Source organism: Brevundimonas sp., from assembly GCF_027484365.1.
GTDB lineage: Bacteria > Pseudomonadota > Alphaproteobacteria > Caulobacterales > Caulobacteraceae > Brevundimonas.
In genome coordinates this window covers 55,493-138,995 of the sequence record NZ_JAIXTC010000022.1, presented here as the reverse complement: position 1 = coordinate 138,995, position 83,503 = coordinate 55,493, and the positions used below count along the sequence as shown (strand labels likewise).

At 67.7% G+C, this 83,503-nt stretch carries 77 protein-coding genes, 1 tRNA gene and 3 pseudogenes (1 of these 81 only partly in view); 34 read left to right on the top strand and 47 right to left on the bottom strand.

Annotation, left to right across the window (positions count from 1 at the left end):
- Positions 1 to 108: pseudogene (locus Q0044_RS11720) on the top strand (IS30 family transposase); the annotation flags it as partial.
- A gap of 56 nt (positions 109 to 164) precedes the next feature.
- Here Q0044_RS11720 and Q0044_RS11715 read toward each other — a convergent pair.
- Both Q0044_RS11715 and Q0044_RS11710 read right to left on the bottom strand, forming a co-directional pair.
- A complete protein-coding gene (locus Q0044_RS11715; protein WP_298162405.1) occupies positions 165 to 701 on the bottom strand; it encodes a TIGR02281 family clan AA aspartic protease in 537 nt (178 codons plus the stop codon).
- 101 nt (positions 702 to 802) lie between these two features.
- The gene (locus tag Q0044_RS11710) at positions 803 to 1,018 is read right to left on the bottom strand and encodes a DUF1289 domain-containing protein (protein WP_298162403.1); all 216 of its coding nucleotides are present in this window, start codon (positions 1,016 to 1,018) and stop codon (positions 803 to 805) included.
- Positions 1,019 to 1,171: 153 nt separating this feature from the next.
- Here Q0044_RS11710 and Q0044_RS11705 point away from each other — a divergent pair, with 153 nt between their 5' ends.
- The gene (locus Q0044_RS11705; protein ID WP_298162402.1) at positions 1,172 to 1,324 is read left to right on the top strand and encodes a hypothetical protein; all 153 of its coding nucleotides are present in this window, start codon (positions 1,172 to 1,174) and stop codon (positions 1,322 to 1,324) included.
- Between the two features lie 232 nt (positions 1,325 to 1,556).
- Here Q0044_RS11705 and Q0044_RS11700 read toward each other — a convergent pair whose 3' ends face one another.
- The 3 genes from Q0044_RS11700 to Q0044_RS11690 are packed head-to-tail and all read right to left on the bottom strand — an operon-like array spanning position 1,557 to position 4,540.
- Positions 1,557 to 2,579: an HlyD family secretion protein gene (locus Q0044_RS11700; RefSeq protein WP_298162401.1), complete on the bottom strand. Its 1,023-nt coding sequence runs from the start codon at positions 2,577 to 2,579 to the stop codon at positions 1,557 to 1,559.
- Positions 2,580 to 2,603: 24 nt separating this feature from the next.
- Complete coding sequence (locus Q0044_RS11695) at positions 2,604 to 3,371, bottom strand: ABC transporter ATP-binding protein (protein ID WP_298162399.1); 768 nt, start codon at positions 3,369 to 3,371, stop codon at positions 2,604 to 2,606.
- A complete protein-coding gene (locus Q0044_RS11690; RefSeq protein WP_298162397.1) occupies positions 3,368 to 4,540 on the bottom strand; it encodes an ABC transporter permease in 1,173 nt (390 codons plus the stop codon). The genes Q0044_RS11695 and Q0044_RS11690 overlap by 4 nt, the downstream gene beginning before the upstream one ends.
- Before the next feature lie 173 nt (positions 4,541 to 4,713).
- Here Q0044_RS11690 and Q0044_RS11685 point away from each other — a divergent pair, with 173 nt between their 5' ends.
- Positions 4,714 to 6,804 carry a S46 family peptidase gene (locus Q0044_RS11685; RefSeq protein ID WP_298162394.1) on the top strand — a complete coding sequence of 697 codons (2,091 nt, stop codon included), beginning with the start codon at positions 4,714 to 4,716 and terminating at the stop codon, positions 6,802 to 6,804.
- Between the two features lie 151 nt (positions 6,805 to 6,955).
- Here Q0044_RS11685 and pgsA read toward each other — a convergent pair.
- The 4 genes and pseudogenes from pgsA to Q0044_RS11665 form a co-directional block, all read right to left on the bottom strand.
- Positions 6,956 to 7,576 (bottom strand): annotated as a pseudogene (pgsA, locus tag Q0044_RS11680) (CDP-diacylglycerol--glycerol-3-phosphate 3-phosphatidyltransferase); the annotation flags it as partial.
- Between the two features lie 72 nt (positions 7,577 to 7,648).
- Positions 7,649 to 8,275 carry a carbonic anhydrase gene (locus Q0044_RS11675; protein ID WP_298162392.1) on the bottom strand — a complete coding sequence of 209 codons (627 nt, stop codon included), beginning with the start codon at positions 8,273 to 8,275 and terminating at the stop codon, positions 7,649 to 7,651.
- A gap of 121 nt (positions 8,276 to 8,396) precedes the next feature.
- The gene (locus tag Q0044_RS11670; protein ID WP_298162390.1) at positions 8,397 to 8,855 is read right to left on the bottom strand and encodes an SgcJ/EcaC family oxidoreductase; all 459 of its coding nucleotides are present in this window, start codon (positions 8,853 to 8,855) and stop codon (positions 8,397 to 8,399) included.
- Between the two features lie 28 nt (positions 8,856 to 8,883).
- Positions 8,884 to 9,948 carry a sodium-dependent bicarbonate transport family permease gene (locus Q0044_RS11665; RefSeq protein ID WP_298162389.1) on the bottom strand — a complete coding sequence of 355 codons (1,065 nt, stop codon included), beginning with the start codon at positions 9,946 to 9,948 and terminating at the stop codon, positions 8,884 to 8,886.
- Between the two features lie 3 nt (positions 9,949 to 9,951).
- On the opposite strand from Q0044_RS11665, the pseudogene Q0044_RS17005 reads away from it, so the two are divergent.
- Together Q0044_RS17005 and Q0044_RS11660 are read left to right on the top strand one after the other, a co-directional pair.
- Positions 9,952 to 10,095 (top strand): annotated as a pseudogene (locus Q0044_RS17005) (LysR family transcriptional regulator); the annotation flags it as partial.
- On the top strand, positions 10,078 to 10,824 hold the full coding sequence (locus tag Q0044_RS11660; RefSeq protein WP_524536175.1) for a LysR substrate-binding domain-containing protein: 747 nt from the start codon (positions 10,078 to 10,080) through the stop codon (positions 10,822 to 10,824). The pseudogene Q0044_RS17005 and the gene Q0044_RS11660, both read left to right, overlap by 18 nt.
- Before the next feature lie 33 nt (positions 10,825 to 10,857).
- Here Q0044_RS11660 and Q0044_RS11655 read toward each other — a convergent pair whose 3' ends face one another.
- A complete protein-coding gene (locus tag Q0044_RS11655; protein ID WP_298162386.1) occupies positions 10,858 to 11,166 on the bottom strand; it encodes a YdeI/OmpD-associated family protein in 309 nt (102 codons plus the stop codon).
- A gap of 35 nt (positions 11,167 to 11,201) precedes the next feature.
- On the bottom strand, positions 11,202 to 13,103 hold the full coding sequence (uvrC, locus tag Q0044_RS11650) for an excinuclease ABC subunit UvrC (RefSeq protein ID WP_298162384.1): 1,902 nt from the start codon (positions 13,101 to 13,103) through the stop codon (positions 11,202 to 11,204).
- A gap of 59 nt (positions 13,104 to 13,162) precedes the next feature.
- On the opposite strand from uvrC, the gene Q0044_RS11645 reads away from it, so the two are divergent.
- Complete coding sequence (locus Q0044_RS11645) at positions 13,163 to 13,579, top strand: hypothetical protein (protein ID WP_298162383.1); 417 nt, start codon at positions 13,163 to 13,165, stop codon at positions 13,577 to 13,579.
- A 19-nt stretch (positions 13,580 to 13,598) separates the two neighbouring features.
- Here the strand turns inward: Q0044_RS11645 and Q0044_RS11640 are convergent, their stop codons facing one another.
- Both Q0044_RS11640 and ppk2 read right to left on the bottom strand, forming a co-directional pair.
- Positions 13,599 to 14,471, bottom strand: coding sequence for an alpha/beta hydrolase (locus Q0044_RS11640; RefSeq protein WP_298162382.1), 873 nt, complete (start codon positions 14,469 to 14,471; stop codon positions 13,599 to 13,601).
- A 56-nt stretch (positions 14,472 to 14,527) separates the two neighbouring features.
- Positions 14,528 to 15,274: a polyphosphate kinase 2 gene (gene ppk2, locus Q0044_RS11635; RefSeq protein ID WP_298162381.1), complete on the bottom strand. Its 747-nt coding sequence runs from the start codon at positions 15,272 to 15,274 to the stop codon at positions 14,528 to 14,530.
- Between the two features lie 82 nt (positions 15,275 to 15,356).
- Here ppk2 and Q0044_RS11630 point away from each other — a divergent pair, with 82 nt between their 5' ends.
- The 3 genes from Q0044_RS11630 to Q0044_RS11620 all read left to right on the top strand — a co-directional run bounded on the left by Q0044_RS11630 (position 15,357) and on the right by Q0044_RS11620 (position 17,664).
- Positions 15,357 to 16,445, top strand: a complete 1,089-nt coding sequence (locus tag Q0044_RS11630) for a serine hydrolase domain-containing protein (RefSeq protein WP_298162380.1) — start codon at positions 15,357 to 15,359, stop codon at positions 16,443 to 16,445.
- 47 nt (positions 16,446 to 16,492) lie between these two features.
- Positions 16,493 to 17,254 (top strand): extensin-like domain-containing protein, encoded by a 762-nt coding sequence (locus Q0044_RS11625; RefSeq protein WP_298162379.1) that lies wholly within the window; start codon positions 16,493 to 16,495, stop codon positions 17,252 to 17,254.
- Between the two features lie 206 nt (positions 17,255 to 17,460).
- On the top strand, positions 17,461 to 17,664 hold the full coding sequence (locus Q0044_RS11620) for a cold-shock protein (protein WP_077356590.1): 204 nt from the start codon (positions 17,461 to 17,463) through the stop codon (positions 17,662 to 17,664).
- A 31-nt stretch (positions 17,665 to 17,695) separates the two neighbouring features.
- Here Q0044_RS11620 and Q0044_RS11615 read toward each other — a convergent pair whose 3' ends face one another.
- The 4 genes from Q0044_RS11615 to Q0044_RS11600 all read right to left on the bottom strand — a co-directional run bounded on the left by Q0044_RS11615 (position 17,696) and on the right by Q0044_RS11600 (position 21,987).
- Positions 17,696 to 18,604 carry a DMT family transporter gene (locus Q0044_RS11615; RefSeq protein ID WP_298162374.1) on the bottom strand — a complete coding sequence of 303 codons (909 nt, stop codon included), beginning with the start codon at positions 18,602 to 18,604 and terminating at the stop codon, positions 17,696 to 17,698.
- A 190-nt stretch (positions 18,605 to 18,794) separates the two neighbouring features.
- Positions 18,795 to 19,640, bottom strand: coding sequence for a tRNA glutamyl-Q(34) synthetase GluQRS (gene gluQRS, locus Q0044_RS11610; protein ID WP_298162373.1), 846 nt, complete (start codon positions 19,638 to 19,640; stop codon positions 18,795 to 18,797).
- Between the two features lie 4 nt (positions 19,641 to 19,644).
- The gene (locus Q0044_RS11605) at positions 19,645 to 20,772 is read right to left on the bottom strand and encodes a JmjC domain-containing protein (protein ID WP_298162372.1); all 1,128 of its coding nucleotides are present in this window, start codon (positions 20,770 to 20,772) and stop codon (positions 19,645 to 19,647) included.
- A 90-nt stretch (positions 20,773 to 20,862) separates the two neighbouring features.
- A complete protein-coding gene (locus Q0044_RS11600; protein ID WP_298162370.1) occupies positions 20,863 to 21,987 on the bottom strand; it encodes a JmjC domain-containing protein in 1,125 nt (374 codons plus the stop codon).
- A 45-nt stretch (positions 21,988 to 22,032) separates the two neighbouring features.
- Here Q0044_RS11600 and Q0044_RS11595 point away from each other — a divergent pair, with 45 nt between their 5' ends.
- From Q0044_RS11595 to Q0044_RS11580, 4 genes are all read left to right on the top strand, one after another.
- Complete coding sequence (locus Q0044_RS11595) at positions 22,033 to 22,725, top strand: DNA-3-methyladenine glycosylase family protein (protein WP_298162369.1); 693 nt, start codon at positions 22,033 to 22,035, stop codon at positions 22,723 to 22,725.
- Positions 22,722 to 23,396, top strand: a complete 675-nt coding sequence (locus Q0044_RS11590) for a TRIC cation channel family protein (RefSeq protein ID WP_524536171.1) — start codon at positions 22,722 to 22,724, stop codon at positions 23,394 to 23,396. The genes Q0044_RS11595 and Q0044_RS11590 overlap by 4 nt, the downstream gene beginning before the upstream one ends.
- A 120-nt stretch (positions 23,397 to 23,516) precedes the next feature.
- A complete protein-coding gene (locus tag Q0044_RS11585; RefSeq protein WP_298162368.1) occupies positions 23,517 to 24,077 on the top strand; it encodes an HNH endonuclease in 561 nt (186 codons plus the stop codon).
- A gap of 106 nt (positions 24,078 to 24,183) precedes the next feature.
- Positions 24,184 to 25,002, top strand: coding sequence for a transglutaminase-like domain-containing protein (locus Q0044_RS11580; RefSeq protein WP_298162367.1), 819 nt, complete (start codon positions 24,184 to 24,186; stop codon positions 25,000 to 25,002).
- On the opposite strand, the gene Q0044_RS11575 is transcribed toward Q0044_RS11580, so the two are convergent.
- The 3 genes from Q0044_RS11575 to rpmB all read right to left on the bottom strand — a co-directional run bounded on the left by Q0044_RS11575 (position 24,963) and on the right by rpmB (position 28,843).
- Positions 24,963 to 26,675, bottom strand: coding sequence for a M1 family metallopeptidase (locus Q0044_RS11575; RefSeq protein WP_298162366.1), 1,713 nt, complete (start codon positions 26,673 to 26,675; stop codon positions 24,963 to 24,965). The two genes, Q0044_RS11580 and Q0044_RS11575, sit on opposite strands and share 40 nt — an antisense overlap.
- Positions 26,676 to 26,682: 7 nt before the next feature.
- Positions 26,683 to 28,431: a M1 family metallopeptidase gene (locus tag Q0044_RS11570; RefSeq protein ID WP_298162365.1), complete on the bottom strand. Its 1,749-nt coding sequence runs from the start codon at positions 28,429 to 28,431 to the stop codon at positions 26,683 to 26,685.
- A gap of 115 nt (positions 28,432 to 28,546) precedes the next feature.
- On the bottom strand, positions 28,547 to 28,843 hold the full coding sequence (gene rpmB / locus Q0044_RS11565) for a 50S ribosomal protein L28 (RefSeq protein ID WP_298162364.1): 297 nt from the start codon (positions 28,841 to 28,843) through the stop codon (positions 28,547 to 28,549).
- Between the two features lie 238 nt (positions 28,844 to 29,081).
- Here rpmB and Q0044_RS11560 point away from each other — a divergent pair, with 238 nt between their 5' ends.
- Complete coding sequence (locus tag Q0044_RS11560) at positions 29,082 to 29,549, top strand: DUF3617 domain-containing protein (RefSeq protein WP_298162363.1); 468 nt, start codon at positions 29,082 to 29,084, stop codon at positions 29,547 to 29,549.
- A gap of 58 nt (positions 29,550 to 29,607) precedes the next feature.
- On the opposite strand, the gene Q0044_RS11555 is transcribed toward Q0044_RS11560, so the two are convergent.
- Both Q0044_RS11555 and Q0044_RS11550 read right to left on the bottom strand, forming a co-directional pair.
- Positions 29,608 to 30,168, bottom strand: a complete 561-nt coding sequence (locus Q0044_RS11555; protein ID WP_298162362.1) for a CarD family transcriptional regulator — start codon at positions 30,166 to 30,168, stop codon at positions 29,608 to 29,610.
- Positions 30,169 to 30,482: 314 nt separating this feature from the next.
- Positions 30,483 to 30,848, bottom strand: a complete 366-nt coding sequence (locus tag Q0044_RS11550; RefSeq protein WP_298162361.1) for a VOC family protein — start codon at positions 30,846 to 30,848, stop codon at positions 30,483 to 30,485.
- 66 nt (positions 30,849 to 30,914) lie between these two features.
- Here Q0044_RS11550 and Q0044_RS11545 point away from each other — a divergent pair, with 66 nt between their 5' ends.
- The gene (locus Q0044_RS11545) at positions 30,915 to 31,223 is read left to right on the top strand and encodes a helix-turn-helix domain-containing protein (protein ID WP_298162360.1); all 309 of its coding nucleotides are present in this window, start codon (positions 30,915 to 30,917) and stop codon (positions 31,221 to 31,223) included.
- On the opposite strand, the gene fdxA is transcribed toward Q0044_RS11545, so the two are convergent.
- Positions 31,220 to 31,561, bottom strand: a complete 342-nt coding sequence (gene fdxA / locus Q0044_RS11540; RefSeq protein WP_298162357.1) for a ferredoxin FdxA — start codon at positions 31,559 to 31,561, stop codon at positions 31,220 to 31,222. The genes Q0044_RS11545 and fdxA overlap by 4 nt on opposite strands.
- Positions 31,562 to 31,746: 185 nt before the next feature.
- Between fdxA and Q0044_RS11535 the strand changes: the two genes are divergently transcribed.
- Positions 31,747 to 32,379 carry a YceI family protein gene (locus Q0044_RS11535; RefSeq protein ID WP_298162355.1) on the top strand — a complete coding sequence of 211 codons (633 nt, stop codon included), beginning with the start codon at positions 31,747 to 31,749 and terminating at the stop codon, positions 32,377 to 32,379.
- Between the two features lie 6 nt (positions 32,380 to 32,385).
- Here the strand turns inward: Q0044_RS11535 and Q0044_RS11530 are convergent, their stop codons facing one another.
- Positions 32,386 to 32,706 carry an RNA-binding S4 domain-containing protein gene (locus Q0044_RS11530; protein ID WP_298162353.1) on the bottom strand — a complete coding sequence of 107 codons (321 nt, stop codon included), beginning with the start codon at positions 32,704 to 32,706 and terminating at the stop codon, positions 32,386 to 32,388.
- A 151-nt stretch (positions 32,707 to 32,857) separates the two neighbouring features.
- Positions 32,858 to 35,338 (bottom strand): helicase-related protein, encoded by a 2,481-nt coding sequence (locus Q0044_RS11525; protein ID WP_298162352.1) that lies wholly within the window; start codon positions 35,336 to 35,338, stop codon positions 32,858 to 32,860.
- 143 nt (positions 35,339 to 35,481) lie between these two features.
- Between Q0044_RS11525 and Q0044_RS11520 the strand changes: the two genes are divergently transcribed.
- Entirely contained in the window at positions 35,482 to 35,790 is a 309-nt protein-coding gene (locus Q0044_RS11520) for a ubiquitin-like domain-containing protein (protein WP_298162349.1), read from the top strand.
- A 347-nt stretch (positions 35,791 to 36,137) separates the two neighbouring features.
- Here Q0044_RS11520 and Q0044_RS11515 read toward each other — a convergent pair whose 3' ends face one another.
- Together Q0044_RS11515 and Q0044_RS11510 are read right to left on the bottom strand one after the other, a co-directional pair.
- Entirely contained in the window at positions 36,138 to 36,737 is a 600-nt protein-coding gene (locus Q0044_RS11515) for a 2-hydroxychromene-2-carboxylate isomerase (RefSeq protein WP_298162348.1), read from the bottom strand.
- Positions 36,734 to 37,468 (bottom strand): SDR family NAD(P)-dependent oxidoreductase, encoded by a 735-nt coding sequence (locus tag Q0044_RS11510; protein WP_298162346.1) that lies wholly within the window; start codon positions 37,466 to 37,468, stop codon positions 36,734 to 36,736. Before Q0044_RS11510 ends, Q0044_RS11515 begins: the two co-directional genes overlap by 4 nt.
- A gap of 284 nt (positions 37,469 to 37,752) precedes the next feature.
- Here Q0044_RS11510 and Q0044_RS11505 point away from each other — a divergent pair.
- A tRNA-Arg gene (locus tag Q0044_RS11505) sits at positions 37,753 to 37,829 on the top strand.
- A 13-nt stretch (positions 37,830 to 37,842) separates the two neighbouring features.
- On the opposite strand, the gene Q0044_RS11500 is transcribed toward Q0044_RS11505, so the two are convergent.
- Positions 37,843 to 38,259: a DUF983 domain-containing protein gene (locus Q0044_RS11500; protein WP_298162345.1), complete on the bottom strand. Its 417-nt coding sequence runs from the start codon at positions 38,257 to 38,259 to the stop codon at positions 37,843 to 37,845.
- A gap of 111 nt (positions 38,260 to 38,370) precedes the next feature.
- Between Q0044_RS11500 and Q0044_RS11495 the strand changes: the two genes are divergently transcribed.
- Positions 38,371 to 41,286 (top strand): tetratricopeptide repeat protein, encoded by a 2,916-nt coding sequence (locus tag Q0044_RS11495; RefSeq protein WP_298162343.1) that lies wholly within the window; start codon positions 38,371 to 38,373, stop codon positions 41,284 to 41,286.
- Positions 41,287 to 41,298: 12 nt separating this feature from the next.
- Here the strand turns inward: Q0044_RS11495 and Q0044_RS11490 are convergent, their stop codons facing one another.
- The 3 genes from Q0044_RS11490 to Q0044_RS11480 all read right to left on the bottom strand — a co-directional run bounded on the left by Q0044_RS11490 (position 41,299) and on the right by Q0044_RS11480 (position 42,814).
- Positions 41,299 to 41,577, bottom strand: a complete 279-nt coding sequence (locus Q0044_RS11490) for an HU family DNA-binding protein (protein ID WP_298162342.1) — start codon at positions 41,575 to 41,577, stop codon at positions 41,299 to 41,301.
- Between the two features lie 116 nt (positions 41,578 to 41,693).
- The gene (gene fliP, locus Q0044_RS11485; protein ID WP_298162340.1) at positions 41,694 to 42,548 is read right to left on the bottom strand and encodes a flagellar type III secretion system pore protein FliP; all 855 of its coding nucleotides are present in this window, start codon (positions 42,546 to 42,548) and stop codon (positions 41,694 to 41,696) included.
- A complete protein-coding gene (locus tag Q0044_RS11480) occupies positions 42,545 to 42,814 on the bottom strand; it encodes a flagellar biosynthetic protein FliO (RefSeq protein WP_298162339.1) in 270 nt (89 codons plus the stop codon). Before Q0044_RS11480 ends, fliP begins: the two co-directional genes overlap by 4 nt.
- A 177-nt stretch (positions 42,815 to 42,991) precedes the next feature.
- Between Q0044_RS11480 and Q0044_RS11475 the strand changes: the two genes are divergently transcribed.
- The 3 genes from Q0044_RS11475 (at position 42,992) to fliE (ending at position 44,224) form a co-directional block, all read left to right on the top strand.
- Entirely contained in the window at positions 42,992 to 43,396 is a 405-nt protein-coding gene (locus tag Q0044_RS11475) for a flagellar biosynthesis protein FlgB (RefSeq protein ID WP_298162337.1), read from the top strand.
- A gap of 19 nt (positions 43,397 to 43,415) precedes the next feature.
- The gene (flgC, locus tag Q0044_RS11470) at positions 43,416 to 43,850 is read left to right on the top strand and encodes a flagellar basal body rod protein FlgC (protein ID WP_298162335.1); all 435 of its coding nucleotides are present in this window, start codon (positions 43,416 to 43,418) and stop codon (positions 43,848 to 43,850) included.
- A 74-nt stretch (positions 43,851 to 43,924) separates the two neighbouring features.
- Complete coding sequence (gene fliE / locus Q0044_RS11465) at positions 43,925 to 44,224, top strand: flagellar hook-basal body complex protein FliE (protein WP_298162413.1); 300 nt, start codon at positions 43,925 to 43,927, stop codon at positions 44,222 to 44,224.
- 107 nt (positions 44,225 to 44,331) lie between these two features.
- On the opposite strand, the gene Q0044_RS11460 is transcribed toward fliE, so the two are convergent.
- Together Q0044_RS11460 and Q0044_RS11455 are read right to left on the bottom strand one after the other, a co-directional pair.
- A complete protein-coding gene (locus Q0044_RS11460; protein WP_298162333.1) occupies positions 44,332 to 45,681 on the bottom strand; it encodes a 2OG-Fe(II) oxygenase family protein in 1,350 nt (449 codons plus the stop codon).
- Between the two features lie 16 nt (positions 45,682 to 45,697).
- On the bottom strand, positions 45,698 to 46,243 hold the full coding sequence (locus Q0044_RS11455) for a hypothetical protein (protein ID WP_298162332.1): 546 nt from the start codon (positions 46,241 to 46,243) through the stop codon (positions 45,698 to 45,700).
- A gap of 290 nt (positions 46,244 to 46,533) precedes the next feature.
- Between Q0044_RS11455 and Q0044_RS11450 the strand changes: the two genes are divergently transcribed.
- Positions 46,534 to 49,473 carry a TonB-dependent receptor domain-containing protein gene (locus tag Q0044_RS11450; RefSeq protein ID WP_524536174.1) on the top strand — a complete coding sequence of 980 codons (2,940 nt, stop codon included), beginning with the start codon at positions 46,534 to 46,536 and terminating at the stop codon, positions 49,471 to 49,473.
- A 103-nt stretch (positions 49,474 to 49,576) separates the two neighbouring features.
- Here the strand turns inward: Q0044_RS11450 and Q0044_RS11445 are convergent, their stop codons facing one another.
- The 8 genes from Q0044_RS11445 to Q0044_RS11410 all read right to left on the bottom strand — a co-directional run bounded on the left by Q0044_RS11445 (position 49,577) and on the right by Q0044_RS11410 (position 60,089).
- The gene (locus Q0044_RS11445; protein WP_298162327.1) at positions 49,577 to 50,596 is read right to left on the bottom strand and encodes a DUF2891 domain-containing protein; all 1,020 of its coding nucleotides are present in this window, start codon (positions 50,594 to 50,596) and stop codon (positions 49,577 to 49,579) included.
- Position 50,597: 1 nt separating this feature from the next.
- Positions 50,598 to 51,563 carry a DUF979 domain-containing protein gene (locus tag Q0044_RS11440; RefSeq protein WP_298162325.1) on the bottom strand — a complete coding sequence of 322 codons (966 nt, stop codon included), beginning with the start codon at positions 51,561 to 51,563 and terminating at the stop codon, positions 50,598 to 50,600.
- A complete protein-coding gene (locus Q0044_RS11435) occupies positions 51,560 to 52,285 on the bottom strand; it encodes a DUF969 domain-containing protein (protein WP_298162324.1) in 726 nt (241 codons plus the stop codon). The genes Q0044_RS11440 and Q0044_RS11435 overlap by 4 nt, the downstream gene beginning before the upstream one ends.
- A gap of 185 nt (positions 52,286 to 52,470) precedes the next feature.
- Entirely contained in the window at positions 52,471 to 56,100 is a 3,630-nt protein-coding gene (locus Q0044_RS11430; RefSeq protein WP_298162323.1) for a hydantoinase B/oxoprolinase family protein, read from the bottom strand.
- Positions 56,097 to 57,056: a DUF6999 family protein gene (locus Q0044_RS11425; protein WP_298162321.1), complete on the bottom strand. Its 960-nt coding sequence runs from the start codon at positions 57,054 to 57,056 to the stop codon at positions 56,097 to 56,099. The genes Q0044_RS11430 and Q0044_RS11425 overlap by 4 nt, the downstream gene beginning before the upstream one ends.
- On the bottom strand, positions 57,053 to 57,736 hold the full coding sequence (locus Q0044_RS11420) for an iron-containing redox enzyme family protein (protein WP_298162320.1): 684 nt from the start codon (positions 57,734 to 57,736) through the stop codon (positions 57,053 to 57,055). The genes Q0044_RS11425 and Q0044_RS11420 overlap by 4 nt, the downstream gene beginning before the upstream one ends.
- Entirely contained in the window at positions 57,736 to 58,878 is a 1,143-nt protein-coding gene (locus Q0044_RS11415; protein WP_298162317.1) for a beta-ketoacyl-ACP synthase III, read from the bottom strand. Before Q0044_RS11415 ends, Q0044_RS11420 begins: the two co-directional genes overlap by 1 nt.
- A 59-nt stretch (positions 58,879 to 58,937) precedes the next feature.
- Positions 58,938 to 60,089 (bottom strand): acyltransferase family protein, encoded by a 1,152-nt coding sequence (locus tag Q0044_RS11410; protein ID WP_298162316.1) that lies wholly within the window; start codon positions 60,087 to 60,089, stop codon positions 58,938 to 58,940.
- A gap of 92 nt (positions 60,090 to 60,181) precedes the next feature.
- On the opposite strand from Q0044_RS11410, the gene Q0044_RS11405 reads away from it, so the two are divergent.
- On the top strand, positions 60,182 to 61,990 hold the full coding sequence (locus tag Q0044_RS11405; RefSeq protein ID WP_298162315.1) for a tetratricopeptide repeat protein: 1,809 nt from the start codon (positions 60,182 to 60,184) through the stop codon (positions 61,988 to 61,990).
- A 4-nt stretch (positions 61,991 to 61,994) separates the two neighbouring features.
- Here the strand turns inward: Q0044_RS11405 and Q0044_RS11400 are convergent, their stop codons facing one another.
- Positions 61,995 to 63,143 carry a hypothetical protein gene (locus Q0044_RS11400; RefSeq protein WP_298162314.1) on the bottom strand — a complete coding sequence of 383 codons (1,149 nt, stop codon included), beginning with the start codon at positions 63,141 to 63,143 and terminating at the stop codon, positions 61,995 to 61,997.
- A 199-nt stretch (positions 63,144 to 63,342) separates the two neighbouring features.
- Between Q0044_RS11400 and fliQ the strand changes: the two genes are divergently transcribed.
- The 6 genes from fliQ (at position 63,343) to Q0044_RS11370 (ending at position 71,690) form a co-directional block, all read left to right on the top strand.
- Positions 63,343 to 63,606 carry a flagellar biosynthesis protein FliQ gene (fliQ, locus tag Q0044_RS11395; protein ID WP_271085266.1) on the top strand — a complete coding sequence of 88 codons (264 nt, stop codon included), beginning with the start codon at positions 63,343 to 63,345 and terminating at the stop codon, positions 63,604 to 63,606.
- A gap of 9 nt (positions 63,607 to 63,615) precedes the next feature.
- Complete coding sequence (gene fliR, locus Q0044_RS11390; RefSeq protein WP_298162312.1) at positions 63,616 to 64,395, top strand: flagellar biosynthetic protein FliR; 780 nt, start codon at positions 63,616 to 63,618, stop codon at positions 64,393 to 64,395.
- A complete protein-coding gene (flhB, locus tag Q0044_RS11385; RefSeq protein WP_298162311.1) occupies positions 64,388 to 65,464 on the top strand; it encodes a flagellar biosynthesis protein FlhB in 1,077 nt (358 codons plus the stop codon). Before fliR ends, flhB begins: the two co-directional genes overlap by 8 nt.
- A 41-nt stretch (positions 65,465 to 65,505) precedes the next feature.
- Complete coding sequence (cckA, locus tag Q0044_RS11380; protein ID WP_298162309.1) at positions 65,506 to 67,566, top strand: cell cycle histidine kinase CckA; 2,061 nt, start codon at positions 65,506 to 65,508, stop codon at positions 67,564 to 67,566.
- Positions 67,567 to 67,826: 260 nt separating this feature from the next.
- Positions 67,827 to 69,653 (top strand): M61 family metallopeptidase, encoded by a 1,827-nt coding sequence (locus tag Q0044_RS11375; protein WP_298162308.1) that lies wholly within the window; start codon positions 67,827 to 67,829, stop codon positions 69,651 to 69,653.
- Positions 69,654 to 69,908: 255 nt separating this feature from the next.
- Complete coding sequence (locus tag Q0044_RS11370; protein WP_298162305.1) at positions 69,909 to 71,690, top strand: DUF885 domain-containing protein; 1,782 nt, start codon at positions 69,909 to 69,911, stop codon at positions 71,688 to 71,690.
- Here the strand turns inward: Q0044_RS11370 and Q0044_RS11365 are convergent.
- The gene (locus Q0044_RS11365) at positions 71,677 to 72,597 is read right to left on the bottom strand and encodes a LysR substrate-binding domain-containing protein (protein ID WP_298162304.1); all 921 of its coding nucleotides are present in this window, start codon (positions 72,595 to 72,597) and stop codon (positions 71,677 to 71,679) included. The genes Q0044_RS11370 and Q0044_RS11365 overlap by 14 nt on opposite strands.
- Before the next feature lie 351 nt (positions 72,598 to 72,948).
- On the opposite strand from Q0044_RS11365, the gene Q0044_RS11360 reads away from it, so the two are divergent.
- Positions 72,949 to 74,775: a DUF885 domain-containing protein gene (locus tag Q0044_RS11360; protein ID WP_298162302.1), complete on the top strand. Its 1,827-nt coding sequence runs from the start codon at positions 72,949 to 72,951 to the stop codon at positions 74,773 to 74,775.
- A gap of 63 nt (positions 74,776 to 74,838) precedes the next feature.
- On the opposite strand, the gene Q0044_RS11355 is transcribed toward Q0044_RS11360, so the two are convergent.
- Together Q0044_RS11355 and Q0044_RS11350 are read right to left on the bottom strand one after the other, a co-directional pair.
- Positions 74,839 to 75,933 (bottom strand): DUF1176 domain-containing protein, encoded by a 1,095-nt coding sequence (locus Q0044_RS11355; protein ID WP_298162300.1) that lies wholly within the window; start codon positions 75,931 to 75,933, stop codon positions 74,839 to 74,841.
- A gap of 236 nt (positions 75,934 to 76,169) precedes the next feature.
- The gene (locus Q0044_RS11350) at positions 76,170 to 76,304 is read right to left on the bottom strand and encodes a hypothetical protein (RefSeq protein WP_298162298.1); all 135 of its coding nucleotides are present in this window, start codon (positions 76,302 to 76,304) and stop codon (positions 76,170 to 76,172) included.
- A 191-nt stretch (positions 76,305 to 76,495) separates the two neighbouring features.
- Here Q0044_RS11350 and Q0044_RS11345 point away from each other — a divergent pair, with 191 nt between their 5' ends.
- The 3 genes from Q0044_RS11345 (at position 76,496) to Q0044_RS11335 (ending at position 78,988) form a co-directional block, all read left to right on the top strand.
- On the top strand, positions 76,496 to 77,716 hold the full coding sequence (locus Q0044_RS11345) for an NADP-dependent isocitrate dehydrogenase (RefSeq protein WP_298162296.1): 1,221 nt from the start codon (positions 76,496 to 76,498) through the stop codon (positions 77,714 to 77,716).
- Between the two features lie 127 nt (positions 77,717 to 77,843).
- Positions 77,844 to 78,440, top strand: coding sequence for a DUF2939 domain-containing protein (locus tag Q0044_RS11340; RefSeq protein WP_298162294.1), 597 nt, complete (start codon positions 77,844 to 77,846; stop codon positions 78,438 to 78,440).
- Positions 78,437 to 78,988: a DUF2939 domain-containing protein gene (locus Q0044_RS11335; protein WP_298162293.1), complete on the top strand. Its 552-nt coding sequence runs from the start codon at positions 78,437 to 78,439 to the stop codon at positions 78,986 to 78,988. The genes Q0044_RS11340 and Q0044_RS11335 overlap by 4 nt, the downstream gene beginning before the upstream one ends.
- Here the strand turns inward: Q0044_RS11335 and Q0044_RS11330 are convergent.
- Together Q0044_RS11330 and alaS are read right to left on the bottom strand one after the other, a co-directional pair.
- Positions 78,985 to 80,772, bottom strand: a complete 1,788-nt coding sequence (locus Q0044_RS11330; RefSeq protein ID WP_298162292.1) for a DUF885 domain-containing protein — start codon at positions 80,770 to 80,772, stop codon at positions 78,985 to 78,987. The genes Q0044_RS11335 and Q0044_RS11330 overlap by 4 nt on opposite strands.
- 258 nt (positions 80,773 to 81,030) lie before the next feature.
- Positions 81,031 to 83,503, bottom strand: partial view of an alanine--tRNA ligase gene (gene alaS / locus Q0044_RS11325; RefSeq protein WP_298162291.1) — the 3' portion only. The gene runs 200 nt beyond the window's last position; 2,473 of the gene's 2,673 nt are visible here — the last part of the coding sequence; its start codon lies off the right edge, out of view; its stop codon occupies positions 81,031 to 81,033.

The following is an 83,503-nucleotide window of genomic DNA, read 5'->3' as shown; positions in this document are numbered from 1 at the left end:
GCCCAGCTCAGCTCCATCGCCCGGCAGCTCAACGAACGACCCAGAAAGACCTTGCTCTATCGGACACCAGCGGAGACCTTCGCCGAGTGTGTTGCAGCGATCAGTTGAGCCCACCACCCCTAGCGGACCTTTCCGACCGCCGTGGATGGGGGAGGGCCGGGGCTTCAGGGGCGCAGGGTCAGTCCGGTCGGGCGGGCCTCGAAGGAGGAGAGGCGGCCGAGGTAGCTCATGCCGAGCAGGGAGTGGGGCAGGCCTTCCTCGACGACGAGGGCGCGGACCTTGTCGACCCGGGCGCCGGCGACGGCGACGTGATCCAGCTCGACCGCAGCGGCCTTCGCCGGTCCCGAGGCGGTTTCGATCGTCTGGGTGAAGTCGGCGGGGGTCAGGCGCAGTCCGAGGCGCAGCGCATCCTGCCGGGTCAGGGCCACGACGGAGGCCCCGGTGTCGACGAGGACCCGGATGGCGCGCCCGTCGATGTCGGCCTCGGCCCAGTAGTGACCGTCGGCGGCGCGGGCGATCTGTGCGGGTTGGCCGGGGGCGGCGCGGACGGCGACGGGGGCCTCGGTCGGGACGACCATGACGGCGGGCACCTCCGCCGCCTGGGCGGCACGAGGCTCCTGGTGCGTCAGCCACCAGGCGACGCTCAGGGAGGAGACGGTCGCGATGGCCATGACGATCATGGACTGGATATCAAAACGCAACGCGCAACACCTTCGCGACGGACCGCTTCTGCGGCTGGCCATACTGTGCCTGCGTCGCGTTGGGATGCGGTGAAGCGACGTGGCTGACGAAGGGTTAAGGCTCAGAGGCCGAGTTTGGCGGGGTCGATCTTCGCCTCCCGGGCCGGAAGTTCCGCCATGATTTCCGCGCGTTGCTGATCGGTCAACCGGGACCAGCCACCGATCTCCTGAAGGGTGCGGTAGCAGCCCAGACAAAGGCCCGAGGGGCCGTCGACGATACAGACCTGGACACAGGGCGTGGCGATCGAGCGTGGCGGCGGTGCAATATTTGAAGACATGATTGCGAAAACTGATCCGATATCGGACTAAAAAACTTGCATTTCGACGCGTATGGGACGATATGGAACTCGACGCGAAACGACTGAGAGGGTGAAAACCCCTGGGAGCACGACGCGTCTCTTTTCATCGTTCAGCGAAAGGAGACGCCAAGAATGAACGACAAGGAGAAGAACCTCCAGCACGCCATGATGTCCTTCGCCCTTTGGGGCGGGATGCTGGTGAATACGCGAGGCCCTCGCGCCAACGACAGGGTGGTCAGCCACCCGTCCAATTTCGTGCCCTTCCGGCACGGGAAGAAAGACTGAATACGAAAAAGCCCCGGCCGATGGCCGGGGCTTTTGTCTTTGGTCTCCTCCCTGTCGCGGAGCGATGGGGAGGTGGCGCGGCCCTTCTTCAGGGCCGTGACGGAGGGGGCGAGGCAGCGTTGAAGGCTGGACTCCCTCGTCGTCCAAATCGTGTCGCCCCCTCCGTCTGCTCGCAAGGGCTCGCATCCACCTCCCCATTCGCCAAGCGGCGAACAGGGAGGAGACGGAAGGCCTAGCTCGCCGCCCGTGCTTCCGGCGTCTGCATCGAGCGGCTGGCGGGCACGCCCACGCTGGGCGTCCGGGCGGCGCCGGCGGCCTGGCCGGGCTTCATGAACTTGACCAGCACGCGCTGACCGATCAGCAGGGGGGCGTCGCCGGCGGTCACGACCACCTCGACCACACGCTCGTCGGAGCGTTGCGACGGGTCGTCCGAGGCCAGTTTGCGGGCGCCGAAGACGGCGGCGCGGCGCAGGACCGTTCCGACATAGACCTTGGACGGATCACCTTCCGGGGTGATCTCGACGGCCTGGCCGGTGGTGACGTTGGGGATGTCGCTTTCGACGATCTCGGCGCGGGCGATACGGGGGGCGTTCGGCTCGAGGTCGAACATGTTGGACACGTTCAGGGTCGAGGCGCCGGCGCCCGGATTGGCGTAGCGGCGCACGATCCGGCCGTCGGCGGGCGACCGGATGACGGTCAGTTCGACATTGTAGGCGGCCTGGTCGCGGCGGGCCCGGGCGGTCTGGACCGCAGCCTGTTGCGAGCCCAGACGCGCCTGGGCCTGGGCGATCTGGTCGCGGGCCTGGTCGAGACGCTGGGCGGCGACGAAGTTGGTCGAGACCAGACGTTCCAGACGTTCGTATTCACGCTGGGCGGTGCGGATATCGACCTGGATCAGATTGAGCTGGCTCTGGGCCGAGGCCAGATCGGCGTCGGACGTCTGGAGCGCGAGGCGGGCTTCATCGTCCTCCTGACGCGCCAGGATCTGACCGGCGACCACGGTGTCGCCTTCCTGGACCAGGACTTCACGGACGATGCCGCCGCGGCGGGCCGCGATCTGAATGATTCCGCCCTCGATATCGATCTTGCCGTTGGCGATGGCCGCATAGGGGCTTTCGACCTTCTCGGCGTCGGCCTTCTCGGCTTCCGCCTTCTTGGCCTTGTCGGCGCCCTGCATCATGGTGAAGCCCACCACGATCGCGATGATCAGCACGATGCCGATCCAGAGCCATTTGTTCTTCAGGAAGGCGGGCATGAGAGAGGTCCTCGGGACGAAGTCTTAGTGATGGGACGCCAGGGTGGCGTTCGGATTGGGCGTGCGGCGTTCATCGGAGATGATGATGCCGTCCTCGATCTTGATGACCCGGTCGGCCCATTCCTCGAGCCGGGGGTCGTGGGTGACGCAGATGACCGCGGCTCCGTATTCGTCCGCGGCGCGGCGCAGCAGGCGGATGACGATCTGGCCGTTCTCGCCGTCGAGGGCGGAGGTCGGTTCGTCGGCGAACAGGATCTTGGGGTCCTTGGCCAGGGCGCGGGCGATGGCGACGCGCTGCTTCTCGCCGCCGGACAGGGCGGCGGGACGCTGGTGCAGGCGCGGGCCAAGACCCACCTCTTCCAGCGCCAGGGTGGCGCGCTTCTTCGCCTGGCCGGGCGTCAGGCCCTGGAACTTGAGCACCACCTCGACCTGCTGCAGGGCGGTCAGGGCGGGGAACAGGTTGAAGCCCTGGAAGATGAAGCCGCAGTGGTCGAGGCGGAACTTGTCGATCTTGCCGAGCGACAGCTTCCACAGGTCATCGACGTCGAGCGCGTCGACACGGCCTTCCTCGGGCCGCAGCAGTCCCGACAGGGCGGCGATGAGGGTCGACTTGCCGGAGCCGGAAGGGCCCATGACCATGGTCAGGTCGCCGTGGCGGGCATCGAAGTCGACCTTCTTGAGGACCTCGACGAAGGCCTTGCCGGACTTGAACCGCTTGACCAGTCCCTTGGCCTCGATGGCGAAATCGCCATGTTTGCCGTGAACCTTGGTGTGCTGGGTGAAGTCGGTCATCGCAGCAGATCCGCCGGTTGGCTGTTCTTGAGGATGCCGAGCGAAAGAAGGCCCGACAGCATGGCGATGACGATCAGGCCGCCGCCGACGACGATCAGCAGGATCGGCGGCAGGGCGATGATGACGGCATTGGCCAGGGCGAAGGCCTGAATACCCATCGTCAGCAGAATCGCGGCCAGGACCCCGACGCAGCCGACCCAGAAGCTGAGCTCCATGACGATGCGGTTCAGCGAGCCCATGCCGACGCCAAGGGCGCGAAGCGAGGCGAACTCCTTGATGTTGGCCATGATCGCGCCGCGCAGGGTCTGCCAGGTGATGGCGACCCCGATGATGGTGCCCAGCACCACGCAGCCGCCGATGATGATGACGAGGATGCCTTCCTCGAACATGGCGCCGGCATTGGCGTCGGCCAGTTCCTGACGCGTCCAGGCCTTCCACTGGCCGTTGCCGGAGGCGTTGAGCTCGGCGGCGACGCGGATCGCCTGGGTCGGATCCTTGAGTTTGACCATCAGGGGGCCGACGCGTGGGCCGGTGTCGGCCTGGCCCACCATGCGCAGGGTGTCGCGCGACATGATGACGGTCGACTGCATCATGTTGGGATAGCCGCGGGTGATGCCGACGACGGTGACGGTCTGGCCGTTATAGAGGGCGCGGTCGCCGAGCTTCACGCCCAGCTTGGCCGTGGCGGTCTCGTCGATGGCGACGGTGTAGGGCTGACGCAGGGCGTCGACCAGTTCCTGGGAATAGTCGGTCGGGATCGTCACCGCGCCCGGCGTGGTGTCGATGATCGAGGCCTGGACGAACTCCTGGCGCGGGGCGTCCATCTTGGCGCGTTCGGCCTGGGACATCGTCGGATCGATATTCTTGACCGACTGGAAGCTGCCGCCGGCGCCGTCCAGCGGCTGGACCTCGACGACCTCGGGGTTGTTGTAGACCTGGGGAATGAAGCGACGCGGCACGCCCGACGGGCCGCCGATCAGGGACTTGGCCCCCGGCTGCATGACGATGATATCGGCGCTGGAGCGCTCGATGGTCGCGGTGAAGCCCTTGCCGATGCCGATGAAGACACCGGTCATGGCGAGAACCAGCAGGCCGGACAGGGCGAGGGCCATCACGGCGGCCATATATCGGCGCCACTCGAAGAGCAGCGTTGAGAGCGCGAGCGACATCGTCTTTGAAACACCCCTGACTTGCAGCGTTATCTGACGCGTGGACGGGTTCGCTCCAAGTTAAATCGGGGTAAGGGGAAACGCCTTGTTATGGCCACGCTTGCCGCGTCGCCGGAGCAGGGCCTAGCTACACGCAAGATCGCCGGGTCGCCGGCGCGCCCAGGGAAGACGTCATGATCCATCGTTCGTTCACCGCCGCCGTTTCGATGGCGGCGCTCGCCTTCGCTGCCGCCCCGGCCTCCGCCGAAGAGGGCATGTGGACGTTCGACAACTTCCCCATTGCGCGGGCCAATGCGACGCTGGGGACCTCGATCGACCAGGCTTGGCTGGATCGGGTGCGGCTGAGCTCGGTGAAGTTCGGCGGCTGTTCGGCCGGCATCGTGTCGGACGCCGGTCTGGTCATGACCAACAACCACTGCGTCGCGACCTGCGTGGCCAATCTGTCGACCCAGGCCGTGAACTATGCCGAGACCGGATTCACCCCGCGCACCCGCGAGGACGAGCTGAAATGCCCGGGCGGCACGGCCGAGGTCCTGACCGACATCTCCGACGTCACCGACCGGGTGAAGGCGGCGGCGGAGGGGCTGACCGGACAGGCCTTCAACCGCGCGCGCGACGCCGAGATCGGGCGGATCGAGACCGAGGCCTGCGGCGACGCAGCCGACAAGCGCTGCCAGGTGGTGACCCTGTACCGGGGCGGCCAGTTCAAGCTCTACACCTACAAGAAATACACCGACGTCCGGCTGGCCTTCGCGCCGGAGGACCGGGCCGCGACCTTCGGCGGGGATCTGGACAACTTCTCCTTCCCGCGCTTCGCCATCGATGCGGCCTTCATCCGGCTCTACGAGAACGGCGTCCCGGCTGAGACCCCGACCCATTTCGTCTGGAATTCCGACCGGCCGGTGGAGGGGACGCCGGTGTTCGTGACCGGCAGCCCGGGCGCGACCCAGCGCCTGCTGACCCAGGACCAGCTGTTCACCGTGCGCGACGTGGTCCTGCCGCTGGACCAGCTGATCGCCTCGGAGCTGCGCGGGCGGCTGATCCGGTTCTCCGAGGAGTCCGAAGAAAACGCCTTCATCGCCATGGACCCGATCGTCGGGCTGGAGAACACCTACAAGCGCGGGCTCGGCCGGATGCGGGCCCTGACCGATCCGGCCTTCATGGGCACGCGTGCCGCGGCCGAGGTCGATTTCCGCAGTCGGGTCGCGGCCGACGCCGCCCTGACCCAGCGCGCCGCCGACCCATGGGGGGCGCTGTCGACCGTCCAGCCGATCGCGCGCGAACTCTATCCCGCCTACGCCCTGCTCGAAGGTGGGACGGGGATCGGCACGACGCCGGTCGCGGGCGGATCGCAGCTGTTCCTGTGGGCCCGGGCCCTGGTGCGGGGCGCGCAGGAGCGGGCCAAACCCTCGGCCGAGCGTCTGCCGGAGTTCGGCGATGCGCGCCTGTCGGCGCTGCAGTCCGGTCTGTTCGCCGAGCGTCCGACCTATCCGGCGCTCGAGCAGGTGCGGATGGAATGGTGGCTGTCGAAGACCCGCGAATGGCTGACCGTCGACAATGCGGCGGTACGCGGTCTGCTGGGCCGCGAGTCCCCGGAAGTGCTGTCGGCGCGTCTGGTCGAGGGCACGAAGCTGGCTGATCCAGCCGTGCGGCGCGCCTTGTGGGAAGGCGGGCTGGCGGCCATCGAGGCCTCCGACGATCCGATGATCCGGTACCTGCTGTCGATCCAGGACGAGACCCGCGCCATCCGCACCGACTGGGAGACGCGGGTCCAGGCCCCGACCGATCAGGCCGCCGAACGTCTGGCCGCAGCACGGTTCGCCGCCTATGGCGACAGCGTCTATCCGGATGCGACGGGGACGCTGAGGCTGACCTACGGCCTGATCGAGGGTTCGGATGTGCCGGGCCAGCGCTGGGGTCCGTTCACGACCTTCGCCGGCCTGTGGGACCGGGCGACCGGCGCGGCCCCGTTCGACGTGGCGCCGAAGCTTCTGGCCGCACGCGACCGGATCGACCCCGATACGGTGCTGAACATGACCCTGTCGTCGGACACGATCGGCGGCTCGTCCGGTTCGCCCGTGGTCAATGCGGCGGGCGAAATGCTGGGAGCGAACTTCGACTCCACCGTCCTGACCCAGCGCAACGCCTATGGCTACGACCGCAATACCAACCGCAGCGTGATCGTCACGACGGGCGCGGTGACCGTGGCCCTGCGCGATGTCTACGACATGGGCCGGCTGGTCGAGGAACTGGGGGTCCGCTGAGGCCCCGTCAGTCCCGACGGTCGTCGGGCGAAGGCAGGTCGAGCGAGTGATCCTCCCCTTCCGGCGCAGGGTCCGCATGGATCGTCGGCCCGTCTTCCGGCGTGGCGGCCCGCCTGACCGGCGCCGCTGAGGGGGTCGCTTCCGGCCTGGCCAGCGAGCGGCGGGCGGTGTCGAAATACTGCCAGCCGGTCCAGACCGTGGCGATGGCGGCGAACCAGATCAGGCTGTCGGCGAGCAGCTGGAACCAGGGCAGCCATTCAAAATCGAGCCCGAAGCCGTCCCAGTTGCGCGCGAACAGCTGGGCGCCCAGGGCCACCAGCTGGACTGTGGTCTTCCACTTGGCCAGCAGGGTGACTTCGAGCGTGACGCGTCCGGCAATCGTTTCACGCAGTGCGGAGACGGCGAACTCGCGGAACAGGATCAGGCCGCAGGGAATGGCGATCTGGGGCACCGAGCCGGAGGTCAGGACGCCGAGGATGGCGCCCGTCACCAGGACCTTGTCGGCGATGGGGTCCAAGATGGCGCCCCAACGCGTCTCTGCATGCCAGCGCCGCGCCAGATAGCCGTCGACCCAGTCGGTCGAGGCGGCGACGACGAAGATGTAGAAGGCCGCGCGATAGAGGCCGAACTGGTCCTCGGGGCTCAGATAGGCCGACAGGATCGGCACCCCGCCGGTCGCGCCCGCCAGGATCAGGAACATCACTACCCCGGCCACGAGCCGCAGGCCGGTCAGGATGTTGGGGATCGGGTTGACGTGATGCGTCGGCGACATGTGTGATTCCGTTGGCGAGCCTGGCGGGCCGGCAGATTGGGCCAGCATAGGCGATCTTCTGCGAACGCGCGCCTAGCTTAGCGGTTCAAACCGCTCGGCGCCGGTCAGCTTTCTGAGCATGCCCTCGGCGATGCCGAAATGCAGCCCGGTCAGCTCAAGGGTTCCCGCCGCTTCGCGCTCGGCGATCCAGGGGAAGGTGCGCAGATTGTCGAGCGAAAGGCGAACGACGGCCTCCTCGGTGGCCTGTTCGCGCTCGTCGGGGCCGCAGGCTTCCGCCACGCGGCGAACCACGGGCGTGCCCTGGGCGATCCAGGGAGCGACGAAGTCCTGCGCCGTATCGGGCGCGCCGTTCCGCATGGCCGCGACGCCGCCGCAGTGGGCGTGGCCCATGACGACGATGCGGCTGACGTTCAGCACCTTGACCCCGAATTCCAGGGACGCCGAGACGCCGTGCAACTGGCCGTCCGGCTCATAGGGGGGAACCAGATTGCCGACGTTCCGGACGACGAACAGCTGACCGGGCGCGGCGTCGAAGATCAGGGCCGGATCGGCGCGGCTGTCGGAACAGGCGACGATCAGGGTGTGCGGGGTCTGTCCGGAGGCGGCGAGCGCCTCATACTGCGCCCTCGCTCTTGCCCAGTGGCCCTCCCGGAAGCGGTGGTAGCCGGAGAGAAGGAGGTCGCGGGATTCGTCACTCATGCCCCCCTATAGGCAGACCGCTTTCACAGGGTAAGAGGCCGCGAAAGGGTGACGGAGGGAATGTCTCTTGGGCTCCCCTCAGCCGGTCCCGGCATTCAGGCGGCACGCGGTTTACGCGGACTCATTGTCCGGGCATGACGGACGAATGCAGGTGGTCGATCTTCCAGTCGCCCTGTTCGAAGCGATAGATGAATGAATAGCGGGCAGCCACGTCGCGAGCCGCTCCGGACGCCGGGTCGGTCAGGGTGACCGTCCAGGTGCCGACGCGTGAAGCCGTCCTGCAGTCGATTTCCACCGAGCTGGTGTCGATCCGGCCGACGGGACGGTTCCGGAGGAAGCCGACGAAGTAATCCCTGATACTCTCGCGGGTCGTACGCGGCACGTTGGACAAGGTCGGCAGCAGAACCGGCTCTTCGGTGAACAGCGCGGTCACGACATCCGGGTCTTGCGTCGCCCAGGCGGCGTTGAAGCGCTCGAACTGGGCCTCGACCCCGGCGGGGGAGATGGCAGGGCAGGCCGTGTCGGACGCGCCCGGTTGCGGCGAGACGAGCAGGGCGGCCATCACGGTGAAGGCGTTCACGCGGGACTCCTTGTCATGAGGGGTTGGTTCAGGTCCACAGCCAGGTCGCAGCCGCGGTGTAGAGGGCGATGCCGAAGGTCAGGTTGAACGGGAACGTCAAGGCGAGAGACGCGGTTACGAATATGCCCGGATCGGCCTTGGGGGCGGCGACCCGCATTGCGGCAGGCACAGCGATGTAGGAGGCCGACCCCGCAAGAATGGCCAGCAGTGCGGCATCGCCGACCTCGAGGCCGGCGAGGCGTGCGAGCCCCAGAGCCAGGGCAGCGGAGATGACGGGAAAGCCCAGGGCGAACGCCACGACCGGGACGTTCAGTTTGCGCCCCCCCGCCATCAGGCTGCGCGCAGCGTTCAGGCCCAGATCGAGGAGGAAGAAGCAGAGCGCGCCCTGGAAGAGCGGGTTCACGAACAGGTCAAGCTTCTGCATGCCGGCCTCGCCGGATATGGCGCCGACCAGGAAACTGCCCAGCAGGATCACGGTGGCGGCGCCGACCAGGACCTCTTTCAGCACCGTTCCCCGATCCGTCCGCTGATCGCTGCCGGCCCCGTTCATGAGGATCAGGCCGGTCAGAATCGCAGGCGTCTCCATCAAGGCGAGGACGGCCGCCATATAACCGCCGGGCGCCAGACCCAGCGACGCGAGGTGTTGTTGGCCCGCCGCGAAGGTGACGACCGAGACCGATCCATAGGTGGCGGCCAGTGCGCACACTGTCGGCCTGTCCAGGCGCGTCCATTTCAACAGCCCAAAGGCCAGCAGCGGCATCAAGGCGCTGAGGACCAGGCCGAGTGCGCCGGCAGACAGAAAATCACCGTCCAGACCAGCCGCCCGGGCTTCAACCCCGCCTTTGAAGCCGATGCACAGCATCAGATAGAGTGAAAGCGCCTTGGCCACCTGCTCGGGGATCGACAGGTCCGAGCGAGCGAAGGCCGCGCCCGCGCCCACAAAAAAGAACAGTACAGCGGGTGAGGTCAGCAGGCCGAGGCCGGCGGAAAAATCGGGCAAAGGGAGGCTCCGGCGTTGGGGTGCGCTGCATTGGCCCGAGGCTGAACCGGTTTCCAGTTTATTGACGTGATATCTGTCATAAGGAATACTCATGGGATGGTGAGCCAACCCATCAATCTTGACCTCGACCTGCTGCGGACTTTCGTTGCGGTGGTCGAGACCCGCAGCTTCACGCGCGCCGCCGAGCAGCGCGGCCTGACCCAGCCCGCCGTGAGCCTGCAAATGAGGCGGCTGGAGGATCAACTTCAGACGTCCCTGGTCGATCGGGGAGGGCGCGCTGTCGGCCTTACGACCGAAGGCGCAGGGCTGCTGCCCCAGGCCCGGCAGCTGTTGAGGCTGAACGACGAGATCATGGCGACCCTGGGTGAAGGGGAGCCCGAGGGCGAGGTCCGGTTTGGCGCTCCGGAGGACATCGCGACCATGCACCTGCCGGGCATTCTCGGCACGTTCGCGCGCAGCCACCCACGAATTCGCCTGTCGGTCACCTGTGACTACACCGCCAACCTGCTCGACCAGATGTCGCGGGGAATGCTCGACCTTGCGCTTGTCAAACGCGAGGCGGGAGGCGCCGATCTGGGTTTCCGGGTCTGGGGCGAGCCCCTGGTCTGGGTCGGCCTCGATGCGTCTATCGCCGATCTATCGCCCTTGCCCCTGATCATTGCGCCGGCGCCCGACATCTATCGAAAGCGGGCGCTGGAGGCGTTGCAGGCGGCCGGGATCGCATTTCGCCCGTCCTTCACATCTCCCAGCCTCGCAGGTCAGATGGCGGCGCTCAGGGCCGGGCTCGGCGCCGGCGTTCTTCCTGCGGCGATGGCCCCGCGTGACCTTGCGGTCCTCGATGTTCTCCCGAGACTGGAGGACAGTGAGATCGCCCTCGTCTCGGCCCGTGGCGCTGGAGGACCGGCCGCCTTGCTGGCCCAGGAAGTGTTGAGATCCCTGGAGCACGGACCCCATCGCCTGAGACGATGACAGCGGACGAAAGGCGTGAGGGGGAGAGGATCGCTACGGTCGGCGACCTTCCTTTTCGATGAGCACGGCCTGTTGCCAGCGGCCGGGGGCCTTGTCGGTGCGGTGGATACAGCCGGCCCAGCAGCAGGGGCGCTTCTTGCCCTCCAGCAGTTCTTCGGTGGTACGCGCGATGCGGCGCTGTCGGGTCGCGGGTTGTCTGGCGTCCTCGACCCAGCAGATGAACTCGTTGCGGCCCAGCGGCGTCAGGCCCTGCCAGAGCGCGAGGACCCCGGGGTCGGATTCCAGGGCGGACTGAAGATCGGCCCCAGCCTGATGGACGGTGCCCTGCGCAAACTCACTCACCGATCCCTCCGTCCCGACCCATGGTCGGTGCCAGCCTACCCTCGCGTCTCGGGATGGAAGAAGCCGTAAATACGCTCCGCCAGCGGTTGGTTGATCCCGTCGACCTTGACCAGATCGACAACCGCCGCCCGACTGACACCCTTGGCAGAGCCGAAAGCGTGCAGCAGGGCCTTCTTGCGGCCGGGCCCGACGCCGTCGATCTCGTCGAGCGGGTTCTTCTTGATGTCCATCGAGCGGCGGGTGCGGTGGGCCCCGTTGGCGAAGCGGTGGGCCTCGTCGCGCAGCCGCTGGATGTAGTAGAGGGCGGGGCTCTTCAGCGGCAGCATGAAGGGCGGCTTGCCCGGGATGAAGAAATGCTCCTTGCCCGCGTCGCGATCCGGCCCCTTGGCCACCCCGACGGCGAGGATGTCATCCAGACCCAGGTCGGCAAGCACGGCCTGGACCTCGGCCAGCTGACCGGCGCCGCCGTCGATCAGGAGCAGATCTGGGCGAACCACCTCCTCGGCCCCTTCCTCCTCGTCCTTGACCAGACGGCTGAAGCGGCGGCGCATGACCTCGCGCATCATTCCGTAGTCGTCGCCCGGGGTCAGGTCCGTGCCGCGGATGTTGAACTTGCGGTACTGGGACTTCTGGAAGCCCTCGGGGCCCGCGACGATCATGCCGCCGACGGCGTTGGTGCCCTGGATGTGGGCGTTGTCGTAGACCTCGATCCGCTCGGGCGTCCCGTCCAGACCGAAGGCTTCGCAGACCTCGGCGAGGATTTTGCCCTGGGCCGACCCTTCCGCCATCTTGCGCCCGAGCGCCTCGCGGGCGTTGGTGTGGGCGTGGTCGACGAGCGACTTCTTGTCGCCGCGCATCGGTCGTTCGATCGAGACGACGCGGCGGCCATCCGCCTCCTTCGCCTTCATCGAGAAGGCCTCTTCCAGCAGCTCCTTCTCGAACGGGACGATGTTCGACAGGATCAGACGCGCGACCGGCTTGTCCTCGTAGAACTGGCCGAGGAAGGCGGACAGGATCTCGGCGTCGGTGTCCGACTTGTCGACGCGCGGGAAATAGGCGCGGCCGCCCCAGTTCTGGCCGCCGCGATAGAAGAAGACCTGGACGCAGGCCTGGCCGCCCTCGGAGAACAGGGCGAAGACGTCGGCCTCGGCCACGCTGTCGGCGCTGACGGAGTTCTCCATCGTGATGGCGGACAGGGCCCGGATGCGGTCGCGGACGCGGGCGGCCTGTTCGAAGTCCATGGCCTCGGCCGCCGTGGTCATCTCCTCTGACAGGCGACCGATCACGGCGCGCGACTTGCCGCGCAGGAAGAGCGACGCCTCCTCGACCAGGTCGCCGTAGTCCTCGAGCGAAATCAGGCCGGTGCAGGGCGCCGAGCAGCGCTTGATCTGGTGCAGCATGCAGGGGCGGGTGCGGGTCTCATAGACGCTGTCCGAGCAGGACCGCAGCAGGAAGGCCTTCTGCAGGGTATTGAGCGTGCGGTTCACAGCCCAGGTCGAGGCGAACGGGCCGAAATAGTCGCCGGGCGTCGTATGGGCCCCGCGATGCTTGCGCACCTGGGGCGCGCGGTGGTCCTTGCGGATCATCAGCTCGGCGAAGGACTTGTCGTCGCGCAGGACGACGTTGAAGCGGGGCTTCAGCTTCTTGATGAAGTTGGATTCCAGCAGCAGCGCCTCGGTCTCGGACGCCGTGACCACCAGCTCCATAGAGCGGGTCAGGGAGACCATCAGGCCGATGCGCTGGGTGTGGAACCGGCCCTGCGCATACTGCAGGATGCGCTTCTTGATCGACCTGGCCTTGCCGACATAGAGGCAGGTCCCGTCCTCGCCGTACATGCGATAGACGCCCGGCTTGTCGGGCGCGCGGCGGGCCTCGTCGCGGATCAGATCGGCGGCGACGAGAGGCGTCGAATCAGGGGCGGGGGTCTCCACAGTCATCGGGGCGAATATAGGCGTCGCACTTCGATCTGTCAGAGCGGCTTGATCGGCTTCGGAGAATGGCGGAGGATTCCGGTGACCGGCGGCACGTCTCCGCCTTCGTGGGCTCCATCATGCAACGCATCGCCATCTCGATCGTCCTTGCAGGCCTTGTGGCCGCGTGCGGACAGCAGTCACCGACCGCGGGCGAACCCGGGGCGCCGGTCGCCGAGCTCGACTTCATCGAGGCCGTGCCGATCGTGGAGGATGAGGTCGCGCCCGTGGCTCGACCCGAGCCCGCCGCCAAGAAGGAAGACCCCGGCAAGGACACCGGGCCGGCCGATGAGAAGGCGGAGGAGGCCGCACCGGCCCGGACCCCGTCGTCAGAGCCGGCCGCCGCGAGCACCGATGCGGCCTCCGCCACGCGGCAGGCCAATGAGGCTGCCGCCGCGCCCGACGCAACGCCTCCGACGCCGGACCAGTCCGCGCCAGACTGAGCATCGAAGGCCGTTCGCCTCAACCGCCGGCGATGAAGCGGGCCGCGCGTTCGCCCTCCGCATCGCCCGCGATGCCGAACTCGACATTGATGTCGCGGTGGCTGTCGGCGGGCGCGACGACGACCTCGGCCCGGCCCCCGGCTGCGCGCAAGGCCTCCGCCATGCCCTGGCTCTGGCCACGTGAGTCCGCGCGGCTTTCGATGTGGAAGATCAGGAAGGGCGGATAGGCCTGGCCCGGCCGGACCAGCAGGGTCGGGGACAGGGCGGCGGCCTGGTCGCCGAACGCGTCCGTATAGAGCCGGTCCAGTACCCGGCCGGAGACGCCGCCTCCCCGGTCGCCCGTCGCATCATAGCCTGCGCCGTCCAGCAGGATGACCCCTGCCAGATCGGCCGGCGCGAGACCGACGGCGTCCAGATAGTTTGCATCGACACCGACGAGCGCGGCCAGATGCGCCCCCGCCGAATGGCCCAGCAGGACGATCCGTCGTCCGGGATGATGTCGGCGCAGATGGGCGACCGAGGCGGCCACGTCCTGGGCCTGTTCGCGCGGGCTGACATCGGGGACGAGGCGATAGCTGATCGAGGCCAGAGTCAGGTCGTGGCGTCGGGCGTAGTCGGGCAGGGCGTGGACCATGGTCGCGTCGCCCATCGACCAGCCACCGCCGTGGATGAAGGCCAGGATCGGGCCGTCGGCATCCCCGCCGTACAGATCGTAGAACTGCAGCGGGTCCGGGCCGACCGGGGTGCGGACATGCGGCACGTCGGACGCGCCGTTCGCCTGGCCCTGGCGGCGTTGTCGGCATCGCCCCCGTCCGACCTGGGCGAAGGCTGGGCCTGTGGCGACGACAGAGGCGGCGACGGCCAGCACGGCCGACCGGCGGGAGATGATCATGATCTGGTCCTCAAGGCGCCCCTGACCTTCAACGGCGCGCAAGGGGGACTCCGTCGTCAGGCGTTCAGCCGGCCCTTGATGTGGGAGGCGTCGAAGACGATGTCCTTATCGACGTGCCCGATCTTTGCGCCCGGTCGATCGAGGCGGTGCAGGATGTGACGGATGATGTTCAGACGAGCGGCCTTCTTGTCGTCGGTCGAGACGATGGTCCAGGGCGCGTCGCGATGGTGGGTCTCGGCCAGCATCCGGTCGCGGGCGGCGGTATAGGCGTCCCAGCGGATCTGGGCCTCGGCATCCAGTGACGAGACCTTGAACTTCTTCAGCGGGTCTTCCATCCGCTCGGCGAGGCGCTTCGCCTGCTCGTCCTTGGAGATGTCGAGCCAGAGCTTGATCAGGATGATGCCTGACCCGGTCAGCAGCCGCTCGAACCGCGGTGCGTCGTCCAGGAAGGCCTCATGCTGTTCCGGGGTGCAGAAGCCCATGACCGGCTCGACGCCGCCGCGGTTGTACCAGGACCGGTTCAGCAGGACGAGTTCGCCCGCCGACGGCAGGTGCGGGACATAGCGCTGGAAATACCACTGGCCGGTCTCGCGCTCGGTCGGTTTGGGCAGGGCGACGACGCGCGTCTGGCGCGGCGAGGCGTATTCGATGATCCGCTTGATGGCGCCGTCCTTGCCGGCCGTGTCGCGACCCTCGAACACCACAAGCACCTTCAGGCCCTGTTCGATCGCCCAGTGCTGGGTTTCGACCAACTCGATCTGGAGCGCCTCCAGCGTCTTGTCGTAGTCCCTGGTCCTGGCCATGAGTCTCGTCTCCGTGTGCTCCCACGTTGCGATTTATTCACTGGCGCGTCGAGAGACCGAAACTAGTCTCCGGCGCATGAAAATGACCCGCAGACAGGTGATGGCGACCGCGACGGCGGCGGTGCTGACCGGCGCGACCAGGGCGAGCGCCCGCGACGCGGCCGGGTTCGACGCCGCCCTTCAGGCCGCGTTCGACGGCGCCGGCTCCCCTGCGCTCGGCGGGATGGTGGCGGGACGGGACGGCGCGATCTGGACCGGCGCGCTCGGCATCAGGCACGCGGGCGGCGCGGCTGTCGCCGCAGACGACCTGTGGCATCTCGGGTCGAACACCAAGGCGATGACGGCCGCTGTGTTCGGCCGACTGGTCGATCAGGGCCGGGCCTCGTGGACCGACACCCTGTCGACGCTGTTGCCGGATGTGGCCATGGCCGAGGCCTGGCGCGACGTGCCCCTGACCCGGATCATGGGGCATCGCGCGGGCCTGACGGACGCCACGGCCCTCGGGCAGGGATGGCTCATGACCGCCCGGGCCGATCCCCGTCCCCTGCCGGATCAGAGGCAGGCGCTGGCGGCGATCATGCTGGGGGCGCCGCCCGCCGGAACGCCGGGGAGCTTCGCCTATGCCAACAGCAACTACATCCTGATCGGCGCCGTCATCGAACGGATCACCGGGACGTCCTGGGAGGAGGCGATGCGGGCGGAGCTGTTCGGGCCTCTGGGCATCACGACCGGCGGTTTCGGCGCGCCCGGGGCCGACCAGCCCTGGGGGCACAGCGGCGGTCAGGCCATCGATCCGGCGGGCCCGGTGACGGACAATCCGGCGCCGATGGGGCCCGCAGGCACCGTGCATATGAGCCTGCAGGACTATGGACGCTTCCTGCGGGTGTTCCTGAACGACGGAGCCGGATGGCTGACACCGGAAACGCTGTCATTGCTGATGCAGCCTATCGGTCAGGGCCAGCCGCCCTATGCCGGCGGCTGGATCGTCCCGCCGGGACAGCCGTGGGCGCAGGGCGTGTGTCTGACCCACGATGGATCCAACACCATGTGGTACGCCTCGACCTGGGTCGCCCCGGGCATCGGCAAGGCCTTCGTGAGCGTGGCCAACGATGGGCAACGGGGCCGATCGGCCTGCCAGGCCCTGATCCCGGGTCTCATTCAGGCGCTCTGACGACGCGCTCTGGTGGATCGACTTCGGCCCCGTCATGTTGATGGGGCATGAAGCGTGATTTCGCCGATTTCTGGAACCTGATGTGGGAGCTGGCGCTGGGCGTATGCGCGGCCTTCGCGCTGATGAACGCCTTCGCTCCGCCGCAGGACCTGCCGTGGAAGCCGCTGGACCTGAACCAGCCCCTGGGTCAGGCGACGGAGGCCAAGGTCGCCGACTTCCAGGTCCCGTTCTCAGCCCCGCCGGAAGAGGTTGAGGGCGCGACCGACGCCTGTCTCCGGACCCTGAGGAACGCCGGGGTCGAGGTCAGGCGCGCCGAAGACCGGGATGACGGCGGATTCTGCCAGGTCCGGGGCGCGGTGACGATCACGGGCGGGGCGGTGACGCCGCTGACGCCCGGCGGCCTGACCATGCAGTGCCCGCTGGCGGTCCGCTACGTCATCTGGGACCGGCAGGTTCTGCAACCTGCGGCGGAGGCGATCTACGGCTCCAGCGCGATCGCAGTGAACACCTATGGGACCTATGCCTGTCGTCGGATCTACGGCTCCACGGAGGTGTCGGACCGGCCCAGCGAGCATGCGCGCGCCAATGCCCTGGACGTCGCCTCGGTGACCCTGGCGGACGGCCGGACGGTGTCTGTCGAGGCCGACTGGGACGGACAAGGTCCCAACGGAACAGAGGGTTCCGCACTGTTGCGACGCATGCGGGACGGGGCTTGCCGGGTTTTCGCGACGGTTCTGACGCCCGACTACAATGATGCGCACAAGGATCACCTGCACCTTGACGGCGCGCCTCGCGGGCTTTGCGCGTAATTTCGCCGTCAGGGGCTCGCCTGACGCACGAATCGTTTCCAGTTGACCGGGCTTGGCTGCTGAGGGAAAACGCCTGTGCAATCCGGATTTCGCGTGGGGTCCAAACCTGCGTTTCGCTCCTTCGCCTGAACGAGCTGTCCAGATGGATTGTCGGGCCCCTCTGAAAGGGCGTCCGCCTGGAAAAGCGCGTTTATGGAGACGCAACAATGGCGACCGGTACGGTCAAGTGGTTCAACCCCACGAAAGGCTTCGGCTTCATCCAGCCGGAAAGCGGCGGTGCCGATGTGTTCGTTCACATCACCGCCGTGCAAAAGGCTGGCCTGACGGGCCTCGATGAGAACGCCAAGGTGTCCTACGAGCTGGAATCCCAGCGCGGCAAGACCTCGGCCGTGGACCTGAAGCTCCTCTGATCCATCCGGATCGGAGTCGCTGAAGCGATACTCAGGCGGGCGCGGTTCCTTCGGGAGCCGCGCCCGTTTTGCTTCTGGCCTGGGTCGACCACTGGGCCAGGACGATGGCGACCAGCACCAGGGCGCCGCCCAGGGCCTGCACCGGGGCCAGGGTCTCGCCGAAGATGACCCAGCCGAGCGCGGCCGCCACGATGGGCTGAATCAGGATGGTCACGGCGGTGATCGAGGCGGGCAGCCGGCCCAGGGCCCAGGCGACACCGCCCTGACCGGCCACATGCATGACGCCCATGCCGATGCAGGCGGCCCAGCCGGCTGTGGTGGCGGGGATCATGTCCTCTCCCAGCAACAAGGCCGCCACCGCCATCACCGGAATGCCTGCGACCGTGGCCCAGAAGGTGACCCGCAGGGCGCCGGCCGTGGTCCGCGCCTGTTTCACGGTCAGGAAATAGCCCGAGTACCAGAGGGCCACGGACAGGGAGAAGATGTCGCCGAGGATCGGGTTGGTCCCCTGACCCGGCGCAGCGCCCGCCGCCATGGCGAAAGCCCCGCCCATCGCGAGCGCCAGAGCGAGGATGAAGAGCCGCGCAGGCCGCTCCTTGAAGAAGAACCAGCCGACCAGGGTGACGACGACGGGCGTCAGGTTGCACAGCACCGTCGCATTGGCGACCGAAGTCATGACGATGCCGTAGTGCCAGAAGCTGAGGTCGAAGGCGAAGAACAGGCCCGCCAGCAGCATCCATTTCGACGGCCGCCCGAAGCCTTCTCCGCCGGGCCGTCCGACGAGGACGAACAGCAGGGGCAGGGCGAACAGCAGCCGCCAGAATCCGGCCGCCGCCGGACCCGTCTCGGTCAGGCGGACGAGGATCGGCGCGAGGCCGAGGATGCTGGCCGAGGCCAGCACGACGAGCAGGGGGATCAGTCGGGAGGGGGAGGGAGGCATGGTGTCGCATACCTTGTCCCCTCTCCCAGAGGGAGAGGGCTTGAGGCTCGCAGAGCGATAGCGATGCGTCTCAGCCGAAAGAGTGAGGGGCGCGCCCTCGCCGATCGGCGACTGAACCCCTCACCCTTTCGCGCAAGGACGACGGCTTTGCCGCCGTGCGCTCAAGCCCTCTCCCTCCGGGAGAGGGAGGCTACAACCCCAGCTCCGCTCGGAGGGCCGCGGCGGACATCCCGGCCTCGCGCAAGGCCTTCAGCGTCACCGCCCCGTCACGCTTGGCATAGCGTTTGCCGTCAGGCCCCAGCAGCAGCGGGTGGTGCCGATAGACCGGCGTGGGCAGGTCCAGGAGCGCTTGCAGCACCCTTTGGACCGAGGCGGTTTCGATCAGGTCCTCACCCCGGATGACATGGGTTACGCCCTGGAGAGCGTCGTCGACGACGGAGGCGATAACATAGCCGGCGCCGATGTCCTTGCGCCCCAGCACCATGTCGCCGAGCGCCTCGGGCCGTGCGGTCCTGATACCCGGACAGGCCGTCTCCTCGACCCAGGTCAGTTCACCGAAGCCGCCGAGTCGGTCGCGCGCCGCCGCGAGCGACAGACGCCAGGCGAAGGGCTGGCCGGACGCCAGCCTTTCTGCCTCGTCATCGCCGGAGAGGGGGGCGCCGGAGAAGGCCTGGGCGTCGGTCGGGTCGCCGGCATGAGGGGCCATGCCGGCCAGGGCCATCAGCTCCTTGCGCGTGCGGAAGCAGCGGTAGAGGACGCCCATGCCGCGCAGGCGATCGAGGGCGGCGTCATAGTCGGGACGGTGTTCGGACTGCCGCCGCACCGGCCGTTCCCAGTCGAGGCCGAGCCAGGTCAGGTCGTCGAGGACTGCGCGCTCGTATTCCGGGCGGCAGCGGGTGAAATCCGTGTCCTCGATCCGCAGCAGGAACCGCCCCCCTGCCTCCCTCGCCGCGGTCCAGGCCGTCAGGGCGGAGAAGGCGTGGCCGCGATGGAGCAGCCCCGTCGGCGACGGCGCGAAGCGGGTGACGAAGATCATGTGCTCAGAGACGTTTGATCGCGCCGCTCGCCTCTGCCAAGACGACGGCCTCCCGAAGGGCCTGCTCCGGGACAAAGTCGAACTGGGCGATCATGTCCTCAAGCAGGAACTGCTGCTGGGACAGAGCCCAACCCATGGCCACCGCTGCCGGGCCCTCGAAACGAGGTCCCATCAGTCCCGTCGGCCCGAAGGCGGTCAGCGTCTTCCGCTCAGGCAGGGCGTATGTCGCAGGGCGCGGAGTCAGGCGCGCCTGGGCCATGGCGATTTCATCCCTGAAGAAGGGAGACAGGGCGATATCGGTCAGGCGTTTCATCAATTGTGCAAGCTGGCTGGACAAGGCTGCGCCGTCATCAGAGCCGGCGGGCGGCAACCAGGCCCGGAAAGCGGGGTCCTGCATCGCCGCCTGCTCCAGAAGCGAGAACAGTATCCGGCCGTAGAGCGGCGTGATCGACAGGGTCAGGTGAAGCGAAGCGCCTTCAGTGGCCAAGGCGTCGTGGTACCAGCCGCGCGGAAGATACAGGACATCCCCCGGCCGCATCCTGACCTCCTGCATCAGGGGACCGCGCGTGGCAGCGAAGAAGGGTCTCGGATCGGCATGAGGCGGGAGCTCGACCGGATCATCGGCGCGATTGGCGTAGATTCGCCAGACCTTTTCGCCCTCCGTCTGGATCGCGAAGACGTCGTGCAGGTCGTAGTGGGTGCGGAAGGCCTGGACGCCGCCGAAGGAACAATAGGCATTTGCCGCGACCAGGCCCGCAAAGGTCTGGCTGAGGGCATCGCACAATCCGGCGATCGCGGGAGTCAAGCGCTGTACGTCGTTGGCGATCAGACTGGCGCCGCCGGCCAACTGGACCTCGACCTTGGCGGGGGAGGGCCGCATCACCTTTCCGGCCTGGGTGTCGGCCAGAACGCAATACTGTTCAGCGGGCACGGTCTCGCCGTCTCGCACCATGCGCAGGGTCGCAGCCGTCCAGATCGAGGTTTGGGACAAGAGGCCGTTGAAGGTCGCCCAGTCGAGGATCGATCGCTTGCCCGGTTCGTCACCCGCTGGAATGTGGATGGGACGCGTGCGCGCGCCCTCGAAGAAGGCGCCGAGGGGGAAGGGGCTGAGAAGCTGTTCGAGATCGCGCATTACGGATTCGCCCGGGGACTGTCGCCCGGACGCTAGGGTTCCAACCCTCGCTTGTCGATTGGACCTGAGTTCAGGGCGGCAAGGGTCAGCTCAGATCCGGATCAGGGCGCCGGTTCCGATCGCTGCGTCGACCATGGCGCGGAGGTCCGCCTCGGGCACGAAGTCGAACTGGGCGATCATGTCTTCCAGCGCCAGGCGGGGCTGTTGCAGGGCCCAGTCGAGCGCCGCCGCGGCGGGGCCCGTGACGGCGGGCGCTGGCCCCTGGCCGCGTGCGTAGAGGGTCAGGGGCGGGCGGTCCGGCAGGGCGTAGCCAGGCTCGCGCGGGACCAGCCGTTCCTGGGCCATGGCGATCTCGTCGACGAAGAGGTCGCTGGCGGCGAGGGCGGACAGGCGGCGTCCCAGATCGGTGAGCTGGGCTTTCAGCACCGGACCGCCGGCGGGCCGCAGGAAGTGACGGAATGTGGCGTCATCCTCCGTCAGCCGTTTCAGGACCTCGAACACGGTCCGGCCGTCGGCGGGGGTGATCGAAAACGTGACATGGAGGGACGCGCCCTCGGTCGCGAGCGCGTCATGATACCAGCCGCGCGGCAGGTAGAGCACGTCGCCCGGGCGCATCCGGACCTGGGTCATGACCGGTCCCCGGCTCGCCGCCAGGGCAGCGCGGGTTTCCTCGGAGTCGATCGGGAAGGTCGTCGGGGCGTCGGCGCGGTTGGAATAGAGGGTCCAGACCTTCTCGCCCTCGCACTGGACGGCGAAGACATGGTGCAGGTCGAAATGGGTGCCGAAGGCCTGCACCCCGCCGAACGAGCAATAGAGGTTGGCGCTGACCTGACCGGCGAAGGCGCGGCCGAGCGCCGGCGTCAGGGCGCGGATCGAGGGGACCAGGTCCTGCACCTCGTCCAGCACCAGGCTGGCGCCCTGGGCCAGCAGGACCTTGACCTTGGCGGGCGAGGGGCGGTGCGCCACGCCCGATCCGGTCGCGGCGTCGTGACAGTACCGGGGCGGGGGCACGCGCTGGCCGTTGTAGAGGACCTTCAGGCTGTGGGCCGTCCAGATCGAGGTCTGGTCCAGCAGGGCGTTGAAGCGTTCCCAATCCAGCAAGGTCTGTTTCGGCGCTCCCGGCGCGGCCGGAATATGCAGCGGTTTCCGGTCGTCATAGTCGGCGTGGAACACCTCGGGGGTGATCGGGGCCAGGAGATCGTCCAGACTGTGCATGGCCGGACGCTAGGGTTCGGGCCGCCGTTTGTCGACTGGACCGGAATGCCGCTGACACCCGAACAACTGGCCGTCGCGCGCGAGGATCTGGTCCGCCTCGATCCGGCGCTGGCGCGGGCGCATGCCCAGACGCCGCCGTTTGAGTGGCGGGTCGGTCACCGGGGATTTCCCGGCCTGTTCCGGATGATCGTGGATCAGCAGGTGTCGCTCGCCTCGGCGGCCTCGGTCTGGGCCCGCCTGCAGGCCGGACTGGGTGAGATCACGCCGGAGACCCTGCTGGCTCACGATCTGGAAAGTCTCAAGGGAATGGGCCTGTCGCGCCAGAAGGCGAGCTACGGCCAGGGTATTGCGCGTGCCCAGCTGGACGGGACGGTGGACCTCGACCACCTGTCGACGCTGGACGACGAGGCGGCGATCGCGGCCCTGGTGTCGCTGAAGGGCGTGGGGCTGTGGACGGCGGAGGCCTATCTGCTGATCTGCGACGGACGGCTGGACGTCTTTCCCGGCGGGGACATCGCCCTGCAGGAGGCGATCAAATGGGCCGACCGGCTTGAGCATCGGCCCGATACGAAGGCCGCCTACGCGCGTGCGGAGATGTGGCGGCCGCACCGGGGCCTGGCGTCCCATCTGCTCTGGGCCTGGTACGGCGGGGTGAAGAAGGGGCAGATCGTGCTAGACCACCCTCTCAAGCAGACGAGCGCCGCGCGCGAGACGGCAGGGAACCAAAGAAGTCCGTGAACGCCCTCGTCGATCCCAACATCCTGAGCCCGGCGCTGGCCCATCCGGAGACGGTGCTGGGCGCGCTCGACTTCGCGGGCGTTGCGGTGTTCGCCGCGACCGGAGCCCTGGCGGCGGCGCGGGAGAAGCATGACCTCGTCACCTTCGCCTTTTTCGGTGCAATCACGGGTGTCGGCGGCGGGACCCTCCGGGATCTGCTGATCGATGCCCCGGTCTTCTGGGTTCAGGACTGGCGATACATCGCCGTCTGCCTTGTCGCGGCCGTGGCGGTCTGGCTGGTCGGAGCGGGGGCCTGGCGGTTCAGGGCGCTGCTGTGGCTCGATGCGATCGGACTCGGGGCCTACGGCGTGCTCGGCGCGGCCAAGGCCGAGGCCTTCGGCGTCCCGCCCCTGATCTGCATCGTCATGGGGGCGCTGACGGCCTGTTTCGGCGGCATCGTGCGCGACATTCTGGCCGGCCAGCCGTCGATCCTGCTGCGGCGGGAGATCACCATCTCGGCGGCCCTGCTGGCCGCGACCCTCTATGTCTTGGCCCGGGAGTTGGGGCTGGACCATTGGCCGGCGGCGCTGATCGCGGCTCCGATCGGTTTCGGCCTGAGGGCCGGGGCCCTGGCCTTCGGCTGGAGCCTCCCGGCCTTCCCCGGCGGCCTGATCAGAAAGCGCGCGTCATGAAACCGCTGCAAGGCCGTCATGGCCGTGCGCACGAATCACGGATAGGCTCAGCGCACTAGAGAGAAGGAGAGACGTCTTCAGTCCGATTTCCTCGATTTCCGGCGTGAGCGGGAGGGTCTGATGCAGGTCCTTCACAAGCCGCCTTCCGGCTTTCCAGCCCTGGTGCTGAACGCCGACTTCCGCCCGTTGTCCTACTACCCGCTGTCGCTCTGGCCGTGGGAAGAGGCCGTGAAGGCGGTCTATCAGGATCGCGTGGACGTGGTGTCCGTGTACGACAAGGTCGTGCGCAGCCCGTCGATGGAGATGCAGATCCCCAGCGTCATCGCGCTGAAGAGCTATGTCGACCAGAACCGCAGCCCGGCATTCACCCGGTTCAACGTCTTCCTGCGCGACGGCTTCACCTGCCAGTACTGCGGCGACACGGCCGAACTGACCTTCGACCATGTCATCCCGCGCAGCCGGGGCGGGCGTACGACCTGGGAGAACATCGTCGCCGCCTGTTCGCCCTGTAACCTGCGAAAGGGCGGGCGGACGCCGCAGCAGGCGCACATGCCGATCCGGCGCGCGCCCCACCGGCCGAACGCCTTCCAGCTCCAGGACGCAGGCCGGAGATTCCCGCCCCACTACCTGCACCAGAGCTGGCTCGACTACCTCTACTGGGACATCGAACTGGAACCGTAGCGCTCGCCACTATCCTGCGCCGCCTGACCTGCTAGAGGACGTGCCCTGATCCGGAACGGCCGCCCGTGCGCGGCGTTGACGGCTCGCCCCTCACTTCAGGTCGTTCATGAAAATCCGCGTCCGCGCCGAGCTCGTCTATCGCTTCGATCCCCCGACCGACGCGATCTACAAGATTCAGGTCGCGCACTGGCCGGGTCAGGACATCCTTGAAGAGCGGCTGACGGTCACTCCGCCGCAGGACCTGCACGAGGACGAGGACACAGAGTTCGGCGCCCGGACCCTGCGTGCGCGCCTGAGCGGGGAGGTCGCCCTGACCTATGAGGCCCTCGTCGACAACGGCTCGCTTCTGGGCCTTCCGCCGGGCGTTACACAGCACGACTGGAACGACCTGCCGGCCGAGGTCCTGACCTATCTCTGGCCCAGTCGCTATTGCCCCTCGGACCAGTTCGGTCGCTTCGTGGAGCGGCAGTTCGGCGAGACGACCGGCGGCGAGCGGGTACTGGCAATCCTCAACTGGATCACTGAGAACATCGACTATGAGCGGGGCGTCTCGGATTCCGAGACGACGGCGGCCCGGACCTTTATCGACCGGGCGGGCGTCTGCCGCGACTTCACCCACATGGGCATCACCCTGTGCCGGGCCTCGGGCATTCCGGCGCGCGCCGTCAGCGCCTATGCGCATCAGCTGACTCCGCCGGACTTCCACGCCATCTTCGAGATCTGGCTGTCGAACGGCTGGTGGCTGGTCGACCCGACCGGACTGGCGCCGATCAAGGGCCTGGTGCGGATCGCCTGTGGACGCGACGCGGCCGACATCGCCTTTCTGTCGACCCAGGGGACCTGCGAGATGGTGCGCCAGTCGATCACCGCCGAGGCGGCCGGGGACTATTCCGTCGAGGCGCGATCGGACCTTCTGCGGGCCTGATAGGTCTCGACGAAGTCGAGGCGGCGCAGGACCTTGTTCTGCGGATCAATGACGACATGAGCCCCGGCCGGGACCCGGACCGAGCCTCGGCCGCCGGTCATGGCGACCGTCTGGATCCTGCCGTCGACCGACACCTCCATCGGCATGGGGAAGTCGCCGCCGTCGCCGGTCGTCCATGACAGGGTCAGGGTCTCGCCCTCGCGGGTCTCGTTCAGCACCGGCAGCGCCGCCTGGTAGAGGTAGCCGCGGAAGAACCAGCCGTAGTCCTTGCCGGTGACCGCGTTGACGATGCGCAGGAAGTCGGGCGTTGAGCGATAGACGGGCTGGAAGTTGCCCGGGCGCGGATCGGGGCGGCCGTAGACCAGGGTGGTGACGGCGCGGAAGAATGCCTCGTCGCCAATGAGCATCCGCAGCGAGTGTGCGATCAGCGAGCCCTTGGAATAGATGTCGTTGCCCGGCCCGATCTCACCGTCATACACCTCGGCCTCGGTCTTCAGCTCGCCCGAGACGACCGGGAACCGGTTGATCAGGCCCTGCTGCTGGTCCGCCAGTTCGGTCTGCATGTAGCGGTCGCCGTGCAGCCAGCCGCCGTAGAGGGGCTGCATGTAGGACCCCAGACCCTCGTGCAGCCACATGTCGTCGGCGTTGGAGTTGGTCATCTGGTTGCCGAACCACTCGTGGGCCAGTTCGTGCTGGAGCAGCCAGTCGTAGCCCTTGCCGTCGAGCCGGTAGCGGTTGCCATAGGCGTTGATCGTCTGGTGCTCCATACCCAGATGCGGCGTCTCCACCACGCCCATCTTTTCGTCGGCGAACGGGAAGGGGCCGACCGTGGACTCGTAGAAGTCCATCTGCAGCGGGAACTCGGCGAACAGGGCGGCGGCGCGCGCCGGGTCGTCGGCGTTCAGATGCCAGAACGACATCGGGAAGGTGTTGCCGAAGCGGCTGCGATAGTCGGTCTTCAGTTCGACATACGGGCCGATGTTCAGGGCGATGGCGTAGGTGTTGGGCTGGGCCGCAGACCAGTCCCAGGTGGTCCAGCCGTCGCCGTGGTCCCGGGTTCCCAGGAAGCGGCCGTTGGAGGGGGCGGACAGGCCGGTCGGGACGGTGATGTGCAGGTCGACACGGCCGGGCTCGGCGAGCGGGCTGTCGATACAGGGCCAGAACAGGTCGCAGCCTTCGCCCTGGACGGCCGTGGCGATCCAGGGTTCGCCGCCCGGCGCGGTGGACCAGACGAAGCCGCCGTTCCAGGGCGCACGCGGGGCGATGCGGGGATGGCCGGAATAGGCGATGCGCAGGGTGGCAGACTCGCCCGCGGCCAATGGCCGGGACAGGGGTACGGTCATCCGGCCTTCGGGATTGGACCAGCCGGTCACGGCCTGTCCATCGACCGTGACGGCGGAGACGTCGAACACGGTGTCCAGCTCGACCACCAGACGCGCGACCGGAGCTGTGGCGGTCATGGTCAGGGCCGCCGTGGCGTCGATGGCCTTGTCGTCCGGCATGACCTTGATCGCGAGGTCGACGAGGTCGATGCGCACGGCCTCCTGTTCCGGCGTGCGCGGCTGATCCGTCATCAGGGTGAAGGCGGTGGACTCACGCGGCGCCGCGTTCTGAGCGAAGGCGGGACCCGCCAGCAGGGCTGCGGCGGCGACGGCGGTCAGGGCGGTGCGCATGGGGATCTCAGCTGGCGGAGCGGGCGAGGCGTTCGGCGGCGGCCCGCTCGCGTTCCGCACGGTTGTAGGCCTGCCAGTCGTCGACGACATCGAGCTGACGCAGCAGCTTGTTGTGCGGATCGATCAGGACGGTCGCTCCGACCGGCACCGTGATCGTCGCGCTTCCGTCGGGGAGAGGCACGGTCTGGAGCGCGCCGTCGACCTCGACCTCGACCGGCATGGGGAAGTCGCCGCCGCCGTCGGTGGTCCATGTCAGGGTCAACTGATCGCCCTCGCGGACCTGAGACAGGACCGGCAGGCCGGCCTCGTACAGATAGGTCTGGAAGAACCAGTCGTAGTTCCGGCCGGTCACCTGATTGACGATGGCGTTCATCTCATGCGTCGAGGAGGTCTGGGGGACGAAGTTGCCGGGACGCGGGTCGGGACGTCCGTAGACCAGACGGCGGATGACTTCATAGAAGTCCTCGTCGCCGATCGTCATCCGCAGGGTGTGAGCGATCAGCGAGCCCTTGGAATAGATGTCGCCGCCGGGGCCTTCAGAGCCGCCATAGACCTGATTGACCGTGCGGTTGGTCTGAGAGACGACCGGGAAGGCATTGACCAGACCCTCACGCTGGCGCTGCAGCTCCGACTGCATGAACCGTTCGCCGTGCAGGTAGCGGGCGTAGAGCGGCTGCATATAGCTGCCCAGTCCCTCGTGCAGCCACATGTCGTCAGCGTTGCGGTTGGTCAGCTGGTTGGCGAACCATTCGTGCGAGAACTCGTGCTGCAGCAGGGTGTCGTAACCCCGCGTCTCTATCTTGTAGCCATTGCCGTAGGCGTTGATCGTCTGGTGCTCCATGCCGAGGTAGGGCGTCTCGACCACCCCCATCTTGGAGTCCCCGAACGGATAGGGGCCGATGGTCGATTCGAAGAAATCGAGCATGGGCGCGAACTCGGCGAACAGCCGCTGGACCTTGGCGGGGTCGTCAGAGCGCAGATGCCAGTAGTGCATCGGGATCGTGTTGCCGAACCGGCTCTGATACGGCGCGGTGACCTCTTCATAGGGGCCGACATTGATCATCCCGGCATAGATGTTCGGGTGGACGATGCTCCAGCTCCAGGTCTTGGTGCCGTCGGCGTTCTCGGTCATGCCCTTGAACACGCCCGGTCCCGGGGCCGAGACATTCCCGGGCGTTGTGACGTGCATGTCCAGCTGGCCCGGCTCGGCGTTGGAATTGTCGATGCAGGGCCAGACCAGGTCGCAGCCGTTGAGCTGGACCGCCGTGCCGATCCAGGGCTCGCCGGTCGGAGCGGTCGCCCAGACCCAGCCACCATTCCAGGGCGCGCGAGGAGCGACCCGGGGAACGCCGGCATAGGTGATGGTCAGGGTCGGGGTGGAGCCCGCCGCCAGACCCGCCGGAACCTCGACCGTGACGCGACCCTCGGGGTTGGACCAGCGGTCGGCGGGAACGACCTCGCCGTCCAGCCGGATTTCGGAGATCGTGAAGAGGGTGTCCAGTTCGACGGCCAGGCGCTGGATCGGCGACAGGACGGTGAAGGTCAGAACGGTCGTCCCCTCGATCGACTTCGTTTCCGGCAGAACCTTTATGGAGACATCGGCCTTGTCGAAGCGGACGGCCTCCTGTTCGGGCGAGCGAGGGTTGTCGGTCTCCAGGGTGAAGGCCGTCGGCTGACGGGCCGGGGCGTCCTGGGCCATGGCCGGCAGGGCCGCGAGGAGGACGAGCGCGGATGCCGCGCAGGCGAACTTGATCATGACAGACCCCGGTGACTTCGGGGCCAGCCTACCGAACGGGTGATGCGGGGCAACAGGCAAAGAAAAAGGCCGGTGTTTCCACCGGCCTCGTTCAGAATACGCAGTTCGTCAGGACTCAGGCGGCGGCTTGTTCAGCCAGCTTGGCCTTGATCTGACGCTTGATGCGCTGGGCCGTAACCGACAGCTGCTCGTCCTTGGCCTTGACGATGAAGGGGTCCAGGCCGCCCTTGAAGTCGAGGGTGCGCAGCGCAGCGTTCGAGATGCGCAGCGAATAGGACTGGCCCAGGGCTTCCGACGCCAGCTTGACCTTCTTCAGCGACGGCAGGAAGCGACGCTTGGTCTTGATGTTCGAGTGGCTGACCGAGTGGCCGACCATCGGCCCGACACCGGTGAGTTCGCAACGACGCGACATCGTTTGATCCTTGAGGTGGCGCCGTTCCGAACCGTGGAAGACGCATGAAACAAATGCGCGCGAGGTGGACCCCCGCGCGAGAGGGGGCCGTATAGAGGAACAGATCCTGCGCCGTCAAGGGTTTCGGGGCCAGATCGGCGCCGGGAAACTGGTCCTGGCCTTCTGGCGTTCATGCGTCGTTCAATCGCCGCGTTTCAATGCTTAAGCTAACGGGACTGTCCCGAGGATGAGATCCACGATGACCCTGCCTTCCTTCCTTATGCGCACCGTCGCCGTCGCCACGCCCGCTCTGGCCGGGGCGATCCTGCTGGCTGCGCCGTCTTCCGCCCCGCATGCCCAGGCGGCAGTGACCGAGGTCCTGCCGGGCTACTGGGAGTATACGACCAGCGCCGTCGGCATTCGCTCGACCGAAACGAAATGCGTCCGTCCGTCGGAGATCAACCGCTTCTTCGGCGGTCTGTCGACGCGTCGCTGGCAGTGCGTCTATCCGACCCGTGTGGTCGGAGGCGGAACGGCGCGGTTCGAAGGAACCTGCACCGACCCACGCGGTCGTCGCGTGAACGTGCGCCTCGGCGGGTCCTACCAGCAGGAAAGCTTCCGCTTCACCGGCGGCGCGCAGCTGGCGCGCGGTACGCCCTATCTGCCGGCCTCGATCACCGCACGGCGGGTGGCGGCGGTCTGCCCGGCCGGGGCCGAGTATTTCTGAACAAGAAAAAGGCCCGGTGTTTCCACCGGGCCTTTTGCATTCGTCGATCCACGAAAGATTATGCGGCTTCTGCCTCTTCTTCGGCTTCGGCGGCTTCGGCGGCGGCGATGACGGCCTTCTTGGCGCTCAGCGACTTCGACAGCAGCTGGACGGCGGCGTCCTTGTCGATGCGGTTGGCGGCGGCGACTTCGCGCGCCATCCGGTCGAGGGCCGATTCATAGAGCTGACGCTCCGAATAGGACTGTTCCGGCTGCGAATCGGCGCGGTGGAGGTCGCGGACCACCTCGGCGATCGAGACCAGGTCGCCCGAGTTGATCTTGGCTTCGTATTCCTGGGCGCGGCGGCTCCACATGGTGCGCTTGATGCGGGCGCGGCCCTTCAGCGTCGTCAGGGCCTTGGTCACGACGTCGTCGGCCGCCAGGGAGCGCAGGCCGGCCGTCTTGGCCTTTTTGGTCGGGACGCGCAGGGTCATCTTCTCGTGGTCGAAGGTCACGACATAGACCTCCAGCGACATGCCCGCGACTTCCTGGGTCTCGACCGCAGCGACCTTGCCGACGCCATGCGCCGGATAGACGACCGCGTCGCCAACCTTGAATTCCAGAACGCTCTTGGTGGTCATGTCATTCCTTTCCCGGACGCAGGGGACAGGTCATCGAAGGCGCGACAGACAATTGCTCGAAGACCGGCGACGGGGGTCGCCGATCAAAAAACAAGGTCGTCAGTCGTGGAAACGGATCACCCAACCTCTGGCCGACCCCGTCTTCATGGACGAGGTTCTGTCGCAAACGCGGGCGGCGTGCCTAAACGCATGCCGCCCGACCCAATATGAAGGAACATATCACAAAACGAGGCAATTTCAAAACGTCCGACTCATTGCTTCACAAGCAGTGCACGACGCCACCGTTCAGGTCGCGACGGAATGCGGCTGCAGAGTCAGCGGCCGGACAGAACGAAGGTGTTGCCGTCGGGGTCCCTGAATTTGGCGAAGGTCCCCCAGGGCTGCTTCTCGGGCGGACCTTCGAAGACGACCCCCTTGCTCACCATGCGTCTGTAGGTGTGGTCCACGTCGTCGCAGTTGAAAGAGCCGTTGAAGAAGGTGCCGATGCGGTCTTCGTGCCCCTCCGGTGTGAACAGCACGATTCGGGTCTCGGCATTGCCGACGCCCAGTTCGATCCAGCGCTTGCCGGGGCCCATGGGCTGGTCAGTCAGGACCCGGAAGCCGACCCTGTCCACCCAGAAGGCGACGGCGGCGTCCTGGTCCCGTGTCGGAACGGATGCAAACTTCAGATGGGTGATCATGACGGCCTCTCCTCAGCAGGTGGTAGCCAGCAGGCCTCGCCAGTGTCCACCGGTGTGGTTATTGCTATGGCTATGATGACTACAGTGAACCTCGATCGCTATGTGCTCGACAGTCTGATGGCGGACCTTGCCGGGCATGATCGGACTCCGGCCGCCTATCTGGTGTTCCTGGCGATCTGGAGCGCCGGCGATGGCGAGCGGGTCGCGCTGAGCTATGTCGATCTGGCGGTCCGGACCGGTCTGTCGCGCCGGACGGTTCAGATCGCGGTGGCACACCTGCACCGGCGTGAACTTCTCCAGATCGAACGCGACGGTCCCACCGAGACCCCGCGCTATCGCCCGCTGACGCCCTGGCGGCGTTGGCGAACGGGTTAGGAGCCCTTGCCGGGGTTGGGCGAGAAATACTTCTCGAACTTGCCGGTCTCGCGTTCGTACTGCTCGCGGTCCGCCGGGGGCGTTCCCTTGACCGTGATGTTGGGCCAGGACTTTGCGTACTCCGCATTGACCTGAAGCCATTTGCCGTCCGGCTCATCCTCGGTGTCGGGCACGATGGCGTCGACCGGGCATTCGGGTTCACAGACGCCACAGTCGATGCATTCATCGGGCGCGATGACCAGGAAGTTCTCGCCCTCGTAGAAGCAGTCGACGGGGCAGACCTCGACGCAGTCCATGAACTTACATTTCACGCAGGCATCGGTGACGATGTAGGTCATGGGCGGGAAAAGATCGGCATCTGGGAGGGGCGGGAGAGGGCTCGGGACATGACCCCGGCGGGGTCCGGTGTCAACCGGAGTGAACCTCGAACCGCGTTACGCGCTTGTGTATGCGACGGCACGTCTTATTTGCATCAGTCTCGATTGCAGTTTCGCTCTCGTCTTCCTCTCTCCCGGAGTCTTCCATGCTGAACCGCCGCCTGCTCGCCCGTACCGCCGTCGCCGGAGCCCTGGTGCTCAGCCTCGTCGGCGGGGTCGTCACCGCCCAGACCGCCGCGACCAGGATCCCTGCCGAGGTTCAGGCCGGGACCTACAAGCTGGATCCGTCGCACGGCAAGATCACCTGGGCGATCAATCACCTGGGCTTCTCGACCTATCGGGGCCAGTTCACCAACGTCTCCGCCGACCTCACCCTCGACCCGGCCAACCCTTCGGCCTCGACCCTGAACGCGAGCGTTCCGCTGGCCGACGTCGATCCGGCCGATGACGCCCTGAAGGCGCACCTGCAGACGCCGGACTTCTTCGACGTCGCCCAATTCCCGACGGCCAGCTTCGTCGCCACCTCGATCGTGGTGGACGCTGACGACGCCACGGAGGCCGACGTCACGGGCAACCTGACCCTGCACGGCGTCACCCGTCCGGTGACGCTGGAGGTCCAGTTCAACCAGGCCGGTCCGTCAATGGGTGGCGTCTACAAGGTCGGGTTCGACGGCGAGACCACGATCAAACGCTCGGAATTCGGCATCACCACCTACCTGCCGGCCCTCGGTGACGAGGTCGAACTCCACATCGAGGGCGAGTTCGTCAAGCAACCCTGAAGGCGCCTACCGCTCGCCGCACGGCGGCTCGCTGCTTGAGGCGAGCGGGTCCCCGTTGAGCGAGACATAGAGGGCGCGGGCCTCCGCCGGAGGTCCGCGCCGTTCGCCCAGCGCCTCGATCCGCAGGGACGTGACCCGGCCGTTCTGGGCAAAGGTCAGTTCGTCGCCCGGGTGGACGCAGCGGCTCGGCTTGTCGAGGCGGACCTGTTTTCCGTGATGGGTCAGCCGCACCGCGCCGCGCTCGACCAGATCGGCGGCGAGGCCCCGGGTCTTCACGAACCGCGCGCGCCAAAGCCAGATATCGACGCGGACGCTGTCGTCGCTCATGGGCGGCGAAAGGCCGTAATTGCCGACCCAGACAATCCGGGTCGAATGCCATCATTGCGGAAACCGGAAACCGCAAAAATTACGGGCCTTGAACCGCAGACACCGCCAATCGGCAGGCCAGCACCGCAAACCCGGCATTCATCACGCGAGATCAAGACGCGGCCGTCTTCCGCCTCGGCCGTTTACGGCGCGGGGGCGGGGCGGGAGCCGTCAGCTCGGCCAGTTTGGCGAAGGGAGAATCCGGTCGGACGATGATCGGTTTGCCCTCGCGGTCGGGCATCCGGGCCCGGACGGTCTTGAGGGCGGTCCAGATGGCCTTGGCGTCGCCCGCGGTCCAGCCGAGGGATTTCAGGCCCTCATCGGACAGAATGCCCTTGTTCTCGCGACGGAGGTCCGAGGCGCGTTCGAGGTCCTCGACCGGGACAGCCCAGCGACCGGCGGCGCGGACGCCGAAGGCGGAGAGGGCGCGGGGCGACGGCGCGGGAAAGGGCAGGAGGGTCAGACCCCCGGGCCCGGCGCGGAAGGGTTCGGCGGCGACGAAGGCCTGGGACAGGAGGCGGCCGCGCGGCTTGAGCGCGCCGGGCAGCCAGACGGAATGGGTCCCGACCCGGATGGCGAAGGTCTTGATCGTGCGGCGCTCAACCTGGCTGAGGGCGGCGAGGTCCCGTTCTACGTCACGGCGGTCGATGACGCCCCCGGCCTCCAGCAGGCGGAAAGCGATGCCGCGCGGGAGGCCCTTCAGGCCGCCCGACTCGACCGCCTGTTTGAGACGCCGGAGGTCGCGCAGAGCGCGGCCGGCCTCGGACGCCAGCCAGGCCTCGATGCGGCGCTGGGCGCGGTCGCGGGCAGCCTGGGGGCCGAGGTCGCCGATCAGGCGGACGCGGGGACTGAAGGGATCGGCGCCGGCGATCTTCGCCGCCAGTGCTCCGGACCACAGGACGTCGCCGTCCGGCGTGACCGAGAAGGCGTCGTCGCCGTCGCCGGCCAGTTTGCCGAGGCGACGCGCGATCTCCGGCCCGACGGCGCGCAGGGCGGCGGTCTTCAGGGTGCGGTCGGCCAGGGCCGATCCGCCGGAGGCGACGGCGAACCCGACGCCCTCGAGATGGCCGACGGCCTCACCGTCCACAGTGACGACCCCGTCGTCGGCGACCTCGGCCATCGTGTCCTGACGGTCGTGCAACGAGCGCATCAGGGCGGTGGTCTTGCGATCCACGAAGCGGGCGGTGAGCCGTTCGTGCAGAATGTCGGAGAGCCGGTCCTCGAGCGCGCGCGCCCGCTCGCGCCAGCCCTTGTTCCCCTCCAGCCAGTCGGGGCGGTTGGCGATGTAGGACAGGGTGCGGACCCCCGCGAGCCGGGCCGAGAGCTGGTCGATCTGGCCGTCGTCGCGGTCGACCTCGGCGAAGCGGGGGGCGAACCAGTCGTCGGTCAGCCGCCCGCGCTTTCCGGTCAGGGCGTGGAAGACGTCGCGCGACAGGCGGGCATGTTCCTCGATCGTGGTCTTCTGGAAGTCGGGCAGCTGGCAGGCTTCCCACAGCCGCATGATGGTCCCGCGCGAGCGGCCGATGCGCTTGACCTCGTCATCCTGCAGGGCGCGGCGCAGCAGGGTCTCGTCCAGCGCCTGTCCGGTCAGCTTCAGGCCGGGAACGTTCGGGGTCTGGACCAGCGACCGCAGCAGGTCGGGCAGGGTGTCGAAGTCGAGCCGGGCGTTGCGCCACTCGATGGCCTGGATCGGGTCGAACCGGTGTTCGACCACCTGTTCGACCAGGTCCTCGTCCAGCTCGTCCGCCTCGCCCGTGACCCCGAAGGTGCCGTCGCGGATGTGGCGACCGGCCCGGCCCGCGATCTGGGCGATCTCGTGGGCGTGCAGCCAGCGGGTACGGCGGCCGTCGAACTTTCGCATCCCGGCGAAGGCCACATGGTCGACGTCCATGTTCAGCCCCATGCCGATGGCGTCAGTGGCGACGAGGAAGTCGACTTCGCCCGACTGGAACAGACCGACCTGGGCGTTGCGGGTGCGGGGCGAGAGCGAGCCCATGACCACGGCCGCCCCGCCGCGCTGGCGTCGGATCAACTCGGCGATGGCGTAGACCTGCTCGGTCGAGAAGGCGACGATGGCGCTGCGGCGCGGCAGGCGGGTCAGCTTCTTCGATCCCGCATAGGTCAGTTGCGACAGACGCTCGCGGGTCACGATCTCCAGATCGGGGATCAGCCGCCGCATCAGGGGCGCCATGGTCGCGGCGCCGAGGAACATGGTCTCGAACCGGCCGCGGGCGTGCAGCAGACGTTGGGTGAAGACGTGACCGCGCTCCGGATCGGCGGCCAGCTGGATCTCGTCGATGGCGAGGAACTCGACCTCGCGCTCCAGCGGCATGGCCTCCACCGTACAGACCCAGTAGTGCGGCCGGGGCGGGATGATCTTTTCCTCGCCGGTGATCAGGGCGACGGCATTGGCACCGCGCATCCGGACAATCCGCTCATAGATCTCGCGCGCCAGCAGCCGCAGCGGCAGGCCGATCATGCCCGAGGCGTGGCCCAGCATCCGCTCGACCGCCAAATGGGTCTTGCCGGTATTGGTGGGCCCCAGCACCGCGACGACGCGGGAGGGAGCCTGGCCGGTGGCGCGGTCACTCATGGTCTGGCCAAGGTGGCGACTCTGGACGCTTTCCTCAAGCGGGACTGTGCCGCGAACAGCCCGACCTTCCCTGAAGCTTCACCATACATCGACAGACCAAAGGAATCTGATATGCGGCCTCCAACACCTGTTGGAGATTCCTCATGTTCCAGTCCCTGAAAGCCCGATCGCTCGCCCTTGCGGTGGCCGTTGCGACCGTCGCCATCGCATCACCTGCCCTCGCCCTCGACATCACCGTGAAGACGATCGACGGACGGACGCTGAAAGTGTACCCCGACTCAGCCATGACGGTCTTTGCTGTCAAACAGATGATCGAAAACCAGATCAACGTGCCAGCCGATCAGATGGTTCTGATCTACATGGGCAGGAATCTCGATAACGATCAAACCTTGGCTGAATATCGGGTCCCGGAACAGGCAACGATCCACGTCGTCTTCAGACCTCGAGGTTAACTCGCCTCGCAACACTCATTTGAGAGCGACAGTGTCCGACTGTCCATGATGTTGAGCGGACGTCTTGCACCACTGTCCGATTGAGTCACATGTCAGGCCAGGGGCGCGAAACTCTAGGTCTCGCGAAGGGATGACGGCCTGCGCACCGGTCTAGGCTTCCGGCGGCTCTCCAGGCGGTTTGAAGACCCTGAAGGTTGAATCGGCCTGCGCGTCCAGCCCTGTATGGCTCCCTGCCGCCCGCAAGACACAGGGCGTCGCCTGAAGCCTGGCCACAGGTCGACCGGGTGCGGACGCTCGAGGTGGGGGGCGCTCTTCTGAGCGGCCTCCCTCTCCCGTAGGGGAGAGGATCAGGTCAGCAGCAACTCGATCTGACCCAGCCGTTCCTTGCCGAAGAACATCTCGTCGCCGACGAAGAAGGTCGGGGCTCCGAAGGCACCGCGTTCGACGGCTGCAGCGGTGTTGTCGGCCAGCTTCGCCTTGACCGCATCGGTCTGGGCCAGGGCGATCAGCCGCTCGGCGTCGAGGCCGGCCTCGGTCAGGACCGAGGCGAGCACGGACGGGTCCCCCATCGGCAGGCCGCGCTCCCAGAAGCCAGCGAGGACGGCGTCGAGATAGCGGTCGAACTCGTCGCCGGGCGCACAGGCGCAAAGGCCCCGCATGGCCAGCAGGCTGTTGACCGGGAAGTGGGGGTTCATCTGGAAAGCGGTGATCCCGTGGGCCGCGACGAAGCGGCGGATCTCCAGCATTTCGTAGTCGAGCTTGCCCTTGATCCCCGCATAGGCGCTGAACGGCGCCTGGTTGCCGGTGGCCTTGAATATCCCGCCCAGAAGGCAGGGGATGACGTTGACCGTCGCGCCCGTGCGCCCGACCAGTTCCGGCAGGGCGCGTTCGGCCAGATAGGCGTTCAGGCTGGCGAAATCGAAGATGAAGTCGATGGTTGGGGTCACCAGGTTTCCTTCCATGGGCGGAGGTCGAGTTCGAACGTCCAGGCGCTGCGTTGCTGATTGTGCAGCCAGACATAGTTTTTGGCGATTTCGTCGGGCTTGAGGATCGTGTCCTCGTCCAGCAGGGCCTGGATGTCGGGGGCGATGGAGCGGGCGAAGGTCCCGTCGATCATGCCGTCGACCACGACATGGGCGACGTGAATGCCCCGCGGCCCCATCTCGCGGGCCAGGCTCTGGGCCAGTTGCCGCAGCGCCGCCTTGGCCCCGGCGAAGGCGGAAAAGCCCGCCCCGCCCCGGGTCGAGGCGGTGGCGCCGGTGAACAGGATCGAGCCCTTGCCGCGCGGCCCCATGACGCGGGCCGCCTCGCGTCCCGTGAAGAAGCCGGCCAGTGCCGCCATCTCCCAGACCTTGGAATAGACCTGGGCGGTGGTCTCGACGACCGGGAAGCGGACATTCGCGCCGATGTTGAAGACGACGACCTCGAGCGGGCCGATCTCGGCCTCGATCCGGTCGACCAGGGCGATCATCCCGGCCTCGTTGCGCGCGTCGACGCCGAAGGCGTGGGCCTGACCGCCCCCGGCGCGGATGGAGGCGGCCAGCGCCTCGAGCTGTTCCAGATGGCGCGGACGGCGGGTGATGCAGACGGCCAGACCTTCTTTCGCAAAGGCGCGCGCGATGGCCGCTCCGACCCCGTCTCCGGCGCCGACGATCAGACAGGACGGGGTGGACGACATGCGGATCTCCCGGGAGGAGAAGACCGTTTCATATCGAAACTAAGTCGTCAACGCGGGGGTCGGCGCCCGGGGCAGGGCGGCGCTTAACGGCTGTCACCGATCCGGTGGAACAGGCGCGAAACGAATCATGACCGAATCAGCGACACGGCCAGATTCGGGGTTTGTTCACCCCAAGATATTGTATCTTAAGACCGATTAACCACAAACAGATTTCACGGGCACAAGGCGCTCGTTACCCGACGGCTTTACGGAGCGGGGCGCAACCCGCTAGGGACGGCCCGCGTGGCCCCGTAGCTCAGCCGGATAGAGCAAGGCTTTCCTAAAGCAGAGGTCGGGGGTTCGAGTCCCTCCGGGGTCGCCATCCCTTCAGCCCGCTATCGCCACTTCGACCCTTCGCCGTGGCCGCCGATGCTCTCCCATTCGGGCGGGGCGGCCTTGTGGATGTACTGTTCCGAGACCAGCCAGCCCTTGAACGGCCGCAGGACCAGCAGGCAGGCCGCCGCGATCAGGGGGAAGGTGAAGGCGAAATGGACCCAGATGGGCGGGTGGAGCGTGAACTCGAAAGCCATGAAGGCCATCATGCCGAGCACGCCGATCGCGGACATGGCGAAGAAGGCCGGGCCGTCCGCCGGCTCGGCGAACGAATAGTCCAGGCCGCAGGCAGGGCAGGCCGGGCGGATGGTCAGATAGCCCTTGAGCAGCGGACCCTCGCCGCAGCGCGGGCAACGGCAGCGCAGACCGGTCGAAAGGGTCGACAGGCGGGGATAGGCGGGGACTTCGGGCGGGGACATGGCGGCTCCTGACGCCGTTCAGGTCGGCGCTTTGACACAACGCCGCAAGTGGACGTTCGGTCATACCCCGTTAACCGCGCCTAAAGGGCGATCGCGCGAGTGTGCGCGCGAATGGCAGGCGCGCGCACCAGCACCGCGATCGGAAGAACCACGGCGGCCCTCGGCGCCGCGGGGACGATCGCGCTCGCCCCGATCGCCGGGGCCGTCGTCCCGGCCTTCGCCCAGGAGGCCGCAGCCGCCCTGGATCCCATCACCATCCGCGTCGGCGCCAATGACGGCTTCACCCGGGTCGAGTTCGCGGGAATCGTCGGATCGCGCTCGCGTGTGCGTCGCGAAGGCCAGACCGTCGTCGTGCGGATCGGTTCGACCGCAGCCCCTGACGTCAGCCGGCTGAAGGTCGATCCGCCCCCGGGCGTCGAGAAGGTCGAAACCCGCGCGACGCTCGACGCCACCGAACTGGTCATCACCCTGGCCGAGGGGGCGGACGCCCGCTCCGGGACCGACGACGGCGCGGTGTGGCTGAACCTCTACGCCGCCGGTGCCGCGCCCGCCGCGCCCGTCGGCGCCGCCGTGCCGGCGAGCGGCGCGGTGCCCGTCGTGGCGACGAAGACCGCAGAACAGGTCAGCCTGTCCTTCGCCTGGGGAGCGCCGGTGGGTGCGGCCGTCTTCCGCCGCGGTGATGCGGTCTGGGTCGTTTTCGACGCCGCCGCCCGGATGGACATGTCGAAGGCGGGCGATCTCGGTCCGGCCGGAGCGGCGCGCTGGGCGGTCGGACCCGACTATACCGCCGTCCGCATCCCGGCCCCGGAAGGCCTCGCAGTCTCGGCGGTCGGAGAGGGCGCGACCTGGAGGGTCGTCATCGGAGGCCCGACAGCGGCACCGCAGAGCGTCGAGATCGATCGCGACGACACGACCGAGGCCAGTCTGGTCGCGCATATGGCCGGGGCGACCAAGACCGTCTGGCTGACCGATCCGATGGTCGGCGACCGGTTCGCGGCCGTCACGGCCCTGGCGCCCGGCAAGGGGTTCGCCGACGAGCGTCGCACCGTCGACCTGACCCTTTTGCCGACCGCCCAGGGACTGGCCGTCGAGACCCCGACCGACGACCTGTCGATCAAGGCCGACGGTGACCTGGTCACCCTGACACGGCCCGGCGGCCTGATGTTGTCGCCACCGTCGATGGCGCTGGAGGCGACAGCGCCGCCTGAGGACCATGCGCCGCAGAAGGCCGACTTCCCCGCCCTGATCCTGGACGAGTGGGCCGACGCCGGCGAGGAGGGATTCTCCCCCCGCTATCGCAAGCTGCAGGACGCTGCGGCGCTTGAGGCCATCGCGGCGTCCGACAATCCGCGCGCGCCGATCGAGGCCCGGCTGGCGCTGGTTCGCTTCCTGGTCGGATCCGGCCTCGGCTTCGAAGCCATCGGCGTGGTCAACGCCATGTTCGCCCAGACGCCGTCGCTGCAGGGCGAGCCGGAGCTGCGCGGCCTGCGCGGCGCCGCGCGCGCCTCGATCGGCCGGCTGGAAGAGGCGACGCTTGATTTCTCGTCCGGGGCGCTTGCCGGGGATCCCTCGACCAAGGTCTGGCAGGGCTGGCTGGCGGCGGAGCAGGGCCAGTGGGAAGATGCGCGCCAAGCCTTCGCGGGCGGAGCCACGGCGATCGACGACTTCCCGCCGCTCTGGCGCGCCCGATTCGGCGCGGCCCACGCCATGGCGGCGCTGGAGACCGGCGACCTGAACGCGTCGAAGGCCCTTCTGGCCTACAGCCTGTCCCAGGACGCGCCCGCCGCGGATCAGCTGATGGCCCGTCTGGTGCAGGCAAGGCTGTTCGAGCTAGAGGGCGCCACCGACCGCGCCCTGGCGGTCTACAAGGCCATTGCCCGCGCGCCGCTGGACGGGATCGCGACCCCGGCCAAGCTGGGCGTGATCCGGATCGAACTGGCCAAGGGCACGATGACGCCGACCGCCGCCGCCGCCCAGCTGGAGCAGCTGAAGTGGCGCTGGCGCGGCGACGCGACCGAACTGTCGGTGATCCGCACTCTGGGCGGCCTCTATCTTTCGCAGGGTCGCTATCGCGAGGCGCTCGATTCCCTGCGCGGCGCGGGCCGGAGGCTGGCTCAACTGCCGGGGGCGGTCGAGCTGCAGACCGATCTGTCGAACGCCTTCCGCGCCCTCTTCCTCGACGGCGCGGCCGACGGCCTGCAGCCGGTCCAGGCCCTCGCCCTCTTCTATGATTTCCGCGACCTGACGCCCGTCGGCGCAGACGGGGACGAGATGGTGCGCCGACTGGCGCGGCGTCTGGTCGATGTCGACCTGCTTGACCAGGCCGCCGAGCTGCTGAAATACCAGGTCGACAACCGGCTCGAGGGCGTGGCCAAGGCCCAGGTTGCGACGACCCTGGCGACGGTCCTGCTGATGGATCGCCAGCCGGAGCCGGCGCTGCAGGCCCTCTGGTCGTCGCGCTCGACCCTGCTGCCGACCGCCCTGAACGCGGAGCGCCGGGCGCTGGAGGCCCGGGCCCTGATGGATCTGGGCCGTTACGACCACGCCCTGGAAACGCTCGACACCGATCGCAGCCCCGAGGCGCAACAGGTCCGGGCCGACATCTTCTGGAAACAGGAGAACTGGGCCGGCGCGGCGGCTCTTTACGAGGCTCGTCTGGGCGATCGCCATACGAATACGGCCGCGCCTCTGACGCCGGACGAGGAGAGCCGGGTGATCCGGGCAGGCGTCGGCTATTCGCTGGCGCGGGACGTCGGCGCGCTTTCGCGGCTGTCGCGCAACTATGAGCCGTTCAAGGATCGTGCCCGGTCCGGGGCGGCGCTGCGGATCGCCCTGGACGGTCTGGATGGAATGGAAGGGGCGGCGAACGCCCAGGACTTCACCGGCCTGACCGCCGGCGCCGACACCTTCACCGGCTGGGTCAACCAGATGAAGACCCAGCTCAGAGAAAGAACGGGCGGGAATCGCGCTGCCGCGACGCCCGCCCGTCCGAGTGCTCCGGCCGCCGCGGCTCCCGCAGCAGGCTAGAACCCGTCAGTCTTACTTGTTGACCGCATCCTTGAGCGGCTTCGACACGCGGAAGCGCACGGCCTTGGAGGCGGCGATCTTGATGGTCGCGCCCGTCGCGGGGTTACGGCCTTCGCGGGCGGCGCGGGCGGCGGTGTCGAAAACGCCCAGGTTGGAGATGCGGACATCGCCGCCGCCGGTCAGCGACGAATGGATGTTCTTGACGATGGCTTCCAGCACGCGGCCGGCGTCGGCCTGCGAGACACCAGCGTCCTTGGCGACGGCGGCGATGAGTTCAGCTTGGGTGGTCATGGGTACGTTTCCCGAAAAGCTCGCTCCGATTCCCGGAGCGACGACGGGGGGATCAACACGCCTTTTGGGCGACTTGGCAAGCGCCAATGGCTCTCAAAGCCTTTGAGGGTGGGAACCTAGCCCGCGCCCGACGCCTGTCGGAAGCTCTCGACGAGGCTTCCCGCGACCAGTCTCCAGCCGTCGACGAGGACGAAGAAGATCAGCTTGAACGGCAGGGAAATCACCACCGGCGGCAACATCATCATACCCATCGACATGAGCACGCTGGCGACCACCAGATCGATCACAAGGAACGGAACGAAAAGAAGAAATCCGATTTCGAAGGCCTTCTTCAACTCCGAGATCATGAAGCTTGGCACGATGACCCGGAGGGGGAGTTCGGCAGCCGTCGTGGGGGCCTCCAGACGGCTGAGCCGGGTGAACAGGGCGAGGTCTCCCTGGTCCACCTGGGCGAGCATGAAAGTCTTCACAGGTTCCGCCGCCAGATCGAACGCCTGGGGCAGTTCCATCTGCTGATCCATCAGGGGACGGATGCCCGAATCATAGGCGTCCTGCCAGGTCGGGGCCATGACGATGGCGCTCAGGAACAGGGCGAGGGACACCAGAACCGCGTTCGGCGGCGACTGCTGCATGCCCAGGGCGGTCCGTAACAGCGACAGGACCACGATGATGCGCACGAAACTGGTGGTCATGATGACGATCGACGGCGCGAGCGACAGGACGGTCATGAGGCCGACCAGCTGGACGACCCGTTCGGTCAGGCCGGCCCCGGTGCCGAGGTCGACATTGATCGCGGAACCCGCGCCCCCTGCCGCCGCCACGTCCTGGGCGAAGGCAGCGAGCGGCCATATCAGACAGAGCAGGGTGGTGATCGCGGAAAGTTTGAGCGCGTTGAGGAACTCCGCGCGGGTCGGGACCGCGAACCATTTCTGCCTTGCCCTTCGGGGACGGACGGCGACGGCCCGGCTCATTTCTCGACGCCCCGCGGTTCGATGAGCTCGCGCCCTTCGCCGAGCAGGAGCAGTCGCTCCTCATCGTCGATCTGGACCAGGACGAGGCGGCGGGCGGGGTCGAGGACGAGGGTCTCGACGACCTTCAGCCGTCGCTCGCCCCGCTCGGCGTTGAGCCTTGCCATCAGCTGGGGCGCATAGCGACGCGCGGCCCAGGCGGCGAGGCCGATCAGGCCTAGGGTGAAGGCCAGGCCGAAGATGGCGCGGGCGAGATCGAGGAAGTTCATTCTGAAGGGCCCCGGAGAACCCCGCGAACTTTAACCAACGTGGTTAACGTCGCGTTTAGATAAGCCCTCGTTAACCATGAAGGCGGCATTTTCTGCCCACAGCGATCCCGATCGGCCGAGGCTCCTGCGCCAAGGCCGTGAATCGGGTCGTAGAAAGCTGGAACGAGGACGATCCCGATGGGCGTCGCAGACATCCCCCTTCTGAGCCAGATCAAGGGCCGAATGACCTGGCTTGACGAGCGCCAGCGTCTGATCGCCCAGAACGTCGCCAACTCCGATACGCCGGGCTACGTCGGTCGCGATCTGAAGGCCCCGACGGACTTCGCCGCCGCGATGCGGGAGGGGGGCGGGCTGCGCATGGTCCAGACCTCGGCCGGTCACATGTCGGTCAATACGCCCGTGGCGCGCTTCACCTCGGAGGCTTCACCCGATTCCGAAACCACGCTCGACGGCAATGCGGTGGTGGTCGAGGAGCAGATGCTGAAGATGGCCGAGAGCCGCATGGCTTATGACGCGGCGATCGGCCTCTACACAAAGTCGATGGCCATGATCGGTCTCGCGGCCAAGGTCCCGGGTCGATGAGCCTTGAGGGACGCGCCGCATGACTGACCCGATCAACGGCCGCAACGGCACGCCGCGCAACAGCGCCATGGCCGTCGCCGCCTCCGCCCTGACCGCGCAGCAGTCGCGCATGCGGATCATCGCCGAGAACATCGCCAACGCAGAATCGACCGCCACGACGGCCGGGGGCAATCCCTATCGCCGCCAGATCCCGGTCTTCGAGGCCCGCCAGGTCGACGGGGCGACGGGGGTTTCGCTCGCCGAGGTCCGGCCGGACGAGAGCGATTTCCGCCGCGAATACGATCCGACACACCCCGCCGCCGACGGCGACGGCTACGTCCTGCGGCCCAATGTGGACACTCTGATCGAGGCCATGGACATGCGCGAGGCGCAGCGGGCCTATGAAGCCAACCTGAACGTCATCGAGACAGCGCGGTCGATGGAAAGCCGCACCCTCGACATCCTCAAACGCTGACCATGATCCCGAAAAGTGTGAGCGGTTTTCGGATCAGATCATGGTCCACCAGAAAAGAGTCCTGATCGATGTCGGTGAATCCGTTGATGGCGACCCGCGCCTACGCCCAGGCGCAAGGAACCGGCGGAGCGACGGCCGGCGCCGCGACCGGCGGCGGTCCGGACTTCTCGCAACTGCTGTCCAACGTCATGGGGGACATGACCCAGCAGACGCGGGCCGCCGAGACCAACATGACCCAGGCGGTTCAGGGGCAGGGCTCGATGATCGACGTGGTCACCTCGATCTCCAGCGCCGAGGCCTCGCTGCAGACTGTCATCGCGGTGCGCGACCAGGTGATCTCGGCGTACCAGGAGATCATGCGGATGCCGATCTGAGGAGGCAGTAGGCAGTAGGCAGTAGAGATGCCTGCCTTCCGGACCCGCAATCGCCCTGTGCGCGCAGTCCGTGAGCAGAGCCACCGCACTGCCTACTGCCTACTGCCTCACTGCGGCTGCACATCGAAGGCGACGGTCAGGCGCTCGCCGGCGCCGGTGAACGGCTCGGTGCCGTGCCACATCCAGGACGGGAACAGGGCGACGCGGCCGGGTTTCGGTTCGATCCAGTGCTCCGGCGGAAGCTCAAGGCCCACGCCCAGGCGACAGGCGCCGAACCTCAGCCACCCGGCCTTCGGCTGATCCGGCGAAGGCTCCGGCGTCTCGACATAGAGGGCCGAGGAGACCCAGCCGTTGGGATGGATATGGTCGCTGTGGCGACCGCCGGCCCTGAGCCGCACGGACCAGGCGCCGATGATCTCGAAGCCTCGCCCTGCGCGGCGACTCATCGGGTCGTCCCGGCCGGCCATGGAGGCGGTGAAGCGGTGGATGGGGTCGGCCAGGGCGCTGAAGATCGCATCGATGGCCGGAACGCCCGCGAAGCGCGGATCGAGCGCCGCCTGGACCCCGGACCGGATCGACTGGCCCAGGGGCTGGGCCCGAAACGGATGGAGGGCGCGCAGGCCCGCCGCCGCATCGGCCAGCCAGGTCTCGCGATCCTCGCCGGCGGGCGCGGCCAGGTCGAACGCAGCGGTCAGGCTGCGATAGTCCCCGGCGGACAGGGCCCGCGCGTCGCCCACGACCCGCCACGCGGTGTAGCGCAGGGCCTGGGCGTACTGATCGTCGGGCGCGGTCGCCAGATGCGCCTCCAGTCCCGGCAGGGCCTCGACGGATCGGCCGCAGGCCATCAGGGCCGCCAGCCGCGTCACCCGGGCCTCCGCATCGCCGGGCGCGGCGGCCGCTGCAGCCTCGGCGTGCTTCAGGGCCAGCGCCGGATCGAAGCCCGAGGCGGCGGCCGAGGCGGTGGCGTCGAGGAAGGCGGGGTGGGCCCCGTTCAACCACGGTTCCAGCCAGCGATAGGCCGCCTCGTCGCCGATTATGTCCCGCATGATCCCTGCGCGCAGGCCGGCGAGCTGAGCGGTCGGCGCCGATCGGAGCCGGGCGTCGATGGCCGCCAGGGCCGCCCCGGCGTCACCGCTCCGCATCCAGATGAGCTGGGCCTGGTCCCGCAAGGCGTCGGCATAGTCCGGGCGACGCGACAGGGTCTGACGCAGGGCTTCCTCGGCCTCCGTGAGCCGGCTCGACGATATCAGGGCGCGGGCGAACACCAGCCAGGTCTCCGGCGCGTCGCCGCCCTTGGCGAAGGCCCGCCGGACGGCCGCCAGAGCTCCTTCGGCGTCCCCCATGTCCCCGAGGGCGGCGGCCAGATTGTGTTCCGCCACGGCGCTCGCGGGACGGGCCGCGACGGCCTGATTGAGGGTCTGGAGCCGCGCCGCTGATTCGGGACCGTGACCGTTCACGGTTTTGACGGCGGGTTCAGCGTTCGCGACGGGCGCGCACCGACCGCGCACCGCCGACGCTCAGCAGGTAGCTGCCCACCGCGCCCTGGCGGATCCGTACCGGGGCCCCGGGAGCGACGCGGCTGGTGACGCGCTCCATGTCGATCTGACGCCAGGTCGAACCGTCGGCGAGGACGAAGGTCCACTGGCCCCGTCCGTCCTGCCGGCCGCTGGTCAGAGTGGTCTCGATCGCGTCGACTGGGTCATCCTGTCGCAGGCGGCCGAACAGATTGGCTGTGTCGAGGTCCAGGCCGAACAGTCGGGTGCGGGTCTCGCGCGCCTGCGTCCGGTCGATCACCGTCACCTCGCCCTGCTGTTCGGCGGTGTCGAAGGCGGCGGCCGCGGCGTCGAAACAGGCCAGCCGCGCGTCCGTCGCGGTGATCGCCCGACAGGCCAGCAAACCCTCCAGCAACGCGGGCCTGGAAGGCGTCGCGTCTTGCGCATGGACGCCGATCGGCGCCGCGAGGACCGCCGCTGCCAGGGCGAGCCCGGACACAGTCAGAAACCGTGATTTGTTGCGCATGTTCGGTGTCCCCAAGACGAGCGATCCCACGCTTCTTACGCGATATCTTGCCCCTTGAGCCAATGGGGCAGGTGCGTGGTCTGAATGTGACATTCTTTCACGAAAGCGTCGCGGTTCAGCCATGCTCATTGACCGATCCACGGCGTGCGGTATCGCTGCGCGCAAGTTCCAGATTTGCGTCCGCGCGGGTCCGGAACGGGCGGGCCAAAGGTCCGACCTCAAAACAGAATGCTCATGGAGAAGCCCCTTTGACCGACACCACCTACCGTCGCCGACTTCTCGGCACCTCGATGTTCGCCGGCGCGGCCCTGGTCGCCGCCGCCAGCCTGATGGCTGCGCCCGCCATGGCGCAGGACGCCCAGGAAGACGATTCCGTTGACGACATCGTGGTCACGGGTTCGCGCATCGTCCGTCAGGACTATGTCGCCAACTCGCCGATCGTCACGGTCTCGCAGGAAGACTTCCAGGCGACGGGTTCGGTCAACATCGACACCCTCATCAACGACCTGCCGCAGTTCACGCCCGCCGCGAACGCCTCGTCGAACAACCCGTCGGCCGGCGGTCAGGCCAACGTGCAGCTGCGCGGCCTCGGCACCGGCCGCACCCTGGTGCTGCTGAACGGCCGCCGGGTCATCCCGTCGAACGCCTCGTCGGTCGTCGACCTGAACATCCTGCCGACCGCCCTGATCTCGTCGATCGAGACGATCACCGGCGGCGCCTCGTCGACCTACGGCTCGGACGCCGTGGCCGGCGTGCTGAACTTCCTGCTCAACAACGACTTCGAAGGCGTCCAGCTCGACCTGCAGTACGGCGAATCCGACCGTAACGACGCCGGCACCGACTCGGTCAGCCTGACCGTCGGCGGCGACCTGGCCGACGGCCGTGGCCACGCCGTCCTGTCGCTCGGCTATTCGAACCGCGAGCTGCTCTACAACCGTGACCGCGACTTCGCCGCGATCGGCGGTTTCTCGGGCACGTCGCCGCTGGGTTCGACGGTCTTCGAAGGCACCAACCTGCCGTCGCAAGCCGTCGTCGCCAGCTTCATCACGGGCGCGACCAACACCAACACCTTCGGCTTCAACAACAACGGCACGCTGTTCGCCTATCAGGGCGCTCGTGACTTCGTCAGCCCGGGCGGCATCGACTACGAAGGCTTCCGGACCCCGGGCCCGCTGCAACAGACCGACTTCATCTACAATACGGCCGGCCTGAACTACATGATCCTGCCGCAGACGCGTTACAACGCGTTCGCCTCGGCCAGCTACGAGATCAACCCGTCCGCAGAAGTCTACACCGAGTTCCTGTTCTCGCAGTACGAGACCGCCAACGTCCTGGCCCCCACGCCGGCTGCGTCGGGCACGGGCTTCCGCGTTCCCACGACCAATCCGTTCATCTCGGCCGAACTGCGCGCCGTCCTGAACAGCCGTCCCAACCCCAACGCCAACTTCCAGCTGAACAAGCGCTTCAACGCCCTCGGCCCGCGCCAGGGTTCGGAAACCTATTCGGTCTACCAGATGACCACGGGTCTCCGTGGCGACCTGCCGGGCACGCGCGACTGGACCTACGACGCCTACATCTCGTTCGGTCGCGTCGACAACGTCACGACCCAGTCGGGCAACGTCTCGCGTTCGGCGGTCCAGCGTCTGCTGGATGCGGCCGACGGCGGCCGCACGCTCTGCACCGGCGGTTTCAACCCCTTCGGCGAGTCGGCGCTGTCGGCATCCTGCGCGGCCTACATCGGCCGTCTGTCGAAGAACACGACGGTCACCGACCAGCGCGTCTTTGAAGTCAACCTGCAGGGCGGCGTCTTCGACCTGCCGGCCGGTGAAGTCCGCGTCGCCCTCGGCGGCAGCTTCCGCGAACAGGACTACCGCTTCGTCGCCGACTCGGGCCTCTCGGCCACGGCTCTGCTGCCGACCGCTTCGGGCGCCCTGACCAACCAGTTCGACAACGCCGGCTTCAACGCCGGCCAGTCGCTCTCGGGTTCGGACCAGGTCTATGAAGGCTACGGCGAAATCCTGATCCCGTTGCTGGCCGATCTGCCGTTCATCCGCAGCCTGGAAACCAACCTCGGCTACCGCGTGTCCAGCTATGACTCGGTGGGCAAGGTCGACTCCTACAAGGCGGACCTGAACTGGGAAATCGTGGACGGCCTGCGCGTTCGCGGCGGCATCCAGCGCGCCGTTCGCGCACCGTCGATCGGCGAGCTGTTCGGCCCGCAGAACGTCAACTTCCCGTCGGTCGGCACTCCGGTGTCCACCAGCGGCGCCCGTCAGTTCTCGGGTGACCCGTGCGACATCCGCGGCGCCTATCGCGCTCCGGGCGCCGCCGGCGCGGCCTCGGTCCAGACCCTCTGCCTCGCGCAGGGCGTTCCGAGCCAGATCATCGCCACCTACACCTTCCCGAACCAGCAGACCCAGGGCCTGACCGGCGGCAACCCGAACCTGTTCGAGGAAACCGCTGACTCGGTCACCGGCGGTATCGTGTGGCAGTCGCCGTTCTCGAACCCCTGGCTGTCGAACCTCTCGGGCTCGCTCGACTACTACAAGATCGAGATCGAGGACGTGGTCGGCACCGTGTCGGTCACCGAACAGCTCCGTCGCTGCTACAACTTCGACGGTGTTTCGAACCCGACCTACTCGCCGAGCAACACTTACTGCCTGCTGTTCCAGCGCGATCCGGGCACGGGTCAGCTGACCAACACGTTTGAGACCAACGCCAACCTCGGCACCCTGCGCACCTCGGGCGTGGACTTCCAGGTCGACTGGCGCGCCGCGCTGGCCGATCTCGGCGCCCCGGATTGGGGTCAACTGGCCCTGAACGTCACGGGCACCTGGCTGGAAAACTGGGAGCGCCAGGACCTGCCGGGCGCTGCCTTCACCAACCGTACGGGCACGATCTCGAACTCGTTCGGCCTGACCCTGCCTGAGTGGAAGTCGCTGACCTCGCTCAACTGGAACAACGGCCCGATCGGTCTGGGCGTGCGCTGGCGCTACCAGGGTTCGGTTGAGAACTTCAACAACCGCGCCCAGGTCATCGACGGCATCCACTACTTCGACCTGAACGCCTCGTGGAACGTGAACGACGCCATCGCCCTGCGCGCCGGCATCAACAACGTCACCGACGAGCTGGCTCCGGTCTACTCGCCGTCGGTCGCGTCGAACACCGACCCGTCGACCTACGACCTGCTCGGCCGTCGCTACTACGTCGGTCTGACCGCCCGCTTCTAAGGCGCGTCAAAGTAAAAAGCTGGGGGCGGTCGATCGTATCGGCCGCCCCTTTTTTTGCGCGAAAGGCTGGAAAAGCCCCGGTCGAACCTGGGCCTGGCGTCGCTCAGCCCGGGTCGGCGAGCAGGGCCAGGAGCGCGAAACTCGCCAGCCAGTGTTCGCCCATATAGTCGCCGGTGACGTGGGGCAGGGCGGCGTCGAGGTGGTCCGCCGCCGCCTTCAGGGCGACCGCGCGGCGCGGGTCGTCCGCCGCCAGGGCCGAGGCGATTCCCCGCCAGCACCAGGCCCGGCTGAGGTTCAGTCCGTCCAGATGGGCGATCTTGCCGTCCGACCGGTCGCTGACCGTGGCGGGAAGGAACAGGGTCGCGGGCTCCTGCTGTTCGAGTCGCGGAAGATAGAGATCGAACCAGGATCCGAAGTCTTGATCATGGCCCAGGCGACGCATCAGTTCAGCCACCATCAGGGTCGGCGACAGGAACTCGTCCTGTGAGGGCTCCCAGGCCTGGCCATCGCGGTCGGCGGCATGCCAGCGCAGGGCCGCGGACCGACACAGGTCGGCCAGCTCCGTGTCGCCGGCGCTTTCGGCGTAGTCGAGCGTCAGCCGCAGGGCGAAGGCGGTGTTGTAGTGGGTCCCGGTCCGTACCGGATAGGTGGCGATGGGCAGGAAGGCCTTGAACCGGCCGGCGAACGTCACCGCCAGCGGCCGCAGAGTCTCGGCCCGGGTCCGGCCACGCGGATCGGCATGCCGTTCCAGCTCCGCCTGCAGCATCAGCAGCCAGGCCCAGCCATAGGGGCGTTCGAACCCTCGGCTGGAGGGCCGGGCCAGATAGGCGACCTCGACGGCGACGTTCGTCGGCGTGAACAACGCGTCCGCCAGATCGGCGACGGCCGCGGCCTCGGCCATGTCCGGATAGAGGCGGCGCAGGGTGAACAGGGTCCACCAGCCGTGGACGCACGAGTGCCAGTCGAAGCTGCCGAAGAAGACGGGGTGGAGGGCACGGGGGCCCAGGGCGTCCTCGGGGCCGTCCAGCACATGGTCCAGCTTGTTGGGGTATTCCTTCGTCACATGACCGAGCGCCGCCCGGGCGAAGCGGGAGGCCGTGTCGGCGTCGAGGGCATGGGACATGTCAGAACCGGAAGGCGAGGAAATACATCAGGGCGATGTTGACCCCGAGCAGGATCAGGGCGGTCGGGGCCTGGGCGCGGATGACGCCGTTGAAGGCGGCGTTGCGGTCGGGCAGCTCCAGCAGGTTGGCCGGGACGACGTTGAAATTGGCCGCCATGGGCGTCAGCAGGGTACCGCAGAAGCCGGCGAGCATGCCGATGGCGCAGACAATGGCGGGGTCTCCGCCGAACTGTCCCACCACGAAGGGCAGGCCGATGGCGGCGGTCATCACCGGGAAGGCGGCGAAGGCATTGCCCATGATGACAGTGAACAGGGCCATGCCGAGGCAGTAGGCGACGACGGCGACCAGGGAAGAGCTCATCGGCACGGCCTGGGTCACGACCTCGCCGACCACGCCGCCGACGTTCGAGGCCAGGAAGATGGCGCCGAGCGCCGCCAGCATCTGGGGCAGGAGGACGGCCCAGCCGATGGAGTCGATCAACCGCCGCCCTTCGTGAAGCGGAGCGGTGACGGGCGGCCGGAGCCAGGCCATGGCGGCGCCGAGTGCGATCAGACAGCCCAGGGCCAGGGCGATCAATGTGGTCTGGGTGGAGGAGAACAGGGCCTCGCCCCAGCCGGTGTGTTTGGCGGCGAGCGTCCCGCCGACGGCGACGACCGGCACGATCAGGGCGGGCAGGAACAGGGCGTCGCCCCGCCGGGCCGCGCTCTCGCGGCGTTGCTCCGTCGTAGTGGTTTCAGGCTTGCCTACGCCGAGCTTCGACAGTCCGCCGAGTGCGACCAGTGCCACGATCAGCAGGCCGTTGCCGAGCCCGCCGAGATGCGATCCGAACAGCATGGATCCGGCGAGCAGCCCCCAGAACAGGGCGCTGCGGATCCGGGTCGGATGGCTCGCGTCGCGCAGGGTCAGGATGGCGAAGGCGAGGAACATCAGCCCGACGAGGATGTAGACCTGATCGAGGGTGATCATTGGCCGGCCTCCGGTGTGGTGCCGGAGAGGGCCTTGCGGACCTCGCGGTCGAACATCAACAGGCGCGCGCCGTGGATGAGGAAGGCGGCGATGGCGGTCGGAATGGCCCAGATCGACAGCTGCAGCGGCTCGACGATGATACCGGCCTGTTCGAGGAAGCCGACCATCAGGATGATGGAGCCGATGGCGATGAAGATGTCCTCACCGAAGAACAGACCGATATTGTCGGTGGCGGCCGACATGCCCCGGATCCGGTAACGGACGGCGTCGGGCAGGGTCCCGCCGGCTTCGATTTCGGCGGCGCCTTCCGCCATCGGGGCGACGAGCGGTCGGACCATCTGGGGGTGGCCGCCGAGTGAGGTCAGGCCGAGTGCCGAGGTCCCCTGGCGGATCAGCAGATAGGCAAGCAGCAGGCGTCCGGCCGAGGCGGCCTTGACCCTGGCGATCAGCATGCGGGCGCGCTCCTGAAGCCCGGCGCGTTCGAGCAGGCCGATGACCGGCAGGATCAGCCAGACGACGTGGAAGTAGCGGTTGTCATTGAAGGCCTCCCCGAAGGCGGTGAGCGTCGCGACGCCCGCCTGGACCAGGGCGGCGAGGCTGACGCCGGGGGCCATGGCGGCGCAGACGCCCGTGACGATGGCCGCGGCCAGGATGACCAGCAGCGGATTGATCCGGGCCACGAAGCCCGCGACCACGACCAGTATTCCGAGCAGCACGAGCATCGACGATTTCCCCGAGAGTTGGGGAGACGATGCACCATTGTTGACCCCTCTCCCAGAGGGAGAGGGCTTGAGCGCACACGAGCGTCAGCGAGTGTCCTTGCGCGAAAGGGTGAGGGGTTCGGTGTGAACCGGTGAGAGCAAGCCCCTCACCCTTTCGGTTTGCGGTTCGCTTCGCTCTCCGAACCTCAAGCCCTCTCCCGCCGGGAGAGGGAGTCCGAACCGAACCCGCCGCCGCCGGGGGTGTGAATGACGAAGACATCGCCGGGAGCCATCGACACCTCTGCCGTAGAGCCCAGCACCTCCACCGACCCGCCTGCGCGTTCGATCCGGTTCGCCCCGACCATTCCCGGCTCGCCACCTGCTGCCCCGAAGGGCGCGATGCGGCGGTGGCCGGACAGGATGGCGGCGGTCATCGGTTCGAGGAAGCGCACACGCCGTGTCGCCCCGTCGCCGCCCTTCGCCGCGCCCATACCGCCCGAACCCCGGCGGACGGAGAATTCCTCCAGCAGGACGGGAAAACGGGTCTCCAGCACCTCGGGGTCGGTCAGGCGGCTGTTGGTCATATGGCTCTGGACCGCGCTGGCACCCGGGGCGTCCGGCCCTGCCCCCGCGCCCCCGGCGATGGTCTCGTAGTACTGGCGGGTCGCGTCGCCGAAGGTGAAGTTGTTCATCGTGCCCTGGCTGGCGGCCAGAATGCCGAGGGCTCCGTAGAGCGTATCGACGACAGCCTGGCTGGTCTCGACGTTTCCGGCCACGACCGCCGCCGGATAGCGGGGGTTCAACATCGACCCTTCCGGCACAATCAGGGTGATGGGTTTCATGCATCCCTCGTTCAGCGGGATGGCGTCGTCGACCAGGGTCCGGAAGACATAGAGGGTCGCCGCCCGGGTGATCGACAGAGGCGCGTTGAAATTGGTCGGGCGCTGGTCGCTGGTTCCGGTGAAGTCGACCACGGCGGTGCGGGCGTCAGAATCCACGTCGATGCGGACCCGGATGACCGCGCCGTCGTCCATCTCGTAGGCGAACGCGCCGGGCTTGAGGGCGGCGATGGCGCGGCGGACGGCTTCCTCGGCGTTCGACTGGACGTGGGCCATATAGGCCTCGACGACGGGGCGGCCGAACTCGACGACCATGCGGTTCAGTTCGTCAGCGCCGCGCTGGCAGGAGGCGACCTGGGCCTTCAGGTCGGCCATGTTCTGGTCGACGTTGCGCGACGGATATGAACCCGAGGCGAACAGGGCGCGGGTCTCGACGTCGCGCAGACGGCCGCCCTCGACCAGCAGGAAGTCGTCGATGAGCACCCCCTCCTGTTCGACCGTTGTGGAAGAGGCGGGCATGGAGCCCGGCGTGATTCCGCCGACGTCCGCGTGGTGGCCGCGTGCGGCGACGAAGAAGGCGGGCGTCGTCTCGTCTTCGAGGAAGACCGGCATGATGACGGTGATGTCGGGCAGGTGGGTGCCGCCGTTGTAGGGGGCGTTCAGCATGACCACGTCGCCGGGCCGCATGGATTCGCCGCGCGAGGCGAGGACGACACGGATGCTCTCGCCCATCGAGCCGAGGTGGACCGGGATGTGCGGGGCGTTGGCGATCAGGGCACCCGTCTGATCGAAGATGGCGCAGGAGAAGTCGAGCCGCTCCTTGATGTTCACCGAATAGGCGGTGGCGCGCAGGGCCTCTCCCATCTGTTCGGCGCAGGCCATGAAGCGGCTGTTGAACACCTCCAGCAGGATCGGGTCGGCATGGGTGCCGATGGGGGCGCGGCCGACGAGCGGGGTGGTGCGTTCGAGGATCAGATTGGCCGAGGCGTCGACACGGGCGGACCAGCCGGGCTCGACGATCGTGGTGCCTGTGGACTCCAGGATGACGGCCGGACCGGGGATGCGGGCGCCAAGGGCGAGGGCTTCGCGGCTGTGCACGGGCGTTGCATGGTGAGCGCCGGCGAGGCGGACGGACACGGCATCGATGGATGTCGAGGTCGCGGTCGACTGGGCATCTGTCTTGGTCGCGGGCGCCTCGACCGCCGAGATCGCCTCCACCTCCAGCGTCTCGACCACCAGCGCCTTGTCCCCGGCGAAGAAGCCGAAGCGCCGACGGTGCAGGGTCTCGAACGCCGAGGCCATGGCGGCGGCGGGGCCGAAAGGGACGGTCAGGGGGGTGTCGCTGCCGGCGAACTTGATCTCGGCCCGGGCCTCGGAGGTAATGGAGGCGGCGGGCAGGTCCTGGGCCAGGAGGTCGGCGCGGGCCTCGGCGTCGAGCGCGGCGATGCGGTCGGCGAAGGCGACGTCGGAGGCGGGGGCGAGGGGTGCGGCGACGGTCGTCTGGCGGATCGTCCGGACCGAGGCGAGACCCATGCCATAGGCGGAAAGGACGCCGGCGAACGGGTGCAGCATCACCGTCGTCATGCCGAGCGCATCGGCGACGAGGCAGGCGTGCTGGCCGCCCGCGCCGCCGAAACAGTTCAGCACATAGGCGGTCAGGTCGTGACCGCGCTGGATGGAGATCGACTTGATCGCCTCGGCCATGTTCTGGACTGCGATGGCGACGAAGCCCTCGGCGAGGTCGAGCGGGTCGGTGGGACGGCCGGTGGCGGCGGCGACCTCGGCGGCGAGGGCGTCGAACTTTTGGGTGACGGCGGCGTGGTCGAGCGGCCGGTCGCCATTCGGGCCGAAGACCGCGGGGAAGAGCTCTGGCCGCAGCTTGCCCAGCAGGACGTTGCAGTCGGTCACCGTCAGGGGGCCGCCGCGCCGATAGGCGGCGGGACCGGGCACGGCGCCGGCGGACTCCGGGCCGACCCGCAGCCGCGAGCCGTCGAAGCGGCAGATCGAGCCTCCGCCGGCCGCCACCGTGTGGATCGACAGCATCGGGGCGCGCAGGCGAACGCCCGCGACGACGGCGTCAGAGGTGCGCTCGAAACTGCCGGAATAGTGGGACACGTCGGTCGAGGTGCCGCCCATGTCGAAGCCGATGACCCGGTCGAAGCCCGCGGCCTCCGCCGTCGCCGCCATCCCGACCACGCCGCCGGCCGGTCCGGACAGGATGGCGTCCTTGCCCCGGAAGGCCGAAGGGCTGGCGAGGCCGCCCGACGACTGCATGAACATCAGGGGGACGTCGGGCCCCAGGGCCCTGCCGACGCGCGCGACATAGGCGTCGAGCACCGGGGACAGATAGGCGTCGGCCACGGTCGTGTCGCCGCGCCCGATCAGCTTGATCAGGGCGCCGACCTCATGGCTGACCGAGATCTGGGTGAAGCCGATCTCGCGGGCGAGGGCGGCGAGGCGGGTCTCGTGACCGGTAAAGCGCCAGCCGTGGACGAGGACGATGGCCAGGGCGCGATAGCCGGCGGCGAAGGCGGCGGTCAGGGCCTCGCGGGCGGCGACCTCGTCCAGCGGGCGGTCGACGGAGCCGTCGGCGCGGACGCGTTCGTCGATCTCGATGACCCGGTCGTGCAGCGGCTCGGGGAGGACGACGTGGCGGGCGAAGATGTCGGGGCGGGCCTGCCAGCCGATGCGCAGCGCATCGCCGAAGCCGCGCGTGATGGCCAGGACCGTCGGTTCACCCTTGCGTTCGAGCAGGGCGTTGGTCGCGACCGTCGTGCCCATGCGGATGTCGGCGACAAGACCGGCGGGCAGGGGGCCGGGCGCGGCCCCCAGGATGCGGCGCACGCCCTCGACGGCGGCGTCCTCATACTGGTCGGGGTTGTCGGACAGGAGTTTGGCGGTGGTCAGGGCGCCGTCGGGGGCGCGGGCGACGATGTCGGTGAAGGTGCCGCCCCGGTCGATCCAGAACCGCCACCCGTCGATCGCCGCGTCCGTCATGCCAGCTCCGGTCCGCCGGTCGGGTCGCGCGGATCCAGCGGCAGGCCCGCCTCCTGACGCGCCTTGAGCACCCGCAGCCAGCCGTGCATGGCCTCACAGTCCAGCCCGTGCATCATCAGCCGGAACCCGGCCTGCATTGTCGACAGGGTCACTAGCGGGTGGCCGTTCTTGACGAAATGCATGTGGTAATCGGTGCCGAGGATCCGCCCGATATAGATGCCGACGATCTCGTCCAGCTGCAGCGAATGGCTGGCCCGCATGAAGTCGGCGCGCGGCAACATCAGGGCGTAGAGCGGGGTGTAGAACTCCACCGCCGTCTGGATGTCGATGCGGTTCAGCGGTCCGGTCGGGAAGACCTCGAAGTCCGGTTCGATGTCCGACAGCATGGAGAAGTCGACTCGCTCCGGCGGTGTGATCTCCTTGCCCGCGGCCCGCAGCGCGATGTTGAGCTCGATAATGAAGTTGAAGATGTTCAGGTCATGCTGGAGGAAGACGTTGTCCTCCAGATCCTTCAGCGTCAGGGGCTTCAACGGCACGGTCTTGACCAGAGCCGGATCGATCCCGGCATTGGCCTTGAGGAAGGCCAGCAACTCTGTGCCGACGTGGAAATGCCTCAGGATCAGGGTGTTGCACTCCGGTGACCCGAAGATCCGCAGCCCCCAGTGGATGGATTTGTGCAACAGGCCGTTCAGGTTCGGATAGCGCGGCGAAATGGCCCGCAGCACCTTCACGATGCAGAAGAACAGGAAGACCAGCGGCCGCGACACCGGGAACAGCCACCGCCGCGACCACGACCGGGCCCCCAGCAGCAGGGCTCGCTTGGCCTGGGGGTCGATCGGCAGGGAGTGGTCGAGATACAGCGCCAGCCACGGGTCTGGATCGTTGGCGTCATAGCGGCGCGCGTCGAACGGATCGGTCTTCCACTTCGCCGTTTCGCCGCCGTCGGACAGGCTCACGCAGCGATCTCCTCGATCTGCAGCGCATAGAGGCGGGCGGTGACCTTCGCGGTCATCACGATGCGTTCGGCGACGGCGGCATCGGGCAGGACCATCCGCAACATCTCTTCGAATTCCTGCATGTGTTCGGCGTCGTTCTCGCCGTGATAGAGCAGGAACCGCACCGCCTCGTCGGGCAGGTTCAGACGCTCCTTGACCAGCCGGCCCCAGGGCGCGGCCTTGATCGAACCGAGCCCCTCGATGATGAACATGGCGCCCAGCAGGCCGAACGGGTCGGGCTTTGACGCCTCGTGGAACATCCAGGCCGAGATGGCCTCGGAGCCGACGTTCTTGGGGGCCGAGCGGATCACATCGACCTCGCCGCCGGAACAGACGAAATCGGCCTCCAGCAGCCGGAAGTCGCGATGCTCGGTCACGGCGTGGCGCATCAGGGTCGAGCGCAGCTCGAGGTGGCTCTCGCCGACGTTCGACGCCGCGCGCGACATCCACAGCGCCCCGTCCTTCACCTGCTGGCGCAGATTGATCAGGAACAGCTGATAGTCGGCCAGTTCGAACCGGCCGCGTGTCAGCTTGCGGATCAGGGGCGTCGCCTCCAGCCGCTGTTCGAAGTCGGCGAAGACCACCGCCAGTTTCCTGAGGGTGTCCGTGACCTGATCGTCCACACGTGAACCGTCCGCCATCACACCACCTCGCACATCATGAACCCGACCATGGCCCGGCCGCTCTCGGGCACGATCAGAAGGACCTTCTCGCCCGTCTTTGCCCGCCCCGACTTCATGAACTCATCCAGCATGACCCAGATTGAGGCCGCGCCGATGTTGCCCACGGTCGGCAGGTTCGAAAACCACTTTTCCTCGGGGATCATGGCGGCGGTGCTCTTCAGGACGGAGACGATCTCCTCCCGCAGCGACCGGGCCGAATAGTGACAGAGCAGGTGGTCGACCTGGTCGGGGACGATCCGCCCCTGATCGACCTTTTCCAGCCAGACCCCGATCCAGGCCCGGATGACGATCTTCAACAGTTCGAAATCCTGCACCAGCGCGATCGATCCGGCGGCATGGGCCGCGACGGGTCCCGCGTGGCTCCAGGCCGACTTCATGTCCGCCCGGTCGGCGAAGGTGGACCCCGCCCACATACAGGGATCGAACCGTCCGGCCAGCGAGGTCAGGTCGATCCAGTTGACCTTCAGCGACAGGCCGTCGGGTCTCGGTTTCGGCTCCATCACCACCGCGCCCGCGCCGTCCGACAGGGTGAAGCGCAGGAAATCCGCCTCGACCCGCGCCCGGCCCTTGGCGTCCACCAGCGACGTGCCCTCGTAAAACTCCGGCCGAAACCAGCGGGACGAGAACTCCCCGGCCGCCGCCGCCGCGACCTCGGCTTCGCCTGCCCGGACCTGGAGCCAGGCCCCCTTGGCGGCCATCAGGGCGGAGGCGCAGACAGACTGGTAGCTGGCGATCTCGATGGGCCCCGCGCCCAGCTCGGCATGCACGGCGCTGGCGTGGCCTGGGACGATATAGTCGCCCTGGGTCGTCGCCGTGGCCAGATGCTTCAGGGCGCCGATCGACAGCCCCGCATCCTCCAGCGCCGCCTTCGTCGCTGCGGCGGTCATCGAGGCATTGGAATGCAGCGGGCGGCCCTCCGGGGTCAGGGCATAGTGGCGCGTCTCGACCCCGTTCCAGCGCAGGGCGCGTCTGCCGACCGCGGAACTCCGTCCGCCGATCCGGCCGATGAAGTCTTCCATCGCCTCAACGCCGACCGGCGGACCAGGCAGGAAGGCGCCGGTCCCGGTGATATAGACGTCGCGAAGCATACTGGAGGGCATGGCGCTCAATGCGCACGATTGCCCCTGAGGGCAAGCGAACGCAGTCTGACGCGGCCTGACTAGCCCTCGATCGAGACCACCGCGCCCTGTTCGACCGGACGGCGCTGGATGCGGCCGCGCGCCAGCCGGCGCTTGATCCACGACTGGATCGGATCGTCGATCACGGCGTGGAAGGCGAAGGCGAAGCCGACGGCGGCCAGGACGCCGGCGCCCCAGATCGCCCACTGGACCTCCGTGGACAGGGCGTATTTTGCGATCAGGACATTGGCGACGCCGAACCAGGCGATCCGCACGACTTCGTTGCTGATGAACATCGAGAAGGAGACGACACTGGCGCGCTCGACCAGTTTCGACGGGCGCAGCACCGGGATGGCGCCCGCGGCCAGGATGATCAGGGAGATGAAGGTCAGGCTGATGAGTGCGTTCTTGTCATGGAACTGGACCACCGCCAGACCCACGGCGGCCGAGACACCGACGATCCGGGCCAGACGCGGGGCGACGAAGACCTTCTCCGAGAACACCGCCAGCCCCATGCCGAGGATGAATAGCGGCAGGGCCCGCAGGAAGCCGAACTTCAGGGGCATCTGATAGACAGGGTAGCCGAGGAAGGCGTGGCAGGCCTCGTTGGCGACGAGATACAGCAGGATCACACCCGCCATCACGCCCCACGGCCCCATCGTCCTCAGCGCCCGCAGAATATAGGGGAACAGGACGTAGCAGCCGAGCAGGGCCGAGACCGACCAGCTGGGTGCATTCCAGCCCAGACCGCCATGAAGTCCGAAGGCCTGGGTCAGGGTCAGCTGGGCCGGCAGCTGGTCCCAGGCGAACCATTCCGGATTGCGCGGCGCCACGCCGATCGCAGCGCTCAGCACCACCAGCGCCACCAGGGCCAGACCCATGATCAGATGGGCCGGATAGACCCGCAGGAACCGCTTGATGAAGAAGTCGCCGGGCGACATGGCCCCGCGTCCGACCGCTCCGCCATAGACCCGCATCAGGACGTAGCCGCTGTCGATCAGGAAGAAGTTGGTCAGCAGGAAGCCGCCGCGCTCGAACACCGGATGCAGGCTTTCCGCCAGCGGGACCGGGCCCGCCGCCTGGAAGTGATGCAGGACGATCATCGAGGCCACAATGAAACGCAGGGCGTCGAGCCAACCGCCGCGTGCGATGGGCGGTGTCTCGTTTCGGGTCGAAATCGCGGTCCAGGCCATGGGAGATCTCTCTTCTGAGGGGAAATCCGCAAGGACCGGGCCGCTTTGCCGCCGGCGAACATCGGTCTAACCTCCCGGCTTCAGGGGGCTGGATGACCGACGAAGATCCGCGCGAGGGACGCATCCGGCTCGGCCGACGTCGCGAGAAAGCGACCGAAAGCCTCGACGCCATCGAAATGGCCGAGGACGCCATGGAGGCGACCGAGGAAACCATGGGGCCGCCGGACCCGGCCGTCCTGCTGGTCGAGGAACAGCGCCGGCTTATCAAGGCCCAGGTCTCCAACGAGCGGATGGGCTTCGTCCTGCGCGTCATGACCGCCCTGGTCGGCGTGGCCTTTGTCGCGGGCCTCGCCCTGATGGTCTGGACGGCGGCTAACTCGCGCGCCGTCGTCGTCGACCCGTTCGACAGCCCCTACGGCCTGACCCGGCGCGGCCATACCGGACAGGTCATCGCCCGCAGCGTCGCCGACGTCGTCACCACGATCGGAGCCGATGCCCGAAACTCGACCGAGAACCGCGCCGTCGCCCTGAACTGGACGCGCGACGTCGCCGTCGTCGTGCCGTCGACCGGCGTCTCCATCGGGGAGATCGACAAGCTTCTGCGGGGCTGGTTCGGCAAGGAGACCCACATCGGCGGCGCCGTAACGGTCAGCGTCGACGGCGAGGTCTCCCTGACCATCCGTGCCGACGGGGTGCGGGGCCGCACCTTCACCGGTCCCGAGACCGAGATGCCGCGCCTGATCACCGAGGCGGCGGAATACATCTACGGCCGGTTCGAACCCCAGCTGTTCGCCAGCTATCTGCTGGAAACCCGGCGCTACGAGGATGCCGAGCGGTTCATCCCCGATGCCTATGCGGCTCACCCCGGTTCGCGCGGGGAACTGGCCTATAACTGGGCGCTTCTGCTGACCAGCATCGGCCGCCCGGCTGAGGCGGTCGAGAAACTGCGGCTCGCGCTGCAATCCCTGCCGGACGATCAGGACGTCTGGGACATGCTGATCACCACCCTGTTCGATGTCGAGGGCGAGGAAGCCGCCGCGCGCGCGGGTCGTCAGTTCGCCGCAAAACTGGGCGCGGACGGCAGGCCGAGGGAGAGCGCTCCCTACCTCCTCCTGCTTCAGGACTGGACCCGCACCGTCGAGGTGGCGGAAGCCGACATCGCGGCGACGGGCGGCGAAGGGGTTCTGGGCGGTCAGGAGGTCAGTCTCGCCGATGCCGAGGGGCGGCGTCACGACTTCGCCGGGGCGCTCCGCCACCTGGCCGCCGCACCGCCCGATGAACCGGTGACGATCGCGACCCGCCGGATGATCGAGGTGTATCGCGCGCTCGCCGCCAAGGACCGCGCGGGAGCCGTCGCTGCGGCGGAGGCGCTGGACGCCCTCTGGACCACCGACGCCGACGTCGCCTTCACCTTCTACGAGGCGCCCTGTTTCCTCGGTCTGGCCGAGGGGCTGTCCGGCCGGTACGCCGAGGCCGAGGCCGCCTTCGGCCGCGGGGATCGCTACGTCGCCTGCGCCGCCTTCCGCGCAGACGTGCTGGAGGCGCAGGGGCTCCGCGCCGAGGCGGACCGCCAGTACGGCGTCGCCATCCGCCTCGCCCCCTCCCTGCCGTTCGCCTACCAGCGTCGGGGGCTGGCCCTGCTGGCGCGCGGCGACAGTGCACGGGCCCTGACCCGTTTCCGGGACGCCGCGGCGCGCGGCCCCCGCTGGGCCGATCCGCTGAAGGGCTGGGGCGACGCCCTGGCCGCCCAGGGGCGCTGGGCCGATGCGGCCACCAAATACGCCGAGGCCGAAGCCTTCGCCCCGCGCTGGGGCGAGCTGCATCTCGCGCATGCTGTGGCGCTGGAGCGGCTGGGCCGCCGCAGGGAGGCGGAGGCGCAGAGGGAGAAGGCGGCGGGTTAGGCTCCTAAGGCCACATAGTGTCCCAGAGAGGCGACCCTATCCAAGCGGCAGGTACAGGCGGGCGCCGTCCGTAAAAGTAGGTAGTCTCGCGAAGGTGAGCCATTGACGGCCCTTGCTCTGCGTTAAGGTCATGTCGTGCAAGCAGCGCTTCCAGTGTGCTTTCGTCAAACAGGACCGCGCCACCTCTCACGCGGAGTCCGAGTTCGATACGTGCGCGCCACGCTAGATTCATGATGCGGGTTCGGAACCGAGTGCGCATCGCTTCGTGGTGCTTCATGAAGGCAACATCGACCGGTTCAAATAGAGCTCGCTTCCGGGCATAAAATTCGGGCGAATCTAGCGTCCCCAGTTCGACCTTTAGCAGCTTGATAGTTGTGCTGTACTCTTTGAGGGCGAGCTCGTGGCGGACATTGAATGCGTCATCGAAGGCCTTCAATTCGCCAACGAGAGTACGAATCTCCTCCAGGAGAGGTGTTTCTGTATGAGGAGGCGTACCAACTCGCTTCCTGTAATGCGGCGCGAAATACCGTTCGGGGTCAGGAATTCTGATAAACTGTCGATCGTGGATTAGAGGTTCGCGAGCTTCTAATACAATACGAACCTCTTCTTGTTGCGCATAGAGGGTAGGCTTCACAAACGGTGATGAGGTAGCATCTAGGCCGGACTCGATCGTCACGACCTTCTCTTCGTATGCGACCTTACCGAATTCACATTTTGAGAAAATGTCGGAAACCTTCACGTCCTGAGCGTCCCGGAGAACGCCCTTGTCGTAGATCGCCTTAGCGAGCCCCTCGAAGTCAGTGATTTCGACCGAAGCGCTGTACGTAAATGACGCTTCTTGCGCATCGATATCGCCGACCGTCGCACAGAATATGTGCGAATGGGGTGCCTCGCTCTTTAAGCGTAACCCATGAGCTTCGATCGTTCCATCACCGCTAAACAGCTTGGATAGCCTATCGATGACCGGCTTTGGCGACGTCTTGTTGTTGTAGTGCCCAACGAAAACTTCGCCGCCTGTCTCCAGCCGATCGCCAATCCAACGGTCCCCAGTTCGCTCTTCTAGGTCGCTGTAATACTCAAGACTGCAGACCATGATATCGCCCGCAATCAACGCGGGCGCGAACATTTCATCTGTGAGCTTCCAAGCTTTCATTCGGCGGCCTCCACGGGCCTTTGACCCAACCAAGCTTCTCCAGATGCTTGGTTTGGCAGGATAACATGCAACAAGGCGCAGCGTCTGGCCGTGCGTCCATTTAGTTGGGGCCAACCGGGCGGCCTTTCGCTCCGCCGCTAACCTCCCGTTAACCACGCTCCCGGCATTTTCTGCCGAGTATTCCCGGGGTGTGTGAACGATGAGCGGCGCGGAAGTTCTGGATGTGGGCCGCGACGCCCTGTGGCTGACGATCCAGCTGTGCGCGCCGGTGCTCATCGTCGGCCTCGTCGTCGGCGTCGGCATCGGCCTGTTTCAGGCCCTGACCCAGATTCAGGAACAGACCCTGGTCTATGCGCCCAAGATCATCGCCATCTTCATCTCACTGCTGCTGTTCCTGCCGCTGATGGGAGGACTGCTGGGCGCCTTCATGCGGACCATCGCGGCGCGCATCTCGGGCATGTAGCGGGGCCGGATGGAGCCCTACGCCACCGCCGATCAGGTCTGGGCCGGCGGGCTGATCTTCGCCCGCATCGGCGCCATGATCCTGACCCTGCCGGGCATAGGCGAGACCTATGTGCCGCCGCGCATCCGGCTGTCGCTGGCCCTCGTCATCTCGCTATGCCTGTGGCCCGTGATCGGCGGCGCCCTGCCGGCCCTGCCCGACAGTCTCGGCGCCACGGTCGGCTGGGTCATCCGCGAGGTCATCACTGGCCTGATGATCGGCGCCATCCTGCGGGCCTTCACCTCGGCCCTGTCCACGGCGGGGGAGATCGTGTCCCTGCAGACCACGCTCAGCTTCGCCCAGACCGCCAACCCGCTGATGGGCGGCCAGAACACTACCATCGCCGCCTTCCTGATGCTGTTCGGCACGGTGCTGGTCTTCGCCACCGACACCCATCACCTGTTCATCGCCGGGCTGGTCGGTTCCTATGAGCTGATCGCCCCGGCCCGCCCCCTGATCGCCGCCGACTTCGCGGAGCTTGCGATCCGGACTGTGGGCGACAGCTTCATGCTGGGCGTCCAGCTGTCGGCGCCGGTCATCGTATTCGCCCTGATCTTCAACCTCGCGGCGGGTCTGGTCGGGCGGGTGATGCCGGCCTTCCAGATCTTCTTCGCCGCCGCCCCGCTCAGCATCATCCTGGGCCTGTCGATCTTCGCCCTGTCGCTCGGCGTGCTGGGAACGGTCTTCATCGACCGCTACCGCGCGCTGGCCAACCTGTTCGTCTCCGGATCGGGAGGGATCGGTGGCTGAAGACCAGGATCCCGAGTCCAAGACAGAAGAGGCGTCTCCCCAGAAACTCGAGGAGGCGCGAAAGAAGGGCGACGTTGCGAAATCCGCCGACGTCGCCCCGGCCCTCAGCCTCCTCGGAGCCACCGCCGTGATCGTCATGGGCGGCGGCTATTTCGCCAACTCGATGGCCCAGGCCTTCATCCCCTTCATCGCCTCGCCCCATCAGCTGATCGGCGGGCTCGAGGCGGGCGCCGGCGTCGAGATCGGCATGAACGCCATCTGGGCTGCCGCCCCCTTCCTCGGGGCCGTCATGCTGGCGACCATCGTCGGCGGCGTCGGCGGCAACGTCTTCCAGTCAGGCTTCCTGTTCTCGGCCGAGAAGATGAAGCCCAAATGGGAAAAGGTCAGTCCGATGGCGGGCTTGAAGCGCATCTTCGGCCCCGACGGCCTGATGCAGTTCGCCCAGACCCTGGCCAAGCTGATCGCCGTCTCGGTCATCTGCTGGATGGTGCTGAAGCCTCACGCCCGCGAGTTCGAGAACATGGCGGCTATGTCGCCTCTGACCATCCTGCCGCTCTCGCGCGATCTGATGATCGCCCTCATGGCCTCGACCCTGGTCTTCCTGGTTCTGGGCGCCGGAGCCGACTTCGTCTGGCAGAGGATGCGCTTCGCCAAACGCCAGCGCATGACCAAGGAAGAGGTCAAGGAGGAGTACAAGAACTCGGAGGGCGATCCGCACGTCAAGGCCAAGCTGAAACAGATCCGCATGCAGCGCAGCCGCCAGCGGATGATGCAGAACGTGCCCAAGGCTACGGTCATCGTCACCAACCCGACCCACTATTCGGTCGCCCTGCGCTACGAGCCTGATCATGGCGATGCGGCCCCGATCTGCGTGGCCAAGGGCGTCGACGCCCTGGCCATGCGCATCCGCGAAGTCGCGCGCGAGCACGATGTGCCGATCGTGGAGAACGTGCCTCTGGCCCGGGCCCTCTACGCCGCCGTCGATATCGACGAGACCATCCCGCGCGAGCATTTCGAAGCCGCCGCCAGGGTCATCGGCTTCGTCATGCAGAAGCGGAAGCGTCGATAGCGCTGTATGATCAGCCCACTGATTCGCGGGGCTGACTTGCCATGACCGTCTCCAGCGCGCCGCCGGCGCCGAAGTTCGACATCACCGTGATCCTGATGGCGGCCGGTTTTGCCGTGGCCGTGGCCGCCCTGGCCTGGCCTGCCTTCCAGGCCGGTCCCCTGACGACGCCTCACATGATCCTGCTGGTCACGGTGGCCGCCGTCGCCCTGATGGGGTTGTTCGCCTTCAACCGCATCGATGTCCGCAGCAGCGACCGACCTGCCGGTGATGTGGCGGTGGAGATGCTGGACGCCATGGCCGAGCCTGCCGCCCTGGTCTGGGCGTCCGGCGCCGTGCTGGCCTACAACGGCGCCTGGGCCTCCGAGAACGGGGCGACCGTCAACCTGCCGAAGGGCAAGTCCGCCCAGGCCCTTTACATGGCCTTCGCCCAGGCGCGTCAGGGACATCAGGGCCGCGCCATCGTCCTGATCGGCGAGCGCGAGATCGAGGTCCTGATCGGTCAGGCCGGTGAGGGGCGCTTCCTCGTCCGCGAGGCGCCCGAGGCGACCCTCAGCAGCACCCCGACCGCCGTCGCCACGCCCGCCTACGCCGCCTCGACCGGTGATGCCCGCGCCATGGCCGCCGGGGCACCGTTCGGCTCTGCGGTCATTGCCGGCGACGACATCTTCTCCAGTCGTGCCGAAGAGGCGAACCCCGCCCTGGCCACCCTGACCGGCCCGGCCTCGGCCCGCGACGCCGCCTTCGGCCATCTGTTCGATCCGACCGGGGTGATCGAGGCCCGCGACCGGATCGCCGCCGGATCGACGGGCCCGATCGAACTGGTCGCCCGCGCCCATCCCGACAAGATGCTGCACCTCTACGTGGCCCCCGAAGGCGACAAGCGCCGCGTCTGGCTGTTCGACGTCTCGGCCCAGAAGTCGATGGAGCTGCAGCTGTCCCAGGCCCAGAAGATGCAGGCCGTGGGCCAGCTGGCCGGCGGCGTCGCCCACGATTTCAACAACCTTCTGACCGCCATCCAGTTGCAGCTGTCCGAACTGCTGGAGCGTCATCCGGTCGGGGATCCGTCCTATGACGGCCTGAACCAGATCCGCCAGACGGGCATCCGCGCCGCCGACCTGGTGCGCAAGCTGCTGGCCTTCTCGAGGAAGTCGACCGTCCGTCGCGAGCGTCTCGACCTCGGAGAACTGGTCGGGGAGTTCGCCGTCCTGCTGCGTCGCCTGCTGCGCGAGGACGTGCGGCTGGAGACCGACTACGGCCGCGACCTCCCCGTGGTCCTGGCCGACAAGTCCCAGCTGGAGACGGCGGTGATGAACCTGGCCGTCAACGCCCGCGACGCCATGCGGGGCGTGGTCGAGCCGGGCGCCGGGGTGGTCACCATCAAGACCCAGCGCCTGACCCAGGCGGCCGCCCGCGCCATGGGATGGCTGGAGGCGCCCGAGGGCGACAGCGCCCTGATCGAGGTCTCCGACACCGGTCCCGGCGTCCCGACGGAGCTGCTCGACAAGATCTTCGAACCCTTCTTCACCACCAAGGCGGTCAACGAGGGTACGGGCATGGGCCTGGCCACCGTCTACGGCATCGTCCAGCAGGCCGGCGGCCACATCGGTGTGACCAATCTGGACGGGGCGGGCGCCGCCTTCCGCATCTTCCTGCCCGCCGCCTCGGAACAGGAATTGATCGAGGCCGGCCCCGTCGAGGCCCGGGTCAAGACCGCCCCGCGCGACCTGTCCGGCAACGGCCGCATCCTGTTCGTCGAGGACGAGGCCGCTGTGCGCGGCATCGCCGCCCGCCTGCTGCGCCAGCGCGGCTATGAGGTCATCGAGGCCGCCGACGGCGAGGAGGCCCTCGCCCTGGCCGAGGAATGGGCGGGCCAGATCGATATGATGATCTCGGACGTCATCATGCCCGGCCTGGATGGACCTAGTCTGCTCAAGAAGGCGCGCCAGTACCTCGGCGACGCCCCGGTCATGTTCATCTCCGGCTATGCCGAGAGCGATTTCTCAGACCTGCTTCAGGACGAGACCGGCGTCTCCTTCCTGCCCAAGCCCCTGGACATCAAGACCCTCGCGGAGCGGGTGAAGCAGGAACTCCGGCCGGGGTGAGAATCCCTCTCCCCTTGCGGGAGAGGGAGATCGCGCACGGCGGCGCTAGCCGCCGTTCTGGCGCGGTCGGGTGAGGGGGCACACCGACTGGAAAAGTCATCGCGCGATCCGCTCATCTCGATCATCAGTGTGACCCCTCATCCGTCAGCCTTCGGCTGCCACCTTCTCCCGCAAGGGGAGAAGGGACGTCGCGGTCGCCCCCTCTTGCCACCCGGCCCGCCTTGCGCCCCTATGCGGCCAGTCCCTGTTCCGGAGTTCCCATGTCCGCTCGTCGTCTGCTGACCGCCTGCGCCTGCGCCGCCCTGACCTTCGCGGCCGGCGCCGTGCAGGCCCAGGACTACGACATCAGCTTCGACAACGCGGTCCACCATGAGGCGCGGATCACCGTCACCTATCGCGACGTCGGCACGGCTCCTGTGCGGTTCCAGATGTCGCGCTCGTCGCCCGGTCGCTATGCGATCCACGAGTTCGGCAAGAACGTCTATTCCGTCTCCGCCGTCGATGGACAGGGGCGCGCCCTGGCCCTCGAGCGCACCGACCCCTATGGTTGGACCGTGCCCGGCCACGACGGGACGGTCAGCCTCAGCTACACCCTGTTCGGGGACCGGTCTGACGGCACCTATTCCCAGATCGACGCGACCCACGCCCACCTGAACATGCCGGCGACCCTGGTCTGGGCGACGGGCTTCGACGATCGGTCGGCGACCGTGCGGTTCAGGCCCCTCTCGCCCGACTGGACCATCGCGACCCAGCTCCAGCCGCAGTCCGACCCCAACACCTTCGCCGCGCCGAACCTCCAGTATCTGATGGACAGTCCGACCGAGCTCAGCGACCACATGGTGCGCGAGTGGACGGTCGATGACGCAGGGACGCCGCGCACCGTGCGCATCGCCGCCCACCATGCCGGCACGGAGGCGGAGATGGACATCTTCGCCGAGCGCGCCCGTCGCATCGTGGACGCCCAGATCGCGGTCTTCGGCGACGTGCCCGACTATGATTTCGGGACCTACACCTTCATCGCCGACTACCTGCCCTGGGTCAGCGGCGACGGAATGGAGCATCGCAACTCCACCATCATCAATGACACCCGGTCGTTCGCCCAGGCCGACTTCGACCAGCTCGGCACGCTCAGTCATGAGTTCTTCCATTCCTGGAACGTGGAGCGGATCCGCCCGGACGAGCTGGAGCCGTTCGACTTCACCCGCGCCAACCCGACGCCGTCGCTGTGGTTCGCGGAGGGGTTCACCAGCTACTACGGCCCCCTCGCAATGCGCCGTGCGGGGGTGTCGAAGGTCGATGACTTCCTCGGCGAAATGGGCGGCCAGCTGAACTTCGTCCAGAACGCGTCGGGTCGTCGCTACGGCTCGCCCCAGGAGATGAGCCTGCGCGCGCCGTTCGTGGATGCCGCGACCTCCATCGACCCGACCAACGCCAACATCTTCGTCTCCTACTATCCGTATGGCGCGGTCATCGCCTTCGGCCTCGACCTGACCCTGCGCCAGCGGTTCCCGGGCAAGACCCTGGACGACCTGATGCGCGAGATGTGGCGCACCCACGGCGTGACCGAACGACCCTATGCGCCCGCCGACATCGAGGCCGCCCTGGCCCGCGTCACCGGCGACCCCGCGTTTGCAGCCGATGTTTTCGATCGCCAGATCCGGGGCAGCGAACTGCCTGATTTCGCGCCCCTGCTGGCCCAGGCCGGCATCGTGATCCGACCGGCCAGTCCCACGGCCGCCTGGGCGGGTGCCGTCCGCTTCCCGGCGACGGGGCCGGCGATCATTCCCGCTGCCCTGGCGCCCGGAACGCCCCTGTACGAGGCGGGTCTTGATCGCGGGGACCAGATCGTCACGGTGGGCGAAACGACCATCGCCGGCGGGGCCGACTGGACCGCCGCGCTGGCGGCTGCCAGGCCGGGGGACGCGCTTCCGATCCGCTTCCTCCAACGCGGGATGGAGCGTTCCGCCACCCTGCGTCTGGTGGCTGATCCCTCCTTCCGTCTGCTGCGCGCCGAGGCCGACGGCGGCGCCGTGACGCCCGCGCAGATGGCTTTCCGTCAGGCCTGGCTGGGGGCATCAACGGAGTAAGAATTTATTCTCTCATTGCCCTTGCGCCAGACCCGGCCGCGCCCCAGCTGTCGGCGGCGAGGTAAAAGTAGGCGGGATGATGGGAGGCCGGATCGTCCGGGGGAATGTCCACCTGTTCTGGCGTGCGCCTTCCAGGCCTTTGTTTTTGTTGAGGCGGGTCGTCGTTTCGTCCGTTTCGTCCGTTTCGTCCGCTGTTTTTCGTCCGGACATTCCGGACATTCACCGCCTCTCCCCTCGCGTCCGCAGGATGTTTCCATGCTCGATCGCCGCAGTCTCATGTTCTCCGCCGCCGGCGCCGGCCTGCTCGCCGCCCTGCCGATCCGGGCCTTGGCCCAGTCGCAACAGGACGCCGCGCTCGACGCCCTGCTGACCGAATGGTTCTACGACAACGTTGAACGCAACCCGACGTTCGCCACCAGCCTGGGCATCGACAAGGACGATCGGGCGCATCTTGCAAGCCGTCTCGGCGACCTGAGTCTTGAGGCAGAAGCCGGGGACAAGGCGCGCGACATCGCGCGCTGGGCGCAGCTCAAGGACTGGCCGACCACGAACCTGTCCGACAGCATGAAGGTGACCCTGGCGGTCTCGCAGTTCCAGGCCGAGACGGCCGCGATGCGCGCCGAACTGCCCTTCGTCGGTTCGCCCTATATCGTGGCCCAGAACGGCGGCGCCTATTTCAGCGTCCCCGACTTCATGACCAACCAGCACCGCCTGGAATCCCCGGCCGACGCCGAGGCCTTCCTGTCGCGTCTGAAGGCCTTCGCGGTCCAGCTGGTTCAGGAGAGCGCGCGGCTGGAGGTGGACGCCGGGGCGGGCGTCACCCTGCCGGCGGTGATCATGGACAAGACCCTGACGCAGCTGAAGACCCTGCGCGACACCCCCGCCGCCGAGATGGCCATGGTCCAGGCCCTGGTCCGCAAGACCGGCGAGAAGGCGATCGCCGGCGACTGGGGCGCCCGCGCCGTCGTCATCGTCGATGAGGAGATCAGGCCGGCCCTGACCCGCCAGATCGCTGTGTTCGAGGGCCAGCGTCCGAACGCCTCGACCGACGTCGGGGTCTGGAGGCTGCCGCAGGGCGAGCGGCTCTACAACCTCGGCATCCGGGGCTACACGACCACCACCTATACCGGCGCAGAGATCCACGAGATCGGCCTGCAGCAGGTCGCCTCGATCCAGGCCGAGATCGACACCATCCTCAGGAGCCTCGGCATGACCGACGGCACGGTCGGCGACCGGGTCAACGCGCTCGGCCAGGATCCGCAGCACCTGTGGCCCAACACCGACGAGGGCAAGGTCGCCCTGATCGCCTCACTGAACGAGATGGTCGCCGCCATCACCCCGCGCCTGCCCGAGGTCTTTTCGACCCTGCCCCAGGCGCCGGTCGAGATCCGCCGCGTGCCGGTCTCGATCCAGATCGGTGCGCCGGGCGGCTACTATCAGGCGGCGTCGCTGGATGGGTCGCGACCCGGGGCCTACTACATCAATCTGCGCGACACGGCGAACCGGCCGAAATGGTCCTTGCCGACCCTGACCTATCACGAGGCGGTGCCGGGCCATCACTTCCAGATTTCGGTCGCGCGTGAGGCCGGGACCCTGCCCATCTATCGCCGGGCCAGCGGTTTCTCGGCCTATAACGAGGGCTGGGCCCTCTATTCCGAACGTGTCGCCGCCGACGACCTGAACATGTACGAGGGCAACCCGCTCGGCCGGATCGGCTATCTCCAGGCCTATCTGTTCCGCGCGGTCCGTCTGGTCGTCGACACCGGCCTGCACGACAAGCGGTGGAGCCGCGAACGGGCCATCGCCTATATGATCGCCGAGGCAGCCACCCCCGCCAACGCCGCGCAGTCCGAGGTCGATCGCTATATCGTCTGGCCGGGTCAGGCCTGCTCCTACAAGCTGGGCCAGACCGTGATCGAGGGCCTGCGTCAGGAGGCGGAGGCGAAGCCCGGCTTCGACATCAAGGCCTTCCACGACCGGATGTTGTTGAACGGCTCGGTGCCGCTGGCGGTGCTTCAGGGCATCATGCGGGCATAAGGGCGATCTCGGCGGCGATGTCCGGGTCGGCAGCCGCCTCGGCCAGCAACCAGTCGCGGAAGCGGGCGATCTTGGGCGATCTCCGGCGGTCCTCGGGCCAGGCGATCCAGTAGCCCTCGGACAGCCGCACCGTCTGGCGGAACGGCCGGACCAGCAAGCCGGCCCTGATCTCGCGGGCGAAGAGGATGGGCGAGCCCAGGGCGATCCCCTGACCGCCCAGGGCCGCGGCGACCTCCAGTCCCTGGATGTCGGCGCGAAGCCGCGATGCGGGGGTCGCCGCCGTCGTCACCCCGGCGCAGGCGAACCAGGCCGCCCATTCCTTCTCGTCGCCGACCCGGGGCGCATCGACCAGATCGGCGGGATCCCTGAGGTCCAGTCGCTCGCACAGGGCCGGGCTGCACAGGGGGGTGAAGACACTGGGCATCAGGAGGGCGCACTCCACCCCGGGCCAGTCGCCGTCGCCGGAGCGCAGGGCGATGTCCATGTTCGCGTGCGCCAGGTCGATGATGGTCGGACTGGTGTCGAGCCGCACGGCCAGCCCGGGATTGGCGACCTGGAAGGCCCCCAGCCGGGGCGCCAGCCACTGGGTCGCCAGGGTCGTCAGGGTGGTGATCGACAGCACCCCCTGATCCGCCTCGGTCACCTCGGCGAAGGCCCGCCGCAACACAGTCATGGCCTCGGTCGCCGCCCGCGACAGCCGCTCGCCCGGTTCGGTCGGCTGGACCTCGCGCGGCAGCCGCCGGAACAGGCTGAACCCCAGCCGTGTCTCCAGCGCCTTGATCTGCCAGCTGACCGCCGCCTGGGTCATGCCGAGTTCCTCCGCCGCCCGGGTGAAACTGTTCAGTCGCGCCGCCGCCTCGAACACACGGATCGACGAGAGCGGCAGGCCGGCGAGGGGATCACGCATAAGGGCACCTAGGGTGGACCCGTCATACTACTGGTTTGCGATCGCGCTCTGTCAATCCGATACGTCCAACATTCGAAGCGTGCCGCACGGGATCAGGTCATGGAAGAGGTTCATCGTACGCATAAGGACGCCGCATGGGGTTGGGTGGCGGTCATTCTGGCGGTTCTGGACGGTTTCCCCAGGGCTCGCACCCGGGTCCGGACGACGCGATGCCGGTCTTCGGAGGCGGTGACGCCCTGGAGCCACCATGCGCCGGGCGGCGGGTCTGCCTGACGGATTTGTAACGACACAGCGCTTGTCCAGACGGCGCGGTTGGTGACCAATGCGGCCCGACATTTTCGGGAGCCCGCCATGATCGACCGCCGCCGCCTCATGTTCACCGCCGCCGCCGGAGCCAGCCTGATGGCGGCCGGTCAGGTCATCGCCAGACCGCAGGCCGGAACGGCGTCGGCGGCCTTTACGGCCGTGATGAACTCGATCGTTCAGGAGACGCTGATGACGTCTCCGGAACTGCTGACCTCGCTCGGATTCGACAAGGGGCCGAACGCGCCCAAGAAGGCGCAGCTCGACGACCGGTCCCAGGCCAAGATCGATGCGGACAAGACGACCTTCCGGCGCCAGATGGCCGAGCTGAAAGCCGTCGATCGCGCCGCCCTGAGCACTGACGAAAAGGTCTGGTACGACTCGCTCGAGTATTTCGGCGACACCGCCATGATCGGCTACGACTTCCCCTATGGCGGCGGTTTCAGCCCCTCGCCCTATAGCGTGAGCCAGCTGACCGGATCGTATCAGGGCATCCCGGACTTCCTCGACAGCCAGCATTCGATCGACACGGCTGAGGACGCCGAGGCCTATCTCAGCCGCGTCTCCGCCTTCGCGACGGCCCTGGATCAGGAGACCGCCCGGATCGAGGCGGAGTTCGAGGCCGGAGCCGTGCCGCCCGACTTCGTCATCGCCCGCACCCTCAGCCAGATGGAAGCCCTGATGTCGCCGGGCGCGGCCGGCACCACCCTGGTTCAGTCGGTCGTCCGGCGGACGGGCGAGAAGTCAATCGCCGGCGACTGGGGATCGCGTGCCGAGAGCATCGTCAATGACGCCGTCTTCCCGGCCCTGACCCGTCAGGCGGATGCACTGCGGGCGCGTCAGGCCGGGGCGACCCATGACGCCGGCGTCTGGCGTCTGCCGGACGGCGAGGATTTCTACCGCTTCGGCATCCGCAGCTACACGACCACCAACCTGTCCGGGGACGAGATCCACGAGATCGGCCTGGCGCAACTGGCGGAACTGTCCGCCCGCGCAGACGGCCTGCTGAAGGCGCAGGGGCTCACACAGGGCTCGGTCGGCGCGCGGATCAAGGCGCTCGGCGAAGACCCGGCGCAGCGCTACCCGAACACTGACGAGGCCAAGGAACAGCTGCTGCGCGACCTCAACATCCAGACGGAAGAAGTCCGCCGCCGCATGCCGCAGTATTTCGGCCGCCTGCCGCAGGCCGCGGTCGAGATCCGGCGCGTGCCCAAGGCGATCGAGGCCGGGGCGCCGGGCGGCTATTACAACTCGCCGGCGCTGGATGGCTCGCGGCCGGGCATCTACTACATCAACCTGCGCGACACGGCCGAATGGCCGAAGATGCAGCTGCCGACCCTGACCTATCACGAGGCGGTGCCGGGCCATCACCACCAGATCAGTCTGGCCCAGGAAAAGGCGAACACGCCGCTGCTGATGAAGGTGCTGGGCTTTTCGGCCTATTCGGAAGGCTGGGCGCTGTACGCGGAACAGCTGGCCGACGAGATCGGCATGTACGAGAACGATCCCTACGGGAAGATCGGCTACCTCCAGTCGCTGATGTTCCGCGCGACGCGGCTGGTGGTCGACTCTGGCATGCACGCCAAGCGCTGGAGCCGGGAACAGGCGATCCGGTTCATGGTCGACGCCCTGGGCGACGCCGAGAGCGCGGTGACCACCGAGATCGAACGCTACTGCGTCTGGCCGGGACAGGCCTGCTCCTACAAGCTGGGGCACACCAAATGGGTCGAGCTGCGCGAGACGGCGAAGGCGACGCTGGGCGACCGGTTCGACATCAAGGCCTTCCACGACGCGGGCATGAACGCCGGCGCGGTGCCGCTGACGGTGCTGGAGCGGGTCATCACCGAATGGACCGCGGCGCAGGCGGCGGTTTGATGATCGATCGTCGTAGCCCCGTCTCCGCCACGGCGGAAGCGGGGCCGGCGGCCTTGGTCGCCGTCACTCGCTGACCCAAAGGGCTGGCCAGTAGTCGCTGGGCACGCTCCAGCATTCGGACATCGCTGACGACGACTTCAGAACGAAGCCTTGCGCCGTCCAGACCCAGCTGTCGGCCGTGCCGCAGTCACCGAGCCCACGGCCCTTGTTGAAGGCGTCGAGGACCCGGGTCGCCGGGTCGTAGGCCGAGTTGACGAGAAACGCTTCGGGCTCGCCGGCCACGGTTGGGAAGGTCAGCTGACGCGGATCGGTCCCCTGGGGCGTCGTGGTGAAATAGCCGTTGATCAGGTTATAGGCGCCCGCGTCGCAGGGGACGCCCCACAGGACGGTGTTCGCATCCAGACGGGCGGAAGAGATCACCGTCTGCAGGGCGGGGTTGAAGTCGGTGTCCGCCCGACACTGGATCACGGCGGGAAGCGCTTCCAGGGCGGCCGGGAGGGTCTGGCCCTCCTGATCGCCATATCCGGCCTGGGAGACGGCCGGGGCCGCGACCACGCGTGGCGAGGGGGAGGCGGCGGGCACGGCCGAGGCGGGGCGCGACCCCTTGCGGATCAGGGCGGTGGTCGTACCGAGCCGACCCTGATGCTCGTCGATCCACAAGAGGGAGGCGGCGACCCCGCTGAGCGAGATCGGCACGGTCTCCGATCCCGCGTGCAGGGACATGGTGCGACCTTGGGCCATCGCGTCGATCAGGCGTCGCACGCCTTCCGGATCCACCGTTGCGACCGGGAGCGCGTCCTCGCCGGTTGCGGCTGTCAGGCCGTTGAAGGTGTCATTGTCGACCCGTGCGGTCAGCGGGTCGCCGAACGATCCGTTCTCCGGCCAGAAGCCGACCACGACGCGGGGCCCGGCCTCCGGTCCGGCCGCCATGGAGATACGCACCCACCCGGCGCCCTCGGTCGCATGGCCGAAGGCGTGGCAGGTCCCGATGTTGTCGCAGACAGCGAGCCAGTCGCGGAATGTCCTCTCGTTGGGATTCGGCTGTTCCGCGTCGGCGCCTCCGGCCAAACCACGCGGGTCGGCCCCGGCGTCGGCCCGGGCGGACTGCTCATCACCGCACGAGGCCAGCAAGACCGCGACGGCCAACAGTGCGATCATACGCATTTCCAATCCCCCTTCGCAGGCCGGTAAGGCCCTGCGCAGCTCCGACGGCCGGCGCGCGGCGCGGGCGCCGACCTTGCCGCTCTCGACCGGATAGTCGGGGTTCTGTGAGGATGCCGCAACCTTGTGCGTCGACGGTCCTCGCCTTCGCCGGCTTGGCGAGGACCCTGACAGTTGAGGTCGCCTGTGAATGGTCCCGCCAACCTCATCACCGGCCTTGAAGGTCTTCGCGGTCATGGGGTCGACGCCTCCGGCCTGGCTTCGACATCAGCGAGCACGGCCCGCATCAGTTCCGCGTCGATGAGGACGGGGGTTTCGCAGAAGGCGACAATCCAACGCTGGATCAGGTGTTCAGTCTCGGCGTCCATTCGAAATCCCCGTGCTGGAAAGGCTGCCCTTCCGCCCCACAGAACCGGTCGAGCCGGTCCGGGTTCACCTTGACCGCAGGCGGCATTTTCCGGGCACGGTTAATCCGGAGCGCCTCGCCCTTTGCCTCCGGCGTCCGGCCTCGCTATACCGCCGCCACCTCCAGACACTTGCAGCACAGGACGTAAGCCGCATGGCCAAGATCAAGGTCGCCAATCCCATCGTGGACATCGACGGCGACGAAATGACCCGCATCATCTGGCAGTGGATCAAGGACAAGCTGGTCTTCCCCTTCGTCGATGTCGAGCTGGACTACTACGACCTGGGCATGGAGCACCGCGACGCCACCGACGACCAGGTGACGATCGACGCCGCCCACGCCATCCAGAAGCACGGCGTCGGCGTGAAATGCGCCACCATCACCCCCGATGAGGCGCGGGTGAAGGAATTCGGCCTGAAGAAGATGTGGAAGTCGCCCAACGGCACCATCCGCAACATCCTGGGCGGCGTGGTCTTCCGCGAGCCGATCATCTGCCAGAACGTGCCCCGTCTGGTTCCGGGCTGGACCCAGCCGATCGTCGTCGGCCGTCACGCCTTCGGCGACCAGTACAAGGCCACCGACTTCCTGGTTCCCGGTCCGGGCAAGCTGACCATGAAGTGGGTCGGCGCCAATGGCGAAGAGCAGAACTACGAGGTCTTCGACTTCCCTTCGGCCGGCGTGGCCATGGGCATGTACAACCTCGACGACTCGATCCGCGACTTCGCCCACGCCTCGTTCAGCTACGGCCTGAACCGCAACTTCCCGGTCTATCTGTCGACCAAGAACACGATCCTCAAGGCCTACGACGGCCGTTTCAAGGACATCTTCCAGGAGGTGTTCGACGCCGAATACGCCGACCGGTTCAAGGCCGCCGGCCTGACCTATGAGCACCGTCTGATCGACGACATGGTCGCAGCGGCGATCAAGTGGTCGGGCGGCTTCGTCTGGGCGTGCAAGAACTACGACGGCGACGTGCAGTCGGACGTGGTGGCCCAGGGCTTCGGCTCGCTGGGGCTGATGACCTCCGTCCTGATGACCCCGGACGGCAAGGTGATGGAGACCGAGGCCGCCCACGGCACCGTGACCCGCCACTATCGCCAGCACCAGAAGGGCGAGGCCACCTCGACCAACTCGATCGCGTCCATCTTCGCCTGGACGGCCGGCTTCAAGCACCGCGCCAAGCTGGACGACAATGCCGAACTGCTCGAGTTCGCCGAGACCATGGAGAGGGTCGTCGTCGAAACCGTTGAGGCCGGCTACATGACCAAGGACCTGGCGCTTCTGGTCGGTGACCAGCAGTCGTGGCTGACCACCGAGGGCTTCCTCGACAAGGTCGCCGAGAATCTGAAGAAGGCCCTGCCGACTGTCGGCTAGAGCCCGATCGGAACAACACCGTTCGAATCTTTCAACCCCGCCGGAGCTTCTCCGGCGGGGTTTCGTTTGAGCGACGGGCTACGACGTGCATTGATGGCGTCTGCGTCGGAGGAGGGGAGACCACCGCGTGAAAGACGTATTCGGCAATCTGGTTCTGGCCTCGATCGCGCTCGCAGTGGTCAGTTTCTTCGCGGCCCCGGCTGTGGCCTTCTTCGGCATCCGCTCGGCCGCGCAGTCGGATGACGTCGCGGGCCTGCAGCGGCTGATGGATTTCGACGCGGTGCGCGCGTCCCTGCGGCCCCAGCTGTCGGGACGGCCCGAGGCGTTGACGCCGGCACCCTCCTTCATGAACGACCCGATCGGGGCCTTCCGCCGCCAGTTCGAGGAGACGGTCGCCCCGCAAGGGCCGGACCCGGACGCCTATCTGACCCCCGACGCTATCGACGGTCTGACCCGCGCTGAGGGGCGTTACGCCGCCGTGCGCGTCGCCCGACCGGGAACAGACGAAGCCTCCGCGCCCTGGCCGCATCCGGTCTACTGGGGCGTCAACCGCGCCCGGATGGCCGTCACAGACGAGGGCGGCTCCGACACCGTCTTCACCTTCGAACGCAAGGGGGCGTTCGAATGGAAGCTCGTCCACATCGGCCTGCCCGATGGGTCGACGCCGCAACCCGCTGCCGTAGTTGCCCTGCCTGTCACGCCCGCCCCGGAGACGAAACGATGAAGGGCCTGTTCAAGGGCATTGTGGTTCTGGCGGTCGTCGGCTTCCTCGTCGCCTATTTCGGGACGCCCATCCTGACGGTCAACGCCCTGGTGGCGGCGGCCAAGGCCGGGGACGAAGCCGCGCTGGAACAGCTGGTCGATTTCCCCGCCTTCCGCGAGAGCCTGAAGGACGAGCTGACCACCCGCCTGATGGCCGAGGCCCAGGCCGATCCGGATGTGCGCAACAGCGGTCTGGGCGGCCTCGGCATGATGCTGGCGCCCATGCTGGTCGGCGGGGCGGTGGATGCCCTGGTCAACGCTCCGACCATCGCCGCCATGGTGCGGACGGCCGACACGCCCGACCCGACCGACGCCGCCGCGGCGCTTACTCCCGAGTCGGAGGGTGAGGGCCAGGACATCCGACAGAGCTATGCCTATCGCGACCTGAATACCTTCGTCCTCGGCCTGACCGATCCGGATCGGCCCGACGAGACGTTGAAGTTGCTGCTGAAGCGGCAGGGGCTGTTCGGCTGGAAGCTCGCGGGCGTGGACCTGCCGGACGCCGCCTAGCGCTGCTGCGCTGTGATCCAGGCGTCCATGCGGCGGTCGAGCAGGTCCAGCGGCAGGGGGCCGTCGACCAGCAGGGCGTCGTGGAAGTCGCGCACGTTGAACCGCTCGCCCAGAGCCGCCTCGGCCCGGGTGCGGATGGCGCGCAGGCGGATCTCGCCGATCTTGTAGGCCAGGGCCTGGCCTGGCCAGCCGATGTAGCGTTGAAGCTCGGTCTCGATGTTGTGCGGCGACAGGGCCGAGTTGTCGGTGAAGCAGGCGCGGGCCTGTTCGATGGTCCAGCCCATCCAGTGCATGCCGGTGTCGGCGACCAGACGACAGGCGCGCCACATCTCGTAGCTCAGGCGGCCGAACCGCTCCTCGGGCGTGCGGTAGAAGCCCATCTCCTCGCCGAGGAACTCCGAATACAGGCCCCAGCCCTCGGTGAAGGCGGTGACGCCCGCGTTGCGGCGGAAGGCGGGACCGGCGGCGGCCTCCTGCTGCAGAGCGATCTGGAGGTGGTGGCCGGGCACCGCCTCGTGCAGGGTCAGGGCGGGCAGTTCGTAGAGCGGTCGCTGGTCCAGCTTGCCGGTGTTGACGATATAGCCGCCGGGCACCCCCTCCTCGAGCGAGCCGCCGTTGTACCGGCCGGTCGTATAGTTGTCCTCGATCTCGAGCGGCACCGGCCGGACGTTGTAGGTCAGGCGCGGCAGGGTGCGGAACAGGGCCGGGAGGCCGCCGTCGGCCCGCTTGGCCATCTCTGAGGCCTTCTCCAGCATATCCTCCCGGGAGGTGGCGTAGAACTGCGGGTCGGTGCGCAGGTGGGCGAGAAAGCCGGCGAAGTCGCCGGTCCAGCCGGAAGCGCGCATCTCCGTCTCCATGCGGGCGCGGATGCGCGCGACCTCGTCCAGACCGATCCGGTGGATCTGGTCCGGGGTCAGGTCGGTGGTGGTGTAGCGGCGCGCCTCGAAGGCGTAGAATTCGCGGCCGCCGGGGCGTGAGCCGATGCCGACCTCGGCCGGGGCGGCGGGAAGGTACTCATTGGCGGTGAAGTCGACCCAGGCCTGGCGGCGCGGGACGATCCGTTCGGCGACAATGGCGGCGGCGCGGGTTCGGAGGCTTTCCTGATCCGCGGCGGAGATGGACGCGGGCAGGCTGGCGAAGGGCCGCAGAAGGGGGTCGGTCGCAGGCGTGAAGGCCGCCTCGTTGCGGAAGATGGCGAGGGCGCTCTCGACCACGGATTTCGGCTGGACGAAGCCGGTCTCCAGCCCCCGTCGGGCGTCGGCCAGGCCTTCGTCGTACCAGCCGGCCAGGCCTTCGAGGCGGCTCAACCAGGCGTCGGCGTCGGCGCGATTGGTGATGCGTGTGCCGGCGGCGAGGAAGCCGGCGCTCTGTCCCGGCCCACCCTCGGAGTTGAAGGCCAGACGGCCGCCGTCGAGACCGATGGACTCGATCGACCGGTCGACGATGATGGCGAGAAAGTCGCGGTTCAGGGCGTCGTTCGACGACAGGGTCGAGGCGTCGAGGGCGGCCAGGCGTCGCTTGAAGGCGTTCAGCGGTTCGAGGCGGGCCAGCTCGGCGGTTCGCGAGACGTCGGACAGTCTGGACTTGGCGGTCTGGTCGCCCTCGCGCGCGGCCTGCTCGGGGCTGAGGCTGAGCTGCCAGGCGTCATAGTCGGCGATGATCGACGCCAGAGCCGGGTTCTCCGCGGTCGTCGCGGCGGCGGCAGGCTGTGTCTGGGCAGCGGCGGTCATCGCCGGGCTGGACAGAAGCAGGCCTGCGACTGCGGCGACGACGAAGCGATTCATGAGCGACCCCCGAATGAGGGCGGCATGGGGACGGAAGAGGGGGACGAGGTCAATGGGCGCGGTCTCCTTCCTACGCGCGAAGGCGCGTGGGGAGTTGGCTCATCGCGAGCAGCGATGAGACAGAGGGGGGCCGAGGTAACGGTCTGAGTGGGGGATCAGTGGCTCACCGGAGGTACGGTGTCGCCCCCCCGTCTCGAAGCTGATCGCTTCGAGCCACCTCCCCATTCGCCTTCGCGAATGGGGAGGAGATGAGAATTCTCAGCCCGCCAGCGCAGCCCGCACGGCCGCCAGACCATCCTCGGCCTTTGACCCGTCCGGGGCGCCGCCCTGGGCGAAGTCGGCCTTGCCGCCGGCGCCCTGGCCGCCCATGGCGATGACGGCGGCGCGGGCGAGGTCGGCCGCGTTGACACGGTCGGTGACGTCTGACGTCGCGGCGACGGTGATCGCCGCCTTGCCGTCGGTCACGCCGATCAGGGCGACGACGCCGGAGCCGACCTGGGTGCGGAACTCCTCGGCCACGCCGCGCAGGCCCTTGCCGTCAACGCCGTCGAGGATCCGCGCGATCAGCTTGATGCCATTGATCTCTTCCGGCGCGGCGTTGGCAGAGGCGCCACCGCCGCCGAGGGCCAGTTGCTTCTTCAGGTCGGCGACCTGCTTCTCCAGCGCCTTGCGTTCGGCCGACAGGGCTTCGACGCGGGCAGGGACGTCCAGGGGCTGGACCTTGAACGACTGCGCCAGCGTGCGGGCCACCCCGGCCTGGGCCAGCAGATACTGGCGCGCGGCCTCGCCGGTCACGCCCTCGACGCGACGGATGCCGGCGGCGATGCCGGTCTCGCCCGTGATCTTGAACAGGGCGATGTCGCCGGTGCGGGCGACGTGGGTGCCGCCGCACAGTTCGACAGAGTAGGGGCCGTTGTTGTCGCCGGTCAGGGCGCGACCGAGGGTGACCACGCGGACCTCGTCGCCGTATTTCTCGCCGAACAGAGCCACGGCGCCGGCGTCGATGGCATCCTGGGGCGTCATCAGCTGGGTCGTGACGGGGACGTTCTGGCGGATGACCGCATTCACCTCGGTCTCGATGGCGGCCAGCTGGTCCTCGGTCACGGGGGCATTGTGGCTGAAGTCGAACCGCATGCGTTCCGCGTCGACCAGCTGACCCTTCTGGGCCACGTGCGGGCCGAGCACATTCTTCAGCGCGGCATGCACCAGGTGAGCCGCGGAGTGATTGGCGCGGGTGGTCAGGCGCTGTTCCGCCCCGGCGCGAAGCTGGGCGCGGGCGCCGATGGTCAGGGTGCCGGACTCGATCTCGATCTTGTGGGCGTAGAGATCGCCGCCGGCGTGTTTCTGGACATCGAGAACGACGCCGAAGCCCTGCTGGCCGGAGGCGTCGGTCCATTCGACCTCGCCGCGATCGCCGGTCTGGCCGCCGCCTTCGCCGTAGAAGGGGGTCTGGTCGAACAGGACCTCTGCGGTCTGGCCGGGCTCGAGAGTGTCGATGGATTCGCCGTCGCGGACCAGGGCCAGGACCTCGCCGGAGCCTTCGATGGCGTCGTAGCCGGTGAAGACGGTCGGGCCGAGGCGATCGCGCAGGGACAGCCACTCGCCGGCCGAGGCCGTCTGGCCCGAACCCTTCCAGTTGGCCTTGCCGCGCTCGCGCTGCTGCGCCATCGCGGCTTCGAAGGCGTCATTGTCGACCGACAGGCCCCGGCGACGGGCCTCGTCCTGGGTCAGGTCCAGGGGGAAGCCATAGGTGTCATAGAGGGTGAAGGCGGTCTGTCCCGAGATAACGCCGCCTTCCGGCAGGCCCGAGGTGGCCTCGTCCAGCAGGCCCATGCCGCGGCCCAAGGTGGTGCGGAAGCGGATTTCTTCCTGCTTCATCGTGTCCTCGATGGAGGCCTGGGCGCGCGCGAGTTCGGGGAAGGCCTCGCCCATCTGGTCGACCAGGGTCGGGACCAGGCGGTGCATCAGGGGATCAGCGGCGCCCAGCAGGTGGGCGTGGCGCATGGCGCGGCGCATGATGCGGCGCAGGACGTAGCCGCGGCCTTCATTGGACGGGGTCACCCCGTCGGCGATCAGGAAGGAAGACGAGCGCAGGTGGTCGGCGATGACGCGGTGGCTGGCGGCGCGGTCGCCTTCAGCCTTTGTCGAGGTGGCGTCTTCGGAGGCGGCGATCAGGGTCTGGAACAGGTCGGTGTCGAAGACCGAATTCTTGCCCTGAAGAACCGAGGTCATCCGCTCCAGGCCCATGCCGGTGTCGACCGAGGGCTTGGGCAGTTTGCGAACGATCTCGTCGTTCTCCTTTTCGAACTGCATGAAGACGTTGTTCCAGATCTCCACATAGCGGTCGCCGTCCTCGTCCGGCGAGCCGGGCGGGCCGCCGGCGATATGGTCTCCGTAGTCCCAGAAGATCTCCGTGCAGGGGCCGCAGGGACCGTTGTCGCCCATGGCCCAGAAATTGTCGGAGCCGGCGATTCGGATGATCTTGTCATCGCCGAAGCCGGTGACCTTCTTCCAGATCGCGGCGGCCTCATCGTCGTCGATGTAGACGGTGACCAGCAGGCGTTTCGGATCAAGGCCATAGTCTTTGGTGACCAGGGTCCATGCGCGGTCGATCGCGTGTTCCTTGAAATAGTCACCGAAGGAGAAATTCCCCAGCATCTCGAAGAAGGTCAGGTGGCGCGCGGTGTAGCCGACGTTGTCCAGATCGTTGTGCTTGCCGCCGGCGCGAACG

Bases quoted from the DNA above. Each gene is read 5' to 3' on its own strand.
- Q0044_RS11710 (WP_298162403.1), bottom strand. From the start codon at position 1,018: ATGTCTTCAAATATTGCACCGCCGCCACGCTCGATCGCCACGCCCTGT.
- Q0044_RS11705 (WP_298162402.1), top strand. From the start codon at position 1,172: ATGAACGACAAGGAGAAGAACCTCCAGCACGCCATGATGTCCTTCGCC.
- Q0044_RS11700 (WP_298162401.1), bottom strand. From the start codon at position 2,579: ATGCCCGCCTTCCTGAAGAACAAATGGCTCTGGATCGGCATCGTGCTG.
- Q0044_RS11695 (WP_298162399.1), bottom strand. From the start codon at position 3,371: ATGACCGACTTCACCCAGCACACCAAGGTTCACGGCAAACATGGCGAT.
- Q0044_RS11690 (WP_298162397.1), bottom strand. From the start codon at position 4,540: ATGTCGCTCGCGCTCTCAACGCTGCTCTTCGAGTGGCGCCGATATATG.
- Q0044_RS11685 (WP_298162394.1), top strand. From the start codon at position 4,714: ATGATCCATCGTTCGTTCACCGCCGCCGTTTCGATGGCGGCGCTCGCC.
- Q0044_RS11675 (WP_298162392.1), bottom strand. From the start codon at position 8,275: ATGAGTGACGAATCCCGCGACCTCCTTCTCTCCGGCTACCACCGCTTC.
- Q0044_RS11665 (WP_298162389.1), bottom strand. From the start codon at position 9,948: ATGAGTATTCCTTATGACAGATATCACGTCAATAAACTGGAAACCGGT.
- Q0044_RS11660 (WP_524536175.1), top strand. From the start codon at position 10,078: ATGAGGCGGCTGGAGGATCAACTTCAGACGTCCCTGGTCGATCGGGGA.
- uvrC (WP_298162384.1), bottom strand. From the start codon at position 13,103: ATGACTGTGGAGACCCCCGCCCCTGATTCGACGCCTCTCGTCGCCGCC.
- Q0044_RS11645 (WP_298162383.1), top strand. From the start codon at position 13,163: ATGGCGGAGGATTCCGGTGACCGGCGGCACGTCTCCGCCTTCGTGGGC.
- Q0044_RS11640 (WP_298162382.1), bottom strand. From the start codon at position 14,471: ATGATCATCTCCCGCCGGTCGGCCGTGCTGGCCGTCGCCGCCTCTGTC.
- ppk2 (WP_298162381.1), bottom strand. From the start codon at position 15,274: ATGGCCAGGACCAGGGACTACGACAAGACGCTGGAGGCGCTCCAGATC.
- Q0044_RS11630 (WP_298162380.1), top strand. From the start codon at position 15,357: ATGACCCGCAGACAGGTGATGGCGACCGCGACGGCGGCGGTGCTGACC.
- Q0044_RS11625 (WP_298162379.1), top strand. From the start codon at position 16,493: ATGAAGCGTGATTTCGCCGATTTCTGGAACCTGATGTGGGAGCTGGCG.
- Q0044_RS11620 (WP_077356590.1), top strand. From the start codon at position 17,461: ATGGCGACCGGTACGGTCAAGTGGTTCAACCCCACGAAAGGCTTCGGC.
- Q0044_RS11615 (WP_298162374.1), bottom strand. From the start codon at position 18,604: ATGCCTCCCTCCCCCTCCCGACTGATCCCCCTGCTCGTCGTGCTGGCC.
- gluQRS (WP_298162373.1), bottom strand. From the start codon at position 19,640: ATGATCTTCGTCACCCGCTTCGCGCCGTCGCCGACGGGGCTGCTCCAT.
- Q0044_RS11605 (WP_298162372.1), bottom strand. From the start codon at position 20,772: ATGCGCGATCTCGAACAGCTTCTCAGCCCCTTCCCCCTCGGCGCCTTC.
- Q0044_RS11600 (WP_298162370.1), bottom strand. From the start codon at position 21,987: ATGCACAGTCTGGACGATCTCCTGGCCCCGATCACCCCCGAGGTGTTC.
- Q0044_RS11595 (WP_298162369.1), top strand. From the start codon at position 22,033: ATGCCGCTGACACCCGAACAACTGGCCGTCGCGCGCGAGGATCTGGTC.
- Q0044_RS11585 (WP_298162368.1), top strand. From the start codon at position 23,517: ATGCAGGTCCTTCACAAGCCGCCTTCCGGCTTTCCAGCCCTGGTGCTG.
- Q0044_RS11580 (WP_298162367.1), top strand. From the start codon at position 24,184: ATGAAAATCCGCGTCCGCGCCGAGCTCGTCTATCGCTTCGATCCCCCG.
- Q0044_RS11575 (WP_298162366.1), bottom strand. From the start codon at position 26,675: ATGCGCACCGCCCTGACCGCCGTCGCCGCCGCAGCCCTGCTGGCGGGT.
- Q0044_RS11570 (WP_298162365.1), bottom strand. From the start codon at position 28,431: ATGATCAAGTTCGCCTGCGCGGCATCCGCGCTCGTCCTCCTCGCGGCC.
- rpmB (WP_298162364.1), bottom strand. From the start codon at position 28,843: ATGTCGCGTCGTTGCGAACTCACCGGTGTCGGGCCGATGGTCGGCCAC.
- Q0044_RS11560 (WP_298162363.1), top strand. From the start codon at position 29,082: ATGACCCTGCCTTCCTTCCTTATGCGCACCGTCGCCGTCGCCACGCCC.
- Q0044_RS11555 (WP_298162362.1), bottom strand. From the start codon at position 30,168: ATGACCACCAAGAGCGTTCTGGAATTCAAGGTTGGCGACGCGGTCGTC.
- Q0044_RS11550 (WP_298162361.1), bottom strand. From the start codon at position 30,848: ATGATCACCCATCTGAAGTTTGCATCCGTTCCGACACGGGACCAGGAC.
- Q0044_RS11545 (WP_298162360.1), top strand. From the start codon at position 30,915: ATGGCTATGATGACTACAGTGAACCTCGATCGCTATGTGCTCGACAGT.
- fdxA (WP_298162357.1), bottom strand. From the start codon at position 31,561: ATGACCTACATCGTCACCGATGCCTGCGTGAAATGTAAGTTCATGGAC.
- Q0044_RS11535 (WP_298162355.1), top strand. From the start codon at position 31,747: ATGCTGAACCGCCGCCTGCTCGCCCGTACCGCCGTCGCCGGAGCCCTG.
- Q0044_RS11530 (WP_298162353.1), bottom strand. From the start codon at position 32,706: ATGAGCGACGACAGCGTCCGCGTCGATATCTGGCTTTGGCGCGCGCGG.
- Q0044_RS11525 (WP_298162352.1), bottom strand. From the start codon at position 35,338: ATGAGTGACCGCGCCACCGGCCAGGCTCCCTCCCGCGTCGTCGCGGTG.
- Q0044_RS11520 (WP_298162349.1), top strand. From the start codon at position 35,482: ATGTTCCAGTCCCTGAAAGCCCGATCGCTCGCCCTTGCGGTGGCCGTT.
- Q0044_RS11510 (WP_298162346.1), bottom strand. From the start codon at position 37,468: ATGTCGTCCACCCCGTCCTGTCTGATCGTCGGCGCCGGAGACGGGGTC.
- Q0044_RS11500 (WP_298162345.1), bottom strand. From the start codon at position 38,259: ATGTCCCCGCCCGAAGTCCCCGCCTATCCCCGCCTGTCGACCCTTTCG.
- Q0044_RS11495 (WP_298162343.1), top strand. From the start codon at position 38,371: ATGGCAGGCGCGCGCACCAGCACCGCGATCGGAAGAACCACGGCGGCC.
- Q0044_RS11490 (WP_298162342.1), bottom strand. From the start codon at position 41,577: ATGACCACCCAAGCTGAACTCATCGCCGCCGTCGCCAAGGACGCTGGT.
- fliP (WP_298162340.1), bottom strand. From the start codon at position 42,548: ATGAGCCGGGCCGTCGCCGTCCGTCCCCGAAGGGCAAGGCAGAAATGG.
- Q0044_RS11480 (WP_298162339.1), bottom strand. From the start codon at position 42,814: ATGAACTTCCTCGATCTCGCCCGCGCCATCTTCGGCCTGGCCTTCACC.
- Q0044_RS11475 (WP_298162337.1), top strand. From the start codon at position 42,992: ATGGGCGTCGCAGACATCCCCCTTCTGAGCCAGATCAAGGGCCGAATG.
- flgC (WP_298162335.1), top strand. From the start codon at position 43,416: ATGACTGACCCGATCAACGGCCGCAACGGCACGCCGCGCAACAGCGCC.
- Q0044_RS11455 (WP_298162332.1), bottom strand. From the start codon at position 46,243: ATGCGCAACAAATCACGGTTTCTGACTGTGTCCGGGCTCGCCCTGGCA.
- Q0044_RS11450 (WP_524536174.1), top strand. From the start codon at position 46,534: ATGTTCGCCGGCGCGGCCCTGGTCGCCGCCGCCAGCCTGATGGCTGCG.
- Q0044_RS11445 (WP_298162327.1), bottom strand. From the start codon at position 50,596: ATGTCCCATGCCCTCGACGCCGACACGGCCTCCCGCTTCGCCCGGGCG.
- Q0044_RS11440 (WP_298162325.1), bottom strand. From the start codon at position 51,563: ATGATCACCCTCGATCAGGTCTACATCCTCGTCGGGCTGATGTTCCTC.
- Q0044_RS11435 (WP_298162324.1), bottom strand. From the start codon at position 52,285: ATGCTCGTGCTGCTCGGAATACTGGTCGTGGTCGCGGGCTTCGTGGCC.
- Q0044_RS11430 (WP_298162323.1), bottom strand. From the start codon at position 56,100: ATGACGGACGCGGCGATCGACGGGTGGCGGTTCTGGATCGACCGGGGC.
- Q0044_RS11420 (WP_298162320.1), bottom strand. From the start codon at position 57,736: ATGGCGGACGGTTCACGTGTGGACGATCAGGTCACGGACACCCTCAGG.
- Q0044_RS11415 (WP_298162317.1), bottom strand. From the start codon at position 58,878: ATGCCCTCCAGTATGCTTCGCGACGTCTATATCACCGGGACCGGCGCC.
- Q0044_RS11410 (WP_298162316.1), bottom strand. From the start codon at position 60,089: ATGGCCTGGACCGCGATTTCGACCCGAAACGAGACACCGCCCATCGCA.
- Q0044_RS11405 (WP_298162315.1), top strand. From the start codon at position 60,182: ATGACCGACGAAGATCCGCGCGAGGGACGCATCCGGCTCGGCCGACGT.
- Q0044_RS11400 (WP_298162314.1), bottom strand. From the start codon at position 63,143: ATGAAAGCTTGGAAGCTCACAGATGAAATGTTCGCGCCCGCGTTGATT.
- fliQ (WP_271085266.1), top strand. From the start codon at position 63,343: ATGAGCGGCGCGGAAGTTCTGGATGTGGGCCGCGACGCCCTGTGGCTG.
- fliR (WP_298162312.1), top strand. From the start codon at position 63,616: ATGGAGCCCTACGCCACCGCCGATCAGGTCTGGGCCGGCGGGCTGATC.
- cckA (WP_298162309.1), top strand. From the start codon at position 65,506: ATGACCGTCTCCAGCGCGCCGCCGGCGCCGAAGTTCGACATCACCGTG.
- Q0044_RS11375 (WP_298162308.1), top strand. From the start codon at position 67,827: ATGTCCGCTCGTCGTCTGCTGACCGCCTGCGCCTGCGCCGCCCTGACC.
- Q0044_RS11370 (WP_298162305.1), top strand. From the start codon at position 69,909: ATGCTCGATCGCCGCAGTCTCATGTTCTCCGCCGCCGGCGCCGGCCTG.
- Q0044_RS11365 (WP_298162304.1), bottom strand. From the start codon at position 72,597: ATGCGTGATCCCCTCGCCGGCCTGCCGCTCTCGTCGATCCGTGTGTTC.
- Q0044_RS11360 (WP_298162302.1), top strand. From the start codon at position 72,949: ATGATCGACCGCCGCCGCCTCATGTTCACCGCCGCCGCCGGAGCCAGC.
- Q0044_RS11355 (WP_298162300.1), bottom strand. From the start codon at position 75,933: ATGATCGCACTGTTGGCCGTCGCGGTCTTGCTGGCCTCGTGCGGTGAT.
- Q0044_RS11350 (WP_298162298.1), bottom strand. From the start codon at position 76,304: ATGGACGCCGAGACTGAACACCTGATCCAGCGTTGGATTGTCGCCTTC.
- Q0044_RS11345 (WP_298162296.1), top strand. From the start codon at position 76,496: ATGGCCAAGATCAAGGTCGCCAATCCCATCGTGGACATCGACGGCGAC.
- Q0044_RS11335 (WP_298162293.1), top strand. From the start codon at position 78,437: ATGAAGGGCCTGTTCAAGGGCATTGTGGTTCTGGCGGTCGTCGGCTTC.
- Q0044_RS11330 (WP_298162292.1), bottom strand. From the start codon at position 80,772: ATGAATCGCTTCGTCGTCGCCGCAGTCGCAGGCCTGCTTCTGTCCAGC.